The organism is Yersinia entomophaga (assembly GCF_001656035.1).
GTDB classification, from domain to species: domain Bacteria; phylum Pseudomonadota; class Gammaproteobacteria; order Enterobacterales; family Enterobacteriaceae; genus Yersinia; species Yersinia entomophaga.
Map to the genome: position 1 here is coordinate 57,672 of NZ_CP010029.1, position 115,343 is coordinate 173,014.

Here is a 115,343-nt window from a genome sequence, read left to right on the forward strand (position 1 = left end):
TCGCTGCATGCTGACTGCGAAACATAATGACGCAGTGGCGCTGGGATTATCAACTGCTTTGTAGTATCAGACACTTTATTTTATTCAGACAATGTCTGCGATAACAGACTTATTGGCTTCAACGCCAGGGAAATCCATTTTTCTAAATAACAATTTAATAATAAATCTTTAAGGTGAACTATGCTCTCATTTATGAAACCCAAGATAGCAACCCATAAAGTTCCCGACGATAAAGTAATAGCTACATATAATCGTTATCGGGTTCAGGCGTTGTTCAGTATATTTATTGGTTACCTTTCCTACTATATTGTGCGGAATAACTTCACGCTTTCTACACCTTATTTAAAAGAACAATTGCACTTAAGCGCCACGGAAATTGGCATGCTAAGTAGCTGTATGTTAATTGCCTACGGTATTAGTAAAGGCATCATGAGTAGTTTGGCGGATAAGGCCAATCCCAAAGTTTATATGGCAATGGGTTTGCTACTGTGCGCCTTGGTCAATGTAGGATTGGGGTTTAGCGGCGCATTCTGGCTGTTTGCCGTATTAGTCATCTTTAACGGTTTCTTCCAGGGAATGGGAGTCGGGCCTTCCTTTATTACTATCGCCAACTGGTTCCCGCGTCGTGAGCGTGGCCGGGTGGGGGCTATCTGGAATATTTCCCATAATGTAGGCGGCGGCGTGGTCGCACCTATCGTCGGCGGCGCATTCGCAATTTTAGGCAGTGAGCACTGGCAAACCGCTAGCTATATCGTGCCTGCCATTATTGCGGTGATTTTGGGGTCAATGGTATTGCTGTTGGGCAAAGGTTCTCCGGTTAGTGAAGGCTTACCTCCGTTACAGGAAATCATGCCGGAAGCCTTGGTGATTGAGCCAGTTAAAGCCGGGCAGAAAGCACCGGAAAATATGTCTGCATTCCAGATTTTCTGTACTTATGTACTGAAAAACAAGCATGCCTGGTACGTGTCTTTCGTAGATGTTTTCGTTTATATGGTGCGTTTCGGTATGATCAGTTGGCTACCGATTTATCTGTTGACTGAAAAACACTTCACCAAGGGCGAAATGAGCGTGGCTTTCCTGTTCTTTGAATGGGCGGCAATCCCTTCTACGTTATTGGCCGGTTGGTTATCGGATAAATTCTTCCGCGGCCGTAGAATGCCGTTGGCGATGATTTGTATGGTGATGATCTTTATCTGCCTGATCGGTTACTGGCAGTGTGATTCCCTACTGATGGTGACTTTCTTTGCGGCTATCGTCGGTTGTCTGATTTATGTGCCTCAGTTCCTGGCTTCAGTGCAGACCATGGAAATCGTACCGAGCTTCGCCGTAGGGTCAGCGGTGGGCTTACGCGGCTTTATGAGCTATATCCTTGGAGCCAGTTTGGGTACCAGCCTGTTTGGCGTAATGGTCGATAGAGTGGGTTGGCACGGCGGGTTCTACTTGCTGATGGGGGGGATTATTTGCTGCATTATCTTCTGCTATCTGTCCCATCGCGGCGTGCTGGAACTGGAGCGGGAACGCAAAGATCAGCAGGTACGTTTAGATAAAGAAGCATTAGCTTAATCTTAGGGTTAAAACAGCCGTTCAGCGTCGAACGGCTGCGATATGAATCAGTTACGGTAATTAAAGATGCCCGGCGGCAGAATAAGCTGACGGGCGACTTCCTCAGCTTTTTCCCTTCCCAATAATAAAAAGATGATTTTTAATGCAAAGTCGATAGAGGTTGCCGGCCCTTGGCTCGTAACCAGATTGACTCTACGATCGTAGACCACTCGCTGATCCATCCATTTATTCGGTGAAATTTTATCTTTCAAGCCGGGATAACCGGTCATATTCCCGATGGGGAATAGGTTATGGTGTTCTAACACCAAAGCCGGTGCCGCGCAAATGGCTGCGACCAGATGGCCTTCATTATGAGTTTGCCGCACTTTTTCGACCAGCAGCGGGCTATCACGGAAACATTCTGCCCCTTTTATTCCGCCGGGTAATACCACTACGTCAAATTGTTGATCGGCCACATCGACCAGACGCGTATCTGCCACCAGTTTTACACCGCGAGAGCAAGTAATTACTAACTCTCCATCACCGGCTACGCTTGCGGTCGTCACTTCAAAGCCGCCACGTACCAGCACATCAATGGTGGTGACCGCTTCGGTTTCTTCACTCCCAGGTGCCAGGCAAACCAGTGCCGATACGCTCATACACATTTTCCTTTCGTTTAATCGAATCGTACAGGCGTGAATTTTCCGGCAGCGTCATGCCGTGACTGCGCGCCCGACGTAGTAAATAGCCGGTGATATAGTCGATCTCTGTATGTCTCTGCGCACGTAAATCCTGAAGCATGGAGGAGACGTTATCAGCCGTACTTTGAATCACTTCCTGCACATAATAAAGCAGGCTTTCGGTGGAGGTATGGAAACCTTCCATTTCCATTACATCGGCAATTTCTGCGCATAATCGCGTTACCAGCTCAGGATAACGCTGTAGGTCACCGTTTCGGCACTCATACAGGCCGGTAAGAGGATTGATAACGCAGTTGACCGCCAGCTTATGCCAGCAGGCGGAGGAAATATCATTGTGCCATGCGACGTCCGGCAGGGCGTGGTGCAGTATATCCGCCAGATAACTGACATCTTTGCCGGGGGCAATCGCGGGGCCAATATGAGATATGCCGCCGGCAACGTGGATAATGGTATTGCCGTCAGGTCGCGCTGCATGAGTCGTTACGCCGTGCAGGAAAGTATTTACCGCGTCCGGTAACTCTTCCTGCGTACCCATTCCGTTATGCAAGAGCAAAACCGTGCAATCCGGATTGAGTTTAGGCAGTAGGGTGGTTACCGCGCTGGAAACTTGCCAAGCTTTCAAACATACCAGCAGTAACTCGCTTTCTGCTAAATGCTGCGGATCGTTGGTGGGCAGATTTTGATTGAATTCGTCACCTTCAAGGGTGATGACATTCACCGAACAGTAGGGTTGAGGCACTCGCAACCAACCCTGAACATCATGGCCTTGTTGGTACAGAGCCGATAACCAAAGCTGCCCGAGCGCACCGCAACCAAGAACCGTAATCTTCATAACTCTCTCCCTGGTGTAAACGGAAAACGCGCTAAATATTTATAAGTGTTATGCTTGGATTATAGACTTTTTCTTCATTAAACGCTGAGTTAGCTACGTTCTGTGGCGAAAATGCGAACAGCCAGCGGCTTGATTTTGTCTACGACGATAAAGCGGTTATTATGCTTGCCATTCATCTTATATGGAGGAGGGAATATGCCATCTTTCGACATCGTTTCTGAAATTGATATGCAGGAAGTGCGTAACGCAGTAGAAAACGCCACCCGCGATCTGGCAAACCGTTGGGATTTTCGTAACGTCCCAGCTAGTTTTGAATTAAATGAGAAAAACGAAAGTATTAAAGTTGCCAGCGAATCTGATTTTCAGGTGGAGCAGTTGCTCGATATTCTACGGGCGCAACTGAGCAAACGTGGCATCGAAGGTGCGGCGCTGGAGATTCCGGAAGAAATGGATCGCAGCGGCAAAACCTACAGCGTGGATGCCAAGCTGAAGCAGGGCATTGAAAGCGCGCAGGCCAAGAAGCTGGTTAAGTTGATCAAAGACAGCAAGCTGAAAGTGCAGGCGCAGATTCAGGGTGAACAGGTTCGCGTAACCGGTAAAGCGCGTGACGATCTGCAAAGCGTAATGGCACTGGTTCGCGGTGCAGATTTGGGGCAACCGTTCCAGTTCAATAACTTCCGCGACTAAGCTCAAAGTCTGATTGCTGATAACAGTAATAAAGGCTGCTGATTGATAAAGAGGAACAAATGCCCATTTACAGCTTTTGTTCCTCATCTCATCATCGATGCTTCTTACACAGCGTTAACCAGTTGTTCTAACTGATATCGGTTCGTTTTCTTGATATCTACTTTCACATAAGCGCTGCGTTCTGCCGCTACGACTATCGCTTCGGTCACGCCTGGCTGCGCTTTAATTTTATGTTCCAAGGCCGAATCTTTAGCCGCTAATTCGGACAGCGTGATGCGTAAGCTACTGACATAAGGAGGTTCCTGCATCGTTGCGCTAACGGCAAACCACACCAAAGCAATGACCGAACCGGCGATAAACACCACTCCCGCACCGTCGAGCCCGAATAACCAACCGCCCAAACTGCCGCCAATGGCTACGCCGATAAACTGGCTGGTAGAGTAAATTCCCATCGCCGTACCTTTGTAGCCAGCGGGAGACTCCTTGCTAATCAACGAAGGCAAAATTGCCTCCATCACATTGAAGGCAATAAAGAAGAGTTGCACACCAGCGATAATGCCCCACAGGTGTTCACCGGATGCCCACATCACTACTTCGGCGATCAGCAATACGGCCACACAGCCCATAAACACCTGTTTCATCCGGCGTTTGACTTCGGCATAAATAATAAATGGTACTACCGCCGCGAAGGAAACCAGCATTGTCACCAGATAAACCTTCCAATGCTGTTCGGGCAGTAAGCCCGCTTTGGCCATGGCCTGAGGCAGGGCGACAAAGCTCGACATCAACAGAATATGCAGGCACATAATGCCGAAATTAAGTTTTAGCAACCGGCTGTTTTTCAATACTTTATTGACGCTGCCTTTTACTATGCTGGATTCGCGATTTAATACATGGGTATCCGCAGAAGGCACCACTGCCAACGTGATAACGATGCCCAGTAACGCCAGTACCGCTATGCCCCAAAATAGTGCATTCAGGCCATAGGCGTGGGTGACGATTGGGCCGAGTACCATAGCAATAGCGAAAGTAATACCGAAGCTAACGCCAATAAATGCCATGGCTTTAGTACGATTTTGTTCGCGAGTCAGATCCGAAAGCAAAGCCATCACTGCGGCGGCAATAGCACCAGAACCTTGTAATGCCCTGCCGAGGATAATGCCCCAAATAGAATCGCTCATGGCAGCAATCACGCTACCCAGCGCAAAAATCAGTAACCCGCCAACGATCAGAGGTTTACGCCCAATACGGTCGGATATTAATCCGAAAGGAATCTGGAATATTGCCTGAGCCAGACCGTAGATACCGATAGCAATACCGATCAGTGCTTCACTGGCTCCGGCCAAAGCCATGCCATAGGTGGTGATCACCGGCAGCACCATGAACATCCCGAGCATGCGCAGTGAAAAAACCGTTCCCAGCCCCCAGGTTGCCCGGAGCTCTAACGGAGTCATTTTGTTATCGTTCATTACCACCTCAAAAAAACTTATTGCACTATTGTAATGATTTTAGTGCCAACCGGTAAATCTATTGATGTTTAGAATATATTACAGCCAGAGTGGGTATCTTCCGGAAAAATAGAGTTTATCAGACGGTTGATAGGTGTATTCAAAACGAGAGGAATATACAGTCTGATGGCAAAATCAGGTATGAATAAAACAGGGTAGGGTAGAAAAGAGGAAGCGACCGGCTGGAAACCAGCGAGGCCGCTTCATGGAACTTTCGGTGTGCTTACCCGACGTAAGTCAGTAATGCAGCAGATGACGGAACGTTGAAGTCTACAGACATCATTACACTCAATGAAGTAATCGCAATGATTGAGAATACGAAGAGTTTTCTCGCCCATACGCTGTCATTCGTTGCTTTGTAGCCACGCAGAGCCATTCCCAACCACCAGACGCTGACTGCCGCTGCGACTACCAGATATTTATATCCGGCGTAGCCGCTGAGAGTCAGCATCAGTGTTGCTACCATAAATGCCAGAATATACAGGGTGATATGGTTTTTGGTGACCGATATCCCTTTTATAACTGGCAATACCGGAATATTCGCCGCTTGGTAATCTTTAAAGCGGAATATGGCGATCGCGTAGGAATGCGGCATCTGCCAGATGCTGAAGATCAATAACAGGATCAATGCGCCGGTATCAAACTGGCCTGTCACCGCGCAGTAGCCGATAACCGGCGGAGCCGCACCGGACAAGCTGCCTATCAAAGTGCCGTATACCGACTTACGCTTCATGTAGAGGCTGTAAACCCCGACATAGATAATGAAACCTATGACGGCCAGTGCCATTGCTAACACATTGGCCGCCACATAAAGCAACAGCATGCCCGCAATACCCAGTACCGATGCATAAATCAGGGTTATCTTCGGTTCGATAAGGCCTTTTACCAAGGCCCGGTTCTTCGTTCTCTCCATGATGCAGTCGATATCACGGTCGATATAGTTGTTAAATACACACCCGGAGGCAACAACTAACGAAACACCGATTAGCGTGGCGAGAAAAAGGGGGTAATCAATATCGCCTTTAGAGGCGAGGAGGAATCCCCCAACGACAGAAATTAAATTGCCGAAAATAATTCCTGGTTTAGTTACTTGCAGGTATTGCTTAATCATCACATGCAGCTCTTTAGTCAACCATCATATTGATGTTGAGGTTGTACATAATCCACAGCGAGCCCACAACAACGATCGCGATAATCATTACGGTGAACAGGAACGCCACCAGGTTCCAGCGCTCTTCTGACTTACCATTCATATGCAGGAAGTACACCAGGTGTACGATAATCTGCACCACGGCAAGGGTCACAACCGTTGCCAGAATCATGGTATGAGAAGCGGTGCCCTGCATAACCATGACAAACGGAATGACTGTCAGAATTACTGACAGAACGAAGCCGATTATATAGGACTTCAGGCTGCCGTGGCTTGCTCCACCGTGACCAGTAGTTGAATGACTCATTTACATGGCTCCTAACAGATAAACAACGGTGAATACGCAGATCCACACCACGTCCAGGAAGTGCCAGAACAGACTCAGGCACATCAGGCGCGTTTGATTGGTAGGGTTCAGGCCGCGTTTCGCTACCTGAATCATCATAATGATAATCCAAACCAAACCAGTTGTTACGTGAATACCGTGAGTGGCAACCAACGCAAAGAAGCTAGACAGGAACGCACTGCGATCCGGGCCGTAGCCTTCAGCGATCAGGTGATGGAATTCATAGATTTCCATCGCCACGAAGCCCAGGCCGAACAGGAAGGTCATACCCAACCAGAGATTTACCTGATTTTTGTTGCCTTTGTTCATACCCAGCATGGCCATGCCATAGGTAATACTACTAAACAGGAGCAGGAAGGTTTCGACCAAAACGAAGTTCAGGTCAAAAATGTCCTTACCTGTAGGGCCGCCAGCGGTCCCGTTTACCAATACTGCATAGGTTGCGAACAAAGTCGCAAACAGAATACAGTCGCTCATCAGGTAGACCCAGAAGCCAAAGACCTTGGTGGCTCCCGCATCGTGGTGCCCATGCTCTGCATGGGCTACGTTGTGGTTAGTCAGAGTTTCAGTTGACATGATTCACGCCTGCTTTTCTGATTTGTTCATGGTGAAGATTTTCAATGCGCTCAACTTCTTCTGCCGGCACATAGTAATCCACATCTTCGTCGAAGCTTTTCACGATCCAGGTGACGATCATGCCAACGAAGCCGGCGATAGCCATCCACCAGATGTGCCAGACCATGGCGAAGCCAAAGATCAGACTGAAAGCTGCAATGATGACACCCGCGCCGGTATTCTTCGGCATGTGGATCTCTTCATATTTAGCCGGACGCTTGTAAGCTTCGCCTTTCTCTTTCATGTCCCAGAATTCATCACGGTCAACAACTTCAGGCACTACGGCGAAGTTATAGAACGGAGGTGGGGAAGAGGTAGACCATTCCAGCGTACGTGCATCCCACGGGTCACCGGTCAGATCGCGGTTTTGTTCACGGTCACGCACACTGACGAAGACCTGAATAACCTGACACAGAATACCGCAGGCAATCAGTACTGCACCGCCTGCTGCCACCATCAACATCGGGTGGAATTCAGGGTTAATATCCTGGCTTAAACGACGGGTCATACCCATAAAGCCCAGAACGTACAGCGGCATAAAGGCTACGAAGAAACCGATAATCCAGAACCAGAACGCACGTTTGCCCCAGGTTTCATTCAGCGTGAAGCCGAAAGATTTAGGGAACCAGTAAGTCAGACCTGCGAAGCAACCGAATACTACGCCGCCGATGATCACGTTATGGAAGTGAGCAATCAGGAACAGACTGTTATGCAGTACGAAGTTCGCACCCGGTACGGCTAACAGAACGCCGGTCATCCCACCGATGGAGAAGGTGATGATAAAGCCAACGGTCCACAGCATCGCAGAGTTGAACTGGATACGGCCTTGATACATGGTGAACAGCCAGTTGAAGATTTTCACCCCGGTCGGGATGGAAATAATCATGGTAGCAATACCGAAGAAGGCGTTTACGTTGGCACCTGAACCCATGGTAAAGAAATGGTGCAGCCAAACGATAAACGACAGAACGGTAATGGCAATGGTTGCCCATACTAATGAGGTATAACCGAACAGACGTTTCTTCGAGAAGGTCGCCGTGACTTCGGAGAACACACCGAATACCGGCAGAACCAGGATATACACTTCCGGATGGCCCCAAGCCCAAATCAGGTTAATGTACATCATCATGTTGCCGCCCATATCATTGGTAAAGAAATGGGTGCCCATGTAACGATCAAGAGTCAGTAACGCAACGGTTACGGTCAAAATCGGGAAAGAAACGATAATCAAGATGTTGGTACAGAAAGCCGCCCAGGTGAAGACAGGCATCTTCATCATGGACATGCCAGGAGCACGCATCTTAAGAATAGTCGCGAAGAAGTTAACACCGGTCAACAAGGTACCCAGACCTGAAATCTGTAGACTCCATATCCAGTAATCGACGCCAACGCCCGGATTGTACTCAATGCCTGACAGCGGCGGATACGCCAACCAGCCAGTCTGAGCAAATTCACCGACTCCCAGAGAGATGTTGATCAACACCACCCCGACGACGAAGAACCAGAAACTTAGGGAGTTCAGGAACGGGAAGGCAACGTCGCGAGCACCAATTTGCAATGGTACGACGATGTTCATCAGACCCACCACGAAAGGCATCGCCATGAAGAAGATCATGATTACGCCGTGGGCGGTAAATATCTGGTCATAGTGATGAGGTGGCAGGAATCCTGCCTCGCCAGCCGAAGCAAGCGCTTGCTGGCTTCGCATCATGATGGCATCGGCAAAGCCACGCAACAGCATGACCATCGCTACCAGAATGTACATGATACCGATTTTCTTATGGTCAACGGAGGTCAACCATTCGCTCCACAACCATTTCCATTTGCCGAAATAAGTCAGGGCGGCAACTAATGCCAGACCGCCTAGAATAATTGCAGCAACGGTAACCATTATGATTGGTTCGTGTAACGGAACCGCATCAAGTGTTAATTTTCCCAACATCGTTTATTCCTCGGCTCCGGCGTGAGAGTGGTCGCCCATTTCCATGCCTTTGCTCATGTCCATGCCTTTATGCATGTCATCGCTCTTGTGCATGTTCATATCGCCCATAAATTTGCCAATCGTTTCTTTAAACAGCTCCGGCTTAACGCTGGAGAAATACTCAACCGGGTTATTTTCGCTCGGCTCAGCCAATTTATCGAAATCAGCAGTGGTATTCAGGGTGTTTGGCGATTTTTTCACCTGCGCGACCCACTGATCGAAATCACCCTGAGTCGGCGTAGCGATCGCAGTGAATTTCATACCAGAGAAGCCTTTACCGCTGAAACTACTGGAAATACCGTTGTATTTACCGGCTTCATTGGCAATCAGATGCAGTTTGGTTTGCATCCCGGCCATCGCGTAAATTTGTCCGCCTAACTGAGGAATAAAGAACGAATTCATCACTGAGTTGGATGTGATCTTAAAGTTCACGGGAACATCAGTAGGGAAGGCGATTTCATTGACGGTGGCAATACCTTGTTCTGGATAGATAAACAGCCACTTCCAGTCCAAAGAAACCACTTCAATAGTGATCGGTTCTTTACCTTCGACAACCAAAGGTTTGAACGGATCAAGTTCGTGAGAAGTTTTCCAGGTTATCGTTGCCAGAATAGCAATGATAATGATTGGTACAGCCCATACAACAAGCTCAATTTTGTTGGAGTGGGACCAGTTCGGGGTATAGGTTGCATTTTTGTTGGAAGCACGGAACTTCCACGCAAAGGCAAACGCCATAAAAATAACCGGAACTACTACGATCAACATTAAACCGATAGCGGTGAGTATCAGCGTTTTTTGTTCGAGTCCGATTGTGCCTTTAGGGTTCATCAATACCATATCGCAACCAGCGAGTGTTACCGTGGCTGCAAATAAAGACAACATCCCAATATTTTTAATGTATTTCTTAAGTCTCATCTAACGACCTCAATTACAAAGGGCTCTATTGTCGTTTCAGGTGTGCGGGCATTTTACGGGAAGGTTGCAGGACTGTAAACACGCTTAAGGTTGTGTCAGCGGCTTGTTGACACTTTATGTTAAGGGGGTCACAGATGTTGCTCTCTTTGATAATTTTCTAATTGCAACAATATGTTGGCGCAAGAGTTAATTAACAAGCGTAACTAAAAGCTAACTATATTAAGGAAAAACAATGCCAAGCAGGATTTTATTGTCGGGAAATACAGATTTGGGAGGAGTTTATTTACGATTTTATGTAAATAATATGTATCTTAAAAGTGAATTAAAATATATTCCGGGGTAACCAAAATGGTTTCCCCGGAATCATTTAGTTAGAAATTATATTTAATTGAGTAAACGATACCGTCTTGTAAAAAGTCTTCGCCCAGCTTGTTATAAGCATAACGATACTGAATACCAGTGGTGAATTGTTTCATTGGTGTCCACCACAGTGCAATAGCACCGTTCACCCCGTTACGACCGCCGTTACCTGCCGCATAGCGTTCTGCACGGTTAAATTCCAGCTCGTTCCAGTTAGTAATGCTGAATTTCTCATCGAAAGCGGTGAAATCGTAGCCAGCAACCCAACCAACAACATAACCGTTATTACCTGAGTAATAAGTTTGGTCAACGTAGTGCAGCGCAACGAAAGGCTTCATCCATACGCCAGCAATGGTGGTGTTATAGCCGATACCGTACAGGGTATTCACTTCGTGGAAGTTGCTGTAGTTGTTGCCTTCAGCAGCTGGCAGAGAGTAGGTGCCATAAACGTGGCCGTATAGGTTAAAACCGGTGTCGCCTAAATAGTAGCGGCCAGTGGTTTTAAAGGTGTAACGCTGGTTATCGCCCGGCTGAGCAGTTTTGGAGTTGAACGGGTTTTCTAAATCGAAGAAGCCGTAAACTTCACCCCAGCTAAAACCTGCGCCGCCCTCTAATTCAATATAGGCAAAGTCATCTTTATGAGATGAACCACCGGATTTATGCGTAGTGCTCTTCGTCCAATCCAGGTAGTTCATGCTGATATTGCCGAAACCCCATTGGTATTCAGCTTGCGCAGAAGGAGCCAGAGTGACCGCAGTTAGCGCGATGGCGCCAACGAGAATTTTACGCATAAAAGCCTCAATTATTGTTAAAAGGTGTCAGGGGAAATAAAAGGACATATGTCCTTAATAAAAAGTGCGCACATCATAGTCTGACAGCACAAAAGGTTAAAGACCTGAGGGTGATTTGAATCTCATTTTAAGAATAATATTTCTGATTAGTTGCTTAATAATGTGATCATGATTGTGGTTTTGTCGGGTGTATACCCAGTTGACTAACTTTTACGTATAAAAAAGCCGGTAATAGAATACCGGCTATTGGTGAAGCAACGTGTCGTCTTAAGTCAAGCGGGCGCGACGCAGTGCCAGATAATCCAGCGCTCCACCCAGTATCATTCCAACAATACTGAGTTGAATCCCTCGTAATAGCAGCACATCGGCCACTTCTGGCGCTGCGGTCCATCCCCAGGCATTGCTGATTAATAGCACCAGCCACGCGGCCAATAATAAACAACCGATGGTTAAAAAGCGTAAGGCCCAGCGATAACCATTTTTAAATTCGGTTCGAGGCATGAATTCATCGGTTTTTTGCGTGAATTCAAGGGTATGGCGGCAGATATAGAGTAATATCAGGCCCGGAACGGCGGCGGCGATGGAGAACAGATAAAATATCGACCAGCCGTTAGTTTCTACAAACCAGCCTGCAACCGGGCCGACATACACGCGACCAACCGCAGACAGTGCTGACAATAAGGCAAACTGAGTGGCGGAAAACGACTTATTGCACAGCGTCATCAAAAGCGCCACAAAGGCTGCGGTACCCATGCCGCCACAGATGTTCTCCAGAAAAATGGCGCTCCCCATGGTGAAGATATTCTTGTCTGTCACCGATAGAATCCAATAGCCCAGATTGGAAACCGCCTGCAAGATGCCGAAAATCATCAGGGCGCGGAATAAGCTGAGGCGTTGCATAAGCAAACCGCCATACAAAGCACCGATAATCGTCGCTAACAGACCTAGGGTTTTATTGACCAGGCCGACGTCACCGGCGTTGAAACCTAGCCCACGAATCAGAAACGGCGTACTCAGGCTAGCGGCGAAAGCATCGCCCATTTTATAAAGCACGATCAGCAGTAAAATCAGCCAAGCGTTATTACGGCCAAAGAAATCGCGCAGCGGGGCAACAATTGCCTGTTCCAGCGTTTTAGGTGCGGCGGCGGGGGCATCCGGTTCAGGAGCCATCAGAGTAGCAACCACCCCGATAACCATCAAACCAGCCATTAACCAATAGGTTGACTGCCAGCCGAGATAACGGTCCGCAATCCATAGCGCCAAACCGCCGGAAACCAACATGGCCAGCCGATAACCCAAAACCGAAACTGCGGCGCCGGTTCCCCGTTCTTCTGCACTAAGCAAATCGGTTTTATAGGCATCAAAAACAATGTCTTGAGACGCCGAGCAGAAGGCGACCAATACCGCAATCGCTGCCAGCCACCATAAATGCTTCGCCGGCTCCATAAAGCCCATTACGATGATAGCCACTATTAATAATAGCTGGCTCACCAGTAACCAACCGCGGCGACGACCAAGGAAAGAAGGGGTGTAGCGGTCCATCAATGGGGACCACAAGAACTTGAAGACGTAAGCCTGACCGACCAGAGAGAAAATACCGATGGTTTTCAGATCAACTTGCTCCACCGTCATCCAGGCTTGCAGCGTGCCGGACGTCAGAGCCAAAGGAAGACCGGAGGCAAACCCCAGTAATAAAAGAATGAGCGAATTACGCTGTGTAAACAGGTTTGAATAGCGACTGGACATAAGAAACCTACGTGCTCTGCCCCGATTCAGGGCAGAGCAAAGTTAAGCAAACAACAGATTAACGTGCGTTTTGTTTGATAAAGCTGTTAACGCTGGTGTCTTGAGCCATATCCGCAATAACGTCACTGAGCACGGTATTCACTGCTTCAGTTATTTTGGCATTGGTTGCGGTAAATGCGCCCTGGACATTATAGGTAGAACGGTAGTTCTTAACCTGTTTGTTACCATTTTGCGCCTGAGCTGTGATGGAGATATCAGCCTTGGTCGTGATGTTGTAGCGCAGATTACCTTCCTGCACGTTGGCGAACAGTTGGTTAACTACGATTTGCAGATCAACCGGGCCGCCGGTACCAATCATATAGCCACGGGCAGTCATTTGTTTTTCCAGCACTTCCTGCAACAGGAAGCGCAGGTCGCGAGATGGCGTTAATACCACCAATTTGCCATCGCGGTTGACTTTGGCCAGCGCGGAATCCTGACGCTGATCGGCACCGTTGATACTGATGGTAATTCCCATCAAGGTGGGATCTTGCGGTGGCAATACGATTTTCGGCGTGACTTCAAGCGTATTGCTGTTGGTGGCGCAACCCGCCAGCATCAACGCGGCCAGCAGCGGGAAAAGAATTTTCTTTAGCATGTTCACTTTCTCGAGAGTTATGGAATTTTTAATAAACTGAGCGGGATAGCTGCAATATTATTGCGACATCATAGCACTGCCGCAGATAGGGGGAAGATCCCAATGGTGACAAATTCGCCACAAATACGGATTTTCATACTGGAACCCTACAAATAACCTTTTGCCGTGACAATCGGATTATCCTCAACCTCTGGCCGTTTCGTCGGCGTTAGGCGTATTTAACCGAGAATTATTGTCAAAGGAATGTTATAAAACAGCCAAAACCGACTAATATTGCTGTAAGAAGGTGTGCAGTTCTCTGCCGGTGCAGTAAGGAGATCTTTATGATTCTGATTCGCGAAAAGATAGAAGAAAAACTCAGGGCGGCATTTGAACCTGTTCACCTGGAAGTGATAAACGAAAGCTACAGACACAATGTGCCCGCAGGCTCGGAGAGCCACTTTAAGGTTGTGATTGTTAGCGATAAATTTGCCGGTGAGCGCTTTTTAAACCGCCATCGTGCCATTTATGGCGTATTGTCCGAAGAATTAGCCGGTGAAGTCCACGCGCTGGCATTACATACCTACACGGTCAAAGAATGGGAGAGTCTGCAAGACACCTTGCCTGACTCTCCATCATGCCGCGGTGCCGGAACCTTGGCATAAATATGGTATTTGCCTGATTTCCGTGGAACTTTTCTGCTGATTTAAGGTATTAGTAATAGAGAAATCCACAGGCGGCCTTTGGGCCGTTTGTTTTTTAACTGGCGACAACACTATTTTTAGCACAGCGCTGCCAGCGTTTTTGTCGAGGGATCGACGTCCGCGTAAATTTTCGCGCGCTGACATTCACTCGCTTTCCTCGACTCGAAACCTATGCACCGCTATAATGTCGCGTCTTATTTTTCCGGAATGGTTTCGGGACGCTTCTGACATCTGGGATACTCGGTTCTGTAATGCGGCCGTCCCGGTTCTTAGAGGGTGTTTTCAGGGCCAGTGTCATTCCTACAATGGCAGGGTTTTGATAGCGGCTTCTGGAGTTGACCGAGCACTGTGATTTTTTTGAGGTAACAAGATGCAAGTTTCTGTTGAAACCACCCAAGGCCTTGGCCGCCGTGTAACTATCACTGTTGCTGCTGATAGCATTGAGAAAGCAGTAAAAAGCGAGCTGTTGAAAGCGGCTAAAAATGTTCGCATTGACGGTTTCCGTAAAGGCCACGTGCCGATGAACATCGTTGAACAGCGTTACGGCGCGTCCGTTCGTCAGGATGTACTGGGCGATCTGATGCAACGCAACTTTGTTGACGCGATCATCAAAGAAAAAATCAACCCGGCTGGCGCACCAAGCTACGCACCGGGCGAATACAAAGAAGGCGAAGATTTCACTTTCTCTGTTGAATTCGAAGTTTATCCAGAAGTTGAACTGAAAGATCTGGAAAAAATCGAAGTAGAGAAACCGGTTGTTGAAGTTAATGACGCCGACGTTGATGCGATGCTGGACACCCTGCGTAAGCAACAAGCTACCTGGAAAGACACCGATGGCGCTGCTACAGCAGAAGATCGCGTGACTCTGGACTTCACCGGTTCTATCGACGGCGAAGAGTTTGAAGGCGGCAAAGCAACTGATTTCGTACTGGCTATGGGCCAGAACCGCATGATCCCAGGCTTTGAAGACGGCGTTGTGGGCCATAAAGCGGGCGAAGAATTCACTATCGACGTGAACTTCCCAGAAGATTACCACGCTGAAAACCTGAAAGGTAAATCAGCCAAGTTCGCTATCGTTCTGAAGAAAGTTGAAGAACGTGAACTGCCAGAACTGACTGAAGAATTCATCAAACGTTTCGGCGTGGCTGATGGTTCTATCGAAGGTCTGCGCGCTGAAGTACGTAAAAACATGGAACGCGAGCTGAAAGGCGCAGTGCGTAACCGTGTTAAAACTCAGGCAATCGACGGTTTAGTTAGCGCTAACGAAATCGACGTTCCAGTTGCTTTGATCGACAGCGAAATCGACGTTCTGCGTCGCCAGGCTGCACAGCGTTTCGGTGGCAACGAGAAACAAGCTGCTGAACTGCCACGTGAACTGTTCGAAGAACAAGCTAAACGTCGCGTTGTTGTTGGCCTACTGTTGGGCGAAGTGATCAGCCAGCACGAGCTGAAAGCTGACGAAGACCGCGTTAAAGCGCTGATCGAAGAAATGGCTTCTGCCTACGAAGATCCGCAAGAAGTTATCGAGTTCTACAGCAAAAACAAAGAGCTGATGAACAACATGCGTAACGTTGCTCTGGAAGAACAAGCGGTAGAAACACTGCTGGCTAAAGCCAAGGTAACCGAAAAACCAACTACCTTCAGCGAGCTGATGAATCAGACCACTGCAGCGTAATGTTTTTTAGCGCATAACGTTAAGTATCTTTGACTTGGCGTTTTGACTTCTCAAGCCCGTCGCCTTTGGCTACGGGCTTTTTTCTTCTTGATTTACACGATAAAAACAACAAATTCTCGGCTATGGTTCCCGTCAAACTGGGCTATATTAAAAAAATAAAAGAAAGTGCTGAATTAAATCCGTAGCGAGCGTCTAAAAAACGCGTGAGGTGAGAAAGGGGCGTTGAGACAATAAAAGGTATGGGGCTTGAAAAACAGTATCCTTCCCCCAATTACTATTACAGACTTTATGTTCTATCTTTCCTTGCGTTGGCTGATTATCACCGCTGGATATGTCTGGGACGACCTACTGCTTATCATGGTCATCATTGCTTATCTCAAGTAGAATCGGTTATTAATGGCGCCAAAGTAAATTCTATTAGGAGATGGTAATGTCATACAGTGGCGAACGAGATCAATTTGCACCTAACATGGCTCTGGTGCCGATGGTGATTGAGCAGACTTCACGTGGGGAACGTTCTTACGATATCTTCTCCCGTCTGCTGAAAGAGCGCATTATCTTCCTAACCGGCCAGGTTGAAGATCACATGGCCAACCTGATTACGGCACAAATGCTGTTTTTGGAAGCCGAAAACCCGGAAAAAGATATCTTCCTTTATATTAACTCACCGGGCGGGGTGATCACTGCGGGTATGTCTATCTATGACACCATGCAGTTCATCAAACCGGATGTCAGCACCATTTGTATGGGCCAGGCATGTTCCATGGGCGCATTCTTGCTGACCGCTGGTGCGAAAGGGAAGCGTTTCTGTCTGCCAAACTCGCGGGTGATGATTCACCAGCCGCTGGGCGGATTCCAGGGGCAAGCGACCGACATCGAGATTCATGCGAAAGAAATCCTGAAAGTGAAATCCCGTATGAACGAACTGATGGCGAAACATACGGGGAAACCTCTCGAAGAAATAGAGAGAGACACGGAGCGTGACCGTTTCCTGTCTGCGGCCGAGGCTGTAGAATATGGATTGGTCGATGAGATATTCAACCGCCGTGACTAACAGCGTATTTCTGTGCGCCGATAGACTATAATTGGAAAAGTTTAGTCTTTTAGCACGCTAAGGTGCCGGCAGTCCGTTTGATAAAGACGTGACGTCCAGAAGTAACGAGAATAGTCTCCCTGCCGTCCTGTTGTTAGTGACGGCAGATACTAAAGAAGAGGTTTACTGATGACAGATAAGCGCAAAGACGGTTCAGGAAAGCTGCTGTATTGCTCTTTCTGCGGCAAAAGCCAGCATGAAGTGCGTAAGCTGATTGCCGGGCCGTCAGTGTATATCTGCGATGAATGTGTCGATTTGTGCAACGACATTATTCGCGAAGAGATTAAAGAGGTCGCCCCGCATCGGGAGCGTAGCTCATTGCCAACACCGCATGAAATCCGTCGCCATCTGGATGATTATGTCATCGGGCAGGAACCAGCGAAAAAAGTGTTGGCGGTTGCGGTTTATAACCATTACAAGCGTCTGCGTAACGGTGATACCAGCAACGGCATTGAGCTGGGCAAAAGTAACATTTTGCTAATCGGTCCAACGGGTAGCGGTAAAACACTGTTGGCGGAAACGCTGGCTCGTTTCCTGGATGTGCCATTCACCATGGCCGATGCGACGACGCTAACCGAAGCCGGTTACGTGGGTGAAGACGTCGAAAACATCATCCAGAAACTGTTGCAGAAATGCGATTACGATGTGCAGAAAGCGCAGCGCGGTATTGTCTATATCGATGAAATTGATAAGATTTCTCGTAAATCGGACAACCCGTCAATTACCCGTGACGTATCAGGTGAAGGCGTACAGCAAGCCTTGCTGAAACTGATCGAAGGTACTATTGCTGCCGTACCGCCACAGGGTGGACGCAAACATCCGCAGCAGGAGTTCCTGCAGGTTGATACCTCGAAGATTCTGTTTATCTGTGGCGGCGCATTTGCTGGTCTGGATAAAGTTATCGGGCAGCGTCTGAATACCGGTACCGGTATTGGTTTTGGCGCAACGGTAAAAGGAAAATCCGAGAAAGCAACCGAAGGCGAATTGCTAAGACAGGCTGAGCCAGAAGATTTGATCAAGTTCGGGTTAATTCCTGAATTCATTGGTCGTTTGCCCGTTGTTGCTACCTTGAGTGAATTGAGCGAAGACGCCCTGATTCAGATTCTGAAAGAGCCGAAAAACGCCCTGACCAAGCAGTATCAGGCGTTGTTCAATCTGGAAGGCGTTGAGCTGGAATTCCGCGATGAAGCTCTGACGGCGATTGCTAAAAAGGCAATGGCGCGTAAAACCGGTGCTCGTGGCCTGCGTTCTATCGTAGAAGCGGCTTTACTGGACACCATGTACGATCTGCCATCTTTGGAAAGTGTGGATAAAGTGGTTGTTGATGAATCAGTTATCGCCGGTCAATCTGCACCGCTGCTGATTTACGGCCAGCCTGAAGCGCAAGCTTCTGGCGAATAATTAGCCAAATAATCCAGACAGTTAGTAAGATAATGGGGGATTTTATCCCCCATTTCTTTTTCCTCGCATTGTTATCGTTGAATGTAAGACATTCGTCCCCATATACTCAATAACCTATTTAGTGAAACTCGTGACCTCCCGTGTTTCACGAGATTTCCTGAAATCTGGCGGAAGCTAAACATAAGAGAGAGCTCTATGAACCCTGAGCGTTCCGAACGCATAGAAATCCCTGTATTGCCTCTGCGCGATGTAGTGGTTTACCCGCATATGGTGATCCCACTGTTTGTTGGCCGGGAGAAGTCGATTCGGTGCCTGGAAGCTGCAATGGAACATGATAAAAAAATCATGTTGGTTGCACAGAAAGAAGCGTCGACGGATGAGCCTGGTATCAACGATCTGTTTTCTGTTGGCACCGTTGCCTCTATTTTGCAAATGCTGAAATTGCCTGATGGCACAGTCAAAGTACTGGTCGAAGGGTTACAGCGTGTGCGCATTACCACTCTGTCTGACAGCGGAGAGCATTTCGCTGCCCAGGCCGAATACCTGGAATCACCTGCAATCGATGAGCGTGAGCAGGAAGTACTGGTGCGCACGGCAATTAATCAGTTTGAAGGCTATATCAAACTGAATAAAAAAATCCCACCGGAAGTCCTGACCTCCCTGCATAGCATTGAAGACGCTGCACGTCTGGCGGATACCATTGCTGCACATATGCCATTGAAATTGAATGATAAACAAGCAGTGTTGGAAATGTTCGACATTACCGAACGTCTTGAATATCTGATGGCAATGATGGAGTCGGAAATCGATCTGTTACAGGTTGAGAAGCGTATCCGTAACCGCGTTAAAAAGCAGATGGAAAAGAGCCAGCGTGAGTACTATCTGAATGAGCAAATGAAAGCTATTCAGAAAGAACTGGGTGAAATGGACGATGCGCCGGATGAACACGAAGCGCTGAAACGCAAAATCGAAGCGGCGAAAATGCCGAAAGACGCGCGTGAAAAAACCGAAGCTGAGCTGCAAAAACTGAAAATGATGTCGCCGATGTCTGCGGAAGCTACCGTAGTGCGCGGTTATATCGATTGGATGTTGCAGGTTCCGTGGAACAGCCGTAGCAAAGTTAAAAAAGACTTGGTCAAGGCGCAGGAAGTGTTGGATACCGACCATTATGGTTTGGAGCGCGTGAAAGACCGCATCCTTGAGTATCTTGCGGTTCAGAGCCGAGTCAGCAAAATCAAAGGCCCAATCCTTTGCCTGGTAGGGCCTCCGGGCGTGGGTAAAACCTCTCTGGGGCAATCTATTGCCAAAGCGACCGGGCGTCAGTACGTCCGTATGGCGTTGGGCGGCGTGCGTGACGAAGCGGAAATTCGTGGCCACCGTCGTACCTATATCGGTTCTATGCCAGGTAAATTGATCCAGAAAATGGCGAAGGTGGGTGTGAAAAACCCACTCTTCCTGTTGGATGAGATCGATAAAATGGCGTCCGATATGCGCGGCGATCCGGCGTCAGCGTTGCTGGAGGTGCTGGATCCAGAGCAAAACGTGGCGTTTAACGACCACTATCTGGAAGTGGACTACGATTTGTCCGATGTGATGTTTGTGGCGACCTCCAACTCCATGAATATCCCAGCACCGTTGCTGGATCGTATGGAAGTGATTCGTCTGTCTGGTTATACCGAAGATGAAAAACTCAACATTGCTAAACAGCACCTGCTACCAAAACAGTTCGAGCGTAATGCCATTAAGAAAGGCGAGCTGACTATTGATGACAGCGCGATTATTAGCATTATCCGTTATTACACCCGCGAAGCTGGGGTACGTAGTCTGGAACGTGAAATTTCCAAACTGTGCCGCAAAGCAGTAAAAAATCTGCTAATGGATAAAACGGTTAAACACATCGAAATCAACGGGGATAACCTGAAGGATTTCTTGGGTGTTCAGAAGGTTGACTATGGTCGCGCCGATACTGAAAACCGCGTTGGTCAGGTAACGGGTCTGGCATGGACCGAAGTGGGTGGCGATCTGCTGACTATTGAAACCGCCTGTGTTCCGGGTAAAGGCAAATTGACCTATACCGGCTCTCTGGGTGAAGTCATGCAGGAATCCATTCAGGCTGCGCTGACAGTCGTTCGTGCTCGTGCGGATAAATTGGGGATTAACCCTGATTTCTACGAAAAACGTGATATTCACGTTCACGTACCTGAAGGCGCTACGCCGAAAGATGGCCCAAGTGCAGGTATCGCAATGTGTACTGCGTTGGTCTCCTGCCTGACGGGTAACCCTGTGCGCGCCGACGTCGCCATGACGGGTGAAATTACGCTGCGTGGTTTGGTATTGCCTATCGGTGGATTGAAAGAAAAACTGCTGGCAGCTCATCGTGGTGGTATCAAAGTGGTACTGATCCCAGATGAGAACAAACGTGATTTGGAAGAGATTCCAGACAACGTTATCGCCGATCTGGAGATTCATCCGGTTAAGCGCATTGATGATGTTTTAGCCATTGCGTTGCAAAATCCGGCCTTTGGCGCACAGCCTGTTGCGTCAAAATAGTGACGGATAGCAAGAAGTATTGATAAAACTAATGCTGGTAAGCGAAATCCTACTTGCCAGCTATTTTTTGTGCCGCTAAGTTAGATCGGCTGTCTGACGAAAGCATTCGCCTTTAGGTTGCTTGCCAAGGCTAGACAGGATTGATATAACAGCTGCGCTGTCGTGTTGTCCGTAGGGATTTTCGGCGCGACGATAGAATTCTAAAGGGGATGAAAGAGTGAATAAGTCACAACTGATCGACAAAATTGCCGCAGGTGCTGATATTTCTAAAGCGGCCGCTGGGCGCGCGTTAGATGCAATTATTGCTTCTGTTACTGAATCCTTGAAAGAAGGGGATGATGTAGCTCTGGTTGGTTTCGGTACTTTTGCAGTACGTGAGCGCTCTGCCCGTACTGGCCGTAACCCTCAGACCGGTAAAGAAATCAGTATTCCAGCTGCAAAAGTACCAGGCTTCCGTGCTGGTAAAGGCCTGAAAGACGCAGTTAACTGATGACTACCTCAGATCTCTTCGGTGCCAAATATTGTTTGTGATAAACAATAACCTGACGCAGTTGAGTTGGTAAGGTAAGATATAAGGCGCATCGTAACTGATGCGCTTTTTTTTCGCTTGGCAGTTGAACTGGCGTAAAATGCTGACTTAGCCGTAAGGCAATGGCGGCGTTGGCCACTGTGAGAAGTTTTATCGCGCAGCAACGATTTTGGGCTGACGCAAGGAACGCTGGGTCTTCATACCTGAGCAAGAGTTTTTATCCACATTACAGCGGAGTATTGTCACATTATGATGGACAATTTACGCGCGGCTGCAAATAACGTCGTGCTCAAAATCATCCTGGCCCTGATTATGTTGTCCTTTATCCTGACCGGCGTGGGCGGCTATCTGATCGGTGGCTCCAACGACTATGCAGCTAAGGTTAATGGCCAAGAGATAAGCCGTGCCCAGCTTGAACAGGCAATGCAAAGTGAACGTAGTCGTTTACAGCAACAGCTAGGCGAGCAGTTCTCCGTGCTGGCTGGTAATGAAGGTTATATGCAGCAGCTGCGTCAGCAGGTGTTGGGGCAACTGGTCAACAACATGTTGCTCGACCAATATGCTAAACAACTCGGCCTGACTGCCAGTGTCGATCAGGTAAAAGAATCTATTCGCCAGATTCCTTATTTCCAGACTAACGGTCAGTTCGATAACAGCAAATATCTCGAGCTAGTAAACCGTATGGGCTACAGCCTCGATCAGTTCGCGCAGGTACAACGTCAGCAGTTGATTAATCAGCAATTGCTACAGGCCTTTAACGACAGCGGTTTTGCACTGCCGGCAGAAGCTACCGCTATGTCCGAGCTGATTTTGCAACAGCGTGAAGTGCGACTGGCAACCTTGGATCTGAAAGCGTTACAGGCTCAGCAGAAAGTCACTGATGAAGAGCTGAAAGCCTATTACGATCAGAACAAAAACAGCTTTATCGCGCCTGAAGAGATGAAAGTGAGTTTCATCGCCATGGATGCGGCAGCGATGCAAGATACAATCACCGTGACTGAAGAAGATATTGCTGCTTATTACGATCAGCACAAATCCAGTTTTACTCAGCCGGAGCGCAGAAATTACAGCGTTATTCAATTTAAAACCGAGGCAGATGCCAAGGCTGCTTTGGATGAACTGAAAAAAGGTGCTGATTTCGCTACGTTGGCGAAAGAAAAATCCACCGACATTATTTCTCGTAAAAATGGCGGTGAACTGGGTTGGTTAGAACCTGAGACAACCGCCGATGAGCTGAAAGAAGCGAATCTGACCGAAAAAGGCCAGCTGTCTGGCGTGGTGAAGTCTTCTGTGGGTTATTTGATCGTTCGCTTGAACGACGTCAAGCCAGAGCAGGTTAAGCCGCTGTCTGAAGTGCATGATTCGCTGGCAGCCAAAGTTAAGCAGGAAAAAGCGGTTGATGCTTATTATGCGTTGCAGCAGAAAGTGAGCGAGGCGGCAACCAGTGATAATGAGTCTCTGGCTTCAGCTGAAGAAGCTGCTGGTGCCAAAGCGAAGCAAACCGGTTGGTTTACTCGTGATTCTGTACCTGCCGAAGTGAATTTCAAACCCGTAGTTCAGGCTATCTTTGATGGCGCTTTGGTTGGTGAGAATGGTGCTCCTGGCAGTAACTCTGATGTCATTACCGTTGATGGCGATCGCGCATTCGTGATTCGTATCGATGGTCATAAACCAGAAGGCGTACAGCCATTTGATCAGGTACGCGATCAGGTTGCTGAACTGGTTAAACGCCAGAAAGCAGAGCAGCAGGCTCGCGTTGACGGTGAAAAAATTCTGGCTGCGCTGAAGCAAGATAAAGGCGAAGAAGCGATGAAAGCCGCTGGTCTGAGCTTTGGCGAGAAGAAGTCCATCGCTCGTGCGCCGGATGACGATCAGTTAGTTCAAACCGTATTTGCGCTGCCTCATCCGCAGGCGGACAAACCGGTTTACGGTTTATCTCAGGATCGTCAGGACAATATTGTATTGATCGAATTGCTTTCCGTGACGCCGGGTAAATTACCAGAGGGTGAAATGGCAAACTTCATTGCTAAAATGGAAGAGGGTATCGGCGGGGTGACTCTGGATGCGCTGATGGCTAACTTGCACAAACAGGCAACGATTAAAATGGGTGCTGCGGAACAACAACAGCCGCAGTAAACATCGCAAACCTCTGCAAACCGATGTAACAATGAAAGGCCGCTTTAGCGGCCTTTCGCATATCTGGAATCCGTGATTTGCCGAAAAAAAACGCTTGAGGCAAGGTACAGATGCTGTCAAATACATGGAGGATACAGCATGAAAAATAATGGAAAATCCTTAGCACTGGCATTGCTACTGGCCTGGTTATCAGCTCCGGTAACGCTAGCGGCTCCTAATCAAACGAAAGAATCCGTGCAAACCAACTCATCAAAAGCATCGGCTCAAACCTCAGAGAAGTCGTGGAATAGGTCGAAAGAAAATAACTTGAAAGCTGACGGAGCAAACACCAATAAGCCTTCAGCCGGGAAAAATGAGACAGAAGACGGACTGATAAATGTTAATAAAGCCACGGCAGAAGAGCTGGCTGCTGCGCTGAGCGGTATTGGTTTGAAAAAAGCCCAGGCCATTGTTCGCTATCGAGAGGAATTTGGCTTCTTTAGTCAAATAGAGCAACTGCAAGAGGTTTCAGGTATTGGGCCGATATTTATTGAGCGCAATCGGCAGAAAATAAAAATGTAAGTTGAATGATATTTAATCATTTAGTTAGTGGTTTATAACATTGGCTGCTAACCTTTCATCAGGTCATACCAGTTCTGTGGCGTATGTATTTGAAAAATTCATAAATGATGAAAGGGGCGTTGATTAGCATGCATCATGAAGTTTTGGTTAGAAGCTATCATGTTGATGGTTATTTACATGTCAATAATTCACGTTATTTGGAGTTCTTTGAGGAGGGGCGCTGGCGTTGGCTTGATCGAGAGAATCGGCTGGAATGGTTGAAAGAACGGAATATTGGTTTCTATATGGTAAATATCAATATTAATTATCGTAAAGGGGCCGTTGAGGGAGATCTGCTACGAATTGAGAGTCTGGTGTATTCCCTGGAAGGGCGCTGCGGGAAATTCAAGCAGGTCATGAAAAGGTTATCGGACGGCGCGGTTATCGCAGACGCTGATATGACGTTTGTCTGCATAGATATGGGAATACAAAAAGCGCTGCCTATGGAAGGGGAGTTAAAACACAAATTGGAATTATTAGGTAACTAACTTATTGGTATATTTTTTACTATAGCTGAGCTAATGGGGTGCGTTCAGTTCAGCTATTTTATTCTGCAATAGTGGAGTTGGTGTAAGGCTGTTCGCAGAGAGCGAAAATGTAAATAATTGGTTAACTAACTGTGATCTAAATCTAAGTTATATAGTGAGTCTGCTATGTGCTTGGGTGGCTCTGCTATTATCGATGAGGTCATACCAGTTTGGTTTACAGTTCTGGCAGATGCTTACCTGCATTCGATTTTATCCCGTAGCTGAGGTTTTCTATGCGCACCCATATAACAGTTCGTGGTTTTCATATTGACGTTTATCAGCATGTTAATAATGCCCGTTATCTTGAGTTTCTTGAGCAAGCGCGCTGGGAATGGCTGGATGGGGAGGAAGCATTTCAGTGGATGACCCGCAACCATATCGCTTTTATCGTGGTGAACGTCAATATTAGTTACCGTAAACCCGCGGTGTTAGGTGATGTGCTACGCATAGATAGCCATTTGGTAAAACTCAGTGGTAAAAGCGGGGTGCTTAATCAGATTGTGACCTTAGAGTCCGATGGTTCGCTGGTGGCTGATGCCGCACTGACTTTTGTTTGTATTGATCTGAGAACACAAAAAGCTGTGCCAATAGACGGCGAGCTTCGGGAAAGATTGAGTGCGTTAGAAGAGCCGACGCAAGGGCAGTAGTCGTCCTGATGAGCAATGGTGCTTTAATTAGCTTACTTTGAAAATCGTTGCGGCTATTTGGGTTCAGTTTGTTCGAATAATATTTTGCATTGCTCTATAGCTCTATAGCTCTATAGCTCTATAGCAAGCAGCCTGTGAATTTATGTATCACAGACTGCATAGGCCTGTTTAGGTTGAACCGATTAGGGCTGAACCAAACTGGGGAAACTGAAATTAAAGTAGACCGATTTTCTTTTTAAGGCTGGTCGTGACAGCAGACTTATTAGTTAGGTAATTATTCAGCCCATTAGCCCGTAAGTGGCAGGCTGCACATTCGCCGCAGCCATCGCCTTTAATGCCGTTATAGCAGGTCAGCGTGTGGTGGCGAATAAGGTCTAGCTGTTGGTAATAATCGGCTAATGCCCAGGTCTCAGCTTTGTCTAGCCACATTAGCGGAGTGATGAAAGCGATATCCCGCGCGATGCCGAGATTAATGGCATGGTTGAGGGCTTTAACAAATTCATCGCGGCAATCTGGGTAGCCAGAGAAATCCGTTTCGCATACACCGGTAATGACCGCTTCTGCTTGTACCTGATAAGCGTAGATTGCCGCCAGAGTCAGAAACAGGATATTGCGGCCGGGAACGAAGGTGCTGGGAATGGCATTTTCGCTGCTTTCTTCATAAGTCGGCACGGGAATACTGTCGCGAGTTAGGCTACTGACCGCCAGCTCGTTTAGCATGCAGACATCCAGCACTTTGTGCGCTTTGGCGCCTAATTGAATGACAAGTTCGCGGGCTACGTCGATCTCTTCACGATGGCGCTGACCATAATCAAAGGTCACACAGTGAACTTCATCATATTGCTGCAATGCCTGAATCAGACAGGTGGTGGAGTCCTGCCCACCGCTAAATACTACGACTGCGCGTTTCATTAATCGCTCCCTCGTAGGCTTAAGGTCGATATAACAATAACCTTGAGCCGGAAATTAAATACTGTGGCTATGTTAACTCAGTTAGCTGGCTAAAAGGTAATAACAGGCCGAATTGAATCAGTGAAGCCATTGATAATTACTGTATCTGCAATAAGCGCTATCCAAGGATAGTTCGCTTTAATTATCCAATATGGCGTTATCCAGCGATGACTCTGGGGTAGGGGGCAACCAGGCCTGACAAAAATCAAACCAACCGTAGGCGGTGAGCGTAACGCCTTTGATTCTCGGTGGCGCACTAACCTGATATTGATAATTTAATAGCGGCAGAACCAACCCGGTGGACATCAGCTGTAGATAGTGTTCCCGCAATAATGCATAACGTTCACTTGGTGCTTTAACCTGTTGAATTTGCAGTAATGACTGCTGTTGCCAAAGCAGTAAGTCTGCCGGAAGAATACCCTGCCATAAAAAATCATGGCGTAACCAACTTTCCATGGTGGCTTCGCGGGATTCTCCAACAAGATGGTCTGACATTAAGAGGTCTGCTTGTTCACATTGGTTAACGCTTTGCCAGTGTTTGTTGGCGCAAAATTGAACTTCAAGCTCGCAGCCGTGTTCGGCGAGTAATTTTTTCAACTCGCTGGCAACCATGGTCAACTCTGCTGGTTGCTGGTAGAGCAAAATTAGCCGTTTAGGTAGCGTGATGCTTTTATCTTCTGGGAACCGAGGGATAGGCCAGCCGGGCAACATTTCTTCGCTGGGAATGATAATTCCCCTTTGAATGGATAAATTTGCCAAAAAACCGGATGCCTGAATCAGCATCATCATTTTTCTGGCTTGCTGGGAATTGAGCTGGCCTCGTTTCAGGTTCATGGCTAAATAGCAAAAACCTAGGCTGGTACTGCGTTGAACAGGTTTTGCCAAGGGCATATCTTCGCTTTGCCCAATGGTGATGCTGACCGGATGCTGGCTGCTGCCGTTAACCACAACATCCGGAGGCTGTGGGGAGATCCAGTATTCGATACTGTCGAGATAGGGATGCTGCAAATGATAAAACTCATGTTGTTCGAGCCTTATCAAGTGTTTTTCAAAGTCGGCTACTTTAAACGGCCCGGCGCCTACCGATGGAGAGTCAGGGTGAAACAAACGATAGGGCAAATCGGCCATACGGTGAGCCAACCAGTAATCGGGATATTCAAGGGTAAACTGGACGCATAACGCATGCGGCAGAGTTATAGATTTAACATTTTCCAGCCCCGGCTGACCGCGAGGATGGTGACGCAGTATATGGAAGGTTTCCAGTAACTGTGCTCCGCTAATGGGATCGCCATTATGCCAGCGAAGCTGGCTGCGTAAGAAAAATTGCCAGGTTAGGCCATCATCACTAATGTGCCAGTGATGGGCCAGATCGGGCTTTGGCAGAGGATCACCGGTCTGAAAGCGGGTCAGACCCGCATGTAGCGTATATATCAAATGCTGTTCCGCGCGCCCGTTGGTTTCTAGCGGAATTAGCGGTTCCAGCTCTCGATAATAAGGAATTCGTAGCACCGGGCTATCCGCTTGCCATTGCCCGCCCATATGTGGGCTAAGTAATGCATGCAGACGCTGGGGTTCCAACTGGGCTAATTGAAATGCACCCTGATGATCCCCTTGTTGTAATAACTGGCGTAGATAGGTTGCTCGCAATTCATCCGGTGTTTTCAGGCAGTGAATTCGTGCTCGTTTGCCTCTGCCAACTTGCGCATCCCAACTGAGCCAGCCCTGTTCCTCAAATTTTTGGATAAGGGTTCTGGTATGCCGATCGCTACAAAAAAACAGCTTGGCTAATTCACTAACCGTCGTGTTACCAGCCTGCTGGCCAAATTCTTGATATAAACGCTGATATTGAGCCAATCGGTGAAATATGCGCATAGTTAAATCCGGAAGGGTTTGTATTAATTGTTCACTATTAGTTCCCTAAATACTACGCCATACTTTTGTCACTGCCAGCAGGCTCACAATTTTATGAGGTAAGTATGTACCGCTTAGCCGCTTTCGATATGGATGGAACTTTATTAATGCGTAACCATCAGATCGGTGAGGCGACTTTGGAAGCGCTGCATCAATTGCACCAGCGACAGATAATGGTCACTTTTGCTACCGGACGTCATTACCTCGATATGAAAGGGATTTTATCCAGTTTAGGAATTAAAGGTTATCTGATTACCGGTAATGGAACCCGTATTCATGATATTGACGGCAATAAATTGCAGGGTACAGATTTACCCGCGGAATTAGTGCAGTTCGTTCTGGGAACAACCTGGTCTACCAACGCCAGCATGCATATTTTTCGCGATGAAGGCTGGTTTACCAATCGTGACGATCCGGCGCAGTTAACGGCGCATAAACTGAGCGGGTTTAAATACCAACTCACTGAATTTAATCAGTTACCTTTGGCAGGAACACATAAAATCTGTTTCTGCGCGCCTCACGAAGAGCTGTTACCGCTGAAAGACAGGTTAGCTGCGCGGATGGGGCAAGAGGTGGATTTGTGTTTTTCTGCCAGGGACTGTCTGGAAGTTTTACCTCGTCACTGTAATAAAGGTGCTGCTCTGGCTTCGTTGACAGAACTATTGGGTGTTGAAATGGTCGATTGCATGGCATTTGGCGATGCAATGAATGATAAAGAAATGCTTGATCAGGTTGGGCGCGGAATGGTAATGGGTAACGCATTGCCTCAGCTTAAATCAGCATTGCCGCAGCTTCAGGTTATTGGCCATTGTGAACAACAGGCCGTAGCTCACTATTTGCAACATTGGCTAAGTTCACCACACCTCACCTATTCCCCCGAATTCTGAGGTGATTGCTATTAGCCAGCCGGATATTTATCCGGCTTTTTTTTTTGCTTATTATCGACCAACTTTAAATAAATTGGCCGATGAACTGGATGATTAAAGGTTTTCCAACTCCGCCTTAAAACTGGTTAAATCCCCAATGTTAGCGCTCACCCATTCAGGGTTGTAATAAGTATCCAGATAGCGTTCTCCGCTGTCGCAGAGCAGAGTGACAATAGCTCCTGACTCGCCTTTTTCACGCATTTGTCGGGCTAACTGTAAAGCACCCCATACGTTAGTGCCGGTGGAGGCGCCCACTTTACGACCCAAAACGCCTTCTAACCAATGTGCCGTAGCAACGCTGGCCGCGTCGGGAACGCGTAGCATGCTATCGATCACCTCAGGAATAAAAGAGGGTTCGGCGCGCGGGCGGCCAATCCCTTCGATGCGGCTGCCGCAGGTGCCGGTTACGCTGCGATCCCGATTGCAGAAGCAATCGTAAAAGACCGAATTTTCCGGATCGACTACCATCAATTGAGTATTATGCCCCTGATAACGAATATAACGGCCCAGCGTCGCCGAAGTGCCACCGGTACCAGCGCTCATCACAATGTAATTGGGAACGGTAAAGGGTTCGCGGGCCATCTGGCGATAGATACTATCGGCAATATTATTATTTCCGCGCCAATCGGTAGCTCGCTCAGCGTAGGTGAATTGGTCCATATAATGGCCGTTTAATTCTTTTGCCAACTGCTCGGACGCGGCATAAATTTGCCCCGCATGATCGACAAAGTGGCAGCGACCACCGTAAAAGGCAATTTGTTCGACTTTTTTGCGCGCGGTGCAGCTTGGCATAACTGCAATAAACGGCAACCCAATCAGGCGGGCAAAGTAAGCTTCAGAAACCGCAGTGCTGCCGGAAGAGGCCTCAATAATAGTTGTCCCTTCCTTTATCCAGCCGTTACACAGGCCGTAAAGAAACAGAGAGCGCGCCAGCCGGTGTTTCAGACTTCCGGTTGGATGGGTGCTTTCGTCTTTCAGATACAGGTAAATGCCAGGAAACTCAGGCAAATTTAAGCGAATTAAGTGTGTATCAGCTGAGCGTTGAAAATCCGCCTCTATTTCACTGATGGCGTTTTTTACCCAAGTATTGGTCATGTAGTGGCCTGCGATGTCGGGGGTATCAAATTATGACTAGGTTAACGGTATTTTGGGAAAAAATTGTTGCCATTTTTACTTCTTTATCTCCTAATGAGAGAAATTTATTCTCTGGAGTGGCGATATGTTAGATAAAACAGACCGAAAACTACTGCGTATGTTGCAGGAGGATTGCACGCTCTCTCTTCAGGTTTTGGCAGAGGCAGTCAATCTGACGTCAACGCCTTGCTGGAAAAGGCTAAAGCGTCTGGAGGATGAAGGTTATATCCGTGGCCGGGTGGCGCTCTTGGATAGCGAAAAACTGGGGCTGGGATTAACGGCTTTCGTACTGATAAAAACCCAACAGCATAATAGCGGCTGGTATCAGGAGTTTGTGCAATTCACTAAGCAGATGCCGGAGGTACTGGCTTTCTACCGTATGGCCGGAGAATATGACTATCTGATGCAGGTCGAAGTTGCGGATATGAAAAGCTACGATAGTTTCTATAAGCGTATGGTGAATGGTGTTCCGGGGTTGATAGATGTAACTTCCAGCTTCGCAATGGAGAAAATTAAGTACACAACGGTACTACCGGTTCCTGAGTGAATAATTCACTAAATAACAACTTTATCGATGTTATTCTATGCCGCATGAGCCGTGGCGAGAGAGTCTGACATTATTCGATTCGCCTCCATACTATTTCCCTTCATATCATGGAATAAAACTGCGTGAGATTGTTTGCTCAACTAGGCTGGTACTTTCGTCGCGAATGGCGTCGCTATTTGGGTGCGGTAGTACTGCTGATCATTATCGCCATTTTACAGCTGTTGCCACCCAAACTGGTTGGGGTCATCGTGGATGGTATGACGGAAAAAACCATGTCCGCCAATATGTTGTGGACATGGATTGGCGTAATGGTAGTGACCGCGATAATAGTGTATCTGCTACGCTACGTCTGGCGCGTATTACTCTTCGGCGCATCCTATCAATTAGCGGTGGAATTACGCTCTAATTTCTACCGTCAGCTTAGCCGGCAGAATCCTGGTTTTTACTTGCGTCACCGCACAGGCGATCTGATGGCTCGCGCCACCAATGATGTCGATCGAGTGGTTTTCGCCGCCGGTGAAGGGGTATTGACGCTGGTGGACTCATTGGTGATGGGCTGTGCGGTGCTGATTGTGATGAGCACACAAATCAGCTGGCAGCTGACGCTGCTGTCGTTGTTACCGATGCCGATAATGGCGATTGTAATCAATTATTTCGGTGATTTATTGCACCAACGTTTTAAATCTGCGCAAGGGGCTTTCTCGGCGTTAAATAATCAGGCGCAAGAGAGCCTGACCAGCATTCGCATGATTAAGGCATTTGGCCTTGAAAATCATCAGTCTGAGCAGTTTTCCCGTGTAGCAACCGAGGCCGGTGCGAAAAATATGCACGTAGCCAAGGTTGATGCCTGTTTTGATCCTACGATTTATATCGCTATCGGCGTAGCCAATTTACTGGCCATCGGTGGCGGTAGCTGGATGGTTGTGAATGGCAGCATTACGTTAGGGCAATTAACCAGTTTTATTATGTATTTAGGGTTGATGATTTGGCCAATGCTGGCGCTGGCGTGGATGTTTAATATCGTTGAGCGTGGCAGTGCCGCTTACGGCCGTATCCGTAGTTTGTTGGAAGAGGCTCCGGTTGTTGTCGATGGACAAACGCCATTACAGGCGGAACGCAGTACTTTGACGATTGATATTCGCCGCTTTGATTATCCCGGAAGTGATAAGCCCGCTTTACAAGACGTCAAGCTGAAGCTGGAGCCAGGAGAGATGCTGGGGCTATGCGGCCCAACCGGTTCGGGGAAAAGTACCTTGCTGGCCTTGATTCAACGACAGTTTGATATAGACGAAGGTGACATTTGCTATCAGGGGCAACCTCTGACGGCTATTCGTTTGGACGATTGGCGTAGCCGCCTGTCGGTGGTCAGCCAAACGCCATTTTTATTCTCGGATACCGTTGCAGGCAATATTGCATTGGGTAAGCCTGACGCCACGCAGCAGGAAATTGAACAAGCGGCTCGTTTAGCCAGCGTTCACGAAGATATTCTGCGGTTACCACAGGGATACGAAACCGAAGTGGGAGAGCGGGGCGTGATGCTTTCCGGTGGACAAAAGCAGCGTATTTCTATTGCTCGCGCCCTGTTGCTTAATAGCGAAATATTGATTCTGGACGATGCTCTGTCGGCGGTTGATGGGCAGACGGAGCATCAAATCCTGAAGAACCTGCGTCAGTGGGGAGCACATCGCACCGTTATTATTAGCGCTCATCGTCTCTCTGCATTGACTGAGGCAAATGAAATTCTGGTCATGCAACAGGGGGGCGTGGTGCAGCGTGGCGATCATGAGCAGTTACTGAATCAGTCGGGATGGTATCGGGAAATGTATCGTTATCAGCAAATTGAAGCAGCTTTAGATAGCGATGAAGGGCTGGAGGTCGTATCCGATGAGTAAAGCTCGACAACTTTGGCCGACGTTAAAACGTCTGCTGGCTTATGGTTCAGCCTACAAAAGACCCTTGTCTATCGCGATAGTCATGCTGTGGATTGCGGCAGCGGCGGAGGTAAGTGGCCCACTGCTGATCAGCTATTTCATCGATAATATGGTCGCAAAAGGCAATTTGCCCTTGGCTGTAGTGAGTGGCTTGGCGCTGGCCTATTTGCTGCTGCAACTCTTGGCGGCGGCGCTGCATTATTTTCAGACGATTCTGTTTAACCGGGCTGCCGTGGGTGTGGTGCAACAGTTGCGTATTGAAGTCATGGATGCCGCACTACGCCAGCCGCTTAGCGCATTTGATACTCAGCCGGTCGGTCAATTAATTTCTCGCGTTACTAACGATACCGAAGTCATTAAAGATTTATATGTGATGGTGGTTTCTACCGTGCTGAAAAGTGCGGCGTTAATTGGCGCGATGCTGGTGGCGATGTTTAGCCTCGATTGGCGTATGGCGTGGATTGCCATCTGTATTTTTCCGGCGGTTTTGGTGGTCATGGCGCTTTATCAACGCTACAGCACGCCGGTGGTACGGCGAGTACGCGCCTATCTGGCAGATATTAACGATGGTTTTAACGAAGTTATCAACGGCATGGGGGTCATTCAGCAATTCCGCCAGCAGGTTCGTTTTGGCGAGCGAATGTCTGCCGTTAATCGGGCGCACTATAGGGCGCGAATGCAAACTCTGCGTCTAGAAGGCTTCCTGCTACGGCCATTACTCAGCTTGTTTTCGGCATTGGTACTTTGCGGGCTGTTGTTACTGTTTGGGTTGAGCCCAGAAGGCTCGGTGGGTGTGGGGGTACTGTACGCGTTTATTAACTACCTTGGTCGCCTGAATGAACCTTTAATCGAGCTAACTTCTCAGCAATCAATCATGCAGCAGGCGGTGGTGGCTGGGGAACGTATATTCGAACTGATGGATCGCGCTCAGCAAGGTTACGGTCAGGATAATAATCCACTGACCAGCGGTCATATCCGGATGCGGGACGTTTCCTTCTCTTATCGTTCGGATAAAACAGTGCTAAACCACATCAATCTGGATGTGCCGTCGCGAGGCTTTGTCGCATTGGTCGGGCATACCGGCAGTGGGAAAAGTACGCTAGCCAACTTGCTGATGGGCTATTACCCGGTACAGCAGGGAGAGATTCTGCTGGATGGGCGCCCGCTTGACACACTCTCTCATCAAGTGCTGCGACAGGGTGTCTCCATGGTGCAGCAAGATCCGGTGGTGTTGGCTGATTCTTTCTTTGCCAATATTACACTGGGGCGTGATATCAGTGAGGAACAGGTTTGGCAGACGCTGGAAACCGTTCAACTGGCACCTTTGGTCCGCGCCTTGCCGGAAGGATTACACACTCGTTTGGGGGAGCAGGGCAATACGCTGTCGGTTGGACAAAAACAGCTACTGGCTATGGCTCGTGTATTGGTACAAACGCCGCAAATTCTGATTCTGGACGAGGCAACGGCCAATATTGACTCCGGCACGGAACAGGCTATTCAGAAAGCTTTGCACTTAATCCGAAAAAATACCACGCTGGTGGTGATTGCTCATCGTTTGTCGACCATTGTGGATGCCGACAGTATTTTAGTTCTGCATCGTGGACAAGCGGTGGAGCAAGGCAAGCATCAGGAACTCCTTGCGCAACAGGGCCGCTATTATCAAATGTATCAATTGCAGTTAGTTAGCGAAGAACTGGAGACCGTCGAACCGGAAGAAGCCGCTATTAGCTAGCTCAGATTGTCAGGGGGAGCTTTCCCCCTGAAATTCAATTCATGCCCGCTTATTTTCTTCCCCGCACTAAAATCTGGCGTCTTGCGCCGCCTTGTTCGTGGAAATGCACTTTTGTGACGCGTGTGGCACTATTTTGGTGCACAAAAAACGTACTGCTCGCTGCTGCGGTGAGATTCACACCTATACTGAAGTCGATAATCCATCCTCAAGCCTCTTTTTATCAATAAATTCTTCGCTAGTTTATTTATGGCACATCCTTTGCTTTATCCCTGATGCGGCAGACGTTATTCGGACTTAATTCGAGAAGGGGCAAATATGAAGCTGGTTACCGTGGTAATAAAACCATTCAAACTTGAGGATGTGCGCGAAGCCTTATCCTCCATAGGTATTCAGGGGCTGACCGTAACCGAAGTGAAAGGATTTGGTCGCCAGAAAGGACATGCTGAACTTTATCGTGGGGCTGAATATAGCGTTAATTTCCTGCCCAAAGTCAAAATAGACATTGCTATTGCCGATGATCAATTGGATGAAGTCATTGATGTCATCAGCAAAGCGGCCTACACCGGCAAGATCGGTGATGGCAAAATTTTCGTTGCCGAATTGCAACGGGTTATTCGCATTCGTACCGGTGAAACAGACGAAGCAGCGCTCTGATTCTAGGCTCAAATTTAGTGATTAGGGATGGGTTGATAATGAAAAAACGTTTATCCGTGTGGGGCCTGAGCGCAGCAGCCATGTTGCCTTCGATGGCTATGGCCGCCGCGCCTGCGGTCGCTGATAAAGCCGATAACGCCTTTATGATGATCTGCACTGCGTTGGTGTTGTTCATGACTATCCCAGGCATCGCTTTGTTTTACGGTGGCTTGATTCGTTCGAAAAACGTGCTGTCGCTAATGACACAGGTGATGGTCACTTTCGCTCTGGTCTGCGTACTGTGGATTATCTACGGCTACAGTCTGGCTTTCGGCACAGGTAACGCATTCTTCGGTGGTTTCGAAATGGCAATGCTGAAAGGCATTGGCTTGACCAACCTGAGCGGCACTTTCTATCAATTGATTCACGTTGCGTTTCAGGCTTCATTCGCCTGTATTACCGTGGCGTTGATTGTCGGTGCCTTTGCTGAACGTATCCGCTTCTCTGCGGTGCTCATTTTCACTCTGATCTGGCTGACTTTCTCTTATTTACCTATGGCGCATATGGTGTGGGGCGGCGGTTTTCTGGCACAGGATGGCGCGCTGGACTTTGCCGGTGGCACCGTGGTGCATATTAACGCCGCGGTAGCCGGTTTGGTCGGTGCCTATATGCTGGGTAAACGAGCAGGCTTTGGGAAAGAAGCCTTTAAACCTCACAACTTGCCTATGGTCTTTACCGGTACCGCTATTCTGTATATCGGCTGGTTTGGCTTTAACGCAGGTTCTGCCAGTTCAGCGAATGAAATTGCCGCATTGGCCTTTATTAATACCGTGGTGGCCACAGCTGGCGCTATTTTATCCTGGGTATTTGCCGAGTGGATTTTACGTGGGAAACCATCGTTGCTCGGCGCTTGTTCCGGCTGTATCGCGGGTCTGGTTGCTATTACGCCGGCTGCGGGCACCGTGGGCGTTGGTGGCGCGCTGATTATTGGTTTAGTCGGTGGCGTTGCTGGGTTGTGGGGCGTTGTATTACTGAAGAAATGGCTACGTGTTGATGATACTTGTGATGTATTTGGCGTACACGGCGTCTGCGGTATCGTAGGTTGCATACTTACCGGCGTGTTTACCGCATCTTCACTGGGAGGCACCGGTTATGCGGCTGGTGTCACCATGGGGCATCAGGTCGGCGTACAGCTCTTCAGTATTGGCGTGTGTGTTGTCTGGTCTGGCGTTGTTGCCTTTATCGCTTTCAAAATTGCCGATGTTATCGTTGGCCTGAGAGTGCCAGAAGAGCAGGAACGCGAAGGTTTGGATGTTAACAGCCACGGTGAAAATGCTTATAACCAGTAAGAATTTGAGTTCGAAATAAGTAATATTTAGTGAAGGGGCGATATTGATTTCGCCCCTTTGTTGATTAAAGAGATTAGAAAGAAGTAAAACCGAATGAATCAGCGGCACAAGTACCCATCAGCCGCGTAAACGAATAACCCCTTCTTGCACCGTAGAGGCGACGAGCACACCCTGGCGATTGTAAATCTGACCACGAACAAAGCCACGAGCGCCGGATGCTGAAGTACTTTCTACCGTATACAACAGCCATTCATCCAGGCGGAATGGGCGGTGGAACCACATAGAATGATCGATGGTAGCAATCTGTACTCCCGGCTCGAGAAAACCGATGCCATGAGGCTGAAGAGCCGTCGGCAAGAAATTAAAATCAGACGCGTAGCCCAGCAAATATTGGTGGATATCCAAATCGTCCGGCATCTGGCCGTTAGCGCGGAACCATACGTGACGCAGCGGTTCTTCTTTATGACCTTTCAACGGGTTATGGAATTTAACCGGTCGCATTTCAATCGGCTGGTGGCCAATAAACTTATCCCGCAGTTTTTCTGGAATCAGGTGCGCCAGATTTTTGGCGATTTCCGCTTCCGATACCAAACCTTCCGGCGGTGGCACATCCGGCATGTCATTCTGATGCTCAAATCCCTCTTCAGGCGTTTGGAATGACGCGGTCATAAAGAAGATCGGTTTGCCATTTTGAATAGCGCTGACGCGGCGTGCGCTAAAGCTGGTGCCATCTCGCAGGTTTTCCACATCGTAAACGATAGGTTTGCTGCTGTCGCCGGGGCGAAGAAAATAGCTATGGAAAGAGTGAATGTAACGATCGGCTGGTGCGGTCTGTTTCGCAGCATAAATTGCCTGGCCGACAACCTGTCCGCCAAATACCTGACGCAGCCCTAAGTCTTCACTTTGGCCACGATAAAGACCTTCTTCGATCTTTTCCAGATTAATCAAGTTGAGGAGCTTTTGCAGTGCCTGACCCATGGTGTGGCCCTCTGTGTTTTCTTTCAGCATAGTGTGCTGAATTATTAGGTAGCTCGTCAATGTATTGCTATTAATTCACTATACAAACTATTGTTTGTAGAGAAACTAATTGCTAACTGAATGATTAGGCTGGATGTCAGAAACGCCAGGTAGCGTTTTATGCTATAATTACCTGTCTAGGTGGTTGAAGCCACTTATTAAGCGCCGGATTTTCGATGAGTCACCGGCATTGGGATAATAAGAAGGAGACGACCCTATGAAACTATGGCAGATAGTTGGCGGCGCAGCATTAACGGTAACCTTGGCGGGTTGCGCGAATCACGGCGCAGAAGTTCCTACCCAGACGGCAGCAAGCGCCGCAGCGACCTCGGCCGCTATCGCGCAGCCATCAGTCAGAGGTACCGTAAATATTCGCGAACGTGTGGCATTGCCACCTGACGCAGTCATTACGGTAACCTTGTCTGATGTTTCTTTGGCCGATGCTCCTTCCAAAGTGATTGCTCAGCGTGCAGTGCAAACCGACGGCAAGCAGGCACCTTTTACTTTCGTGCTGCCGTTTAATCCTGCGGAAATTACGCCTAACGCTCGGATTATCCTTAGCGCGGCGATAACTCAGAATGGCCAGTTATTATTTATCACTGATACCATTCAGGAAGTGATTAACCGTGGTCAGGGGACAAATGCGGATCTGGTATTAGTACCGGTAACCTCCGCGCCAATTCAGACTACACCTTAATCACCTTTGAGAATGACATAAAAGCAGGATGGAATAGATGCCAAGGCGTATTTTCCCATACTGCTTTTATCTTTCTGTTTTAATTTTCCGCTATTACCAACGCCAGGCAAATCGTTTAAGGTCGATATATCCTTGAACTTCAAAAGTGACACCTTCCGCTAGTAAGGCTTTTTGCTGACGCAAATAATCTTCGCCGCTTAGTGAGATTTCACCGTGGCGATTGACGACACGATGCCAGGGTAGGCTAGTGCCTTCCGGCAGGCGTTTCAGTACTCCACCGACCTGTCTGGCTGCCCGTGGCGAGCCGCACAGACGCGCGATGGTGCCATAGGTGGTCACCTGACCATAAGGAATGGCGGATACCACATGAAATACGCGCTGACGGAAACTATCTTCTTCCTGTTCCATACTCTGCGGAGCTCTTTTTAAATGAATGCGAGTGCCTGGAATTATTATCATGCAATATCCCCGGAGCTGCGAGAAACATATTTCTGACGGCCACTAGCCATTTGTTGGGCAAGAAACCACCAGTTGATGCGGGTTGTCTTGCTATTTAGCGGGGTATGGTCAATAATGCCCACCGCTTCGGAGTATCAGGAGCTGTCAATGGAGGCTCTGTTGGTTCTCCCGCAACACTAACTTGTGAACTCGGTCAGGTCCGGAAGGAAGCAGCCGCAGCAGGCGAGGTGTGTGCCGGGATGTAGCTGGCAGGGCCTCCACCAATTCTGGCCTAGCCTAAATCTCTCCTGTTTCTCATATATCGCCATTTACACCCAACGACTTATACCTGACTACTCCTACCTCACTACCCAGATGATTTAATCGCTTTCTTTAGGCTGTTGCAGCGATTTCACCAACGTTTGCTCTCTCCCCGTAGTTATCCTTTTAGCCTGTATCGTTTAACCGAGACAAAGGCACAATATGCTCAATACATTTTGTATTTAGATATCTCTCTTTGTCATCCCCATAGTTTATCAATGGCAAGAATGGATATTTTTAAAAAACTACGGGGAAAAAGCGTTGGGGTGTTTCTTATAAGAATTGAATTTTTAGCCACTAACCATAATACCTAAACCTTGAAGCTAACCATTATTGTTTTGGATAAAAGGCTATTTTTAACTGGATTTGACAAAATTAGATTAAAATATTGGCGTAAAGGGGTGTTGTACCGGGTTACGTAAATAACCGTACAGACAGAAAAGAGTTTTTACATAGTTTATGATAACCGTTAAATCATTACCCCATTGAAGCCGATAGGGTTATCGGCTCAACGTTGTTCGTCTTAACCAGCGCTAAGCGATTTACCTTACATACTTCCAAACACCCATAGGAATCTTATCATACAGTTTATTCATAGTTAGCTCAGCCAGGCGATGATCTGCGGCGGAGTAGAATAATTCCAGTTCGTCATCAGATAGTTCATACGTATTTTTTTCAATAACACGTTCTAAAGTGTCAATTGTTGTGCATTTTCTTAAACGCATCAGATAGTCAGTTTTGGTCATAATGGAAATTCTTCTCAATATATGAATAAAATATGAATAAAGAAATTATAGGGCACTATCCCTTAATTTTTCATCAGGGTACAGACGTATTCCCCTGAGAATAGTCTGAATAATCGGTCTTTTGTTTTCTGCCAGCGACGCAATTCCGGGTCATTAATTCCGTAACTACTAAACAGTGTATAAGTGTCGTCTAGATATTCCTCCACTAACTCGGAGAGGTCCGCTTCTTCCGCGTATTTTATTTTAAAACTCATCACAAATGAAGCTATATGCTCGATCAAATCATTTAACTGTAAATTTATCGCAGAAGTCGGATCGTTTACCCAGCCGTGGTGACTATCGCCTAATGTGGCAATACCTTCATCATACAAATTCTCACATAAGAATTTCAACTGAGCAATATCATGTCGCTTAGGTGAGTACTCATCCATATCATCCCCTCCGTTAACGCTTAATCGGTGCGATAACACATAGTGAGTAGACTGATAATCATTATACGAACAGGTAAACAGCCAGAAAGTAAATAAGTCTGTCGTATACAAATATAAATCATTTTTTCAGTCACTGCTCTATCTTTATTACTTAATCTTACAATTCATCAGCGGTAGAGGGTTTGTCGTAATCTATTATATCAAAGATTATTTTTTCAGGATGTACAATAAATGTTACAGCGTTAGTAATGTAATCTTGGGTGTTGATATCAAGACAGGCGTTAAAAATATACCATTGATAACGGTAAGTCATTGAATAATCGTTAAGCTGAATGTTTTTAATCTCAAGAATTTCTAATGAGCCTGCAGCGTAGCGTGCATCTTCGGAATAATACATTAGCCCAGACGTCAGGTTTTCTTCAATCGTGCTGATATTATCTTTTATTACCTCACTCAGTTGTGAAACAGAGCTGAGGCAGCGGGAGAAGTCTCCTCGGATTTCCTTGTTCATTAATTGTTCGCTTATGGGCTAATTAATTTATTTAATGTATCAAAACTCAAGGGCAGGGAGTGAACCTGCTGATACAGCCTGTTGTCCATGAGATTTAAGTGGTTTTTGAATAATTCGAATAAGTAATATTATTAATCAAATAAACAGCTTAGCAATGTAGTGTAATACGTCAGAAGAGACTTAATATTGTTTAATCTTGACGAGTGAGAGTCATGGCTTCCTAATATTTCCCGATTATTGCACTGTGAGTAGAAGAAAAATTTAAGACTAAATTCATCTGTTGAGCGGTTAATGTGAAGGGAAGCCCATGATGGAGGGACGCAGCCTTACACATGGGCAACTAAAGATCATTCGATATTGCTATCATTACCCTTCCGAATACGAAACAGTATAGCTGGCTAACCCGGTGTCATTTGGTAAAGATAATTTAATTTACTGTTACGAATTATTTTAAATTAAATTAGATGCCATTTACAGTTTAAACCATAATTTTTTGCCTGCTATTGCCATAGGCCTCCCACTCTAGACTCTTCTCCCTGATTCTCCTTTCTCCGCGTTATCTCACTCTTTGTTACCTAAATTATGCATCAATATCATCTTGAGTATTGAATCTGACAACTTGATGTGATGTTATATTGTATCAATAATGACTCACTGATATCTTCCTATGTGCCAATCCCATCACCATAAAGCGTCGCTTTCTGTACCGAATCGAACGCTATTTTCAATTTCTTCATGGCTGCGCGCGTTCGGCATGATAACCGTGCTGATCTTATTGTGGTCAGCCATTTATTGGGCGAATGCACTGCCATGATCACTTTGCAACAGCTACAGGTTGGTTATGGGCAGCAGCCGGTCACCGCTCCTCTTACCGGCTCTTTTGCCCGCGGCTCGCTCACCGCAGTGATTGGCGCAAATGGTGCCGGCAAATCCACCTTACTTAAGACATTGGCCGGATTACAGCCAGCGTTAGGCGGCAAAATAGTCTTTGGCGACAAGAAGATTCCCAGAATGGCTTATTTACCGCAGCAAGCCGAATTGGATCGCCAATTCCCTATTATCGTGTTCGATGTAGTAGCAATGGGATGCTGGCCACAAAGTGGGATGTTTGGTGGCCTGAATCGACAATCGGTACAACGCATCAAGCAGGCTTTGGACACCGTCGGCATGCTGGATATGGCCAGATGTCCGGTTGGGGTGTTATCCGGCGGGCAGTTGCAGCGGGTACTTTTCGCCCGGTTGTTGGTACAGCAGGCTCCTTTATTACTGCTCGATGAGCCTTTTACCGGCATTGATAATCAGACTCTCTGCTTGCTATTAAACGTTATCCAGCAGCTCCATCAGGAAGGGCGAACCATTATTGCCGTTTTGCATGATATGTCGATGGTAGCGCAGCATTTTCCACGAGTATTACAGCTCACCGCTGAATATTGTCGCTGGGATGAATCTAAACGCTTGTTTGCCGAGTGCGCTGAAGCAGGCCGAAACCTTTCCAATCAAAATAATCTGTCTGTGGAAGCCCAGCCATGAATTTGTTTCATCTATTAGCCGACCCTTTTGTCGATTTCGGTTTTATGCGACGAGCGTTGGTGGCTTGTCTGGCTTTGTCTTTGAGCGCCGCGCCGCTTGGCGTTTTTCTATTGCTACGACGAATGAGTCTGGTGGGGGATGCGCTTTCCCACGCGGTATTACCCGGTGCGGCTATTGGCTACCTGATTTCTGGCGTATCGCTGGTTGCGATGGGCATCGGTGGATTTATCGCTGGACTGGCGGTGGCCATGCTATCAGGGCTAGTCAGCCGTAAAACACCGTTAAAAGAGGACGCCAGTTTCGCCGGTTTTTATTTGGGTTCTCTAGCACTTGGCGTCACTTTGGTTTCATTACGCGGCTCCAGCATGGATTTATTGCATGTGTTATTCGGTTCGATTCTGGCTATTGATTCCGCCGCGATGACCATGGTGGGCGCTATCGCGACCCTTTCGCTGTTAGTACTGGCGTTGATTTATCGAGCCCTGGTGATTGAATCATTCGACCCTGTCTTTCTGCGCGTCAGTATGGGGCGTTGGCTGATGGTGGTGCATGGCATTTTTCTTGCTTTGGTCGTGGTCAATCTGGTCGCCGGTTTCCAGATTTTAGGCACCTTGATGTCGGTAGGGTTGATGATGTTACCTGCGGCCAGTGCGCGTTTTTGGGCCAAGGATTTACCTCATACTTTAGCTTTTTCGGTGCTGATCGGCATGATTTCCAGCGTTGTAGGCTTGATTTGGTCTTACTACGCTTCACTGCCCGCCGGGCCGGCTATTGTGCTTAGCGCCAGTATTATTTTCTTTATTTCGATTTTGTTTGGCTCGCGCGGCGGCATTTGGGCCGTGGCGCGGGATTAGAAGTGTGTGCTTTAAAGGAGAATTAAATGAAGCGTTTACCTATCGCGTTGGCGGTCGCTGCCCTGCTGTCCAGCCCGCTGGCTATGGCCAAAACTATCGAAGCCGTCGCCAGTTTTTCTATTCTAGGAGATATTGTGCAGCAAATCGGTGGTGAGCATGTGAAAGTCACCACGCTAGTGGGGCCGGACGGCGATCCGCACAGTTTTTCCCCCTCGCCTAAAGATAGCAAACAGATTTCTCAGGCTGACGTGGTATTTGTCAGCGGGCTGGGTCTGGAAGGTTGGTTGAATCGTCTTATTGCGGCCTCTGGCTATAAAGGGCCGGTGGTGACGCTTTCAGAGGGTATTCATTCACGGAAAATGGAGGAGGAGGGGAAAAAAGTGACCGACCCTCACGCCTGGAACAGTATGCAAAATGGTATTCAATATGCCACGCATGTGATGAATGCTTTAATCGTTGCCGATCCTGAGGACGCGGATTATTACCGTAAACATGGTGCAGAATATATCCAGAAATTGGAAAAACTGGATGCCTATGCTAAAGCCCAGTTTGCCAGTATTCCCGTTGAAAAACGCAAAGTACTGACCAGCCATGATGCTTTTGGTTATTTTGGACAGGAATATGGCGTCACCTTTTTGGCACCCGTTGGTTTTTCCACTGAAGCCGAGGCCAGCGCCAGCGACGTGGCCAATTTGATTAAGCAAATCAAACAGGAAAAGGTAAAAACCTATTTTATTGAGAATCAAACCGATCCGCGTTTAGTGAAGCAGATTGCTGCAGCCAGCGGGGCGGAGGCCGGAGGCGAATTGTTTCCTGAAGCGCTATCTCAGAAAACTGGCCCGGCAGCTACCTATGCGGAAGCGTTCAAACATAATGTCGATACTATCGTCGCCAGTATGAAATAACTATTTTCCCCTGTCTGCAACGGGCAGGGGGGCGACAACACTTCTAAAAGCACGGCATAGTGAGTTTTACGGTAAAGAAAAAGCCCCGTTGGGCAGCAACGAGGCTTTTTATCTACAGGCAACAAGCAAAATACAAGTTGGTAAATCGGACTTAACGTTTCTTTTTAGTTCCTCCCTGAACCGCTTTGAAGCGCGGATTGCTTTTACAAATAACAAAGACTCGTCCGTGGCGACGGACAATCTTGCAGTCTGGATGACGGTTTTTTGCTGAACGTAATGAACTAAGCACTTGCATGATGCATTCCCAGATCAGTTATTTTTTTTGAAAAAATGGCCAAAACGCTGCTGGAAGCGCGCGGTGCTACCTTCTTTGGAGAATTCTTTTTGTTTCCCTGTGTAATAAGGATGGGAAGCGGAAGAGATATCCAAAGTGACGTAAGGATAGGTTTGGCCTTCGAATTCGATCGTGCGTTCGGTGGCTATGGTCGAACCTACGGTGAAGTAAACGTTGGCGCTGGTGTCGTGAAAGACTACGGTGCGATAGGTAGGGTGAATACCGGCTCTCATAATAACCTTCTATGTAATGTTATAATATAACAATAATTATGCGCCGAGAAATAAGCGGTTTCAAGCCAAAAATGCAAACAATGGAAAAATGATGATGGATGAGGCGATCGTCAGACCTGTGCTTAAGAAGGGGATCGATGAAAATTTAGTGAAATGCCAGGCAAGAAAAAGGCCGCTTGCGCGGCCTTTTACAGAGTGTTATCGCAGGTTAAGCATTACTTAACCTGATGATCAACCGAATGACTATGTTCAATATCCTCATTCTTCTTGCTGAAACGGCGGCGAACCACCACGAAGAACACTGGAACAAAGAAGATCGCCAGTACGGTTGCGGTTACCATCCCGCCCATTACGCCAGTACCTACCGCGTTCTGAGCGCCTGAACCTGCACCACTGCTGATAACCAGCGGCATTACCCCGAGGATAAAGGCCAGTGAGGTCATCAGAATCGGACGCAGACGCATACGAACCGCTTCCAACGTAGATTCGATCAGCCCTTTACCTTCTTTCTCCATTAAGTCCTTGGCGAACTCAACGATCAAGATGGCGTTTTTGGCCGACAAGCCTATGGTTGTCAACAGGCCCACCTGGAAGTAAACGTCGTTGTTTAATCCACGCAGAGAAGCGGCGAGTAACGCCCCGACTACGCCCAGCGGAACCACCAGCATAACGGAGAACGGAATTGACCAGCTCTCGTATAGTGCGGCCAGACACAGGAATACCACAATCAGTGAGATGGCATACAGCGCCGGAGCCTGGTTACCAGACAGACGTTCCTGATAGGACATACCGGTCCAGTCATAGCCGATACCGCTTGGCAATTTAGACGCCAGTTGCTCCATCAGATCCATCGCTTCACCGGTACTTTTACCCGGTGCAGCCTGACCCAAAATTTCCATTGATGGCAAACCGTTATAACGTTCCAGACGCGGTGAACCATACTCCCACTTCGCAGTAGAGAAGGTGGCAAACGACACCATTTCACCCGCGTTGTTGCGGACATACCACTTATCGATATCGCTCGGTAACATACGGAACGGCGCATCTGCCTGTACGTAAACTTTCTTCACACGACCGCGGTCGATAAAGTCGTTCACGTAGCTCCCCCCCATGGCGGAACCGAGTGTGGTATTGATGTCGGAAATAGCCACGCCGAGGGCCTGTGCTTTTTCCTGATCAACTTCCACTTTGAACTGAGGTGTATCTTCTAAACCATTTGGACGCATGCCTACCAGCATGTCTGAATGCTGAGCCGCCATACCTAACAGCTGGTTACGTGCCGCAGTCAGTTTTTCATGCCCCAGGTTACCCTGGTCAATCAGTTGGAAGTCAAAGCCGGTCGCAGTACCTAACTCGACAATCGCCGGTAGGTTAAAGGCGAATACCAAACCGTCTTTGATTTGCGAGAAGGCGTGAGATGCGCGGCCAACGATAGCCGGTACCTTATTCTCCTCGCCCTGACGTTCGTCCCAGTTTTTCAGGCTGACGAACGCCAAACCGGTATTTTGCCCCTGTCCGCTGAAACCGAAGCCGTTAACGGTAAAGACCGAGTTAACTACGTCTTTTTCTTTGTCCAGATAGTAATCCGTCACGTGGTCTAGCACTTTCTGGGTACGCTCTTGCGTAGCACCTGCCGGTAGCTGAACCATGGTCAGGAATACGCCCTGATCTTCTTCCGGTAGGAATGATGTTGGCAGGCGCAGGAACAACACGCCCATACCGATAACAATCGCCAGATAGATCACCAGATAACGGCCGGTACTGCGCAGGATATTAGCTACGCTGTCGGTGTAATGGTGGGTGCTCTTTTCGAACATCCGGTTAAACCAACCGAAGAAACCGGTTTTCGGGCCGTGTGAACCTTTAGGAATAGGTTTCAACATAGTGGCGCACAGTGCCGGTGTCAGAATCAACGCCACCAGAACCGACAGCACCATGGCAGAAACGATGGTAATAGAGAACTGACGGTAAATCGCACCGGTAGAACCACCGAAGAAGGCCATCGGGATGAATACCGCAGAAAGCACCATCGCGATCCCCACCAATGCGCCCTGGATCTGCTCCATGGATTTCTTGGTGGCTTCTTTCGGCGGTAGCCCTTCCTCTTGCATCACACGTTCGACGTTCTCTACTACAACGATGGCGTCATCCACCAATAGCCCTATCGCCAACACCATCCCGAACATCGTTAGCGTGTTTATCGAATAGCCAAAGGCGGAAAGAATGGCGAACGTCCCCAACAGCACCACAGGTACGGCGATGGTTGGGATCAGGGTAGCCCGGAAGTTCTGTAGGAACAGATACATAACCAGGAATACCAGAATGATCGCTTCGACCAGCGTTTTCACCACTTCGTTGATGGAAATCTTAACGAATGGCGTGGTGTCGTACGGGTAAACTACTTTTAGACCGGCTGGGAAGAACGGTTGCAGCTTGGCCAGTTCGGCTTTTACTGCCGCCGAAGTGTTCAGGGCGTTAGCCCCGGTAGCCAGTTTGATACCGATACCTGCCGCAGGTTTACCGTTGAAACGAGCGATAACGCTGTAGCTTTCCGCTCCCAATTTGACGATTGCGACGTCTTTCAGGCGAACCTGAGAGCCGTCGGTGTTCACTTTCAGCAAGATCTGGCTGAATTCTTCCGCAGAGGTCAAACGGGTTTGCGCAATAATAGACGAGTTAAGCTGCTGGCCCGGCACTGGCGGTGTACCACCAAGCTGGCCTGCTGCCACCTGATTATTCTGCACTTTAATCGCATTGATAACGTCAACCGGCGTCAGCTTGTAGTTGTTCAGCTTGTGTGGATCCATCCAAATACGCATCGCATATTGGGAACCGAACAGCTGAACGTCACCCACGCCGGAGGTACGGCTGATAGGATCTTTAATGTTCGAACCTACGTAGTCGGCGATATCTTCCTGCTGCATGGTGCCATCTTCGGAAATAAAGCCGGCAACCATTAAGAAGCTGCTGCTGGATTTCTCGACGCTAACGCCTTGCTGTTGTACTTCTTGCGGTAACAGCGGCATGGCCAGTTGCAGTTTGTTCTGCACCTGAACCTGCGCGATATCCGGATCGGTACCTTCGTTAAAGGTCAGAGTGATCTGTACGCTACCGGACGAGTCGCTGCTGGAAGACATATACAGCAAGCCATCGATGCCGTTCATGTTCTGTTCGATAACCTGAGTTACCGTATTCTGAACTGTGGTCGCATCGGCGCCTGGATAGTTGGCAGAGATCGAAATTGCCGGTGGCGCAATGGTCGGATATTGCGCTACGGGCAGTTTCATTATCGCAAGTGCGCCCGCCAACATAATGATAATGGCGATAACCCATGCGAATATGGGGCGATCTATAAAGTACTTAGCCATGAATTACCGGCTCCTTTTAAGACTTCTTCGCTTGTTCAGCCGGTGCTGCTGCCGGTGCGGCGTCAGAGACTTCCTGCGCCTTCACCTGCACGCCCGGTTTGATTTTCTGTAAGCCGGTTACAATCACGCGATCGCCCGGTTTCAAGCCGTCGGTAATCAGCCATTTATCGCCGATTGCCTGAGCCGCAGTTACCGTGCGCAGTTCTACTTTGTCACCTTCGCCCACGACCATCGCGGTGGCTTCACCACGCGGGTTACGGGTAATACCCTGCTGAGGAACCAGCAGCGCATCTGCTCTCACACCTTCATCAAGACGGGCGCGGACGAACATTCCCGGTAACAATGACTCGTTCGGGTTAGGGAAGATGGCACGAATCGTAATGGAACCTGTGGTTTCATCCACGGTTACGCCGGAGAATTCCAGCGTCCCGGTTTCAGAATATTCAGTGCCGTTTTCCAATAACAGGCGCACTTTCGCTTTGCCGTTTTCCTGTTTCATGACGCCGCTGGCCAGTTCTTTCTTCAGGCGCAGGAATTCATCACTGGACTGCGTCACGTCCACATACATTGGATCGAGCTGCTGAACGGTGGTTAATGCGGTGGCCTGAGCGCTGCTAACCAGAGCGCCTTCGGTTACCGAAGATTTACCGGTACGACCTGAAATTGGCGAAGTTACCTTGGTGTAAGCCAGATTAATACGTGCGCTTTCCAGCGCAGCTTTTGCGCTTTGTACTGCCGCATTGGCCTGCATCAGGTTAGAGGTCGCGGTATCGTAATCTTGTTTACTGATGTAGTTGGTGCCTAACAGAGGTTTGTAACGGTTAACGGTCAAACGCGCAATTTCCGCGCTGGCCTGTGCTTTGGCTAAATCGCCTTTGGCGCTGTCATAAGCGGCCTGATAGGTCGCCGGGTCAATTTGATATAGCGATGTTCCGGCGGTAACGTCACTGCCTTCAACATAATTACGTTTAAGAATAATGCCACTAACTTGAGGACGAACCTCAGCAATACGGAAAGCAGACGTCCGCCCCGGAAGCTCAGTAGTAATATTGAGAGGTTGAGCTTTCAATGTCACGATACCAACTTCAGGGGCTTGTTGTGCCTGGGCGCCTTGCGCTGCATCTTTATCATTACATCCTATAAGTACTAAGCTGCCTGAAAGTACCAGAATTGCAGCCAGAGGCATTACCCCTCTGTTTTTGCTCATAGATAAACCTCAAGTGTCCGATTTTTAATTAACCAATGGATCACAAGCTCTAAAACCCATTGCTGCGAAAATGATATGTGCGTGCTATGGTACATACATTCGCAAATGTATGTAAATCACAGCCCCCCGAAAAAACAACGCCATGGCACGAAAAACCAAACAGCAGGCCCTTGAGACCCGGCAACAAATTCTTGATGCCGCCGTGAGAGAATTTTCTGAACATGGTGTTTCAGGAACCTCACTCGCGGATATTGCTGACGCTGCGGGTGTTACCCGTGGTGCTATTTATTGGCATTTCAAAAACAAGGTCGATCTGTTTAATGAAGTCTGGTCGTTATCGGAATTTGACATCGATGAACTCGAACTAGAGTATCAGGCAAAATATCCCGATAATCCACTGCGTATCCTACGAGAAATCCTGATTTATATTCTGGTCGCTACGAAAGAAGACTGCCGACGTCGTGCTTTGATGGAAATTGTGTTCCACAAATGCGAATTTGTCGGGGAGATGACCTCAGTCCATGACGCAAGAAAAGTCCTCTATCTGGCAAGTTATGAGCGAATTGAAGCCGTTTTGCAAGACTGTATCGCAGCAAAACAGCTACCTGCCGATTTGAATACCCGCTGTGCGGCGATCATTATGCGCGCCTATATTACCGGCCTGATGGAAAATTGGTTATTTACCCCAGAATGTTTTGATATCCAACAGGATGCAGCGGTATTAATTGATACCTATCTGGAAATGATTTCACGGTGCCAAACCCTGCGAGGGGAAGGCGCTTCAGCGAAATAAGATTAACGTGAGGTAAATATGAGTTCTTTGGTCGTTATTGCCAACGGTGCTGCCTATGGTCATGAGTCATTATTTAACGCACTACGCTTATCCATTGCGCTAAAAGATCAGCAGCCCGATTTAGATCTTCGGTTATTTCTGATGTCCGATGCGGTAACTGCCGCTATGACCGGACAAAAGCCACATGAGGGATACAACATTCAGCAGATGCTGGAGATTCTCAGCGCCCAGTTGGTTCCTATCAAACTGTGTAAAACCTGTGCTGATGCGCGCGGAATTAGCGCGTTGACGCTTATTGAAGGCATTGAAATTGGGACTTTGGTCGAACTGGCGCAGTGGACGCTGGCGGCAGAGAAAGTGTTAACCTTCTAATTCTCAGGCTGATAGGGCGGTTTTCAGCCCCGTAGGCCGTTTTTTATGCAATGAAGAATTTTTCTTATGATCGGCGTTGGCCGAACGTGGTAGGATTTCTATTATCTCCGCTGATATGAAGTTAGATCATGATTCGCTGGTTCAATACCCAATCGTCTCTGCTTTTCAATAATACCGACAGCAATACCAACAGCGCACCCTTGCTTCGTGTCTGGATGCTTTTTAGTCTGCTTATTCTGGCGCTGGTGTGTTTGCCTGCGGCTAACGCGGCGAACTTAAATGGCGACGTGCCGAGCCGTAGTGAAGTACAAAATCAGCTCGATGTTCTGGCGAAGCTGAAAACTCCGACGCCAGCCGACAAACTGGCTCAGCAAGATTTGGTGCAAACGCTGGAATACCTCGACGCCATTGAGCGGGTTAAGCAGGAAACCAACCAGCTTAAGCAGCAATTGGCTCAGGCACCGGCTAAACTGCGCCAGGCGACCGATGCGCTGGAAGTGCTGAAAAGCAACTCCTCCGATTCGCTGACTCGTGAATCACTAGCGAACTATTCTTTACGTCAATTGGAATCCCGGCTAAATGAAACGCTGGATGACCTACAGGCGGCTCAGGAAGATCTTTCCACTTACAATAGCCAATTGATTTCCCTACAAACCCAACCTGAACGTGTACAAAGCGCCATGTATAGCGCTTCCCAGCGGCTACAGCAAATCCGTAATTTACTCAATGGATTAGCGCCGGGACAGGATGGTTTACGTCCTACGCAACAGCAAATGCTGTTAACTGAACAGGTGTTGTTGAATGCGCAGTTGGACTTACAACGTAGAAATCTGGAAGCCAACACTACGTTGCAGGATTTACTGCAAAAGCAGCGGGATTATACCAATGCTCATATTGGCCAACTGGAACGTAACATCCAAACGCTTCAAGAGGTTGTCAGTGGTAAGCGGCTGATTCTTTCCGAAAAAACGGCTAAAGAAGCCCAGGTTCCGGATGATTCTACCGACATTCAAAACGATCCGCTGGTCAGCCGCGAACTGGCGATTAATCGCGATTTAAGCCAGCGTTTGATCAATGCCACCAAAGAAGGCAATACGCTGGTTCAGCAAAATATTCGTGTGAAAAACTGGCTGGATCGTGCATTGCAGTCTGAACGCAATTTAAAAGAACAAATTACCGTATTGCGAGGTAGCCTGCTGTTATCTCGTATTTTGTATCAACAACAGCTTAGCTTACCGACCGATGGCCTGATTAGCGATATGGGGACGCGCATTGCTGACCTGCGTTTGGAACAGTTTGAAATTAATCAACAGCGGGATCAGCTCTTCCAGGGCGATGATTATATTCAAAAGGTGATGAGCGACAGTAAAGAAAAAGTCAGTGGCGAAGTGGAAGATGCGCTGGGGCAAATTGTCGATATTCGCCGTGAGCTGTTGGATCAATTGAATAAACAGTTGGGTAACCAACTGACATTGGCGATTAATCTGCAAATAAATCAGCAGCAATTACTCAGCGTCAACAGCTCACTGCAACATACTTTAACGCAACAAATCTTTTGGGTGAGTAGCAATAAACCGATGGATTGGTCGTGGTTGAAAAGCTTGCCCGAGGCGATTCACAGTGAGTTGAGCAATCTTCATTTCAAATTTTCCCCTAGCGATATTCTGGCGGGATTACTGAAATCTTTGATTTTTGTGATTCCGGGGTTGCTGCTGGTCGGCGTGATTCGCTGGCGCTATAAAATCATAGATAACCATCTGGATAGTCTGGCGAACGATGTTGGTCAGCTAAAACACGATACGCAGATGCATACGCCGAAGGCGATTTTGCTCATTTTATTAAAGGTATTGCCGGGTGTGGTGCTGATTCTGCTTGTAGGCTATTGGTGCCTTCAATCGGAGATGGCGATTAGTGATTTCCTCTGGAGCTTCTTCCAGCAATTGGCCTTGTTCTGGCTGATATTCGATTTGACCTACCGCATGTTGTCCCCAGGGGGGATTACCGAACGTCACTTCAATATTGCCGCTGAGCGCTGCGCGCATTACCGTCGGCAAATGGTACGTTTGGGCGTAGCGCTGCTGCCGGTGATTTTCTGGTCGGTATTGGGCGAGAAAAGTCCTCTACGGCTGGTGGATGATGTTATCGGTCAGGTGGTAGTGGTGATTGCGTTAGCGCTGCTAGCGGTATTTGTTTTCCCATTCTGTCGTGATAGCTGGCGTGAGAAAAACAGCCACGCGGTGCGATTGGTGATAGTGACTGCCATTGCGGTGACGCCGGTGATTCTGATTGGCCTGATGGCTGCGGGTTATTTCTATACTACGCTGCGTCTGGCCGGGCGTTGGATTGACAGTATCTATCTATTCTTCCTGTGGAATATCGTTTATCTGACCGCGATTCGAGGCTTAGGCGTTGCCGCCCGCCGTTTGGCTTACCGACGCGCCATTGCTCGTCGCCAGAGTTTGGCGAAAGAAGGGGCGGAAGGGAGTGAGCCGGTAGAGGAGCCGCCGCTGGCGTTGGATCAAATTAACCAGCAGTCATTACGTTTGACCACGATGGTGCTGTTCCTGATTTTTGCTACGGCGTTTTACTGGATATGGTCGGATTTAGTCACGGTTATCTCCTATCTGGACAGTATCACTCTGTGGCATTACAACAGCACGGTTGCCGGTGCCAATGTGCAGCAGGCGGTGACGCTGGGTAATATTCTGGTGGGGATTATGGCGCTGGTGGTGGCTTATGTCATGACCCGCAACCTGCCAGGATTGCTGGAAGTGCTGGTATTATCTCGCTTGCAGCTGCGTCAGGGCACGTCCTACGCCATAACCACTATGCTCACTTATCTGATTACCTCGGTCGGGGCTATTACCGCCTTAAGTTCTCTCGGCGTTTCGTGGGATAAGCTGCAATTTCTGGTCGCGGCGCTAACGGTGGGTCTGGGATTTGGTTTGCAGGAAATCTTCGCTAACTTTGTGTCCGGTATCATTATCTTGTTCGAACGTCCGGTGCGTATCGGTGATACGGTGACTATCGGCACTTTCTCCGGTACGGTTAGCAAAATTCGTATCCGCGCCACCACCATCACCGATTTTGATCGGAAAGAAGTGATCATCCCAAACAAAGCCTTTGTTACCGAGCGCTTAATCAACTGGTCGCTGTCGGATACGATTACCCGTATTCTGATTAAAGTTGGCGTGGCCTATGGCTCTGATTTAGATAAAGTTAAAGAAGTTCTTCTGAAAGCCGCTCATGATAATCCGAGAGTTATGTCCGATCCGGAACCGCAGGTGTTTTTCCTCAATTTCGGTGCCAGTACACTCGATCATGAATTGCGGTTGTATGTACGTGAACTGCGCGATCGTAGTTACACCGTGGATGAGTTAAACCGCGCGATTGATAAGCTTTGTCGCGAAAACGACATCAATATTGCGTTCAATCAGCTTGAGGTTTATCTGCATAAAGAAGATGGGGCAGAAGTGCAGGAAGTCAGCCGTCCTATTAATTTGATGCCGGATAACGAGCGGAAACAACTGCAGCCTTAGTTTGAAACGGGTTTTGGATCGGAAAAACTAATTGGAAAACCCATAAATGCTGAGGGCGAAGCCGGAGAGGTTTCGCCCTTTTTGGGGCAGCGTTGTAAGCCGTAGTCAGGCAGGGAATTATTCCTGACGGTGATGACTCAGCTTTTGCTGATAGTCACGCTTAACAATTTCCAGCGCTGCCAGCGCCGTTTCTGGCGCAATTTCGTTGCATTCCAGCAGGTAAATCAAATCTACCGCTAGCTGCAATTCTGGTGGGGCGTGTTCAACTGACATATGAGCCAACATTAGGGTTTCAGTTTGAGTGAAGAAAATCCAACGTGACACCAAAAACAATCTGGTGCAGTTATATCCGTGCCGTCAATGCGAATGCCGGCAGAACTGACAAATCGATAAGCTGCATTATCCCGCATAATCCGGTGGCATAGTGAGGAAGCCGGCCAGCCTCAGAGACGTAAATATATGCGTAATGAATCAACTTTGAATGCATGCTAGCTAATCAGAATATTATTATAGATAATAAATTTAAACCAAATAATCATCATTTATGCAAATGTGACCCGCCTTCAAAAACCATTATCTTTTCTCTCGATACTGCGCTCGATTCGCGTCAAAGCCTGACGACAACGCATTAATCGGCCTTCCAGCGCCGCCAGTTCCTTCTGGATTCGCTGCTGATCCACCAGACGGGTTTGTTGTCCCAACTGACTTTCACGATCTTGAATCATAGTGATGATCCGTCTTTCATAATCCTGATGCTCTGCCAGTTTATGGTACGGATCCTGGCTAACCTGTCGTGGTTTGGGCTGATTTTTACGTAGGGTTTGAGTCGCGAGCTCTCGCTGTAAAGCTGAAATCTGCGCCACCAGCTTTTCTGCCAAAAAAGCCACCTGTTCGGAGCGCTGTTCGGCGACGACTTGCTTCAATTGTGTCAGATTCTTGCGAACCTCCAGCAGATAATCCCGCAAACGCGTGCCGTGGTTACTGAAAAGAAGCTGATCAAAACGAGCCTGAGCCGTAGGCGTGTGCGCCTGTGGGGCGATTTCAGCCGACAGTGCTTCAACCTGGCTTTCAAGCACCTGTAACAATTTTTCTGTGCTCATGGAATTCTCTCCTGATATTCTTGGGGCTAGCTTGCCTTTGAACCCGCCGGGAAACAAGGAATAAGGACTGGTTTGGGTAAATTGAATCATGAATCGACTGGTGGTGAATCTGGTTAATGATAAAGTACCGGTTAGTATCTTTTTCAATGATGGTGAGAATAAATAAAGGGAGCTTATGTCTCGTTGGTTGTTAATCATCCTGGGATGGACCGCCGTGGTCTTGGCTACCTTAGGCGTGGTATTACCGTTGTTACCCACCACACCATTTTTGCTATTAGCCGCTTGGTGTTTCGCTCGCTCATCGCCGCGTTTTCATCAGTGGCTACTCTATCGTTCATGGTTTGGCAGCTATATTCGCAACTGGCAGCAACATCGGGCGCTGCCACCGGGAGCCAAGTGGAAAGCGGTACTGGTGACGCTTATCACTTTTTCCATATCCCTGTGGCTGGTTAAAATCTGGTGGGTAAGAATGCTGTTAGCAATTATGCTTATCGTTTTATTGATTTTCATGCTGCGGATGCCGGTTATTGACCTAACGCAACAAAAAAAGCGCTGATTATCTGGCTCCGGTTGCATTTTTCCATCAGTTTGAATAGATTTGAGCGTTTTCGTGCGCGGATTGCCCCATAGTCCCTGTTTAGGGCGTTAAAAGGGGTGGATGTGTTCTGTCCCGGCGGTGTTTGATCGACATCGGGTGGCCGCGTTTTAGTATGTTCAGCAGTTTTATCAGGCACAAATTATGACCGCTACCGCACCTAATACAGCACAACAGCTTCAGTATATTAAAGACAGTATTGAAACCATCCCTGACTATCCAAAACCGGGCATACTGTTCCGCGATGTTACCAGCCTGTTGGATAATCCTTTGGCTTACGCTTCCAGTATCGAACTGCTGGTAGAACGCTATCTGGACGCTGGCGTGACCAAAGTTGTAGGTACCGAAGCCCGTGGCTTCCTGTTCGGCGCGCCGGTTGCATTGGCTCTGGGCGTAGGTTTTGTTCCAGTCCGTAAGCCCGGCAAGCTGCCGCGCGAAACCATTAGCGAAAGCTATGAACTGGAATACGGCACCGATAAGCTGGAAATTCACACCGATAGCATTAAACCAGGTGATAAAGTTCTGGTTATCGACGATCTGTTAGCGACCGGCGGAACCATTGAAGCGACGGCTAAATTGATTCACCGTTTGAAAGGTGAAGTGGTTGCTGCGGCATTTATTATCAATCTTCCAGAGCTGGGCGGTGAAAAACGCCTGACGGAACAAGGTATTGATTGCTACAGTCTGGTCTCTTTCGACGGTCATTAATTTGACCATGCCTTTTGGCAATCGGTAAAAAAAGGCCTCGTTACTGAAATAGCACGAGGCCCAGTTAATTCTCTATTGCTGTCTGAATGATCACAGTCTGACTGCACTTTCAGCTAACCATATTTTCTGTTAACAATATTCTCGGTTAACAATACTCGCTGCGAATAACACTGCATCTGACGATTACACATTAGCATTTGCCGGTGATTTCTGTCGACGTTTACGCCAACGCCTTAATATAAAAGGCAATATCAATACTGCCACAGCCAGACCGAGTAAGGTTTGGGCGATTGCACCCTGCCATAAGATACTGAAATCTCCGTTACTGATGGAAAGCGCGCGCCGTAAATTCTGCTCAAGCATTTCTCCCAGAACAAAGCCTAAAATCAGCGGTGACATCGGGAAGTTCATTTTTCGCAGCAGATAGCCAAAGACGCCCAGTCCAACCATCAAGACCAGATCAAATGTGGTGCTGTGTACCGCATAGACCCCGACTGCAGAAACGGCGGCGATCGCCGGCACTAGAAACCATAGGGGAATGGTGAGCATTCGGGTGAAAAAACCGACCAATGGCAGATTCATCAACAGCAACATCACGTTGGCAATCAGTAGCGAAGCAATCAATCCCCAGACGATGTCCGGCTGCTCGGTAAACATGGCTGGCCCCGGCGTGATGTTATACAGCGTCAATGCGCCCATCATCACCGCCGTGGTGCCTGAACCGGGCACGCCTAGCGTCAGCATTGGGATAAACGAACCGCAGGCCGAGGCATTGTTGGCCGCTTCCGGTGCCGCCACGCCGCGAATATCTCCTTTGCCGAAGCTTTCGCTATTGCCGCTGATTTTTTTCTCCGTCATGTAAGTCAGCGCGCTGGCAATGGTAGCACCGGCTCCGGGCAGGATCCCCACGAAGAAACCAATCACTGAAGAACGCAGGGTTGGCCCCACGCATTCCGCCGCCTCTTTACGGTTAAATAACAGACGGCCGGTTTTTCGCACCAGTTTTTGCCCGGTACTGGTGCCTTCTAGCATCAGCAAAATTTCGCTGACCGAGAACAGACCAATCACCACCACGATAAACTGAATGCCGTCAGAGAGATGGACGCTGTCAAAGGTGAATCGATATACCCCGGTGTTGGCATCGACGCCCACCGTTGCCAGCCCCAAACCGATTAATGCTGCCAATAGTGATTTAATCGGATTCTGGCTCATCATGCTGCCCAGGCAAGCGATGGCGAACACCATCAGTGCAAAATACTCTGCCGGACCGAATGAGAGCGACCATTGCGCCAGCAACGGTGCAAATAGAATAATGCCACCAATGGCAATGATTGAACCGACGAAGGAACTTACCGCTGAGATAGACAGCGCAATGCCTGCGCGCCCTTGCTGCGCCATGGGATAGCCGTCGAGCGCGGTCATAATCGCCGCCGCATCGCCGGGGACATTCAGCAATATCGAGGAGATACGTCCGCCGTATTCACAGCCGATATAAACCGTTGCCAGTAAAATCAGGGCAGATTCTGCTGGCAGCTTTAAGGCAAACGCCAGCGGCAGTAAAATCGCCACGCCATTGATTGGCCCAAGACCGGGTAGCAGGCCAACGATGGTGCCGATAAAGCAACCAATCAGGGCAATCATCAGGTTTTGTGGCACTAATGCCACTTCAAACCCTTGGGATAAATACATCCAGGTTTCCATTATTGCCTCGTTAGTTCAGCCAAACGCCGAGCGGTAGGGTGACATCCAGTAAGTGGTCAAAGGCATAAAATAAAGCAATACCGATAACCACCGCCGATAGCAGCGCCTGAATCAGGCTGGCCTGGAACAACAGCGCTATGCTGAAGGTCAACAAAGCCGTAGCGAGTGGAAATCCGAGCCATTCAAAACCCCAGCCATACAGCACCAGCGTAATGATCATCACCAGCAAACGCTGTAATACTTTACTGTGCGGCCAGGAAACGGTTTCCGGCTTGCGCAGCAGTAATAGCACTGCACACAGGGTCATTAACGCCAGAATAGCGATAGGGAAAGGCCTTGGCCCCAGTGGTTCATAGCTGTATTCGCTTTGAATTCCCCAGCCGATAAACAAGCCGCTGACGCACAGCAGAATCCAGATACCGGCAAAAATGCGGTCGCTCATCATCTACCTCCGATTACTTAGCTAAACCAAAGGCTTTGGCTTGTTCACGATATTGTTCAACCTGATTTTTGACGTAAGTATCCAATGCTTTGCCGCTTAGATTGAATTCAAACAGCCCACGCAAGTCGCGCTGCTTTTTAAACTCTTCGGTTTGAGTCAAGGTGTTAAAGGTGTTAATCCACCATTGGTATTCTTCTTCAGTCACTTTTGGCCCTAAATAGAAACCGCGAATAATTGGCCACACCAGATTGAAGCCTTGCTCTTTTGCCGTAGGAATATCAGCCAGTTGGCCGGGCAGACGCTGTTCGGAATACACCGCCAGCACGCGCAGTTTGTCACCGCTTAAATAAGGCACCATTTCGCTTAAATCGCCGGAAACTGCCTGAATATGGTTACCCAGCAGCGCCGTTACCGGCTCGCCGCCGCCTTCAAAAGCGACGTAGCGCATTTTGTGAGGATCAACGCCGACTTCGCGCGCCAGCAACGCGGTTTTCATCCAATCCTGACTTCCAATGGATGCTCCGGCACCAAATACCACGCTGTTTGGATCTTTCTTGAACGCATCCATCAGATCTTTCAGCGTTTTATATGGAGAGTCGCTGCGTACCGCGATCATGCCGTAATCGGTGCCAACCGCGGCCAGCCACTTCACGTCATTCGCGTTATAACGGCCGAATTTGTTTTGCGACAGATTCAGCAGCGAGCCGCCGGAAAATGCCACGACGGTGCCGAATTCCGCCGGACGCTGCGCCACTATGGCGTTATAGGCCACAGCGCCAACACCGCCAGGCATGTAGGTGACGCGCATCGGGCGGTCAATGGCTTTGGTTTCCTGTAGGGAAACCTGAATCAATTTACAGGTTAAATCAAAGCCGCCGCCGGGCTTGGCGGGAGCAATACATTCGGTGCGCTTCGGTGGATCTATCGCCAAAACTTGTTGTGCGGCTAACATCAGGACGGAAGCGGTGAGAGCACGGGTAATTATATTTTTCATAGCGATTCCTAAGTTATTTTCTTACAAACTGTGAGCCTTCCCGCGATTGCGAGGTTGCTGAATTGTTAAAACAATAACCTTTCAGTTACCTTTCAACGGTCAGGAAAAAGTACAGGATGTGATATGCGTCTCTTGTTGGTAGAAGATCATCCCGAATTATCCCATTGGTTACAGAAGGCTTTGACTCACGCGGGGTTTGCCGTGGATATCGCCCATGATGGAATTGAAGCCGAGCATTTGCTGCAAAACGAAAGCTACGCTTTAGTCGTTTTGGACGTGGCCTTGCCGCGCTTGAATGGATTAGAGGTCTTGGCCCGGTTACGTAAACGTGGACAAACTTTGCCAGTATTATTGCTGACGGCGCGCACCGAGGTAGCGGATCGGGTAAAAGGTCTCAATCTGGGCGCAGATGATTATCTCACCAAGCCTTTTGAACTCGACGAACTGGAGGCTCGCATTCGCGCTTTACTGCGTCGCAGCGTGGGCGTGACTCAGCAAGCTCTGCAATTTGGTTCTCTGACTTATCACGATGAGGGATATTTTTTACTGGACGATAAACCCTTGGCGCTGACGCCTCGAGAGCTTGCGGTATTGACCACACTGATGCATCGCCGTGGGCGGCCAGTGGCAAAACAGCAATTATTTGAGCAGGTTTTTACCTTGTCGGAGGAAGCTAACCCGGAAAGTATTGAGCTGTATGTTCATCGAGTGCGTAAAAAGTTGCTGGGGAGCGATGTGTCGATCATGACATTGCGCGGGTTAGGATACAGTCTGGAATGCGAACATGGGCAGGGCTAAAGGCGCTGGCCTGACAACGTCTCGTTCGTTATTCCATCAATTATTGGTGTTTTTCGCTCTACCTTTACTGATTCTCGGCGGCCTTTCGATTTATACCCATTATATCAGTGCGATGAATGCGGCAACGCTGGCTTACGATCGCTCGCTGTTAGCCTCGGCCAGAACCGTCGCGGAACGGCTGGTAGTGAGAAACGGCCGTTTGGAAGTGGATGTGCCTTACATTGTCCTGGATAGTTTCGAACGTAACATGAATGATCAGCTTTATTATCAGGTCATTACGCCGGAAGGCAAAAGCATTGCCGGTTACGATGATTTACCGCCGCTACCGCCCAATACGCCGCGCTCGAATCTTTATCCCGCATTGGTACATTTTTATGATGCTCATTATGACGGAAAGCCGATTCGTGTGGCTGCGCTGTATCAGCCGGTTAACGAAGAGGGCGTAATGGGGATGGTGATGGTGCTCGTGGCCGAAACGCTGGCATCGCGGCATAATCTGGCGCAGCAAATTATGGTCTCTGCGGTGCTCACTCAGGGGGCTTTAGTGTTATTCACGCTGGCTATGGCTTATCTGCTGTTGAAGCGAATTCTTAAGCCGCTACGTAAACTCTCCAGCCTGATGTTACTGCGCGATCCCGGTGAGTTAACGCCACTGCCTAAAATTCTCCCCTGGTCTGAAATGGCGCCGTTGCTGCTGGCATTTAACCGCTATATCCAGCGGCTGCGGGAAATGGTTGAGCGGCAGGGACGATTCAGCGCCGATGCTTCTCACCAGCTGCGCACGCCTCTGGCGGTGCTGAAAACGCAGGCTGCGGTGGCTCTGGCTAGCAACGAACCGGCTCAGTGGCGTGAAAGCCTACAGGCGATGAAACACACTCTAGATAACACGGTGGCGCTAACTGACCGTCTGTTGCAGCTTTCCCGCGTTAAAGTGGTAGAGCGAACTCTGCAACCTGTTAATCTCTCTCAATTATTGCGGGACGCTTGTTTTGCCCGTGTGCCGCAGGCGCGTAGCAAGCATATTGATTTGGGTTATGAAAGTGATGGGGAGTACCGAATTGCAGGGGATGGGCTGCTGCTGGCCGAACTGTGCGATAACCTGTTGGATAACGCCTTGAAATACACGCCAGACGGTGGAACGGTCACTGCACGCTTGCATCAGGATCAGCATATTGATCACTGTATTTTGGAAATTGAGGACAGTGGCCCCGGTATTGCCGATAACGAAACTGAACAGGCGCTTATCCCATTTCACCGTTTGGATAACGTTGGCGAACAGTCCGGAGCCGGTCTGGGGTTAGCGTTAGTCAAAGATATTGCCATCTACCATCAAAGCCATCCGGAGCTTCTGACCGGGGGAAATCTGGGCGGACTGCTGGTACGTATCCGTTTTCATTTATTGGCTCAATCTATTGGTAAGCCTAATGATTAATAAAATCGCTGTATCAGGTTTTCAATAACTGTGTGCTGCGAGCGGAGAAGGGTGTGCAGCTCAGTCAGGCTTAAATCGCTGAAATATGATGTTCAAAGTAATAGGAATGACAATCAACGTACTGGTACAGTATAGTGATAGATGATATGGGTATAACTTTGATGGTGTCGATAGGTTATATCTTGGTAGTAAAGGTGAATGAAAACAATCCAGTATGAAATATAAGCGGTAACGGTGTTTTTGTTTTTTCTGTATAAATGGTCTTCTCAATCTCAGCGATGAAGTATTAATGAGCTATCAGGTCCTTGCCCGCAAGTGGCGTCCCCAAACTTTTGCTGAAGTTGTTGGTCAGGAACATGTTCTGACAGCGCTGGCTAATGGCCTTTCGTTAGGACGGATTCATCACGCCTATCTTTTCTCCGGTACTCGCGGTGTCGGTAAGACCTCTATTGCTCGTTTATTGGCAAAAGGGCTGAACTGCGAAACCGGTATTACCGCCACGCCATGTGGCAAATGCGCCAACTGCCTGGAAATTGAGCAGGGGCGTTTCGTCGATCTGATCGAGATCGATGCCGCTTCGCGCACCAAAGTGGAAGATACGCGCGAACTGCTGGATAACGTGCAATATGCGCCAGCGCGTGGCCGCTTTAAAGTTTATCTAATCGATGAAGTGCACATGCTTTCCCGCCACAGTTTCAACGCCCTGTTGAAAACGCTGGAAGAGCCGCCTTCACACGTAAAATTCCTGCTGGCGACGACGGACCCGCAGAAATTACCGGTGACAATTCTTTCCCGCTGCCTGCAATTTCATCTGAAAGCGCTGTATGTGGAACAAATTCGTGCTCAGCTTGAAAAAGTGCTTCAGGCTGAGCAAATCGACAGCGATGCTCGCGCGTTACAACTACTGGCGCGTGCGGCCGATGGCAGTATGCGTGATGCTCTGAGCCTGACCGATCAGGCGGTCTCTATGGGCCAGGGGCAGGTGACCACCGCGACGGTCAGCCAGATGCTGGGAACCTTGGATGATGAACAGCCGCTGGCGATCATCGAAGCGCTGGTGAGCGCCGATGGTGCGCGGGTGATGGCGCAGATAGAACAGGCGGCGTCACGCGGTGTAGATTGGGAAAACCTGTTGGTTGAAACGCTCAGTCTGTTACATCGCATTGCAATGATTCAATTGCTGCCATCCATGCTGGATAATCATTACGCAGAAATAGAACCGCGTTTACGTGAACTGGCGCGTACTTTGCCGCCAACGGATATTCAGCTGTATTACCAGACATTGCTGGTGGGGCGTAAAGAGCTAGCTTATGCGCCGGATCGCCGTATGGGTGTTGAAATGACGCTGTTACGCGCTCTGGCTTTCCACCCAAAAGCGGTTATCGCGGAGCCGGAAGTTGTTCCACAGATTCCCTCTCCGATCGGTGCGCCGACTCATGCTATACCGCAGCGTCACGCCGCGCCGCAGCCGGTAACGTCTACACCAGCTCGGTCAGAGCCAATGCCGCCAGCATCGGTGCCGGAATCTACCGCTCAGCTATTGCAGGCGCGAACCCAGCTTTTACGACAGCATGGGACATCCAGCCCAAAAAAGAATGAGCCGGCAGCGCCTGACAAAGCGCGGCCGGCAATCTCGGCTCTGGAGCGATTGGCTTCAGTAACCGAGCGTAGTCAGCAGCGTCAGGCTGCCAAAGCCACCGAGGCGAAACCGGGCAAGAAAGAGGCGTATCGCTGGAAAGCGCAAAACGAACCTGAAACGCCGCCGGAGCCAGTTGCTACGCCTAAAGCGTTACGTTCGGCGCTAGAACATGAGAAAACGCCGGAGCTATCGGCAAAATTAGCGGAAGAGGCGATTCTTCGCGACCCTTGGGCGGCGGAGATAAATCAGCTTCAGATCCCTAAATTGGTTCAGCAGTTGGCGCTGAATGCATTTAAACAACAGATAGAACCGGGTAATATTTGCCTTCACCTGCGTTCGTCTCAGCGCCATCTGAATTCGCCGTCCGCGCAGAAAGTGTTGACGGAAGCGTTAAGTGGGTTGTACGGCAGCCCGGTTGAACTAAGCGTGATTGAAGACGACAATCCGGCGGAGCTAACGCCGCTGGAATGGCGACAGGCAATTTATGAAGAGAAGCTGGCGCAGGCGCGTCAGTCGATTCTTACGGATAAGAACATTCAGACTCTGCGTCGATTCTTTGATGCCGAGCTGGATGAAGAAAGTATCCGACCTATTTAATCGCTGCGGTACGTGCATGGTGCACAGACGCGGCCCTTGCTGTGAGAGAAGACTATGTTTGGTAAAGGCGGTATTGGCAATTTAATGAAACAAGCCCAGCAGATGCAGGAAAAAATGCAGCAGATGCAGGAAGAAGTCGCCAAATTGGAAGTTACCGGTGAAGCTGGCGCGGGCTTGGTTAAAGTGACTATCAACGGTGCGCATAACTGCCGCCGCGTTGAAATCGATCCAAGCCTGCTGGTGGAAGACGATAAAGAAATGCTGGAAGATTTGATTGCGGCCGCATTGAACGACGCCGCACGCCGCATTGATGAAACGCAAAAAGAGAAAATGGCCTCCGTATCCAGTGGTATGCAACTGCCACCGGGCTTTAAGATGCCGTTCTGATGCAAACCAGCCCACTCCTTGAAACATTAATGGAGTCACTGCGCTGTTTACCGGGCGTAGGCCCAAAATCGGCGCAGCGTATGGCTTTCCACCTGCTACAGCGGGATCGTAGCGGTGGAATGCGTCTGGCTCAGGCGCTCACCCGCGCGATGTCGGAAATTGGCCACTGCGTCGATTGCCGTACTTTTACTGAGCAAGAAAGCTGTACCATTTGCGCTAATCCTCGCCGTCAACAAAACGGGCAGATTTGCGTGGTGGAAAGCCCGGCGGATATTCACGCCATCGAACAAACCGGGCAGTTTGGCGGGCGTTATTTTGTCCTGATGGGGCATTTATCGCCGTTGGACGGTATCGGCCCTGCGGATATTGGTCTGGATCTGTTGGAACAACGCCTCGCCAGCGAAAGTATCAGCGAAGTCATTCTGGCCACTAACCCAACGGTGGAAGGTGACGCAACGGCTAACTATATCGGCCAGATGTGCGGCCAGTATGGCGTATTGGCTAGCCGAATAGCGCATGGCGTGCCGGTGGGCGGCGAGTTGGAAATGGTGGACGGCACCACGCTGTCTCACTCTCTGGCTGGGCGACATCCGATCAAATATTGATCCTTTTTCAGGTCAGGCGGCGGTTTATTATTGATTATCATATGAATAATATCATTTGAGATAATCTGGCCGTCGCCCCTGCTTATGCTTTTTTTCTCTCAAACATCACTTTTCAGACTTGAAACACCTCCTTACAACCCCCATCTGATCTCCATCATTCGGCTATATCCGCCTGCACAGTAATTTGCATTGAGGTAACTAATGAGTATGAAAGGTCAAGAAACCCGTGGTTTTCAGTCTGAAGTAAAACAACTGCTTCATTTGATGATTCACTCGCTTTACTCCAATAAAGAAATTTTCCTGCGCGAGCTGATCTCAAATGCTTCGGATGCGGCCGATAAGCTGCGTTTCCGTGCGCTTTCTGCCCCTGAATTATATGAAGGTGACGGTGAACTGCGCGTCCGTTTGTCTTGCGATAAAGAAAAACGCACTCTGACACTGAGTGATAACGGTATCGGTATGAGCCGCGACGAGGTGATTGAAAACCTCGGTACTATCGCTAAGTCCGGCACCAAAGCATTCCTGGAATCTATTGGTTCCGATCAGGCTAAAGATAGCCAACTGATTGGTCAGTTCGGCGTTGGCTTCTACTCTGCTTTTATCGTGGCAGATAAAGTCACCGTTCGCACTCGTGCCGCAGGTGCACCGGCGGATGCTGGTGTGTTCTGGGAATCAGAAGGCGAGGGCGATTACACTATCGCTGACATCACCAAAGAAGATCGCGGTACTGAAATCACCCTGCACCTGCGTGAAGGGGAAGATGAGTATCTGGACGATTGGCGTTTGCGCTCAATTATCAGCAAGTATTCCGATCACATCGCTCTGCCGGTGGAAATCGAAAGTAAAAACGAAGAAGACGGCACCGTTAGCTGGGAAAAAATTAACAAAGCTCAGGCGCTGTGGACGCGGAGTAAAGCCGATGTTAGCGATGACGAATATAAAGCGTTCTACAAACACATCGCCCATGATTTTACCGATCCATTAATCTGGAGCCACAACCGCGTAGAAGGTAAGCAGGAATATACCAGTCTGCTGTATATCCCAGCGCAGGCGCCTTGGGATCTGTGGAACCGCGATCATAAACACGGCTTGAAACTTTATGTGCAGCGCGTGTTTATCATGGACGACGCCGAACAGTTTATGCCGAACTATCTGCGGTTCGTTCGCGGCCTGATAGATTCTAACGATCTGCCGCTGAACGTATCTCGTGAGATTTTGCAGGACAGTCGTATTACCCAGAATTTGCGTAGCGCTCTGAGCAAACGCGTACTGCAAATGCTGGAAAAACTGGCGAAAGACGATGTGGAACAGTACCAGAAGTTCTGGCAACAGTTCGGTATGGTACTGAAAGAAGGCCCGGCAGAAGATGGCAGCAACAAAGAAACCATTGCTAAACTGTTGCGCTTTGCTTCAACCCATACCGACAGCTCGGCGCAGACCGTTTCGCTGGAAGATTATGTTAGCCGTATGGCTGAAGGTCAGGAGAAGATTTACTACATTACTGCCGACAGCTATGCCGCTGCGAAGAACAGCCCGCATCTGGAACTGTTCCGTAAGAAAGGCATTGAGGTTCTGCTGTTATCCGATCGTATTGACGAATGGATGATGAGCTACCTGACTGAATTCGATGGCAAAGCCTTCCAGTCAGTGAGTAAGGCCGATGAATCCTTGGATAAACTGGTTGATGCAGAAACTCCGGAGCAGCAAGAAGCGGAAAAAGCACTGGAGCCTTTCGTTGAGCGCGTTAAAACGCTGCTGAATGACCGAGTTAAAGACGTACGCTTGACTCATCGTTTGACCGACACGCCAGCCATCGTCACCACAGGTGCCGATGAAATGAGCACACAAATGGCAAAATTGTTTGCCGCTGCGGGTCAGCAAGCACCTGAAGTGAAATACATCTTCGAGCTGAACCCAGAACACGCGTTGGTAAAACGCGCCGCAGAAGTCAGTGATGAAAGCCTGTTTGCGGAGTGGGTTGAGCTGCTGCTCGATCAGGCTCTGTTGGCAGAGCGCGGGACTTTGGATGATCCAAACCAGTTCATTCGCCGTATGAATCAGTTACTGACAGCCTAATTTGCAATGCGATTGCCCCTGACCAAAAGCTCGGTTAGGGGCATTTTAACCGCACAATCACGGCTTTTCTCTGCCAAATCAATTCAGTTAGTCTCATTTCTTCAATTACCTCCTCCGGCAAGGTGCCTTGAGCGATCACCCGTGGAAATGGTATGGTTACGCGTTTTCTGCATTTTCGATTTCATTCTAGTAAAAACACATAGAAAAACTACATAGCAAGGGGATTTACGCAATGCGTATCATTCTGCTGGGCGCTCCGGGCGCTGGTAAAGGAACTCAAGCGCAATTCATCATGGAGAAGTACGGTATTCCGCAAATTTCCACTGGCGATATGTTGCGCGCAGCTGTTAAAGCCGGTTCAGAATTGGGCTTAAAAGCAAAAGAAATTATGGATGCTGGCAAGCTGGTGACCGATGAGCTGGTTATCGCACTGGTAAAAGAGCGTATCACTCAAGACGATTGCCGCGACGGCTTCCTGCTTGATGGTTTCCCTCGTACCATTCCTCAAGCTGATGCCATGAAAGAAGCCGGTATTAAGGTTGACTACGTCCTGGAATTTGACGTGCCAGACGAACTGATCGTTGATCGCATCGTTGGTCGTCGTGTCCATGCTCCATCTGGCCGTGTTTATCACACCAAATTCAACCCGCCTAAGGTTGAAGATAAAGATGATATTACCGGTGAAGAGTTAACCATTCGTAAAGACGATCAGGAAGCCACGGTTCGCAAACGTTTGGTTGAGTACCATCAGCAGACGGCTCCGCTGGTTTCTTACTATCGTAAAGAAGCTGATGCAGGCAACACCCAGTACTTTAAATTAGACGGAACTCGCAAAGTTTCTGAAGTAAGCGCTGAATTAGCTACTATTTTGGGCTAATATGCTGAGTAGACAAAGAAGGCGGCCTTGGGTCGCCTTTCTTATTTATGTATTGCAGAGGTGAAGTAGCAGGGAGTTTATATTTATGGCCGCCTCGCTATAATGGCAGTAAATAAACGCGCTGTGTGTCGCGGGTTTAAATACATTGCAGCTTATTAGTAAAGGAAGGGAACTGACTCATGCAAAGCAAACTTGGCGTTCTGATGGTCAATCTGGGAACGCCTGATGCCCCAACGACTCCAGCGATTAAGCGTTACCTGGCTGAGTTTCTCAGCGATCGCCGAGTAGTTGATACTTCCCCTTTGCTTTGGTGGCCTTTATTACGCGGTGTCATACTGCCAATCCGCTCTCCGCGAGTGGCTAAACTGTATCAATCAGTTTGGATGGACGAAGGCTCGCCGCTATTGGTTTTTAGTCGTCGGCAGCAGCAGGCGCTAGCGGCCCGAATGCCGGACACACCGGTAGAGCTTGGAATGAGCTATGGCTCACCCAATTTATCCGATGCCATAGAAAAACTGTTGGCACAAGGCGTAACTAAACTGGTTGTGTTACCGCTTTATCCTCAATATTCCTGTTCGACCAGCGCTGCCGTATGGGATAGCGTTGCACGTATTCTAAAAAATTATCGTCGTTTACCTTCTATCAGCTTTATTCGTGACTATGCAGAGCATCCTGCTTACATTGCCGCATTAAAACAAAGCGTAGAACGGTCTTTTGAGCAGCATGGTCAACCTGACCGTCTGGTGCTCTCTTTCCACGGAATCCCTAAACGTTACGCACAGCTTGGTGACGACTATCCGCTGCGTTGTGAAGATACAGCCCGCGCGCTTACGGCGGTTGTGCCGCTGCCCGCAGAACAGATCATGATGACCTACCAGTCACGATTTGGCCGCGAACCCTGGCTCACTCCTTATACTGATGAAACCTTAAAAAGCTTACCTTCTCAAGGTGTTAAGCATATACAGCTGATCTGCCCTGGCTTTTCCGCTGATTGTCTTGAAACGCTAGAGGAAATTAAAGAACAAAATCGTGAGATTTTCCTACATGCAGGCGGCGAGAAGTTTGAATATATCCCTGCATTGAATGATGATATTGCGCATATTGACTTGCTTGAGTTATTAGTTAAACGGCACATGTAGTGCCTTGCTAAATATAAGCGCTCTATATATAGAGCGGCTTATGTTTAGCTGAAAGTTTGATTTTTAAATACTCGAAGACATGAAGAAAATCAAATGAATACATTCGGTTACGATTTATTGTGCAAAGGGCATTCTCCGGATTTTCTCGTATTATCTTAGTCAATTAAAGCGTGGCATAAATCACGTTTTTCTTGTAATAGCGGGGTATTAGTACGAGAATTGGCACAAAATTTTAATGCCTTAATTAAATGAATGTTTAACTTAAAATGTGTCTGCTGTTTAGGAATGCTCTGAGACCGATTTAAGGCCAAAGCGCGTACCCTCAAGCCCCCTGCGGGGCCACAGACCTAAACCTTCGAATCAGTGCATTGGTAGCTGCAAGCCAAGGGCGGTAGCGTGGGGATTTTATTCTATTTATACGACGATGCCTTTCATGGATGAAGAGATCGCTACTCCATGCATTTTGTTAAAATCATTCGCTAAGATTAATTCTTAAAAAGATAAAAATCAGTGAGGCGAATTAATTTACTTATTTAAATTTATTTAATTCGGATTTATATATGTCTTTAGAAATTAAATTGCATCCATCCGGTGTTATTTTTACTTCTGATGGTACTGAAACCATTCTGGATGCGGCACTTGAAAATAATATCAATATTGAGTACAGCTGCAAGGACGGAACCTGCGGCGCTTGTAAGGCTGTTGTGCTATCAGGCGAGGTTGAGCAAGGTGAGAATACATTCTTATCCGAAGAAGATATTGCTAAGGGTTCAATACTAACTTGCTGTTCTAAAGCAAAGTCTAATGTTGAATTAGACGTTCATTATTATCCTGAACTTAGCCACATAAAGAAAAAGACTTATCCCTGCAAAGTTGACAATATTGAGTATCTTGGCGAAGACATTGCCATTTTGTCGCTAAGGCTTCCACCTAGCGCCAATATGGAGTATTTGGCTGGGCAATATATTGATTTAATAATTAATGGGCAACGCCGTAGTTATTCTATTGCTAACGCGCCCGGCGGGAATGTTGAGCTGCATATACGGAAAGTTGCTAATGGACTTTTCAGTCATATCATTTTTAACGAATTAAAACCACAGCAACTCTTACGTATTGAAGGGCCTCAGGGAACCTTCTTTGTGCGTGAGAATAATGAACCTATTATATTCCTTGCCGGTGGTACAGGTTTTGCTCCCGTTAAGTCTATGGTTGAAGCATTAATTTCTAAAAATGATCAACGTGAAATGTATATTTATTGGGGAATGCCGACAGGGAATAGTTTTTATTCCGATATCGCAAGGGAATGGGCAATTCAGTACCCCAATATTCATTATGTTCCTGTAGTCTCAGGTCATGATGAAAGTTGGACTGGTGCAACTGGATTTGTACATCAGTCAGTTCTTAACGATATCGCCGATCTCAGTCTATTTAATGTTTATGCCTGCGGTTCCTTAGCTATGATATCTGCTGCGCGCGCTGATTTTATAAAGAATGGATTAAACGAAAATAAATTTTTCTCTGATGCCTTTGTGCCATCAAAATAGCTTTGATTTGTCAAAGTAATACGTAATGGAGATTCTAGTGAAAGCAGTCATTCTTGCCGGTGGTCTTGGGACCCGTCTTAGTGAAGAAACCGTAGTTAAGCCAAAACCAATGGTAGAAATTGGGGGGAAACCGATCCTCTGGCACATTATGAAACTTTATTCATCCTACGGAATAAATGATTTTGTTATTTGCTGTGGTTATAAAGGCTATGTCATTAAAGAGTATTTTGCGAACTACTTTATGCATATGTCCGATATTACATTCTGCATGCGTGATAATGAAATGACGGTGCACCAAAAACGCGTCGAGCCTTGGAATGTTACTTTGGTTGATACCGGTGAGAATTCAATGACTGGTGGCCGCTTACGTCGAGTAAAAGATTACGTTAAAGACGATGAAGCCTTTTGCTTCACCTATGGTGATGGTGTCAGCGACGTGAATATCGCGGAATTGATTAAATTCCATAAAAATCACGGTAAGCAAGCGACCTTAACTGCCACTTATCCGCCAGGCCGTTTCGGTGCTTTAGACATCAAAGATAAACAGGTTCGTAGCTTTAAAGAGAAGCCTAAAGGTGACGGCGCTTTAATTAACGGTGGCTACTTTGTCCTGTCTCCTAAAGTTATTGATCTAATTGATGGCGATAACTCAACTTGGGAGCAAGAACCATTAATGACCCTGGCTGAGCAGGGCGAACTGATGGCTTTTGAGCATACAGGTTTCTGGCAGCCAATGGATACACTGCGTGACAAGCTCTACCTACATGAACTGTGGGAAGAAGGACGCGCACCTTGGAAGGTATGGGAATAAAAAATGATTGATGCAAGCTTCTGGCAAGGTAAACGTGTTTTTGTAACAGGTCATACCGGGTTTAAAGGTGGATGGCTGAGTTTGTGGTTGCAGAACATGGGGGCAACGGTTAAAGGTTATTCTCTGGCTGCGCCAACTGAACCTAGCCTATTTGAAACTGCCCGCGTAGCTGACGGGATGGAATCAGAAATCGGTGATATTCGCGATCAACAAAAACTATTAAACTCAATTCGTGAATTTCAGCCAGAAATCGTTTTCCATATGGCGGCTCAACCGCTGGTAAGACTATCCTACTCGGAACCCGTTGAAACATACTCAACTAATGTTATGGGCACCGTCTATTTACTGGAAGCAATCCGTCAAGTTGGTGGCATCAAAGCTGTGGTTAATATCACCAGCGATAAATGCTATGACAATAAAGAATGGATATGGGGCTATCGCGAAAATGAAGCGATGGGAGGATATGACCCATATTCCAACAGTAAAGGTTGCGCTGAGTTAGTCACATCTTCTTATCGTAACTCTTTCTTTAATCCAGCCAAGTACGATCAGCATGGTACAGCACTGGCTACTGTCCGCGCCGGCAATGTTATCGGCGGCGGCGATTGGGCTTTGGACCGTATTGTTCCGGACATTTTACGTGCTTTCGAAGAGTCAAAACCTGTTATTATCCGCAATCCTCACGCCATTCGTCCTTGGCAGCATGTGCTTGAACCGTTGTCCGGTTATATTTTACTGGCGCAAAAGTTGTACAACGGCGGCGTAGAATATGCCGAAGGCTGGAACTTTGGTCCGAATGAAGCAGATGCTACTCCGGTTCAAAATATTGTTGAAAAAATGGTCGAATTTTGGGGTGATGATGCAAGTTGGCAATTGGATGGTAATGAACATCCGCACGAAGCTCACTATTTAAAGTTAGATTGTTCAAAAGCTAAAATGCAACTTGGCTGGCACCCACGTTGGAGCCTTAACACCACGCTGGAATATATTGTGGCCTGGCATAAAGCCTGGCTAGCCGGCAAAGACATGCATGAATATAGTGTTACCGAAATTAATAATTACATGAAAACTAGATGATTTGAGGTCATAGAAAATGAGTCAAGAAGAATTACGTCAACAGATTGCTGGGCTAGTTGCTCAGTACGCTGAAACGGCTATGGCCCCTAAGCCATTTGAAGCAGGTAAAAGTGTCGTTCCACCTTCAGGTAAAGTTATTGGTGCTAAAGAACTTCAGCTGATGGTTGAAGCATCTTTGGATGGGTGGTTAACCACCGGTCGTTTTAATGATGCTTTTGAGAAAAAACTGGGGGAATATCTCGGTGTTCCTTATGTACTGACAACCACGTCAGGATCTTCGGCTAACCTGCTAGCGCTTACTGCGCTGACCTCGCCAAAACTTGGTGCACGAGCGTTGAAGCCAGGCGATGAAGTGATTACTGTTGCTGCTGGTTTCCCTACTACAGTTAACCCTACCATTCAGAATGGCTTAATTCCTGTCTTCGTTGATGTTGATATTCCAACTTATAATGTGAACGCCAGCCTGATCGAAGCAGCTGTCAGTGATAAAACTAAAGCCATTATGATTGCTCATACGCTGGGTAATTTATTTGATCTGGCTGAAGTTCGCCGTGTAGCGGATAAATATAACCTTTGGCTTATTGAAGATTGCTGTGATGCATTAGGTTCAACCTATGATGGCAAAATGGCGGGTACATTTGGTGATATTGGTACCGTTAGTTTCTACCCTGCTCACCATATTACTATGGGTGAGGGTGGGGCGGTATTTACCAAATCAGCAGAACTGAAGAGTATTATTGAATCCTTCCGTGACTGGGGCCGTGACTGCTATTGCGCACCAGGCTGTGATAACACCTGTAAAAAACGCTTTGGCCAACAACTAGGTTCTCTACCATTCGGTTATGACCATAAATATACCTATTCTCACTTAGGTTATAACCTTAAAATTACGGATATGCAGGCTGCCTGTGGTTTAGCTCAGCTTGAAAGCGTAGAAGAATTTGTAGAAAAGCGTAAAGCCAATTTTAAATACCTAAAAAGTGCTTTGCAGTCTTGTGAGCAATTCCTCGAGCTGCCGGAAGCCACACCAAACTCAGATCCATCTTGGTTCGGTTTCCCAATAACGCTTAAAGAAGACAGCGGTGTAACCCGTATCGATTTGGTTAAATTCTTAGATGAAGCCAAAATTGGTACACGTTTACTGTTCGCTGGAAACTTAACGCGCCAGCCGTATTTCCACGACGTGAAGTATCGTGTTGTCGGTGAGTTGACTAATACAGACCGTATTATGAATCAAACCTTCTGGATCGGTATTTATCCAGGCCTGACACATGATCATCTGGATTACGTAGTTAGTAAGTTTGAAGAATTCTTTGGTTTGAATTTCTAATAGGAGTCAGGAGGCAACTATTGCCTCCTTTTAATATGAAGATACTTATTACCGGTATTAGTGGCTATCTCGGTAGTCAATTAGCAAATTCGTTAATCGATGAACATGAGATAGCAGGAACTATTCGTGAAAACTCTTCATATAAGCGGTTGAATAATCCGGATAAAATTAGATTAATTGATCTATCTGAAATGGATTGGTTATTGAAAATAAACGATTTTGATCCGGATATTGTCATCAATACTGCTGCATTATATGGCCGTAATGGTGAGCCGCTTTCTCAGTTAGTACAGGCTAATGTCCAGTTTCCGTTGCTAATTTTAGAGATGCTTTCTTCTAATGGTTCTGGTGTTTTCCTAAATTGTGGAACATCCTTACCTTCGAATGTTAGTGATTATGCATTAACTAAAAATCAATTTAGCGAATTGGCGAAAAAGTATAGTGATAGATTTACCGGGAAGTTTATAGATTTAAAGTTAGAGCATTTTTATGGCCCTTATGATGACCAAACAAAGTTCACGACATATGTCATTAATAGCTGCAAAGAAAATAATAATCTAAAATTAACAGCAGGATTGCAAGAACGCGATTTTATATATATAGAAGATCTGCTTAATGCATTTAAATGCCTCATTAAAAATATAGATAACTTAGTATCTGGTGAAAGCATACCAATCGGTTCTGGACAAGCAATAACAATTAGAAAATTTGTAGAAACCGTAGCTAAAATCACTAATTATCAAGGCGAGCTAGAGTTTGGAGCTATACCTACTCGTCAAAATGAACTTATGTACAGCTGCGCTTCATTAGAAAGAATGAATGAGCTTGGCTGGAAGTGTGAATATTCACTGAATAGTGCAATTAAAGATACTTTAAGTAAGGAATAGAAAAATGAAGCTTTTGATTACTGGTGGCTGCGGTTTTTTAGGCAGTAACCTTGCATCACATGCAATCAAGTTGGGGATGGAGGTTATAGTTTTTGATAATTTATCCCGCTATGGCTCGTCAGAGAATCTACAATGGTTACGTTCTATCGGTGATTTTACGCATGTGCATGGTGACATTCGAAACAAGAATGATGTAACCAGGTTAATTCAGAAATTCAAACCTGATAATGTATTTCATCTTGCTGGTCAAGTTGCAATGACTACATCAATTGATAATCCTCAAATGGACTTTGAAGTTAATGTTGGTGGGACATTTAATCTTCTAGAAGCAACCCGTCTTTTTAATCCCGAATGTGGAATAATTTATTCATCTACTAACAAAGTATATGGAGATCTTGAGCAGTTTACGTATAGAGAGAATAAAACTCGATATGAATGTATCGAAAAGCCAAATGGATTTGATGAAAGTGTTCAACTGACCTTCCATTCTCCTTATGGGTGTTCTAAAGGCGCTGCGGATCAATATATGCTTGATTACGCGCGTATTTACGGCCTTAAAACAGCCGTTTTCCGTCATTCTTCAATGTATGGCGGCCGCCAATTTGCTACTTATGATCAAGGCTGGGTTGGCTGGTTCTGCCAAAAAGCGGTAGAAGCTAACCGTGGGATTAAAGCTCCGTTCACCATATCAGGTAATGGTAAGCAAGTTAGAGATGTATTACATGCAGAAGATATCATTTCACTTTATTTCTCAACTCTAGCTAAGTTGGATTTGGCCAGAGGCAATGCTTTTAATATTGGTGGAACCATACAGCACAGTCTTTCTCTGTTAGAGCTATTTTCATTATTAGAGAAGTATTCAGGTGTAGAATTAAATTATACCCAATTGCCTGTTCGGGAAAGTGATCAAAAAGTTTTTGTAGCGGATATAAATAAGATTAATAAATTTACTGACTGGTCACCGAAGGTTGATGCTAGTGAAGGTGTCAGGAAAATGTACGACTGGTGTAATAACTACTAATTATCATAAGCAGCGGCATGCGAGCTCAGAGCATGCTGCACAACAAACACTTTATAAATGGAATATTGTGGAACTTTTTATAAAGAAAATACCAACTCATATATGGGTTGCTTTATCCTCGTGGGTATCTAGAATAATTTCTGCAGCAATTCAACTTTTAAGTATTAGATACTTGCTAGATATGATGGGCGAAAATGGCTACGCTGCCTTTACTTTACTTGCCGGCCTTGTTGCTTGGGGAACGTTGGCTGACTTTGGCATTGGATATAGTTTACAAAATTTTATATCTGAGCAAAGGGCAAATAAGAAAAAATATAATGACTATATATTGACATCAGCATGCTTAATATTGATTGGTATATTGGTTTTGATGTCAACTTTATGGCCATTAACAAAGTTTTTAGCACCAGCATATTTGCAAGGGTTTGATGTTCATACAATATCTGACAAGCATTTATTGCTATACATCACTCTTTGTATTTTTATTTTCACCAGTTTTGGTGGGGTTCTATATAAAATATGGTTTGCGGAACAAAGAGGTTGGATTGCTAATGTAATTACTGCATTGTCTTCTTTGCTAGGCCTTATGCTAATAATTATATTCAGTAAATATAGAGCATCTGCCAGTATATATTTAGCTGTTATTATGTTTTTTGGTCCGGCAGCACTAATACCTGTTGTGATATTCATTGCAAGAATTCTCAAAACATTCAAAACTGAATCAATTAAAAAATTTAATTTTAATCTAGTTAATAAAGTATTGAAGAGAGCTTCCGGTTTTGTGCTTTTTTCTTTTTTAGCTACAATTGTCCTCCAGGCGGATTATATTGTAATGTCTCAAAAATTAGCCGCTAGTGATATTATCATTTACACGGTATTAATTAAAGTGTTTGGATTGGTTCTTTTTGTTTATTCTGCATTGTTACAGGCCCTTTGGCCAGTATGTGCCGAATATAGGGTTCAAAATAAATGGTCTGAGTTAAATTCAATCGTAAGTAAATATATAACATTAGGTGCTATTTTTATCATCGTTTGTAGTATTGGTTTTTATCTATTTAAAATACAAATCATTGGTCTTATCTCTAAAAAAATAAATACTAATATAGATATTACAACGATAGCTTTATTTTGTGCATATTTCCTTTTGCGGATTTGGTCTGATACATATGCGATGCTGCTACAAAGCATGAATTATTTACGGCCATTATGGTATTTGGTACCTGTTCAAGCAATTCTGAGTTTGAGCCTCCAGTGGACTTTAGCATCAGTTTACGGGATGAAAGGTATGTTAACTGGATTGATTTTATCTTTTTTATTTACTGTGGTTATATTTCTTCCTGTTTTCTATAAGAGAAAAATAAGAGAACTACAGTATGTCTAATTTATTTTAAATGGTTGAAAATTTATAAATATATATATTTTAAATCCATTTGAAAAGTTTTCCTGTGTTCTCAAAGAGTGTTTAAAGGATTTTAGATGAACAGCATTAAGATTTCATTTTGTATTCCAACGTATAACCGCTGCGAGTTATTATCTGAGCTGATCGGTAGTATTATTTCTCAGGCGGAAGATAGAGATGATATAGAAATCTGTATTTCAGATAATGCATCAACAGATAATACTAATGAAATGATAAGCTCTTGGAGAGAGAAAACACATATCCCAATAATTTATAAAAAAAACAGTGAAAATATAGGTCCTGATAAAAACTATTTAGCTTCTGTCGCTTTAGCTTCTGGTGAATATTGTTGGTTGTTTGGCAGCGATGATGTCTTATCTGATAATTCATTAGAAAAGATGGATGAATATTTAAAAACAAATTGTGAAATATACTTGTGTGATCGTAATGAGTGTGATCTGGCAATGCGGAAAGTTGCTTATAGGCCTTGGATGACTACCGGCGATGTAATGTATTCCACCGAGAATCATCAAGAACTAATACGATATTTTTCATGTAGCAATTCAATTGGAGCTGTATTTAGTTTTTTAAGCTCTATTATAGTAAAAAGAAGCTCTTGGGAGAATGTATCCTTTGATGAGTCATTTATTGGTAGCGCATATAGCCATGTTTTTTATCTATTAGATATCGTGAAGCATGGTGCAAAAATCCAGTATATAAATAAACCATTAGTTGATACTCGACTTGGAAATGATTTCTTTGCCAAAGACGGTGTAGTGAGAAGAATAGAAATAGACTTTAATGGATATATAAAATTGGCTGAGAAATTCTACCAAAACTACCCTAATGTAAAGTCCGAGTTTTTGGCTATTTTACTGAGAGAGCATTCAGTCCTGCATACTAACATATTAACCTCTGTATATGGTGAAAAGGGACAAAGAGACAGAATGAAACATCATTTTAAATACGCTGGCGCTAATGCATTTTTGGTTGATTTTGTTTATTTTGCTAGGCCTTTATATTTATTTTCTTCAAAGTTAAAACTTGAGTTTCTGTATAAAAAAATTCGTAGATTCCTATATAAATGATGTTTTATCGTTTATATATTTTTACAAAGCGCCACTTTTTATTGTGAGAAAAAAAATGTTCGCTGTAAATAAAACTATTACTGTCTATGTTTCACTTTATAGCATGTCTTTGTGGATCGCTTTTATCAGCAGTATCGTCACCGGTCAATTTAATGGTGATCTGGTCGGTATAGATGTTGGACTTGATAACACTACTCTATTCTATATTGCCCTATTTAATCAGATAATAATATTAGCAGTGCCATTATTATATAAAATAGTGACACATTATAAATTGAGTTTAGGGGGATACCGATTTAATATAAACATAAATAGATTCTCACTATTTATGTTTATAATAATAACAATGAATTTAGTGTTTTTCTTGACAACTGGTGTTGGTAAGGTCTTCAGCAAAGAGACTCATCCATTAGCACCTTTATTCGTAATTATAGCACCTAGTGGTATTTTTTATTTTTACTATCTTATTTCTAGAGAAAAAAGTGGGGTGTTATTTTTTTTGAATGTTTTTTTATATTCATCTCTGGAAATAATGAAAGGATGGACCGGATTTATACTGGTTCTTGCAATTTTTGAGATGTATTTTTTTATCTTAAGGCACAGGAATTCTAAGTTTTTAAAAATACCATTTCTATTTTCTATATTAATGCCTTTACTTCTATTGATTTTTGGAGGTGCGTTAAATAAGCATGTTTTTGTTTTAAAAAATGAAATTAGAGGGAATTATGTTAATGCTGATGAATTAAGTTATTTTGATTCTATCAGTTTGTTGAGTAGTAGATTGACTAATTTTTCTGTGTCTGCGGGAATGTATTCACGAGTTGAAAGTGTCGTATCCACGGCAAAGGACCAGGGGGAGTTTACTGAGCTTAAAGGCTTTGCACGTAGACTGTTTCCAGGGGTTATTGAGGATACTGGTTTCAGGACTTTAAGTAATTCCACGATGTTAGCTTTTTTTCCCGATTATGGTGAGCAATCTAACGTCGATACTGGTGTATTAATGTATTACTATGTGCTATTTAAAGCTGATCCATATGGTGCAGTATTCTCAATTTTATTATCATTATTTTTACTTGTAAGCCTTGTCGCTTTTTATCGGGCGATTTCAAATAACCATAATAATATAAATATTTTTATATTTATTATGATATTTTATCTATTTTACACTGCTTCTACTGAGGCTTCTTTTGTTCGGCCCTATATAACTGGCGTTATATTTTTCCCTCTTCTCTTTTCTATTGGTGTTATTAAAATTAGAAAGAAGAGTTTAGGCGATTTAGGGGGTGAAGATAAGGTGAGAAATGTGTAATTTACTGACTCAGCCATAAAGTTATATCAATACCTGGTTATATTAAGTTTTTCATTGATTGCAGGATCTTTATGAAAATAGTTTATGATGGGATTATTAATTCACTGCAAAGTAATGGCGGTATTACTGTTTATTTTAAAGAATTAGTTACTCGTCTGCCCAGTGGGAATTTTGATTGGTACTCTTACGATAATAAAATTGGTGATGTAGGCGTTAAAAGTATTGATCTTAAAGGCCGTCTTTTTGAACGCTATAGAGATTGCTTATTACCAGATATAAATAAAGATATATCTCCAATATTTCATTCATCCTACTATCGTCTGCCCAAAGAGCATATGCCTGTAGTTACAACTGTTCATGATTTTACATATGAAAAGTTTGTCAGCGGTCCTGCGAAATGGATACACACATGGCAAAAAAATAGAGCAGTGAAGCATAGCGATTTGATTATTTGTGTTTCGGAAAATACTGCGAAAGATTTACAGTATTATTGCTCTGTCCCTAGTGATAAAATTAGAATTATTCACAATGGTGTGTCGGATAAATATCATTCTTTAACGCCAACCAAAACTAATACGAATAAAGTTATCTTTGTTGGTGCCCGTGGCGGATATAAAAATTTCGATATTGCCGTAAAAGTTATATCGCGACTCCCTCATCTTGAATTATCTGTGGTTGGTGGCGGTGAGTTTACTGATAAAGAACTATCACTATTAAATCAGCATCTACCCCATCGCTATCATTGGTTGGGGCGGCTGAGTGATGAAGCTTTGAATGAGGCTTACAATTCTGCTTATGCACTACTATATCCGTCGAGTTATGAGGGATTCGGTATTCCCATCCTAGAAGCTATGCGTGCCGGATGCCCTGTAGTCGCTGTAGGAGTGTCTTCTATACCAGAGGTTGCTGGAGATGCAGCGATATTAGTGAGCCGCCCTAGTGTGGATGAATTAGTCGAAGGCTTAGTCGCGATAGATAATGAAAGATCTAAGTTTATTGAATTTGGCTTTCAGCAAGCAGCTAAATTCTCATGGGATAAGTGTTATCAAGAAACACTCAATGTTTATAAAGAATTGAATAAATAATACGGATTACAATATTATGACTAAAATTGCGCTTATTACAGGTATTACTGGACAAGATGGTTCTTATTTGGCTGAATTCTTATTAGAAAAAGGTTATGAGGTTCATGGTATTAAACGCCGCGCCTCTTCCTTTAATACCAGCCGTGTTGATCATATTTATCAAGACCGCCATGAAGAAAACCCTCGCTTCTTTTTGCATTATGGCGATTTAACTGATACTTCCAATTTGATTCGCTTAGTTCAAGAAATTCAGCCTGATGAAATCTATAACTTAGGTGCGCAGTCACATGTGGCTGTTTCATTTGAGTCACCAGAATATACGGCCGATGTCGACGCTATGGGGACGTTGCGCTTATTAGAAGCGATTCGCATTAATGGGTTGGAAAAAAAGACTCGTTTCTATCAAGCGTCAACCTCAGAACTTTATGGATTAGTGCAAGAAACCCCTCAGCGTGAAACTACTCCGTTTTATCCGCGTTCTCCTTATGCTGTGGCCAAAATGTATGCTTATTGGATTACGGTTAACTACCGTGAGTCTTATGGTATGTATGCGTGTAACGGCATATTGTTTAACCATGAATCTCCACGTCGGGGCGAGACATTTGTTACTCGCAAAATTACTCGTGCTGTAGCAAACATTGCTTTGGGTTTGGAAAATTGTCTCTATTTAGGCAATATGGATTCGTTACGTGACTGGGGGCATGCGAAAGATTATGTTCGTATGCAATGGATGATGCTTCAACAAGAGAAGCCAGAAGATTTTGTTATTGCGACGGGTAAACAGATTACTGTTCGCGAGTTTGTTCGCATGTCGGCAAAAGAAGCTGGAATTGAACTGGAGTTCAGTGGTGAAGGTGTTGATGAAATAGCTACTGTAGTGGCAGTGAGCGGTAATCATGCCTCTGCAGTGAAAGTTGGCGACGTTATTGTTCGTGTTGATCCCCGTTATTTCCGCCCTGCAGAAGTTGAAACACTACTGGGTGACCCAGCAAAAGCTAAGAAAGTTCTGGGTTGGGTTCCTGAAATTACAGTTGAAGAAATGTGTGCTGAAATGGTTGCAAGCGACTTGCAACAAGCTAAACAGCATGCTTTGCTGAAAGCTAACGGTTTTGATGTATCCATTTCGTTGGAGAATTGATGATAATGGATAAGAAACGGGTATTTGTTGCAGGCCATCGCGGCATGGTTGGCTCTGCGATTGTGCGCCAACTTAAGAATCGCAGCGATATTGAATTGGTTCTCAAAACTCGCGCTGAACTAGACCTGATGTCTCAAGCCGCAGTGCAGGCATTTTTTACTGATGAAAAGATAGATGAAGTCTATTTGGCCGCAGCGAAAGTTGGAGGAATTCAGGCTAATAATAATTATCCGGCAGAGTTCATCTACGAAAACTTAATGATCGAATGCAATATTATTCATGCTGCGCACTTAGCCAATGTACAAAAACTGCTATTCCTAGGTTCTTCGTGTATCTATCCTAAACTAGCAGAACAGCCAATGACTGAGGCCGCACTGTTAACTGGTATTTTGGAGCCAACGAATGAGCCTTATGCTATCGCTAAAATAGCAGGGATAAAGTTGTGCGAATCATATAATCGTCAATATGGTCGTGATTACCGTAGTGTAATGCCAACCAATCTCTATGGTGAAAATGATAATTTCCATCCTGAAAATTCCCATGTAATTCCTGCATTATTACGCCGTTTCCATGAGGCGAAATTACATAATGATGAGGAAATGGTTGTGTGGGGAACAGGGAAACCAATGCGCGAATTTCTACATGTAGATGATATGGCAGCTGCCAGCGTACATGTTATGGAATTATCTAACCAGATATACGCTGCTAATACTCAGCCCATGCTTTCTCATATTAATGTCGGTACAGGTGTAGATTGTACGATAAGAGAATTAGCTGAAACTATGGCAAAAGTGGTTGGATTCACGGGCAAACTAGTCTTTGACACAACGAAGCCTGATGGAACTCCGCGCAAGTTGATGGATGTTAGTAGGTTAGCCAAATTAGGATGGAGTTATCATATTTCCTTGGAAGAAGGACTCATGATGACTTATCAGTGGTTCTTAGATAACCAGCATAATTTCAGGAAATAATATGGCTCGTCCCTTAGATACATCTTTGTTCAAGACTATTGTGGCTAATACGCCATTGATATCTATCGATCTCGTCGTCCAGGATTCTCAGAATAGAATATTACTTGGTAAACGATTAAATCGCCCGGCAAAGAATTATTGGTTTGTACCGGGGGGACGAGTAAGAAAAGATGAAACTCTTGCTGATGCTTTTACCCGGCTAGCAAAAGAAGAGTTAGGATTAGCTACCTCTATTCAAAATGCGGCCTTTATTGGCCCATTTGAACATTTCTATCCGGATAATTTTTCTGAAGAAGAATTTTCAACTCATTATGTAGTGCTTGGCTACAAACTGGTCATTGAGACACCTTTAGTACAATTGCCAAAAGATCAACATTCCCAGTATTGTTGGAGAGCGGTCGATGATTTACTTTCCGCTGACGATGTTCATCTTCATACCAAGCTCTATTTTCAAGACAGGAAGTAATCGCTCATGCTATTACCCGTAATTATGGCAGGCGGCTCTGGGAGTCGCCTGTGGCCGCTATCTCGGACTCATTATCCAAAGCAATTTCTGGCTTTGACTTCAGAACTCACAATGCTACAGGAAACGCTACTTCGATTAGACGAGCTTCCTCATCTAGCTCCGCTTGTGATTTGTAATGAAGATCACCGTTTTATTATTGCTGAACAGCTGCGCCAGAAAAAACTCTCACATAGCGGCATTGTATTGGAACCTGTTGGTCGTAATACAGCCCCAGCAATTGCGTTGGCAGCCTTGCATGCGACTTTAAACGGCAATGATCCGTTATTACTGGTATTAGCGGCTGATCATGTTATTCAGGATAAACCTGCATTTATTCAGGCCGTAAAACGAGCTGAACCTCTTGCTGAAGCTGGTAAGTTGGTCACTTTTGGTATTGTTCCTAATAGTCCAGAGACTGGATATGGCTATATCAGGCAGGGAACTCCGGTTGAAGATGGCGCTTATCAGGTTGCTGCTTTTGTTGAAAAACCTGACTTAGCTACCGCGCAAGAATATTTGGCTTCAGGAAATTATTATTGGAATAGCGGTATGTTCGTGTTTAAAGCATCACGCTATTTACAAGAGCTAGGGTTACATCGACCTGATATTCTTGAAGCTTGCCAGTTAGCAATCGCCGGTCAGCGTGCTGATTTAGACTTCATTCGACTGAATGAAGAGGCTTTTTATAACTGTCCGGATGATTCAATTGATTATGCAGTTATGGAAAAAACCAGTGACGCGGTTGTTGTGCCTATGGACGCTCAGTGGAGTGATGTTGGTTGCTGGTCTGCGTTATGGGAAATAAATGATAAAGATAGCCAGGGAAATGTTGTTCGCGGTGATGTATTAATCGAAGATATGCATGATAGTTATGTCTATTCTCAAAATAGGCTTGTGGCGACGGTTGGAGTAAACGATCTCATCATTGTAGAAACTAAAGATGCGGTATTAGTTGCGCATAAAGATAAAGTGCAGGATGTTAAAAGTATCGTTAACAAACTCAAATTAGAGGAGCGGTGCGAATATCTGCAACACCGTGAGGTATACCGCCCTTGGGGCTCCCACGATGCTATTGCAGAAGGTGTTCGCTACCAGGTTCAACGTGTGTCAGTTAAACCGGGCCAGCGCATTGCAACTCAGATTCATTACCACAGAGCTGAACATTGGGTCGTCGTATCAGGTATAGCAAAAGTTCACTATGGCGATAAAACCTATTTAGTGAATGAAAATGAGTCTACCTATATTCCTGTAGGAATTGCGCATTCAATAGAAAATCCGGGAAAAATACCGTTAGAAATTATCGAAGTACATACCGGAAACTATCTTTCGGAAAGTGATGTAGAACGTGTAGATAACTTAGGTGTAGGGTATTAATGATGAAAGTAAGTATTATTACTGCTACGTATAATAGTGAAAAGACCATTATAGATACTCTTTTGTCGTTAGAGAAACAGACACATTTAGATATTGAGTATATTATTATTGATGGAGCATCAAAAGATAATACTCTTAAAGTGATAGATAGAAACTCAACCAGAGTTTCTACAATTATCAGTGAACCAGACAAAGGTATTTATGATGCTTTAAATAAAGGTATCTTAGCTGCTACTGGGGATATTATTGGTTTTTTACACTCGGATGATTTGCTAGCTGATTCAAATGTCATTGCCGATGTTGTTGCAACGTTTGAAAATAATGGATGCGATGCGGTATATGGTGACTTGCAATATGTGGCAAGGGATAATATTGACCATGTCATCAGGTGCTGGAAAAGTGGTGATTTTCGCCCACGAAAAATGCAGTATGGATGGATGCCTCCTCACCCAACATTTTATATGAAACGTGAATTATATGAGCGTTGGGGCGGTTTTGATTTAAGTTTCAAAATATCAGCAGATTATGACTCACTAACTCGATATATTATATCTCATCAGGTTAAGTTAGCGTATTTACCTCGTGTGCTAACCAAAATGAGGGTCGGTGGAATAAGTAATCGTTCAGTTAAAAATATGATTCTTAAATCAAAAGAAGATATTAAGATTATGAAGAAGCAAGCTTTATTTTGGCCTGTGTCATTAATCTGCAAAAACTTATCTAAAATCCCTCAGTTCATAAAGTGATATATATGTCTAAACTAACTTGTTTCAAAGCTTACGATATTCGTGGTCAGTTAGGCGAAGAGTTGAATGATGAGATAGCATATCGTATTGGTCGAGCCTATGGTGAATTTGCAAAACCTAAAACAGTTGTTGTGGGTGGTGATGTAAGGCTAACAAGTGAGAGCCTTAAACTTGCATTGAGTCGTGGTCTGCAAGATGCAGGTACAGATGTATTGGATATTGGATTATCTGGTACGGAAGAGATATATTTTGCGACCTTCCATCTTGGAGTTGATGGAGGAATAGAAGTTACAGCTAGTCATAATCCTATTAATTATAATGGAATGAAACTTGTCCGTCAGGGGGCCAGACCCATTAGTGGTGATACAGGTCTACGGGATATACAACGTTTGGCCGAATCAAATGACTTTCCGCCTGTTGTTGAGTCTAAGAGAGGGAGCTACAAGAAAATATCAGTTATTGATGCATATATTGATCATTTAATCGGTTATATAACGCCATCCTTATTTAAACCCCTGAAGTTAGTTATAAATAGTGGAAATGGGGCTGCAGGACATGTTATTGATGCTTTGGAAAAGCGTTTTGATAAGCTTGATATGCCTGTAACTCTGATTAAAGTCCATCATTCACCAGATGGTACATTCCCTAATGGAATCCCCAACCCGCTACTGCCAGAATGTAGACAAGACACCACTGATGCTGTATTAGCCCATGGTGCTGATATGGGAATTGCCTTTGACGGCGATTTTGATCGATGCTTCTTCTTTAATAATAAAGGAGAGTTTATCGAGGGGTATTATATTGTAGGATTGCTAGCTGAAGCGTTCCTACAAAAAAAACCGGGCTCAAGTATTATTCACGACCCGCGCTTGAGTTGGAATACTATTGATATTGTAACTGCTGCTGGCGGAAAGCCGGTCATGTCAAAAACTGGACACGCTTTCATCAAAGAAAGAATGCGTGAAGAAGATGCCGTTTATGGTGGGGAAATGAGCGCTCATCATTATTTTCGTGATTTCTCTTACTGTGATTCTGGAATGATTCCTTGGCTGTTAATTGCAGAGTTGTTGTGCGTTAAAAATAAAAGTTTGGAACAATTAGTCGAAGAGTGTATGAGTGCCTATCCTGCATCCGGTGAGATAAATTCAATATTGTCTGATCCAGCCTCAGCAATTTCTAAAGTGCGTGCGACTTATGAAAATGAAGCGCTGGTCGTTGATGAAACCGATGGGATTAGCCTTGAGTTCAAAGATTGGCGTTTTAACTTACGTAGTTCTAATACTGAGCCAGTTGTTAGATTGAATGTAGAATCTCGTGCTAATAAGTCGCTGATGCTGGAAAAGACAGAAGAGATTTTACTATTATTAAGATCGTAGAGATTACTTGTAGTTAAAAATATCAGCTCCCTGTGGATCTATATGTTTAATATAATTCTCTGGGTGCTAATTTTAGTAACGATTATCAATTCGGTGACGGTTAATGACGGATAATTTTAAAGTAAATAACAGTAATTCTAAAATACCTTCTGATTATGGTTTTCCTAATGTTAATTCATCGAAAGATGAGATAGATTTATTTGAGTTAATGGCTATTATTTTTAAATCTAAAATAAAAATAATATCCACAACTTTGATTTTTATCATTATCGGTTTGGTTATTACCTTTATTCTCCCTCAACGCTGGACGAGCACAGCTGTCATCGTCTCGCCTGGCGATGAACAAATTCAAGTGTTAGATAAGATAACAACTAATTTATCTGTGCTTGATATTAAGCTTGATATCAGTTCAGATTATTTATTGTCTACTTTTAAACAAAACTTTGATTCTCAAGATCTCCGTGAGCAATATTTAGTGAATACTGAGTATTTTAAGAGATTAATGCGAGATAAACCTGAAGATGGTCTGGAGAAAAGAGCATTAATTGAACGGATAGTGAATGAGAATATCACATCAGTCAGCCCGCTGAGAGATAAAGGCGATAATGATAAGGAATATCGATACTACAAATTATCATACAGCGCCATGACGGCTACAGATGCGCGTGATTTATTGCAGGGGTATATTAACTACGTTAACAGTATAGTTAATGCTGATGTATCTAGAAAAATACAGCGTGCTGTTGATTTAGCTAAAGGTATTGGTACTGATAAATATACTTTGGACCTATTGCGTGCCAAGAATAATCAGGAAGTTAAAATTGAACGTTTGAAGTACGCGACTTCAATTGCTGATGCGGCGGGTATAAAAAAGCCAGTTTACAGCAGTGGTTCCGCTATTAGTGATGATCCGGATTTCCCTATTACTATGGGATCCGATGCGCTGAATCGTAAATTGGAAATTGAGAAATCGGTGACTGACCTGGCTTCTATCAATGCTGAAATTCTTAACCGTAGACTGTATCTTGATAAGTTAAATGCGCTGGAAATTCCTAAAGTGGAAGTGGTGCCATTTAAATATCTGCAACAGCCAACCGAGCCAACCAAAAGAGATGCGCCTAAACGTGGGCTGATTATGATCCTGTTCGCACTTGCAGGTTTGGTGGGGTCTGTCGGTTTTGTGTTAGTTGATCATTTCATGCGTGAACGCGAGCGTGAAGAAGAGATGCTAAAACTGGCGAATACCGATAAAGAATAACGAACCAATACTAATTGATATTTTACATTGCCGGATTAGCGCTGCTTGTCCGGTTTTTTTTTGATAAAAATTCTGAGGTTAGCATTCATCCTTGTTGTTTGACCGCGTTAAATCGACCTCATACCTTTCCCCTAATTATGTTTCCAGCTTGAGCTTATGCTAAAATCCTGTTCCTTTTCATCTTCACACTGCCAATCAAAACAATGAAATTTCCTGGTAAACGTAAATCCAAACATTATTTTCCGGTTAATGCCCGCGATCCGTTATTACAACAAACGCAGGTTCAGGCTGAAAATGAGGTCAGCACCTCTTATATCGTCGGTATCGACCAAACCCTAGTCGATATTGAGGCCAAAGTTGATGAGGGATTTATTCAGCGCTACGGTTTGAGCCAGGGACATTCTTTAGTTATTGAAGATGATGTGGCTGAGGCTCTTTATCAGGAGTTAACCAGCAACGGTTTGATTACCCATGAGTTTGCAGGTGGCACCATCGGTAATACATTGCATAATTACTCGGTTCTGGCTGATGACCGTTCTGTTTTACTTGGAACTATGTGCAGCAATATAAAGATTGGTAGCTATGCCTATCGTTATCTGTGTAATACCTCAAGTCGTACCGATTTAAATTATTTGCAGGCCGTGGATGGCGCTATTGGCCGCTGTTTTACCTTGATTACTGAGAACGGAGAGCGGACTTTCGCTATCAGTCCTGGTCAAATGAATCAGCTACGCCCAGATAGCATTCCTGAAGAAGTGATTGCAGGGGCCTCCGCTTTAGTTCTCACTGCTTATTTAGTACGTTGTAAACCCGGTGAGCCAATGCCAGATGCAACTATGCAGGCTATCGCGTACGCTAAAAAATATCATGTGCCAGTGGTGCTGACGTTGGGTACAAAATACGTCATTGCAGATAATCCTCAATGGTGGCGAGATTTCCTTAAAGAAAACGTCTCTATTTTAGCGATGAATGAAGATGAAGCACTGGAGCTTACGGGGATCAGCGATCCATTGATGGCCGCGGATATGGCGCTGGATTGGGTAGATTTGGTGCTATGTACCGCCGGGCCAAATGGCCTTTATATGGCTGGCTATACGGAAGAAGCAGGCAAACGCCAGACTCAACATCCTTTACTGCCGGGTACTATTGCTGAATTCAATATGTATGAATTTAGCCGCGCAATGAGAAAAGAGCATTGTGATATGCCATTCAAGATTTACTCACACATCGCTCCTTATATGGGTGGGCCTGAGAAAATTATGAATACTAATGGGGCAGGGGATGGGGCATTGTCCGCAGTGTTACATGATATAGCGGCCAACGGTTATCATCGTAATAATGTTCCTAATTCAAGTAAACATGTGCGTAGTTACCTGAGCTATTCGTCTTTGGCGCAGGTTTGTAAATATGCTAATCGAGTGAGCTATCAGGTGTTGAATCAGCACTCTCCTCGTCTGACGCGCGGTTTACCTGAGCGAGAGGATAGTCTGGAAGAGTCTTACTGGGAACGTTAATCCAATCGCTAGACAACAAAAGGCCAGCATTGCTGGCCTTTTGTATTTTAATTTCGGTCTAGTCAGATCGGGCAAGCTGCGCTTTTGACTTCTTCAGTCAACGTATCGATTTTCAGCATATTTAGCATGCTGCCGGCAATCTCGCGTTCACCCATAACGACCTGATCGGCACCGCGGTCGGAAATATAAACCACCTCATCGTCATAATGCGCTCTGGCAATAATCTCAAGGTCTGGGCGTTTGAGGCGCGCTGCAGCGACAATTTCACCCGCCTCATAGCCATTTGGAATGGTTAGTAACAGCCAGCGTGCGCAGTCTAGTCGAGCCAATGACATGATTTCTGCATTGGCTGCGTTGCCCAGCACCGCGTTAATTCCTTGCTCACGCAAGGCTTCGACTCGGGTTCGGGAGTTTTCGATGACCACTAATGGAACACCCGCTGCATTGAGTTTTGAACCGAGCAGGCTACCTACGCGGCCATAACCGACTAATAAAGCGTGGTTACATAGATCCACTGGAATTTGTTTTTCTTCTTCTACTGCTTCTTCCAGAATTTGATCTTCCATGGTTTCGGTTTTAATTAGATAGCGATCCAACAGGCTAAATAGCAATGGATTCAGCATGATAGAAAGAATGGCACTGGCTAAAACCAGATTGCGGCCATGCTCCGACATCAAACCAAGGGAGATCCCTAAACCTGCTAAAATAAAGGCAAACTCACCGATTTGCGCCAAACTGACTGAAATAGTCAGTGCAGTGCGTTTAGAGTGGCCAAACATACGAACTAACAAGAAGGCTGCGGCAGATTTACCGAAGATAATGATAGCCAGTGAGGCGATAACCGCTAAAGGCTCACGAACCAGAATCATCGGGTCGAATAGCATGCCGACCGAAACAAAAAACAGGACGGCAAAGGCATCACGCAGCGGTAAAGTATCCTGAGCCGCGCGGTGGCTAAGTTCGGATTCGTTTAACACCATACCGGCAAAGAAGGCGCCTAGGGCGAATGAGACGTCAAACAGCCCTACAGCACCGTAAGCGATACCCAGCGCTAAGACCAGCACGGCCAAGGTAAATAGCTCTCTGGAGCCGGTACTGGCGGTTTTTGCCAATATCCATGGGACGAGGCGGCGGCCAACCACTATCATCAAGGTGATGAAGGCGATGACTTTACCAATAGTTATGGCCAGTTCGGTGAATAATTGGCTCAAACTGGTATTTTCGCTACCCATAACGCCAGCGAATGCTGGTAATAACACCAATGTTAGTACCATCGCCAGATCTTCAACTATCAGCCAGCCAATGGCTATTTGCCCACGCTGGCTGTCGATCAACTGCCGTTCTTCCAGTGCTCGCAGCAATACCACGGTACTGGCGGTAGACAAGCAAAGACCGAACACCAAGCCTGTGACCAGATCCCAGCCCAGCATGCTCGAAAGGCCGATACCCAACAATGTGGCAACTGCGATTTGCGCTATGGCACCGGGAATGGCAATGGATTTTACAGCGAGGAGGTCTTTAAGAGAGAAATGCAGCCCAACACCGAACATTAACAGGATAACACCGATTTCAGCCAGTTCTGGCGCTAATGACGTATCGGCGACGAAACCCGGCGTGAATGGCCCGGCTAACACCCCTGCGGCGAGATATCCCACTAATGGGGAGATGCGCAGGCGGTGTGCCAGTGTACCGAGGAGGAAGGCGAGAACCAGGCCTCCTACAATCGTTGTAATCAGGGGTGTTGAGTGGTGCATCCAGACTCCTTCTTGTTATGCGGGCAGTGTTCATTCACAGCAATAGCACTAGTTTATTGCATTTGTGCGAACTTTACCCGATAAAAATTCATATTTTGTCAATGAAACTGAAGGTTGGCCTGTAAATTGCGTAAGGTGGTTATTTATGAGTGATATCTCATTTAGACCTAATAGATATAGGTAGTTAAGCCAGATAATACTGCTATCTCATCCGGCTTAAGTTAGTAATACTGACTACTTTTCTTCAATATTAGGCAGTAAGGCAGTAAATATGCCAAGGAGTGGCAGGAATGCGCAGATTTGGTAAACTAACTCGATACTGGTTAAATCAGCAACATAACCAAGTACAGCCGCACCTAACCCGCCCATACCGAAAGCTAAACCGAAGAATAATCCGGAAACCATGCCTACCTTTCCAGGGATCAGCTCTTGGGCATAAACCAGAATGGCAGAAAACGCTGATGCCAGTATGACACCAATGATCACTGTCAAAATGCCAATCCATTGCAGAGATACGTAGGGTAAAATAAGGGTAAATGGTGCAACACCGAGGATGGAGCCCCAAATAACGTATTTTCTCCCGACTCTGTCCCCCAAGGGCCCGCCAATGATGGTGCCTGCGGCTACGGCAAATAAGAATATAAACAGATGTATTTGGGCATTTTGTACTGAAACACCAAACTTATGGATTAGATAGAAGGTGTAGTAGCTACTTATACTAGTTAAGTAGAAATACTTGGAAAAAATCAGTACTAGCAGAATCGCTAAAGTGGCAATTATGGTCTTTTTAGGCAGTGTTTGTACCGGTGCCGCTTTTATCGGCTTACCGGCGACCGCGCGATTTTGCATTTGATACCATTTACTGACCTGTAATAGCACTACAATGGCCAGTAATGCCGCCAGTGAGAACCAGCCAACATTCCCTTTGCCGTAGGGCGCGATAAACATCGCCGCCAGTAATGGGCCTAACGCACTACCAAAATTCCCTCCCACCTGAAACAGCGATTGCGCCAGCCCGTGACGTCCGCCAGACGCCATGCGTGCCACGCGGGAAGATTCAGGATGAAACACGGAGGAACCGGTACCAACCAGCGCCGCCGCCAGCAACACCACCGGAAAAGTAGTCGCGGCGGCCAATAATAAGATGCCCGAAAGAGTGAATCCCATACCAATAGGTAGAGAATAAGGCTGTGGGTGTTTGTCTGTGTAGAGGCCAATCAGCGGTTGCAGCATTGAGGCAGTCATCTGATAGGTCAATGTAATTAAGCCGATTTGAGTGAAGCTCAGGCTGAACTCTGCCTGTAATAAAGGATAGATAGCTAAAATCAGCGATTGAATCATATCGTTTAGTAAATGAGAGACGCTTATCGCCCCTAAAATAGAAAACGAAGTTCGCTTTAAGGCATTTCCCTTATTTTGGGAGGTTGGAGGGACGATGCGATCGGTCATGATGAGTATCAGCCTAATTGTTTTTATTGCGAAAGGTAGCGCGGTAATGGATACATATTATGCATATCGTATGATTTTTACTATATCCAACATTATTTGACGGATATCGCAAAAATGTGAAATTCAGGTGTATCTAATCGAGTTACAATGCAAACTGCATCGAGGTATCACCTTGATTCTCACAGAAATCCTGAACTCTTACGCGATCTGTATTCATCAGACTGACTTTTACTCGACCCGCTTTTGGCGATTACATGGAGATTTGCCATGCGTTTTTCATTAAATACCACAGCATGCGCGTTGGCCGTAACATTGGCCTTTGCCCCCGGATGGGCCAGCGCTTGGGAAAAAGATAAAACTTACGACATTACTTTACTGCACACTAACGATCATCACGGCCATTTCTGGCAAAACGATCACGGTGAATATGGCCTGGCGGCGCAAAAAACCTTGGTGGATAATATTCGCCAACAAGTGGCAGCAGAAGGGGGCAGCCTATTGTTGCTTTCCGGCGGAGATATTAATACCGGTGTACCTGAGTCTGATTTACAGGATGCGGAACCCGATTTTCGCGGTATGAATTTAGTGGGATACGATGCTATGGCGATCGGAAACCATGAATTTGATAACCCGCTTAGCGTATTACGTCAGCAAGAAAAATGGGCCACTTTCCCGCTGCTCTCTGCCAATATTTATCAGAAGAGTACCCAGCAGCGCTTATTTAAACCTTATGCCCTGTTTGATAAGCAAGGGATTAAAATTGCGGTTATTGGGTTAACCACTGACGATACGGCTAAAATTGGCAATCCTGAGTATTTCACTGATATTGAATTCCGTGTACCGGCGGTGGAAGCCAAAGAGGTCGTCGAAAAACTGCGTCAGGATGAAAAACCGGACATTATCATCGCAGCCACCCATATGGGGCATTATGACAACGGTAATCACGGTTCTAATGCGCCAGGTGATGTAGAAATGGCTCGTAGCCTGCCTGCAGGTTATCTGGACATGATTGTGGGTGGACATTCGCAGGATCCGGTTTGTATGTCCAGCGAGAATCATAAGCAGGTAGATTACGTTCCGGGTACGGCTTGCGCACCCGATCGTCAAAATGGAACCTGGATCGTTCAGGCGCATGAATGGGGTAAATACGTCGGGCGTGCAGATTTTAAATTCCGCAACGGCGAGCTGACGTTGGTTAACTATCAGCTGATTCCGGTTAATCTGAAGAAGAAAGTAGAGAAAGCCGACGGTACCAGTGAGCGCGTTTTCTATACCGAAGAGATCGCTGAAAATCCGGCAATGCTGAAATTACTCACGCCGTTTGAAGATAAAGGCAAAGCGCAGCTGGAAATTAAAGTCGGTAGCGTTAATGGCAAGCTAGAGGGCGATCGTAGCAAAGTTCGCTTCCAGCAAACTAATATGGCGCGGATGCTATTAGCGGCGCAAATGGAGCGTGCTGGCGCTGATTTTGCCGTGATGAGCGGCGGCGGCGTACGTGACTCTATCGATGCTGGCGATATTACTTATAAAGATGTGCTGAAAGTGCAGCCATTCGGTAATACGCTGGTTTATGTGGATATGAAGGGCAGTGAAGTTGAGAAGTATTTGGCCGTCGTCGCTAATAAAAAAGTGGATTCAGGCGCCTACGCTCAATTCGCCAACGTCAGCCTGGTTGCCGATGGCACAGGTGTCAGTGATGTTAAAATTCAAGGTAAACCGCTGGATGCGAATAAAACCTACCGCATTGCAACGCTGAATTTCAACGCGCTAGGTGGTGATGGTTATCCGAAGGTGGATACTTTGCCAAGCTACGTTAATACCGGTTTCATCGATGCGGAAGTCTTGAAGCAATATATTGAAAAACACTCTCCGCTAGATGCTGCGGCCTATGAGCCGAAGGGTGAGATTGTTTACAAGTAATGAGTTGAGTTGAGATGAGGTGAAAATACCTTAGGGACTTTTTATCTGAACGGGGAGTACGGGTAGCGCTAATGCGTCTATGCGTATTCCCCATTTTTGGCTCAGTGGCATTCTGTGGCAGAGAGAAGCGAGGATTAATCCCGTTTGGCTATATCCGCGAATACCGCATTGAGCAACTGGCCTAAATCTGCTGGAGCTAGCTCTATATCCAGCCCGCGTTTGCCGCCGGAAACGAACATAGTGGCATATTGCTGCGCCTGACTGTCGATGACCGTGGGTAAACGTTTTTTCTGTCCTAACGGGCTAATTCCTCCGACTAAATAACCGGTTACTCGCTGCGCCAGCTGTGGATCGGCCATATCTGCTTTTTTCGCTCCTAAGGCTCGGGCAACTTTTTTTAAATCCAATTGAGTGGCGACCGGAGTGACGGCAACGGCTAAGTTTTTGGCTTCTCCATTCAGGCAAACCAGCAGAGTTTTATAAACTTGCCGGGCATCTAGCCCTAATTTTCTGACAGCTTCATCACCAAAATTCGTTTCTGCACTGTCGTGTTCGTAAGGGTGAAGAGTAAAGGCGATTTTTTGCTTTTCCAGCAGAATGACGGCAGGAGTCATGATTTTCGTCCACTATAAAAATAATACCAGTTAATCATAACAGGACTATCGTTGCAGCTAATCCTTATCTTTTTAGTATCTTACGCTTAATGCAGCTTAGTAAGAAAAAAATTAACTTAATAGAATCAAAATTATGAAATTGTATTCCTCAATAATAATGAATCCCAGTTGCTTATAGGATCCGCGGGTTGCTACCCTGATATGGCAAATTGGTTGACCGTCAGGAAAGCCGGCTTGCTACGTAATAACTAAAACAATGAAAATTCCTCTTTGACTGGCCAATAGCGATATTGGCCATTTTTTTATCCATGAGCTGGCTGCATTAAAGCCGGTAAATTTCCGTCGCCATATAAATGTAAAGCGCCCACAGCAACCAGATAATGCCCCGCCGGTAAGGCAGACAGTTGTTTTTGCCATTGCTGGTTACGTTGCACCATTAATAGCTCATATAAATCATCGCTAAAAGTCGTTGTCAGTTTAGCCAGGCTACCGCAGGGTTGTCGCTCTAACCACCAACTGATCATGGTTTGTAACATGCGGGCGTTGGTGTGCCAGTGAGCCAGAGTATCTTTTAACAGCCCCATTCCGCTGTCAGGCAGGGTTTCCAGTAGGGAAAGCTGCATTTGCGAGCCTTCGAGTTCGATAATATTTTTCCGCTGCGCTTTGGCTGCATTCAATAATTGGTAATCAATACCGTATTCCCCGCGCAGCCCTAGATTTTGCGCCTGACGCGCCTGTAGCATCAGCGCGATTTGCCAGGCCGGAAGGGTGGCCAGAGCGAACGGGTCGGTTTTTAATTCTTCACAGCGCTGAACGAGCTGTTGGTAATCTGTTTCAGAGAGTCGGTCGACCAACGGGAGCTCATCGGGATAGTGAGCGAAAGGGGATCCACCTTGGGTAATATCGGCCTCAACGATTAACGCATCGGCTTTTATCAGGCGATCCAACAGAATATCCGGTAGCGGGAACATGCCTTCGGTTCCCATATGGATACTCCCTACCAGATGGAAGTGACGTGAGCCGGGCAGTTGTAAATCGATACCCGGATACGGATAACTCGGCGGAGAAAGGATGCCAAGAAAGGTGGCTAGCTGACGTAAAAGTTGACCCATACCGGTGTGCGTCCTGATTTAGCATTTCTCCCATGCTAAACGCTAAATGGCGCACAAGAAAGGGTTGTGCGCCACTGGGTTAGGACTTCGTTTATTGTTTAGGTTTAAAACGTAACAAACGGTTGGCATTACTGACGACGGTGATTGAGGACAACGCCATTGCAGCCCCCGCGACCACCGGGCTTAACAACGTTCCGGTGAACGGATACAAAATACCTGCCGCGATTGGAATCCCCAGCGCGTTATAGAAAAATGCGCCGAGCAGGTTTTGTTTCATATTGCGTAATGTGGCTTTGGATAGCTCTACGGCATCGGCAACGCCGTGCAGACTATGGCGCATAAGCGTAATTGCCGCAGTTTCTATCGCAATATCGCTGCCGCCGCCCATAGCAATACCTACATCGGCCTGAGCCAGCGCGGGCGCATCGTTAATACCATCTCCGACCATCGCGACTTTGTTACCTGCAGCCTGTAACTGCTTAATCGCATCGGCTTTGCCATCGGGCAGCACTCCGGCAATCACTTGATCAATACCGGCCTCTTTGGCAATAGCATTAGCAGTAATCGGGTTATCACCTGTCAGCATCACTAATTTGTAGCCTTGTTGATGCAGACGTTGCAATGCTGAGACACTATCGCTGCGTAACGGATCTCGGATGGAGAACAGCGCCGCGACTTGACCATTGGCCGCCAGAATAACCGGCGTGGCACCCGTTTCCGCCTGTTGCCGCATTAAGTCGCTTAACTCAAGGGTATCAATCTCTTGTTGTTTCAGTAGTGCATTGTTCCCTAATAGCAGTGATGCTCCTTCAACATCACCGCTGACGCCTAAACCGCGCAGGGTACGGAACTGGCTGGTGGCAGGCAGAGTCAGGCCTTTGGCACGTTGCAAAATTGCCTGCGCTAACGGATGGTTTGAGCCTGTTTCCAGCGCAGCCGCCCAGCCAAGCGCCTGTTGTTCCGTAATCCCGTTAAAGGTATGGATAGCGACAACCTGCGGACGGCCTTCGGTCAATGTACCGGTTTTATCAAATACCAACGTATTCAAGCCGCTGGCCTGCTGAAGCGCATCGGCATCTCGCACCAGTACGCCAAACTCAGCGGCACGACCAACGCCAGAAATGATCGACATCGGCGTGGCTAATCCCAGCGCGCAAGGGCAAGCGATGATCAGCACCGTGGTGGCCACCACCAAGGTATATACAATTTGGGGCTGAGGGCCGAAGAAGTACCAAATCACACCGGCAATCAAGGCGATAGCCACGACGGTTGGAACAAATACTGCAGAGATTCTATCGGCTAACTGGCCAATTTCCGGCTTACTACTTTGCGCCTGACGTACTAGCTTGATAATCCGCGCCAGCGTAGTCTGGCTGCCAATGGCGTTAGCGCGGAACAGAACCGATCCATCCTGCACTGAGGTTCCGGCGTGTACTTTATCTCCAGCGGATTTCTGCTGCGGAATCGGTTCGCCGGTGAGCATGGCTTCGTCCATCCACACTTCCCCCTGCACAATTTCGCCGTCAACGGGAACTCGGTCACCGGTGGTCAAACGGAGGGTCATTCCCAGCTGTACGTCAGCCAGCGGGATTTGTTTCTCACCGTCCTCAGTCACAACCCGCGCGGTTGGCGGTGCCAGATCCAGCAAACGTTCCAACGCATTGGACGAACGTTGTCTGGCGCGCTGTTCCATCGCATGTCCCAGATTGATTAAACCGATAATCATGGCGCTGGCTTCGTAATAAAGATGCCGGGCCTCCATCGGGAATACATCGGGCCAGATATTGACGGTAATCGAGTAAATCCAGGCGGCACCGGTGCCTAATGCCACCAGCGTATCCATAGTGGCGCTGCCGTTTTTCAGGCTGACCCAAGCGTTGCGATAGAAATGTCCGCCGGCAAAGATCATGACCAACAGCGTCAATACACCGATCACCAGCCACGGGGTTTGGGTTTCCGGCGTGAGCGTCATACTGCCGCCGAATAAGCCCCATGCCATCAATGGAATACCTAATAATAGCCCCAGCGCGGCCTGCCATTGGAAACGTTTCATATTGGCCTGAGACATTTCCTGCTGGCGTTCCCGCCGTTTAGCTTCGTCTTCGATAATCTCAGCGCCATAGCCCGCTTTTTCTACTGCGGCGATCAGCGCGCTATTATCCGGAGAACCGGTCACCAGTGCGCTACGTTCAGCTAGATTCACTCGCGCGATCTGCACGCCATCCACGCTTTGCAACGCTTTTTGTACTTTAGAAACGCAGCTGGCGCAGCTCATCCCGGTTAACAATAGCTGCACGCTATCCGGATCGTCGCCGTCTGACGGAGCGGTTGCGGGAGTATTTTCAGTTGCCGGAAGAGAAGAGGCCGCTGCCAAAGATTCCGGCGCAGATTGCGTAGCATGTGCCAGCGGCTCAGTTTTTGGGACGGCGTTTTCCTGCGCCAGCGTGGCCTGATAACCGGCATTTTCCACGGCGGCAATCAGTGCGTTTGCGTCGACTCGACCGTAAACTTTGGCGTTGGAGGTGGATACATCGGCGGCGATGACTCCCGGAACGGCTTCCAGCGCTTGACGTGTCGTTGCCGCACAGTGCATACAGGTTAAGCCGGAAAGCTGTAGCTCTACGTCCGGTTGTTGTACTGGCTCCGACTGATAGCCTGCCTGTTTTACCGTTTCGATCAGTGCCTGTATGTCGGCCTCACCGACCACTTTCGCATAGTGAACGTTAACCTGAGCCTGTTCGACGTCAGGCCGGTCTTCCAGCGCTTTTTGCACCCGTCCGGCACATTTCATGCAGGTTAAACCCTGCAAAGCAAGCAGCGTAGTGTGTGACATGATTAACTCCTTAAAGAGTAAAAACTTATCCTTTTGACTGCGGGGATAAGTTTAGTCGGTATTAAGCCCTTTACCTTGATGCCGATCTTCTGGCAGGCAACAAGGTTAATTTCTCTTGACCGACGTGACTATTTTAACTACTTATGGAGGTTAAACCTTCCAGCAAGGGTAAGGTCAAGGGAGAAATATGAATATCAGCGATGTGGCCAAAAAGACCGGTTTGACCAGCAAAGCGATTCGCTTTTACGAAGAAAAAAAGCTTGTAACTCCGCCTATCCGTACCGATAACGGTTATCGCAGCTATGATGCCCGTCATATTGAAGAATTGACTTTGCTGCGACAGGCGCGCCAGGTGGGATTTACTCTGGATGAATGTCGTGAATTATTGGCGCTGTTCCATAATCCGGATCGCCATAGTGCGGACGTCAAAGCCGCGACGTTACAGAAAGTGGCTGAAATAGAACGGCATATTCAGGATTTGAATCAGATGCGTTTACGCTTACTGGCGCTAGCGGCAGAATGCCCCGGCGACGAGGGGGCGGATTGCCCGATTATCAATAATCTGGCGGGTTGTTGTCACCGCGAGGAGAAAGGATAGAGATAAGAAGCCCACGGTCGCAAACCGAACGTGGGCGATAAACTAGCGTATTATTGCACGGACATTCAAGGTGTTACCTTCAATGGAGACCACTTCGACTTCCGTGCCCACGCTTAATTCTTCAGAACTATGGATACGCCAGCTGCTGTCGCCGACTTTCATCCGACCATAGCCATCCAGTGTCGGTTCCGTCAGCGTTGCCCGCAGGCCAACCATTTGATGATCCCGCTGGTTAAGCATGGCAGGCTGCGGTTTGACTCGTTTACTCAGCCAATACCACCACAAAATGGCGGCGATGACGGTGAGAACGGCAAAGAGTACGCCTTGCCATTCCCAGCTTAACGGCAACATCCAGACCAACAGGCCAACCAGTACAGCGGCAATTCCACTCCATAACAGATAACCGCTGGCACCCAACATTTCCGCGGCTAATAACAAGCCGCCGAGTGATAGCCAAAACCAATTTGGGTTTGCTGCAATCTGTTTAAGCATGGTTATTTACCTCGGCTGGTTTTGCTCTCGCCAATCAGTTCAGCGATACCGCCAATCGCGCCCATCAGGCTGCTGGCATCCAGTGGCATCATCACGACTTTACTGTTGTTGGCTGAGCCGATGTGTTGCAGCGCATCGGTGTATTTCTGCGCCACAAAGTAGTTAATCGCCTGAATATCACCGGCGGCGATAGCTTCAGAAACCATTTTAGTTGCCTGAGCTTCGGCTTCTGCGGCACGTTCACGGGCTTCTGCTTGCAGGAAGGCGGATTGACGTTCCCCCTCGGCTTTCAGAATCTGAGATTGTTTTTCACCTTCTGCACGCAGAATTGCTGCCTGACGCACGCCTTCGGCTTCCAAAATATCCGCACGCTTGGTTCGCTCGGCTTTCATCTGGGCGTTCATGGCCGAAATTAGTTCGGTCGGCGGACGTACATCGCGGATTTCAATACGGGTAATTTTGATGCCCCAAGGGTTGGTGGCTTCATCAACAATATGGAGTAAACGGCTGTTGATGTTATCGCGCTGGGACAGCATTTCATCCAATTCCATAGAGCCAAGCACGGTACGGAAGTTGGTCATGGTCAGGTTAACAATCGCCAGTTCCAGGTTGCTGACCTCATAAGCCGCTTTGACCGGGTCAATAACCTGAATAAAGCAGACTGCATCAATGGCAACGTTGGCGTTATCGCGGGAAATGATTTCCTGTGAAGGAATATCCAGAACTTGTTCCATCATGTTGATTTTACGGCCAATGCGGTCCATAAACGGGACGACGATGTTCAGGCCCGGCATCAGAGTTTTGGTATAGCGGCCAAAGCGCTCAACCGTCCACTGGAAACCCTGTGGGACAATTTTGATTGCGGAGAACACCACAACCAGCGCAACGACGATAATAATCGGGATAACCGTAAACATAGTTAACTTCCTGTCGGTCAATGAATATTGTTTCATAATATTACGCGACGACAGGCTAAAAGACTAACTAAAGGGAGGTAAATACATGTAAGGAATCATTCTGCTATCGAAAAAGCAGAAAAAAACCTGAAAAGTGAATAAGAAAGGGCGCGGGAAAGATCCCGCGCAGAGTAGCTAAAATGGGCTTAGTACAGCAGAGAGTAGAGCTGGCGGCGGTATTTACCGGCCAGAGTATCGCCGGTGCCAAGGGCGGCCAGAATATCCATCAAGGTTTTGCGAGCGTTGCCGTTCGCTGCTGCCAGATCTTTTTTCAGATGGCTCATCAACAGTTCCAGTGCTTCTTCGTTACGGCCAACCTGATGCAGTTGCAGTGCTAGCTGTACCGCCAGCTCGACGTTTTCAGGCTGCTCGGCCAGCTGTTGCTGTAATTGCTGAATTTCCGGCGTATCTGCCGCCTGCTTGAGTAATTCTATCTGTGCAATCAGGCCCTGATAGCGAGTGTCCCGATCTTGCAGTGGGATAGTTTCTAATACCGCTTCCGCATCGTCACTACGATTCAGTTGAATTTGTACTTCAGCCAGCTGCAAGCCGATTTCGCCGTTGTATTGGCTAAGCTGCCAGGCATCTTTCAGTAGCGGAAGGGCTTCTTGCGCTTTGCCATCGGCGATAAGCTGCGCCGCTTCTGCTGCTTTTAGTTCTTCCGGTTTAGGTAATACGCGTTGTAACAGTTCGCGGATAACTTCTTCCGGTTGAGGTCCCTGGAAGCCGTCAACCGGCTGGCCGTCTTTAAACAGATAGACCGCAGGAATAGACCGCAGGCCGAATTGTGAGGCAACCATTTGTTGAGCGTCACAATCTACTTTGGCCAGAATGAACTGACCGGCGTATTCGGCGGCTAATTTGTCTAAAACCGGCGTTAATTGCAGGCAGTGCTGGCTACGTTCCGACCAGAAATAGAACAGAACCGGCTGCGCCATGGACTGTTCCAGGGTTTGATGTAGGTTAGCTTCGGTAATATCGATAACTGTTGGTGCTAGCATGACTTTATTCTCTCATCCGTTTTAGCGATAGATGGGGGCAGAATATCCGGCTTCAACCCTCTATCGCGGTTTATCGGTTATCAGGCGTTGCCCCGCAAGACGCAATCCAGCAAGCGGCCCGGTAAAATGCGACGCAGCACGGTAACAGCGTGTGCCACCAGTGTGACCGGATAGCGCAACTTTGGCCGCGGCGCTTCTAATGCATGACGTAATTTGGGCAAAATCGCTTCAGGTGGCAGGGTGAAGCGTTTGGCGATACCCGGATTATTCACTGGTTTGTCAGCCTGGGTCTGATTAACGTTTTGTGTGAAATGAGTGCTAATCGGCCCCGGTTCAATCAAACTGACAAAAATCCCGCTGCCGTTTAGCTCCATCCGTAAGGCATCTGACCAGGCTTCCAGCGCATATTTGCTGGCGGCGTAAGCGCCCCGACCCGGCGTTGAAATCAACCCCATCACCGAACTGGTTTGAATAATCCGGCCTTCGCCGTGGGGCAACATGGCAGGCAGCAGTAATTGGGTGAGTTGGTGGGTGCCAAATAGATTGGTGGAAAACTGCCGTTCCATTTGTTGGCGCGAAATGGTGTCTAGCGGGCCGTATAAGCCATAGCCGCCGTTGTTGAATAAACCGTACAGTCGCCCGCCGGTTAGCTCGATAACCTGTGCCGCGGCGCGCTCGACGCTGGTGCTGTCATCCAGATCCAGCTCAATACCTTCCAGCCCCAATTGGGACATGTTTTCTACGTCCTCAGGTTTCCGACAGGCAGCCAAAACCCGATAGCCTCTGTTACGCAGATCCTGCGCCGCTACCAAACCAATTCCGCTCGAGCATCCGGTGATTAAAACCGCTTTTTGCATAACTTTACCTACTGAATGAACCTATTTGCTCAGACTAATGGTTTACTAAGAACTTATATTATCAGATAGCTAATATCTTATATTAATAAGTGCAGCGTTATTCTGACTTGCCTTTTTGGATAAAAGGCGTGAGTTGCTTTGACATCCAGTCGGCAATAAACGGCTGCGCCTCGGCGTTAGGATGCAAGCTATCGTCCTGCATCCATTCAGGTTTTACCGCTACCTGCTCCATAAAGAAAGGCAGTAGCGGAATTTCGGCCTGCTGTGCCAATGTCGGATACAGTGCGGCGAATGACTCGGTATAGCGGCGACCATAATTAGGTGGAATGCGGATTTGCATTAACAATGGTTGTGCCTCGGCCTCTTTAACCAGACTGATGATTTGCGCCAAATCCCGCTGAATATCCTGCGGGGGAAATCCGCGCAGCCCGTCATTGGCACCTAATTCAATCAATACCCAGCGGGGCTGATGTTGTGCCAACAGTGCGGGAAGCCTTGCCAGGCCTTGCGCGGCGGTGTCGCCACTGATACTGGCGTTGACGACTTTAGGATGAGCAGGCAGCGTTTGCCATTGCTTGTCCAGACGGGTAGCCCAGGCTTCGGCAATGGGTAGGCGATAACCGGCGCTTAAACTGTCGCCCAAAATCAATAATGTATCGTTTGCAGTAGCGCGCAGACTGAATAATCCCAACAGTAGAAGGAAGGGAAGATGCCAGCGGAAAACGTTCTTGAAGTTCATCATCTTAATAAACACGTTGGTCAGGGTGAGCATCAGCTTTCCATCCTTACTGGAGTTGAGCTGGTTGTCAAACCCGCACAGACAATTGCCCTGATTGGTGAGTCTGGCTCCGGTAAATCGACCCTGCTAGGGATTCTGGCAGGTTTGGATGATGGCAGCAGCGGCGAAGTCAGCCTGTTGGGGCAGTCTTTGACAGCAATGGATGAGGAAGGGCGCGCGCAAGTACGGGCGAAAAACGTCGGATTTGTTTTCCAGTCATTTATGCTAGTGCCAACGCTGAACACGCTGGAAAACGTTCAGTTGCCTGCGTTATTGCGTGGGGAAAGCGATCGTCAGAGCAAAGCTCAAGCCACGGAATTATTGCAGCAATTGGGGCTGGGGGAACGTCTGCATCATCTGCCTGCTCAGCTTTCCGGTGGAGAACAGCAACGCGTCGCACTGGCTCGGGCATTTAGCGGTCGCCCGCGGGTATTGTTTGCCGATGAACCCACGGGAAATCTGGATCGTCAAACCGGCGACCGCATCGCCGATCTGTTGTTTTCTCTGAATCGAGATTACGACACCACGCTGATTCTGGTCACGCATGATGAACAACTGGCGGCGCGCTGCCAGCGGCGTTTGCGCTTGCGGGATGGCAAGCTGTGGGAGGAAGCATGATTTGGCGTTGGTTTTGGCGGGAATGGCGCTCGCCATCCTTATTAATTGTCTGGTTAGCGTTGACTCTGGCCGTCGCCTGCGTATTGGCGTTGGGCAGCATCAGCGACCGAATGGAGAAGGGCCTCAGCCAGCAAAGCCGTGATTTTCTGGCGGGTGATCGGGTATTGAGCGCTTCTCGTCCGGTATCAGAGGGATGGTTGTTAGATGCGGAACAGCAAGGGCTAACTCTCAGTCGCCAACTGTCGTTTACCACCATGACTTACGCCGGTGATAGACCGCAATTGGCGGATGTAAAAGCTACTGACAGCGCTTATCCGTTGTACGGAACGCTGAAAACCCGGCCGGAGAATGCGCGGCTGGAACCGGGCACCGTGTTGGTGGCTCCGCGGCTGCTAACTTTATTGGGTGTTAACGTTGGCGATAGGCTGGAGGTGGGGGATGCGTCGCTGCGTATTGTCGGGGAAGTGCTGGAGGAACCAGACGCCGGATTCAATCCTTTCCAGACTGCGCCGCGCATTCTGATTAATCTGGCCGATGTGGAAAAAACCGGCGCAGTGCAGCCGGGTAGCCGTTTGACCTATCGCTATATGTTTGCCGGCTCGCCGGATAACATTCAGCGCTTCGGCGATCAGATAAAACCGGAATTACAGCCCGATCAACGCTGGTACGGTTTGCAGGAATCGGGTGGCGCACTGGGGAAATCCTTGCAGCGCTCGCAGCAATTTTTACTGTTATCGGCGTTGCTGACGCTGTTACTTTCCATTGCCGCCGTTGCGGTCGCCATGGGGCATTATTGCCGTAGCCGCTATGATTTGGTGGCGGTGCTGAAAACGTTGGGGGCGGGCAAGGCCGCGCTGAGAAAGCTGATTGTCGGCCAATGGATATCGGTACTGACGCTGGCGGCATTGTGCGGTAGCGCGATAGGGCTGCTATTTGAACGACTGCTGATTTCCATGTTGGCGCCAGTGCTGCCTGCTGCATTACCCGCCGCCGGACTCTGGCCGTGGCTGTGGTCCATCGGCTCCCTGATTCTGATTTCCCTGCTGGTGGGATTGCGCCCCTATCGTCAGTTATTAGCGACTCAGCCGTTACGAGTGTTGCGCCGGGATGTGGCGGCAAATGTCTGGCCGCTGCGCTATTTCATCCCGTTAATGTTATTAGCGGTGATCGGAGTTCTGGCGCTGTTAATGGGCGGCAATACCTTGCTGTGGGCGATTTTGGGCGGCTTGCTGGTGCTGTCACTGTTATTGGGCTGTATCGGCTGGGGCAGCCTATTATTGCTGCGTCGACTGACGGTGACGCGCTTGCCACTGCGTTTGGCGATCAATCGTCTACTGCGTCAGCCTTGGATGACATTGACCCAACTGGCAGCATTTTCGCTGTCGTTTATGTTGCTGGCGCTGCTATTGGTCCTGCGCGGTGATCTGCTGGATCGCTGGCAGCAGCAATTACCGCCGGACAGCCCCAACTATTTCCTGTTGAATATGACCAAGGAGCAGGTGCCGCAGGTCAGTACTTTCCTCAATCAACACCAGATTATGCCAACCACGTTCTATCCGATTGTGCGGGTGCGCATGACGGAAATTAACCAGCAGCAAGCGACCGAGCGGGTGCATGAAAACGATCCGGGAGGAGAGGCGGTCAACCGGGAGCTTAATCTGACCTGGTTACCGGATTTACCGGCTCATAATCAGTTAACTGACGGGAAGTGGCCGCCAAAAGCGGATGAAGTATCGATGGAGCAGGGCGTAGCCGAGCGGCTTGGTATCAAGCTGGGCGACACCTTAACCTTCAGCGGCGATACGCAGTCGTTTTCGGCCAAAGTGAGCAGTATTCGCAAAGTAGATTGGGAAAGTTTGCGGCCTAACTTCTACTTTATTTTCCCGCCGGGAGCCTTGGATAAACAGCCGCAAACCTGGCTAACCAGCTTCCGTTATAACGGTAACGAGCAGTTATTGACTCAATTGAACCGCCAGTTCCCTACGTTAAGCCTGCTGGATATAGGCTCGATGTTGAAACAGGTCGGTCAGGTATTGCAGCAGGTGAGTCGGGCGTTGGAAGTTATGGTGGTGCTGGTCATGATCTGTGGCACTTTGCTGTTATTAGCGCAGGTGCAGGTGGGAATGCGCCAGCGGCGCCAGGAACTGATGGTTTATCGGACTTTAGGCGCGGGGAAGCGCTTGCTATGGGGGACGTTATGGTGCGAATTTGCCCTGCTAGGGCTGGTGGCGGGCATGGCCGCCGCTATAGGTGCCGAAGCTTCACTGTGGGCGTTGCAACGGCTGGTATTTGATTTCCCGTGGCAGCCTAATTGGATATTGTGGTGGATGTTGCCGTTGCTTGGCGCACTGTTATTGTCTTTATGTGGCAGTTGGCTGGGCGCTCGTCTGCTGCGCGGAAAGGCTTTGTTCCGCAGCTACGAAGGTTAACAACCAAGGCTAAATATCGGTTATCAGCATTGGTTAGATGATAAAGAAAAGGGCAGCCATTGGCTGCCCTGATTCTACTAACTGACTCTGCGATAAAACCGAGGCGTTTATGGCATCTCCGTTATTGCTTATCCCAGTTTTTTCTGCGCCCAGCGCAGGGCGCTTTGATATTCATTTGGTAGCAAGGGTGACAACTCGTTCAACGTTTCGGCCAATTGTTTTTCCGCCGGATCGGTGAGATTCAAATGCCCGACTTTACGCCCATCGCGCACTTCTTTTTCGTACCAATGCAGATGAACCAGAGGCTGTGAAAGCCATGCCAAATTAACCGCAGTGCCGATGAGATTCACCATGACCGAAGGGGTGCTAACCACCGGTTTTGGCAGTGGTAAATCCAGAATAGCGCGCAGATGCAATTCGAACTGGCTGATGGACGCGCCATTTTGCGTCCAGTGACCGCTGTTGTGTACGCGGGGAGCCAGTTCGTTGATCAGCAGGTTGTCGCCGACGATAAAGCATTCCATCGCCATCACGCCGACATAACCCAGCTCATTCATAATGGCGGACAACATGCTTTCTGCCTGAGCCTGCAATTTGGCATCTGGCTGCGGTAACGCTACGCTGATACGTAAAATGCCGTCTTCATGCAGATTATGGGTTAGCGGATAAAATACCGTTTCCCCATCATGGCTACGTGCGCCAATCAGAGAAACTTCGCCAGAAAAATGAATGCCTTGCTCGACGATGCACTCACCGTAGGCGTCCGCAGGCAGGCTATCTTGCTCGCCGGGACGTAAACGCCACTGCCCACGTCCGTCATAACCGCCGACGCGACGTTTAACAATCGCCAGCTCACCCAGAGAAGCAAACACCTGCGGCCACTGTTCGGCATTAGCGAGTAATTGCCAAGGCGCGGTGGCTAAATTCAGGCTATCCAACAATTGCTTTTGCGTCAGGCGATCGGCCAAACGCGGGAAAATATCTCGGTTAACGAAGGCGTTGTGAGTAGCCAATTCGCGGGTCAGTGCGGTTTCCGGCCAGCGCTCAATTTCAGCGGTAATCACACTATTCTGATAAGGCACGGCTTCGGGTTCTGCGTCCAATCCTACTGGATAAACGGCGATTCCCAGCGGCTCTCCGGCCTGACGCAGCATGCGCCCCAACTGCCCGTTACCTAATACGCAAACCGGCTTCATGCATCCTCCCGCGGATCGGGATTATTCAGCACTTCATCAGTTTGGTTTTGACGCCACGCAGCCAGACGCCCTGCGAGAGTTTTATCGTGCAGCGCTAAAATCTGTGCTGCCAGCAGCGCCGCGTTGGCTGCGCCTGCTTTGCCAATCGCCAGCGTCCCCACAGGGATACCGCGCGGCATTTGCACAATGGAATAAAGGCTGTCTACGCCGCTCAGCGCTGCGCTTTGTACCGGCACGCCCAGCACCGGCACCAGCGTTTTCGCCGCCAGCATACCCGGAAGGTGCGCTGCGCCACCGGCACCGGCAATGATCACATCCAGTCCATTAGCGTCTGCCTGTTCGGCAAAACTGAATAATTTATCCGGGGTACGATGAGCGGAAACCACTTCCACATGGAAAGGGACATCCAATTCGGTGAGCACGTCAGCAGCGAACTGCAGGGTGGCCCAGTCACTTTTAGACCCCATAACTATTGCGATTTTAACCCCGGCTGTGATAGCCGAATCGAGGTTGGCTCCCATGGGTGTAAAGCTCCTGTGATTGTGCAAACGTCGGCCAGAGCGAATTGTGTCTGGCGAAGAGGGCGTAGAGCATACCATGAGCCACAGGCAAGGAAAACGGTTGCGTAGCTGGTTTTTGTACGAAAAAGCAGGATTTTTCAGGATTTGGCAGTAAGGTTTAAAACGGGAATTCGATCAGCTCGATAGCTTCAGGAGTGACGCAAATCATCGATCCTTCCACATGCCAGGCACCCAATACGGCGCGATGTACGGTTTTATCTGCCAGTTTAAGGGGATGAATCGCTGGACGATGTGTATGACCGTGAATCATCCACTCCACGCCATTGCGTTGGAAAGCATCAATCACAGCTGCGTTATTCACATCCATAATGGCTTCGGATTTGTCTTTATTATTCTGTTGGCTGTTTTTCCGCATCGAAGCGGCAATGCGTAAACGCCAGGAAAGAGGTAAGGACAGGAATAACCATTGGATAATGGGATTGTGAACCCGGCGACGAAAATGCTGATAATCCGCATCATCTGTGCATAACGTATCGCCATGCAGGATTAAAATTTTGCGACCATACAGTTCGAGAGTTTGTTCTTCTGGCAGCAGCATCATACCGCTTTCGGCAGCAAAACGTTTTCCAACTAAAAAATCACGGTTGCCGTGAATGAAGTAGCAGGGAATTCCCCGATGGTGCAAGTCTTTCAGGGCACTGGCGACCTGACGATACAGCGGCAGCGGATCGTCATCACCAATCCACGCTTCAAATAGATCGCCTAGGATATATAAAGCGTTGGCGTGAATGGCTTCGCGCTGTAAAAAACGCAGAAAACCGGCAGTAATTGCCGGTTCCTGAACGCTAAGATGCAAATCTGCTATAAAAAGCGTGCGCATTCCGTCGCAATTACTCGCTAACGGTAACGCTTTTGATGATCACATCTTCTTTTGGAACGTCCTGATGCATGCCGCTACGGCCGGTTGCAACGCTTTTGATTTTATCAACAACGTCCATACCTTCGACCACTTCAGCGAATACGCAGTAGCCCCAGCCGTCAGCGCGCTCTGAACGGAAGTTCAGGAAGTCGTTGTCAGCTACGTTAATGAAGAATTGAGCGGTAGCAGAGTGCGGATCGTTAGTCCGCGCCATTGCCAAAGTACCACGGGTGTTTTTCAGGCCGTTGTTCGCTTCGTTCTTGATTTGCGCACCTGTTTCTTTCTGGTTCATGCCAGGCTCAAAACCGCCGCCCTGAATCATGAAACCATCGATAACACGGTGGAAAATAGTGTTGTCGTAGAAACCTTTACGGCAGTAATTCAGGAAGTTTTCAACGGTAGCCGGCGCTTTGTCAGCGAAAGTATTGATGACGATGTCGCCGTGATTAGTATGAAAAGTAACCATAATAATATTCCTGCTAGTGTAATATGTGGAATCACAAAGTGAGTCGCTACTCTTTAGACGGCTCTTATAACACATCTGCCGGATTGAGTCAGTATTCGCGCCTTTCCAACCCGCTCTGGCCAGGAGAGGCAGAAAAGCATTAGTGGGGCAATGTGGCTGATTAATAAAGCTATTTATAACCCAATAAATTCACCGCTTTCATCCGCGCTTTTTATCATCACCTTTAAACGTCAAACCGCTTAAAATTGCGTTATTCAGTAGGTTTTACCGATGGCTGACCTTGCAATGCAATAAGGATCGCGTTTCAATATATCCTTGGGTTATTTAAGCGCCCATTTTTGGTAATATCCTGTTTATATTCACGCGTACGCGCCTAGCAAAAAACCACGGAATGTCCCGATGCTAAAGATTTTTAATACACTGAGTCGCCAAAAAGAGGAATTCAAGCCTATTCATGCCGGGAAAGTTGGCATGTACGTGTGCGGGATCACCATCTATGACCTGTGTCACATTGGGCATGGTCGTACTTTTGTTGCCTTCGATGTTGTTGCGCGTTATCTGCGTTATTTAGGCTATTCTCTGACTTATGTCCGGAATGTCACCGACGTTGACGACAAAATCATTAAACGCGCGGCAGAAAATAATGAAACCTGCGATCAGCTGACTTCCCGCATGTTGGCTGAAATGCATAAAGATTTTGATGCGCTGAACCTTCAGCGCCCGGATTTGGAGCCGCGAGCCACTCACCATATCACTGAAATCATTGAACTGGCGCAGCGCCTGATCGAGCGTGACCATGCCTACGTAGCGTCAAACGGCGATGTGATGTTCGCGGTAGATAGCGATCCGGATTACGGTTTGTTGTCTCGTCAGGATTTGGAACAGCTTCAGGCTGGCGCACGGGTCGAAATTGCCGATGTGAAACGTAATCCAATGGATTTCGTGCTGTGGAAAATGTCCAAGCCGGGTGAGCCAAGCTGGGAATCACCTTGGGGGCCGGGGCGTCCGGGCTGGCACATTGAATGTTCCGCGATGAACGGCAAGCAGTTGGGCGCGCATTTTGATATTCACGGCGGCGGTTCTGATCTGATGTTCCCGCACCATGAAAATGAAATTGCTCAGTCTACCTGCGCCCATGATGGCCCTTACGTCAACTACTGGATGCATTCCGGTATGGTGATGATCGACAAAGAAAAAATGTCGAAATCGTTGAACAACTTCTTCACTATTCGCGATGTTTTGGCGTATTACGATGCGGAAACCGTGCGCTACTTCCTGATGTCTGGACACTATCGCAGCCAATTGAACTACAGCGAAGAAAATCTGAAACAGGCTCGCGCCTCTCTGGAGCGTTTGTACACCGCTTTGCGTGGCACCGATGCAAACGCTACGCCAGCCGGCGGAGCTGAGTTTGAAGCCCGTTTCCGTGAAGCTATGGACGATGATTTTAATACACCGGAAGCCTATTCTGTTCTGTTTGATATAGCTCGTGAAGTCAATCGTCTGAAAGCGGAAGATATGGCAGCGGCCAACGGCTTGGCGGCAGAGCTACGCAAACTGGCGCACGTTCTCGGATTATTGGAGCAAGATCCGGAGCAATTCCTGCAAAGTGGCGCACAGGCTGATGATGATGAAGTGACCAAAATTGAAGCGCTGATTAAACAACGGAACGATGCTCGTGCCAGTAAAGACTGGGCAATGGCAGATTCAGCTCGCGATCAGCTCAACGAAATGGGTATCGTGCTGGAAGATGGGCCGCAGGGCACCAGTTGGCGTCGTAAGTAGCAGATAAGTGGTTTTGATTTGATGTAAACGGTGGGTTCCCATCTTTGAAGATGTGGAATCTTGCTGAATAACCTTGAGTGGCGGTAATAAAAATATCAAAGAAAACATTGCGGTGCTGATAGCTATCAGTAACCGCAATGCTCTTTATGAAGCTTAGGCTTTAACCTGTACGGTCATCCCCTGAAACTCCACGATTTGGTCTGCCAGAATTTTGCAGCGCTTGCGCGTTTCTACTTTTCCGTCAACTTTGACCAGACCATCGGCAATCACCATTTTTGCTGATGCGCCGCTGTCGTTCCACCCTTGAAACTTCAGCAGATCGCACAGTTCAACATGAGGGTGATTTTCCAACTGAAAAATTTCCATGACTATCCTTTAAATCAATTTGTGTTGATGTCGTGATATTCCTCGCAGGCTTGCAAGGTATTTTGAATCAGAGTTGCTACGGTCATTGGCCCGACACCGCCGGGAACCGGAGTGATCCAGCCAGCGCGTTCAACGGCAACATCAAACTCTACGTCACCCACTACTTTACCACTTTCCAGACGGTTGATACCGACATCAATGACGATTGCGCCCGGTTTAATCCAGTCACCCGGAATAAAGCCCGGTTTACCGACCGCAACCACCAGCAAATCGGCACGTTCGACGTGTGAACGCAGATCCTGAGTAAAGCGGTGAGTGACGGTAGTGGTACAGCCCGCCAGCAGTAGCTCCAGGCTCATAGGACGACCGACGATGTTGGATGCGCCAACTACAACGGCATTCAGGCCGTAGGTGTTGATGCCGCTACGCTCAAGCAGAGTAACGATGCCGCGTGGCGTACAAGGGCGGAGTTTTGGCGCACGCTGGCACAGGCGGCCTACGTTGTAAGGATGGAATCCGTCCACGTCCTTATCAGGATTAATGCGTTCCAGTACTTTTACGTTGTCGATACCGGCAGGCAACGGCAATTGAACCAAAATGCCGTCAATCTCTGGATCTTGGTTCAGCTTATCAATCAAAGCCAGCAGTTCGGCTTCTGAAGTGCTGGCGGGCATATCGTATGAACGAGAAAGGAATCCCACTTCTTCACAGGCTTTGCGCTTACTGCCGACATAAATCTGTGAGGCCGGGTTTTCACCAACCAACACTACCGCAAGGCCTGGGGCGCGTTTACCTGCCGCCAAACGCTGTTGAACCAGTGCAGCAACTTCAGTTCTAACTTGCTGCGCAATCGTTTTACCGTCAATAATTTTTGCTGACATCAGTGGAGGAGTCCATCAATTAAAAAAGCGGGAATCCCTCTATTTTGTCAGAAGCGAGGCGTGCTGTCAGGCGTAGAATAACGAATAAATGTACAGGTGAGTGGTTGTAAGGCGAAAACCCATTGACTCGCGGGTGTCTGCCCGTATAATCCAACTCCGCAACTGACCATCCGCAGCAAGTATTCTGTGGAAAATCAACAACGCGCCCTTAGCTCAGTTGGATAGAGCAACGGCCTTCTAAGCCGTAGGTCACAGGTTCGAGCCCTGTAGGGCGTACCATTTTCAAGTCAATGCACCTCTACTGAATTCGCTTCTTCTCCTTTATACTCCCTGAAATTAATGGATTTTTCTGTCCCGAGCTCTACCGAGGTCAACTCAGTTATACCCAAATCAAGTGGTATCTGGGGGCCTTTGAGGGGGCTCATCGTAATGGTCTAATCATTCCGGACACTTTGTTAGAGATATAATGAGCAACACTAACGAGGTGAGAATGCGAAAAAAATCATTTACTCATGAGTTTAAACAAGAGTGCGTCAATCTGGTTCTTCAACATAAGTACCCGGTGAATCAGCCTGCCGAAACAATGAATATTGGCCTTTCAACCTTTCAACCTTACAACCTTTCAACCTTACAACCTTACAACCTTTCAACCTTACAACGCTGGCTAAGGCAGTATCGCGGAGAGATCCGCGGAAACACACCGATAGCCAGTGCTATAACACCGGAACAACAGCGAATACAAGAACTTGAAAAGCAGGTACGGCAGTTGCAGAGCGACAATGACCTGTTAAAAAAGGCTTCGGCCTTCTGTAAGTATCCCAGCTTTAGTTCCACACACTTTTTGAGATTTCCGGTTTCTCAGCCATCAGCCGATATTCTTCCGGCGTCAGATTATTCAGGGATTCATGAGGCCGCTCACTGTTGTATTCATTCAGCCAGCGCTCCGTTATTTCCCGTGCTTCATTCAGTGTTCTGAACAGATAAAAATCCAGTATTTCGGTCCGGTACGTTCGGTTAAACCGTTCGATAAACGCGTTCTGTGTTGGTTTGCCGGGCTTGATAAATTCCAGCATCACGCCATGGTCTTCAGCCCATTGTGCCAGCGCCAGTGATATCAATTCCGGCCCGTTATCCATCCGCATCTTCAGCGGATAGCCACGGTTTGCCGCTATTCTGTCCAGCACCCGCACAATGCGCTGCGCCGGAATATTCAGGTCAATTTCGATAGCCAGAGCCTCGCGGTTAAAATCATCCACGACGTTGAAAGTCCGAAAACGTCGGCCACATGTCAGCGCGTCGTGCATAAAATCAATCGACCAGCTTTGGTTGAGGGCTTCCGGCGTGGCCAGCGGCGCCGGATTACGCACCGGCAGGCGTTGTTTCCCTTTACGACGAAAATTCAGTTTTAGCAGACAGTAAATCCGGTGTATGCGTTTGTGGTTCCAGGCGTATCCCTGCCTGCGAAGCACCTGAAAAAGCTTCTTAAATCCATAGCGGGGATAGCGTTCAGCCGCCTCAGTCAGCCTCTGGATCACCGGTTCATCACGTCGTGTATTCGGTTGATAACGAAACACCGTCCTGCTCAGCGATAACGTCCTGCATGCCTGRCGTATGCTCATCGTAAACTGCGTGGTCAGATAGTTGACGAGCTCACGCTTTATCGCTGGTTTTAAAGCTTTTTTTCGATGACGTCTTTCAGCGCACGGCATTCCAGACTCAGGTCGGCAAACATCTGCTTCAGACGGCGATTCTCGTCTTCTAGATCTTTGATTTTTTTGATATCAGCGGCTTCCATCCCGCCATATTTCGCCTTCCAATTGTAATAGCTGGCTTCGGAAATAGCAGCCTCGCGGCACACATCTTTGACGGTCCTACCCGCTTCGACGGACTTCAGTACGGCGATGATCTGGTGCTCGGTAAATCGGATCTTGCGCATAAGGATCTCCTCAGGTGACATCATCAGTATGTCGGAAGATCTCTAAAAGTGAATGGGCCGTTTAAGCGGGATACTTACACTTCTTCGCCATGGAAATGAACAACGACAAAAAGTCGCGGTGAAACTGAAGAAGGCCGGCGCAAACATCCAACAGGTATGCCGCTGCTTATCGCTCACGCGCAGCGTGTTTTATGCCCGTAGTCGTCGGCCAGTGATCAAGCCCGATGTTCTGATGTTGCACGCGGCGGCTAAGCATGTTCACACTGAAATGGATGCC

Annotated in this window: 104 protein-coding genes, 1 tRNA gene, 1 other RNA gene and 1 other annotated feature (1 of these 107 only partly in view); of the genes, 61 read left to right on the forward strand and 45 right to left on the reverse strand. The window is 47.2% G+C overall.

Going from position 1 to position 115,343, the window contains the following annotated elements; translation table 11 throughout:
* The first annotated feature begins 180 nt into the window (after positions 1-180).
* Positions 181-1,563 (forward strand): phosphoglycerate transporter PgtP, encoded by a 1,383-nt coding sequence (gene pgtP / locus PL78_RS00375; protein ID WP_064512222.1) that lies wholly within the window; start codon positions 181-183, stop codon positions 1,561-1,563.
* 47 nt (positions 1,564-1,610) lie between these two features.
* On the opposite strand, the gene yajL is transcribed toward pgtP, so the two are convergent.
* Together yajL and panE are read right to left on the reverse strand one after the other, a co-directional pair.
* On the reverse strand, positions 1,611-2,201 hold the full coding sequence (gene yajL / locus PL78_RS00380) for a protein deglycase YajL (protein WP_064512224.1): 591 nt from the start codon (positions 2,199-2,201) through the stop codon (positions 1,611-1,613).
* The gene (gene panE, locus PL78_RS00385) at positions 2,161-3,075 is read right to left on the reverse strand and encodes a 2-dehydropantoate 2-reductase (RefSeq protein ID WP_064512225.1); all 915 of its coding nucleotides are present in this window, start codon (positions 3,073-3,075) and stop codon (positions 2,161-2,163) included. The genes yajL and panE overlap by 41 nt, the downstream gene beginning before the upstream one ends.
* Positions 3,076-3,270: 195 nt before the next feature.
* On the opposite strand from panE, the gene PL78_RS00390 reads away from it, so the two are divergent.
* Positions 3,271-3,762, forward strand: a complete 492-nt coding sequence (locus tag PL78_RS00390; protein ID WP_064512227.1) for a YajQ family cyclic di-GMP-binding protein — start codon at positions 3,271-3,273, stop codon at positions 3,760-3,762.
* A gap of 104 nt (positions 3,763-3,866) precedes the next feature.
* On the opposite strand, the gene PL78_RS00395 is transcribed toward PL78_RS00390, so the two are convergent.
* The 9 genes from PL78_RS00395 to PL78_RS00435 all read right to left on the reverse strand — a co-directional run bounded on the left by PL78_RS00395 (position 3,867) and on the right by PL78_RS00435 (position 13,811).
* Positions 3,867-5,231, reverse strand: coding sequence for an MFS transporter (locus PL78_RS00395; protein WP_064512229.1), 1,365 nt, complete (start codon positions 5,229-5,231; stop codon positions 3,867-3,869).
* Positions 5,232-5,493: 262 nt separating this feature from the next.
* Positions 5,494-6,381 (reverse strand): heme o synthase, encoded by an 888-nt coding sequence (gene cyoE / locus PL78_RS00400; protein WP_064512231.1) that lies wholly within the window; start codon positions 6,379-6,381, stop codon positions 5,494-5,496.
* A 13-nt stretch (positions 6,382-6,394) separates the two neighbouring features.
* A complete protein-coding gene (locus PL78_RS00405; protein ID WP_049598532.1) occupies positions 6,395-6,727 on the reverse strand; it encodes a cytochrome o ubiquinol oxidase subunit IV in 333 nt (110 codons plus the stop codon).
* Positions 6,728-7,342, reverse strand: coding sequence for a cytochrome o ubiquinol oxidase subunit III (locus tag PL78_RS00410; RefSeq protein WP_049598534.1), 615 nt, complete (start codon positions 7,340-7,342; stop codon positions 6,728-6,730).
* The gene (gene cyoB / locus PL78_RS00415; protein ID WP_064512233.1) at positions 7,332-9,323 is read right to left on the reverse strand and encodes a cytochrome o ubiquinol oxidase subunit I; all 1,992 of its coding nucleotides are present in this window, start codon (positions 9,321-9,323) and stop codon (positions 7,332-7,334) included. Before cyoB ends, PL78_RS00410 begins: the two co-directional genes overlap by 11 nt.
* Positions 9,324-9,326: 3 nt before the next feature.
* The gene (cyoA, locus tag PL78_RS00420) at positions 9,327-10,277 is read right to left on the reverse strand and encodes a cytochrome o ubiquinol oxidase subunit II (protein WP_064512235.1); all 951 of its coding nucleotides are present in this window, start codon (positions 10,275-10,277) and stop codon (positions 9,327-9,329) included.
* 371 nt (positions 10,278-10,648) lie between these two features.
* Positions 10,649-11,428, reverse strand: a complete 780-nt coding sequence (locus PL78_RS00425) for a nucleoside-specific channel-forming Tsx family protein (protein WP_064512237.1) — start codon at positions 11,426-11,428, stop codon at positions 10,649-10,651.
* Between the two features lie 267 nt (positions 11,429-11,695).
* Positions 11,696-13,174 (reverse strand): muropeptide MFS transporter AmpG, encoded by a 1,479-nt coding sequence (ampG, locus tag PL78_RS00430; RefSeq protein ID WP_064512238.1) that lies wholly within the window; start codon positions 13,172-13,174, stop codon positions 11,696-11,698.
* Positions 13,175-13,232: 58 nt separating this feature from the next.
* Positions 13,233-13,811, reverse strand: coding sequence for a lipoprotein (locus PL78_RS00435; RefSeq protein ID WP_064512240.1), 579 nt, complete (start codon positions 13,809-13,811; stop codon positions 13,233-13,235).
* A 323-nt stretch (positions 13,812-14,134) separates the two neighbouring features.
* Here PL78_RS00435 and bolA point away from each other — a divergent pair, with 323 nt between their 5' ends.
* From bolA to PL78_RS00485, 10 genes are all read left to right on the forward strand, one after another.
* The gene (gene bolA / locus PL78_RS00440) at positions 14,135-14,455 is read left to right on the forward strand and encodes a transcriptional regulator BolA (RefSeq protein ID WP_120806381.1); all 321 of its coding nucleotides are present in this window, start codon (positions 14,135-14,137) and stop codon (positions 14,453-14,455) included.
* 409 nt (positions 14,456-14,864) lie between these two features.
* Positions 14,865-16,169: a trigger factor gene (gene tig, locus PL78_RS00445; protein ID WP_064512243.1), complete on the forward strand. Its 1,305-nt coding sequence runs from the start codon at positions 14,865-14,867 to the stop codon at positions 16,167-16,169.
* Positions 16,170-16,599: 430 nt separating this feature from the next.
* On the forward strand, positions 16,600-17,223 hold the full coding sequence (gene clpP / locus PL78_RS00450) for an ATP-dependent Clp endopeptidase proteolytic subunit ClpP (RefSeq protein ID WP_049598543.1): 624 nt from the start codon (positions 16,600-16,602) through the stop codon (positions 17,221-17,223).
* A 168-nt stretch (positions 17,224-17,391) separates the two neighbouring features.
* Positions 17,392-18,663: an ATP-dependent protease ATP-binding subunit ClpX gene (clpX, locus tag PL78_RS00455; RefSeq protein ID WP_064512245.1), complete on the forward strand. Its 1,272-nt coding sequence runs from the start codon at positions 17,392-17,394 to the stop codon at positions 18,661-18,663.
* Between the two features lie 195 nt (positions 18,664-18,858).
* On the forward strand, positions 18,859-21,213 hold the full coding sequence (gene lon / locus PL78_RS00460; protein ID WP_049598546.1) for an endopeptidase La: 2,355 nt from the start codon (positions 18,859-18,861) through the stop codon (positions 21,211-21,213).
* 217 nt (positions 21,214-21,430) lie between these two features.
* Positions 21,431-21,703: a nucleoid-associated protein HU-beta gene (gene hupB / locus PL78_RS00465; protein ID WP_004392663.1), complete on the forward strand. Its 273-nt coding sequence runs from the start codon at positions 21,431-21,433 to the stop codon at positions 21,701-21,703.
* 288 nt (positions 21,704-21,991) lie between these two features.
* Positions 21,992-23,878 (forward strand): peptidylprolyl isomerase, encoded by a 1,887-nt coding sequence (gene ppiD / locus PL78_RS00470; protein WP_064512247.1) that lies wholly within the window; start codon positions 21,992-21,994, stop codon positions 23,876-23,878.
* 138 nt (positions 23,879-24,016) lie between these two features.
* Positions 24,017-24,439, forward strand: a complete 423-nt coding sequence (locus PL78_RS00475; protein ID WP_064512249.1) for a ComEA family DNA-binding protein — start codon at positions 24,017-24,019, stop codon at positions 24,437-24,439.
* Positions 24,440-24,567: 128 nt separating this feature from the next.
* Complete coding sequence (locus PL78_RS00480) at positions 24,568-24,966, forward strand: acyl-CoA thioesterase (protein WP_064512251.1); 399 nt, start codon at positions 24,568-24,570, stop codon at positions 24,964-24,966.
* Positions 24,967-25,238: 272 nt separating this feature from the next.
* A complete protein-coding gene (locus PL78_RS00485) occupies positions 25,239-25,652 on the forward strand; it encodes an acyl-CoA thioesterase (RefSeq protein WP_064512253.1) in 414 nt (137 codons plus the stop codon).
* Positions 25,653-25,865: 213 nt separating this feature from the next.
* Here PL78_RS00485 and queC read toward each other — a convergent pair whose 3' ends face one another.
* Entirely contained in the window at positions 25,866-26,564 is a 699-nt protein-coding gene (gene queC, locus PL78_RS00490) for a 7-cyano-7-deazaguanine synthase QueC (RefSeq protein ID WP_064512254.1), read from the reverse strand.
* 177 nt (positions 26,565-26,741) lie between these two features.
* Positions 26,742-28,475 carry an SgrR family transcriptional regulator gene (locus PL78_RS00495; protein ID WP_064512256.1) on the reverse strand — a complete coding sequence of 578 codons (1,734 nt, stop codon included), beginning with the start codon at positions 28,473-28,475 and terminating at the stop codon, positions 26,742-26,744.
* A 104-nt stretch (positions 28,476-28,579) separates the two neighbouring features.
* Here PL78_RS00495 and cof point away from each other — a divergent pair, with 104 nt between their 5' ends.
* Positions 28,580-29,401, forward strand: a complete 822-nt coding sequence (gene cof / locus PL78_RS00500) for an HMP-PP phosphatase (protein ID WP_064512258.1) — start codon at positions 28,580-28,582, stop codon at positions 29,399-29,401.
* 93 nt (positions 29,402-29,494) lie between these two features.
* Here cof and PL78_RS00505 read toward each other — a convergent pair whose 3' ends face one another.
* The gene (locus tag PL78_RS00505) at positions 29,495-30,535 is read right to left on the reverse strand and encodes a PLP-dependent cysteine synthase family protein (protein ID WP_064512260.1); all 1,041 of its coding nucleotides are present in this window, start codon (positions 30,533-30,535) and stop codon (positions 29,495-29,497) included.
* A 124-nt stretch (positions 30,536-30,659) separates the two neighbouring features.
* Between PL78_RS00505 and PL78_RS00510 the strand changes: the two genes are divergently transcribed.
* From PL78_RS00510 to amtB, 5 genes are all read left to right on the forward strand, one after another.
* Entirely contained in the window at positions 30,660-31,121 is a 462-nt protein-coding gene (locus PL78_RS00510; protein ID WP_049598560.1) for an Lrp/AsnC family transcriptional regulator, read from the forward strand.
* Positions 31,122-31,243: 122 nt separating this feature from the next.
* The gene (locus PL78_RS00515) at positions 31,244-33,013 is read left to right on the forward strand and encodes a SmdA family multidrug ABC transporter permease/ATP-binding protein (RefSeq protein WP_064512262.1); all 1,770 of its coding nucleotides are present in this window, start codon (positions 31,244-31,246) and stop codon (positions 33,011-33,013) included.
* Positions 33,006-34,784: a SmdB family multidrug efflux ABC transporter permease/ATP-binding protein gene (locus PL78_RS00520; RefSeq protein ID WP_064512264.1), complete on the forward strand. Its 1,779-nt coding sequence runs from the start codon at positions 33,006-33,008 to the stop codon at positions 34,782-34,784. Before PL78_RS00515 ends, PL78_RS00520 begins: the two co-directional genes overlap by 8 nt.
* 315 nt (positions 34,785-35,099) lie before the next feature.
* On the forward strand, positions 35,100-35,438 hold the full coding sequence (glnK, locus tag PL78_RS00525) for a P-II family nitrogen regulator (RefSeq protein ID WP_009114005.1): 339 nt from the start codon (positions 35,100-35,102) through the stop codon (positions 35,436-35,438).
* A gap of 38 nt (positions 35,439-35,476) precedes the next feature.
* Entirely contained in the window at positions 35,477-36,766 is a 1,290-nt protein-coding gene (gene amtB / locus PL78_RS00530; protein WP_064512266.1) for an ammonium transporter AmtB, read from the forward strand.
* A gap of 117 nt (positions 36,767-36,883) precedes the next feature.
* On the opposite strand, the gene tesB is transcribed toward amtB, so the two are convergent.
* Positions 36,884-37,744 carry an acyl-CoA thioesterase II gene (gene tesB / locus PL78_RS00535; RefSeq protein WP_064512267.1) on the reverse strand — a complete coding sequence of 287 codons (861 nt, stop codon included), beginning with the start codon at positions 37,742-37,744 and terminating at the stop codon, positions 36,884-36,886.
* Positions 37,745-38,000: 256 nt separating this feature from the next.
* Between tesB and PL78_RS00540 the strand changes: the two genes are divergently transcribed.
* Complete coding sequence (locus PL78_RS00540) at positions 38,001-38,480, forward strand: YbaY family lipoprotein (RefSeq protein WP_064512269.1); 480 nt, start codon at positions 38,001-38,003, stop codon at positions 38,478-38,480.
* 93 nt (positions 38,481-38,573) lie between these two features.
* On the opposite strand, the gene PL78_RS00545 is transcribed toward PL78_RS00540, so the two are convergent.
* A complete protein-coding gene (locus tag PL78_RS00545; protein ID WP_084414258.1) occupies positions 38,574-38,939 on the reverse strand; it encodes an MGMT family protein in 366 nt (121 codons plus the stop codon).
* 157 nt (positions 38,940-39,096) lie between these two features.
* Here PL78_RS00545 and ffs point away from each other — a divergent pair.
* Positions 39,097-39,193, forward strand: an RNA gene (gene ffs / locus PL78_RS00550) — signal recognition particle sRNA small type.
* Between the two features lie 588 nt (positions 39,194-39,781).
* On the opposite strand, the gene PL78_RS00555 is transcribed toward ffs, so the two are convergent.
* The 3 genes from PL78_RS00555 to PL78_RS00565 form a co-directional block, all read right to left on the reverse strand.
* Positions 39,782-39,985, reverse strand: a complete 204-nt coding sequence (locus PL78_RS00555; RefSeq protein WP_064512271.1) for an HHA domain-containing protein — start codon at positions 39,983-39,985, stop codon at positions 39,782-39,784.
* A 62-nt stretch (positions 39,986-40,047) separates the two neighbouring features.
* Positions 40,048-40,416: an Hha toxicity modulator TomB gene (tomB, locus tag PL78_RS00560; protein WP_064512273.1), complete on the reverse strand. Its 369-nt coding sequence runs from the start codon at positions 40,414-40,416 to the stop codon at positions 40,048-40,050.
* Between the two features lie 157 nt (positions 40,417-40,573).
* Positions 40,574-40,927 (reverse strand): hypothetical protein, encoded by a 354-nt coding sequence (locus PL78_RS00565; RefSeq protein ID WP_064512275.1) that lies wholly within the window; start codon positions 40,925-40,927, stop codon positions 40,574-40,576.
* A gap of 810 nt (positions 40,928-41,737) precedes the next feature.
* Between PL78_RS00565 and PL78_RS00570 the strand changes: the two genes are divergently transcribed.
* From PL78_RS00570 to PL78_RS00580, 3 genes are read left to right on the forward strand one after another with little or no spacing between them, the layout of a single operon-like run.
* Positions 41,738-42,457, forward strand: coding sequence for a metal ABC transporter ATP-binding protein (locus PL78_RS00570; RefSeq protein WP_064518168.1), 720 nt, complete (start codon positions 41,738-41,740; stop codon positions 42,455-42,457).
* Complete coding sequence (locus tag PL78_RS00575; RefSeq protein ID WP_064512277.1) at positions 42,454-43,311, forward strand: metal ABC transporter permease; 858 nt, start codon at positions 42,454-42,456, stop codon at positions 43,309-43,311. The genes PL78_RS00570 and PL78_RS00575 overlap by 4 nt, the downstream gene beginning before the upstream one ends.
* Before the next feature lie 26 nt (positions 43,312-43,337).
* The gene (locus PL78_RS00580; RefSeq protein ID WP_064512279.1) at positions 43,338-44,216 is read left to right on the forward strand and encodes a metal ABC transporter substrate-binding protein; all 879 of its coding nucleotides are present in this window, start codon (positions 43,338-43,340) and stop codon (positions 44,214-44,216) included.
* Positions 44,217-44,367: 151 nt separating this feature from the next.
* Here the strand turns inward: PL78_RS00580 and ykgO are convergent, their stop codons facing one another.
* From ykgO to PL78_RS00595, 4 genes are all read right to left on the reverse strand, one after another.
* Entirely contained in the window at positions 44,368-44,511 is a 144-nt protein-coding gene (gene ykgO, locus PL78_RS19330; protein ID WP_071889688.1) for a type B 50S ribosomal protein L36, read from the reverse strand.
* A gap of 14 nt (positions 44,512-44,525) precedes the next feature.
* Positions 44,526-44,783, reverse strand: a complete 258-nt coding sequence (locus tag PL78_RS00585) for a type B 50S ribosomal protein L31 (RefSeq protein ID WP_064512281.1) — start codon at positions 44,781-44,783, stop codon at positions 44,526-44,528.
* A gap of 215 nt (positions 44,784-44,998) precedes the next feature.
* Positions 44,999-48,151 carry an efflux RND transporter permease AcrB gene (gene acrB / locus PL78_RS00590; protein ID WP_064512282.1) on the reverse strand — a complete coding sequence of 1,051 codons (3,153 nt, stop codon included), beginning with the start codon at positions 48,149-48,151 and terminating at the stop codon, positions 44,999-45,001.
* A gap of 16 nt (positions 48,152-48,167) precedes the next feature.
* Positions 48,168-49,358 carry an efflux RND transporter periplasmic adaptor subunit gene (locus PL78_RS00595; RefSeq protein ID WP_064512284.1) on the reverse strand — a complete coding sequence of 397 codons (1,191 nt, stop codon included), beginning with the start codon at positions 49,356-49,358 and terminating at the stop codon, positions 48,168-48,170.
* A 142-nt stretch (positions 49,359-49,500) separates the two neighbouring features.
* Here PL78_RS00595 and acrR point away from each other — a divergent pair, with 142 nt between their 5' ends.
* The 3 genes from acrR (at position 49,501) to mscK (ending at position 54,062) form a co-directional block, all read left to right on the forward strand.
* Positions 49,501-50,151, forward strand: coding sequence for a multidrug efflux transporter transcriptional repressor AcrR (gene acrR, locus PL78_RS00600; protein ID WP_064512286.1), 651 nt, complete (start codon positions 49,501-49,503; stop codon positions 50,149-50,151).
* 18 nt (positions 50,152-50,169) lie between these two features.
* The gene (locus tag PL78_RS00605; RefSeq protein ID WP_064512288.1) at positions 50,170-50,523 is read left to right on the forward strand and encodes a DsrE/DsrF/TusD sulfur relay family protein; all 354 of its coding nucleotides are present in this window, start codon (positions 50,170-50,172) and stop codon (positions 50,521-50,523) included.
* Between the two features lie 128 nt (positions 50,524-50,651).
* Positions 50,652-54,062 (forward strand): mechanosensitive channel MscK, encoded by a 3,411-nt coding sequence (gene mscK, locus PL78_RS00610; protein ID WP_064512290.1) that lies wholly within the window; start codon positions 50,652-50,654, stop codon positions 54,060-54,062.
* A gap of 117 nt (positions 54,063-54,179) precedes the next feature.
* Here mscK and rsmS read toward each other — a convergent pair whose 3' ends face one another.
* On the reverse strand, positions 54,180-54,335 hold the full coding sequence (rsmS, locus tag PL78_RS00615) for a pleiotropic regulatory protein RsmS (RefSeq protein ID WP_064518170.1): 156 nt from the start codon (positions 54,333-54,335) through the stop codon (positions 54,180-54,182).
* 290 nt (positions 54,336-54,625) lie between these two features.
* On the reverse strand, positions 54,626-55,162 hold the full coding sequence (gene priC, locus PL78_RS00620; RefSeq protein WP_064512293.1) for a primosomal replication protein PriC: 537 nt from the start codon (positions 55,160-55,162) through the stop codon (positions 54,626-54,628).
* Positions 55,163-55,337: 175 nt separating this feature from the next.
* Here priC and PL78_RS00625 point away from each other — a divergent pair, with 175 nt between their 5' ends.
* On the forward strand, positions 55,338-55,718 hold the full coding sequence (locus PL78_RS00625) for a DUF454 family protein (RefSeq protein WP_064512295.1): 381 nt from the start codon (positions 55,338-55,340) through the stop codon (positions 55,716-55,718).
* A gap of 183 nt (positions 55,719-55,901) precedes the next feature.
* Entirely contained in the window at positions 55,902-56,465 is a 564-nt protein-coding gene (gene apt, locus PL78_RS00630) for an adenine phosphoribosyltransferase (RefSeq protein WP_064512296.1), read from the forward strand.
* A 183-nt stretch (positions 56,466-56,648) separates the two neighbouring features.
* Here apt and PL78_RS00635 read toward each other — a convergent pair whose 3' ends face one another.
* The 3 genes from PL78_RS00635 to PL78_RS00645 are packed head-to-tail and all read right to left on the reverse strand — an operon-like array spanning position 56,649 to position 59,602.
* Entirely contained in the window at positions 56,649-58,166 is a 1,518-nt protein-coding gene (locus PL78_RS00635; RefSeq protein ID WP_064512297.1) for a tripartite tricarboxylate transporter permease, read from the reverse strand.
* A gap of 10 nt (positions 58,167-58,176) precedes the next feature.
* Positions 58,177-58,608 carry a tripartite tricarboxylate transporter TctB family protein gene (locus PL78_RS00640; protein ID WP_064512299.1) on the reverse strand — a complete coding sequence of 144 codons (432 nt, stop codon included), beginning with the start codon at positions 58,606-58,608 and terminating at the stop codon, positions 58,177-58,179.
* Between the two features lie 13 nt (positions 58,609-58,621).
* Positions 58,622-59,602 carry a Bug family tripartite tricarboxylate transporter substrate binding protein gene (locus PL78_RS00645; protein WP_064512300.1) on the reverse strand — a complete coding sequence of 327 codons (981 nt, stop codon included), beginning with the start codon at positions 59,600-59,602 and terminating at the stop codon, positions 58,622-58,624.
* A gap of 123 nt (positions 59,603-59,725) precedes the next feature.
* On the opposite strand from PL78_RS00645, the gene tctD reads away from it, so the two are divergent.
* From tctD to PL78_RS00775, 26 genes are all read left to right on the forward strand, one after another.
* Complete coding sequence (gene tctD, locus PL78_RS00650; protein WP_064512302.1) at positions 59,726-60,400, forward strand: transcriptional regulator TctD; 675 nt, start codon at positions 59,726-59,728, stop codon at positions 60,398-60,400.
* Positions 60,387-61,832, forward strand: a complete 1,446-nt coding sequence (locus tag PL78_RS00655; RefSeq protein WP_064512305.1) for a sensor histidine kinase — start codon at positions 60,387-60,389, stop codon at positions 61,830-61,832. The genes tctD and PL78_RS00655 overlap by 14 nt, the downstream gene beginning before the upstream one ends.
* Before the next feature lie 289 nt (positions 61,833-62,121).
* Complete coding sequence (gene dnaX / locus PL78_RS00660) at positions 62,122-64,068, forward strand: DNA polymerase III subunit gamma/tau (RefSeq protein ID WP_064512306.1); 1,947 nt, start codon at positions 62,122-62,124, stop codon at positions 64,066-64,068.
* Positions 63,401-63,465, forward strand: a sequence feature (DnaX frameshifting element). Its footprint overlaps the gene before it by 65 nt.
* Before the next feature lie 54 nt (positions 64,069-64,122).
* Complete coding sequence (locus tag PL78_RS00665; RefSeq protein ID WP_049598609.1) at positions 64,123-64,455, forward strand: YbaB/EbfC family nucleoid-associated protein; 333 nt, start codon at positions 64,123-64,125, stop codon at positions 64,453-64,455.
* Entirely contained in the window at positions 64,455-65,060 is a 606-nt protein-coding gene (gene recR, locus PL78_RS00670; protein WP_049598610.1) for a recombination mediator RecR, read from the forward strand. Before PL78_RS00665 ends, recR begins: the two co-directional genes overlap by 1 nt.
* A gap of 207 nt (positions 65,061-65,267) precedes the next feature.
* Positions 65,268-67,136 carry a molecular chaperone HtpG gene (gene htpG / locus PL78_RS00675; protein ID WP_064518172.1) on the forward strand — a complete coding sequence of 623 codons (1,869 nt, stop codon included), beginning with the start codon at positions 65,268-65,270 and terminating at the stop codon, positions 67,134-67,136.
* Positions 67,137-67,368: 232 nt separating this feature from the next.
* On the forward strand, positions 67,369-68,013 hold the full coding sequence (gene adk / locus PL78_RS00680) for an adenylate kinase (RefSeq protein WP_064512308.1): 645 nt from the start codon (positions 67,369-67,371) through the stop codon (positions 68,011-68,013).
* Positions 68,014-68,192: 179 nt separating this feature from the next.
* Positions 68,193-69,152, forward strand: coding sequence for a ferrochelatase (gene hemH / locus PL78_RS00685; protein ID WP_064512312.1), 960 nt, complete (start codon positions 68,193-68,195; stop codon positions 69,150-69,152).
* 560 nt (positions 69,153-69,712) lie between these two features.
* Positions 69,713-70,696: a CDP-6-deoxy-delta-3,4-glucoseen reductase gene (locus tag PL78_RS00690; RefSeq protein WP_064512314.1), complete on the forward strand. Its 984-nt coding sequence runs from the start codon at positions 69,713-69,715 to the stop codon at positions 70,694-70,696.
* Between the two features lie 37 nt (positions 70,697-70,733).
* The gene (gene rfbF, locus PL78_RS00695; protein ID WP_049598616.1) at positions 70,734-71,507 is read left to right on the forward strand and encodes a glucose-1-phosphate cytidylyltransferase; all 774 of its coding nucleotides are present in this window, start codon (positions 70,734-70,736) and stop codon (positions 71,505-71,507) included.
* 3 nt (positions 71,508-71,510) lie between these two features.
* Positions 71,511-72,584, forward strand: a complete 1,074-nt coding sequence (gene rfbG / locus PL78_RS00700) for a CDP-glucose 4,6-dehydratase (RefSeq protein ID WP_071889691.1) — start codon at positions 71,511-71,513, stop codon at positions 72,582-72,584.
* 16 nt (positions 72,585-72,600) lie between these two features.
* Positions 72,601-73,914: a lipopolysaccharide biosynthesis protein RfbH gene (gene rfbH / locus PL78_RS00705; protein WP_064512316.1), complete on the forward strand. Its 1,314-nt coding sequence runs from the start codon at positions 72,601-72,603 to the stop codon at positions 73,912-73,914.
* A gap of 35 nt (positions 73,915-73,949) precedes the next feature.
* The gene (locus PL78_RS00710) at positions 73,950-74,801 is read left to right on the forward strand and encodes an NAD-dependent epimerase/dehydratase family protein (protein ID WP_064512318.1); all 852 of its coding nucleotides are present in this window, start codon (positions 73,950-73,952) and stop codon (positions 74,799-74,801) included.
* 4 nt (positions 74,802-74,805) lie between these two features.
* Entirely contained in the window at positions 74,806-75,822 is a 1,017-nt protein-coding gene (locus PL78_RS00715) for a GDP-mannose 4,6-dehydratase (protein ID WP_064512320.1), read from the forward strand.
* On the forward strand, positions 75,779-77,203 hold the full coding sequence (locus tag PL78_RS00720) for an MATE family efflux transporter (protein ID WP_128821845.1): 1,425 nt from the start codon (positions 75,779-75,781) through the stop codon (positions 77,201-77,203). Before PL78_RS00715 ends, PL78_RS00720 begins: the two co-directional genes overlap by 44 nt.
* A gap of 95 nt (positions 77,204-77,298) precedes the next feature.
* Positions 77,299-78,309 carry a glycosyltransferase family 2 protein gene (locus PL78_RS00725; protein ID WP_084414260.1) on the forward strand — a complete coding sequence of 337 codons (1,011 nt, stop codon included), beginning with the start codon at positions 77,299-77,301 and terminating at the stop codon, positions 78,307-78,309.
* Between the two features lie 55 nt (positions 78,310-78,364).
* Complete coding sequence (gene wzy, locus PL78_RS20085) at positions 78,365-79,618, forward strand: oligosaccharide repeat unit polymerase (RefSeq protein WP_145916318.1); 1,254 nt, start codon at positions 78,365-78,367, stop codon at positions 79,616-79,618.
* A 71-nt stretch (positions 79,619-79,689) separates the two neighbouring features.
* Positions 79,690-80,703: a glycosyltransferase family 4 protein gene (locus tag PL78_RS00735; RefSeq protein WP_064512321.1), complete on the forward strand. Its 1,014-nt coding sequence runs from the start codon at positions 79,690-79,692 to the stop codon at positions 80,701-80,703.
* Between the two features lie 16 nt (positions 80,704-80,719).
* A complete protein-coding gene (gene gmd, locus PL78_RS00740; protein WP_049598628.1) occupies positions 80,720-81,841 on the forward strand; it encodes a GDP-mannose 4,6-dehydratase in 1,122 nt (373 codons plus the stop codon).
* Positions 81,842-81,846: 5 nt separating this feature from the next.
* Entirely contained in the window at positions 81,847-82,812 is a 966-nt protein-coding gene (gene fcl / locus PL78_RS00745) for a GDP-L-fucose synthase (RefSeq protein WP_064518182.1), read from the forward strand.
* A 1-nt stretch (position 82,813) separates the two neighbouring features.
* Complete coding sequence (locus tag PL78_RS00750; protein WP_064512323.1) at positions 82,814-83,278, forward strand: GDP-mannose mannosyl hydrolase; 465 nt, start codon at positions 82,814-82,816, stop codon at positions 83,276-83,278.
* 6 nt (positions 83,279-83,284) lie between these two features.
* Positions 83,285-84,691, forward strand: coding sequence for a mannose-1-phosphate guanylyltransferase/mannose-6-phosphate isomerase (locus PL78_RS00755; RefSeq protein ID WP_064512325.1), 1,407 nt, complete (start codon positions 83,285-83,287; stop codon positions 84,689-84,691).
* A 2-nt stretch (positions 84,692-84,693) separates the two neighbouring features.
* The gene (locus PL78_RS00760) at positions 84,694-85,437 is read left to right on the forward strand and encodes a glycosyltransferase family 2 protein (protein ID WP_064518184.1); all 744 of its coding nucleotides are present in this window, start codon (positions 84,694-84,696) and stop codon (positions 85,435-85,437) included.
* 5 nt (positions 85,438-85,442) lie between these two features.
* Positions 85,443-86,813: a phosphomannomutase CpsG gene (cpsG, locus tag PL78_RS00765; RefSeq protein ID WP_064512327.1), complete on the forward strand. Its 1,371-nt coding sequence runs from the start codon at positions 85,443-85,445 to the stop codon at positions 86,811-86,813.
* A gap of 103 nt (positions 86,814-86,916) precedes the next feature.
* Complete coding sequence (gene wzz(fepE) / locus PL78_RS00770; protein WP_064512329.1) at positions 86,917-88,071, forward strand: LPS O-antigen length regulator Wzz(fepE); 1,155 nt, start codon at positions 86,917-86,919, stop codon at positions 88,069-88,071.
* Positions 88,072-88,274: 203 nt separating this feature from the next.
* Entirely contained in the window at positions 88,275-89,585 is a 1,311-nt protein-coding gene (locus tag PL78_RS00775) for an inosine/guanosine kinase (protein ID WP_064512332.1), read from the forward strand.
* Positions 89,586-89,647: 62 nt separating this feature from the next.
* On the opposite strand, the gene ybaL is transcribed toward PL78_RS00775, so the two are convergent.
* Together ybaL and PL78_RS00785 are read right to left on the reverse strand one after the other, a co-directional pair.
* Positions 89,648-91,339: a YbaL family putative K(+) efflux transporter gene (gene ybaL, locus PL78_RS00780; protein ID WP_064512334.1), complete on the reverse strand. Its 1,692-nt coding sequence runs from the start codon at positions 91,337-91,339 to the stop codon at positions 89,648-89,650.
* Positions 91,340-91,573: 234 nt separating this feature from the next.
* Positions 91,574-92,788, reverse strand: coding sequence for an MFS transporter (locus tag PL78_RS00785; RefSeq protein WP_064512336.1), 1,215 nt, complete (start codon positions 92,786-92,788; stop codon positions 91,574-91,576).
* A 267-nt stretch (positions 92,789-93,055) separates the two neighbouring features.
* Here PL78_RS00785 and ushA point away from each other — a divergent pair, with 267 nt between their 5' ends.
* The gene (ushA, locus tag PL78_RS00790) at positions 93,056-94,708 is read left to right on the forward strand and encodes a bifunctional UDP-sugar hydrolase/5'-nucleotidase UshA (RefSeq protein WP_064512337.1); all 1,653 of its coding nucleotides are present in this window, start codon (positions 93,056-93,058) and stop codon (positions 94,706-94,708) included.
* Positions 94,709-94,842: 134 nt separating this feature from the next.
* On the opposite strand, the gene ybaK is transcribed toward ushA, so the two are convergent.
* The 3 genes from ybaK to copA form a co-directional block, all read right to left on the reverse strand.
* A complete protein-coding gene (gene ybaK / locus PL78_RS00795) occupies positions 94,843-95,322 on the reverse strand; it encodes a Cys-tRNA(Pro)/Cys-tRNA(Cys) deacylase YbaK (RefSeq protein WP_064512339.1) in 480 nt (159 codons plus the stop codon).
* Between the two features lie 302 nt (positions 95,323-95,624).
* Complete coding sequence (locus PL78_RS00800) at positions 95,625-96,434, reverse strand: TraB/GumN family protein (protein ID WP_064512340.1); 810 nt, start codon at positions 96,432-96,434, stop codon at positions 95,625-95,627.
* Positions 96,435-96,525: 91 nt separating this feature from the next.
* Positions 96,526-99,267: a copper-exporting P-type ATPase CopA gene (gene copA, locus PL78_RS00805; protein WP_064512342.1), complete on the reverse strand. Its 2,742-nt coding sequence runs from the start codon at positions 99,265-99,267 to the stop codon at positions 96,526-96,528.
* Positions 99,268-99,454: 187 nt separating this feature from the next.
* Here copA and cueR point away from each other — a divergent pair, with 187 nt between their 5' ends.
* Complete coding sequence (gene cueR / locus PL78_RS00810) at positions 99,455-99,865, forward strand: Cu(I)-responsive transcriptional regulator (protein WP_064512344.1); 411 nt, start codon at positions 99,455-99,457, stop codon at positions 99,863-99,865.
* 42 nt (positions 99,866-99,907) lie between these two features.
* On the opposite strand, the gene PL78_RS00815 is transcribed toward cueR, so the two are convergent.
* The 5 genes from PL78_RS00815 to tesA form a co-directional block, all read right to left on the reverse strand.
* Complete coding sequence (locus tag PL78_RS00815) at positions 99,908-100,357, reverse strand: NfeD family protein (RefSeq protein WP_064512346.1); 450 nt, start codon at positions 100,355-100,357, stop codon at positions 99,908-99,910.
* Between the two features lie 2 nt (positions 100,358-100,359).
* Positions 100,360-101,274 carry an SPFH domain-containing protein gene (locus PL78_RS00820; RefSeq protein WP_064512348.1) on the reverse strand — a complete coding sequence of 305 codons (915 nt, stop codon included), beginning with the start codon at positions 101,272-101,274 and terminating at the stop codon, positions 100,360-100,362.
* A gap of 185 nt (positions 101,275-101,459) precedes the next feature.
* Positions 101,460-102,314, reverse strand: a complete 855-nt coding sequence (locus PL78_RS00825) for a co-chaperone YbbN (protein WP_064512350.1) — start codon at positions 102,312-102,314, stop codon at positions 101,460-101,462.
* An 80-nt stretch (positions 102,315-102,394) separates the two neighbouring features.
* Positions 102,395-103,171 (reverse strand): SDR family oxidoreductase, encoded by a 777-nt coding sequence (locus PL78_RS00830; RefSeq protein WP_064512352.1) that lies wholly within the window; start codon positions 103,169-103,171, stop codon positions 102,395-102,397.
* A gap of 97 nt (positions 103,172-103,268) precedes the next feature.
* The gene (gene tesA / locus PL78_RS00835; RefSeq protein WP_064512354.1) at positions 103,269-103,910 is read right to left on the reverse strand and encodes a multifunctional acyl-CoA thioesterase I/protease I/lysophospholipase L1; all 642 of its coding nucleotides are present in this window, start codon (positions 103,908-103,910) and stop codon (positions 103,269-103,271) included.
* On the opposite strand from tesA, the gene ybbA reads away from it, so the two are divergent.
* Together ybbA and ybbP are read left to right on the forward strand one after the other, a co-directional pair.
* Positions 103,881-104,567, forward strand: coding sequence for a putative ABC transporter ATP-binding protein YbbA (ybbA, locus tag PL78_RS00840; protein WP_064512356.1), 687 nt, complete (start codon positions 103,881-103,883; stop codon positions 104,565-104,567). The genes tesA and ybbA overlap by 30 nt on opposite strands.
* Positions 104,564-106,996 (forward strand): putative ABC transporter permease subunit YbbP, encoded by a 2,433-nt coding sequence (gene ybbP / locus PL78_RS00845; RefSeq protein WP_064512359.1) that lies wholly within the window; start codon positions 104,564-104,566, stop codon positions 106,994-106,996. The genes ybbA and ybbP overlap by 4 nt, the downstream gene beginning before the upstream one ends.
* A 128-nt stretch (positions 106,997-107,124) precedes the next feature.
* Here ybbP and purK read toward each other — a convergent pair whose 3' ends face one another.
* From purK to ppiB, 4 genes are all read right to left on the reverse strand, one after another.
* Positions 107,125-108,192 (reverse strand): 5-(carboxyamino)imidazole ribonucleotide synthase, encoded by a 1,068-nt coding sequence (gene purK / locus PL78_RS00850; RefSeq protein ID WP_064512361.1) that lies wholly within the window; start codon positions 108,190-108,192, stop codon positions 107,125-107,127.
* A complete protein-coding gene (gene purE, locus PL78_RS00855; protein WP_064512362.1) occupies positions 108,189-108,713 on the reverse strand; it encodes a 5-(carboxyamino)imidazole ribonucleotide mutase in 525 nt (174 codons plus the stop codon). Before purE ends, purK begins: the two co-directional genes overlap by 4 nt.
* Positions 108,714-108,870: 157 nt before the next feature.
* Positions 108,871-109,593, reverse strand: coding sequence for a UDP-2,3-diacylglucosamine diphosphatase (locus PL78_RS00860; protein ID WP_064512364.1), 723 nt, complete (start codon positions 109,591-109,593; stop codon positions 108,871-108,873).
* Between the two features lie 10 nt (positions 109,594-109,603).
* Positions 109,604-110,098, reverse strand: coding sequence for a peptidylprolyl isomerase B (ppiB, locus tag PL78_RS00865; RefSeq protein ID WP_049598676.1), 495 nt, complete (start codon positions 110,096-110,098; stop codon positions 109,604-109,606).
* 399 nt (positions 110,099-110,497) lie between these two features.
* Between ppiB and cysS the strand changes: the two genes are divergently transcribed.
* Complete coding sequence (gene cysS / locus PL78_RS00870) at positions 110,498-111,883, forward strand: cysteine--tRNA ligase (protein ID WP_064512366.1); 1,386 nt, start codon at positions 110,498-110,500, stop codon at positions 111,881-111,883.
* A gap of 153 nt (positions 111,884-112,036) precedes the next feature.
* Here the strand turns inward: cysS and ybcJ are convergent, their stop codons facing one another.
* Complete coding sequence (ybcJ, locus tag PL78_RS00875) at positions 112,037-112,249, reverse strand: ribosome-associated protein YbcJ (protein ID WP_064512368.1); 213 nt, start codon at positions 112,247-112,249, stop codon at positions 112,037-112,039.
* Positions 112,250-112,263: 14 nt separating this feature from the next.
* Complete coding sequence (folD, locus tag PL78_RS00880) at positions 112,264-113,130, reverse strand: bifunctional methylenetetrahydrofolate dehydrogenase/methenyltetrahydrofolate cyclohydrolase FolD (protein ID WP_064512370.1); 867 nt, start codon at positions 113,128-113,130, stop codon at positions 112,264-112,266.
* 202 nt (positions 113,131-113,332) lie between these two features.
* Between folD and PL78_RS00885 the strand changes: the two genes are divergently transcribed.
* Positions 113,333-113,409 (forward strand) — tRNA-Arg (locus PL78_RS00885).
* Positions 113,410-113,954: 545 nt separating this feature from the next.
* Here the strand turns inward: PL78_RS00885 and PL78_RS00890 are convergent.
* A protein-coding gene (locus tag PL78_RS00890; protein WP_145933944.1) for an IS3 family transposase occupies positions 113,955-115,066 on the reverse strand; the annotation gives its coding sequence in 2 pieces (ribosomal slippage) (positions 113,955-114,805 and positions 114,805-115,066; 1,113 coding nt in all).
* Positions 115,067-115,118: 52 nt separating this feature from the next.
* Here PL78_RS00890 and PL78_RS00900 point away from each other — a divergent pair.
* A protein-coding gene (locus PL78_RS00900) for an IS3 family transposase (RefSeq protein ID WP_128821911.1) crosses the window boundary here: on the forward strand, positions 115,119-115,343 show its 5' portion. It continues 534 nt past the right edge of the window; 225 of the gene's 759 nt are visible here — the first part of the coding sequence; its start codon is at positions 115,119-115,121; the stop codon falls past the right edge of the window.

Bases quoted from the DNA above. Each gene is read 5' to 3' on its own strand.
- PL78_RS00570 (WP_064518168.1), top strand. From the start codon at position 41,738: ATGATCACTTTGCAACAGCTACAGGTTGGTTATGGGCAGCAGCCGGTC.
- PL78_RS00410 (WP_049598534.1), bottom strand. From the start codon at position 7,342: ATGTCAACTGAAACTCTGACTAACCACAACGTAGCCCATGCAGAGCAT.
- PL78_RS00820 (WP_064512348.1), bottom strand. From the start codon at position 101,274: ATGTTTACGGTTATCCCGATTATTATCGTCGTTGCGCTGGTTGTGGTG.
- glnK (WP_009114005.1), top strand. From the start codon at position 35,100: ATGAAGCTGGTTACCGTGGTAATAAAACCATTCAAACTTGAGGATGTG.
- PL78_RS00725 (WP_084414260.1), top strand. From the start codon at position 77,299: ATGAACAGCATTAAGATTTCATTTTGTATTCCAACGTATAACCGCTGC.
- PL78_RS00625 (WP_064512295.1), top strand. From the start codon at position 55,338: ATGTCTCGTTGGTTGTTAATCATCCTGGGATGGACCGCCGTGGTCTTG.
- PL78_RS00665 (WP_049598609.1), top strand. From the start codon at position 64,123: ATGTTTGGTAAAGGCGGTATTGGCAATTTAATGAAACAAGCCCAGCAG.
- PL78_RS00540 (WP_064512269.1), top strand. From the start codon at position 38,001: ATGAAACTATGGCAGATAGTTGGCGGCGCAGCATTAACGGTAACCTTG.
- cysS (WP_064512366.1), top strand. From the start codon at position 110,498: ATGCTAAAGATTTTTAATACACTGAGTCGCCAAAAAGAGGAATTCAAG.
- tig (WP_064512243.1), top strand. From the start codon at position 14,865: ATGCAAGTTTCTGTTGAAACCACCCAAGGCCTTGGCCGCCGTGTAACT.
- hemH (WP_064512312.1), top strand. From the start codon at position 68,193: ATGCAAAGCAAACTTGGCGTTCTGATGGTCAATCTGGGAACGCCTGAT.
- ybaL (WP_064512334.1), bottom strand. From the start codon at position 91,339: ATGCACCACTCAACACCCCTGATTACAACGATTGTAGGAGGCCTGGTT.
- PL78_RS00475 (WP_064512249.1), top strand. From the start codon at position 24,017: ATGAAAAATAATGGAAAATCCTTAGCACTGGCATTGCTACTGGCCTGG.
- PL78_RS00785 (WP_064512336.1), bottom strand. From the start codon at position 92,788: ATGACCGATCGCATCGTCCCTCCAACCTCCCAAAATAAGGGAAATGCC.
- PL78_RS00635 (WP_064512297.1), bottom strand. From the start codon at position 58,166: ATGGAAACCTGGATGTATTTATCCCAAGGGTTTGAAGTGGCATTAGTG.
- PL78_RS00640 (WP_064512299.1), bottom strand. From the start codon at position 58,608: ATGAGCGACCGCATTTTTGCCGGTATCTGGATTCTGCTGTGCGTCAGC.
- PL78_RS00605 (WP_064512288.1), top strand. From the start codon at position 50,170: ATGAGTTCTTTGGTCGTTATTGCCAACGGTGCTGCCTATGGTCATGAG.
- bolA (WP_120806381.1), top strand. From the start codon at position 14,135: ATGATTCTGATTCGCGAAAAGATAGAAGAAAAACTCAGGGCGGCATTT.
- ybcJ (WP_064512368.1), bottom strand. From the start codon at position 112,249: ATGGAAATTTTTCAGTTGGAAAATCACCCTCATGTTGAACTGTGCGAT.
- clpX (WP_064512245.1), top strand. From the start codon at position 17,392: ATGACAGATAAGCGCAAAGACGGTTCAGGAAAGCTGCTGTATTGCTCT.
- cueR (WP_064512344.1), top strand. From the start codon at position 99,455: ATGAATATCAGCGATGTGGCCAAAAAGACCGGTTTGACCAGCAAAGCG.
- PL78_RS00690 (WP_064512314.1), top strand. From the start codon at position 69,713: ATGTCTTTAGAAATTAAATTGCATCCATCCGGTGTTATTTTTACTTCT.
- clpP (WP_049598543.1), top strand. From the start codon at position 16,600: ATGTCATACAGTGGCGAACGAGATCAATTTGCACCTAACATGGCTCTG.
- mscK (WP_064512290.1), top strand. From the start codon at position 50,652: ATGATTCGCTGGTTCAATACCCAATCGTCTCTGCTTTTCAATAATACC.
- PL78_RS00595 (WP_064512284.1), bottom strand. From the start codon at position 49,358: ATGAGCAAAAACAGAGGGGTAATGCCTCTGGCTGCAATTCTGGTACTT.
- ybbP (WP_064512359.1), top strand. From the start codon at position 104,564: ATGATTTGGCGTTGGTTTTGGCGGGAATGGCGCTCGCCATCCTTATTA.
- PL78_RS00645 (WP_064512300.1), bottom strand. From the start codon at position 59,602: ATGAAAAATATAATTACCCGTGCTCTCACCGCTTCCGTCCTGATGTTA.
- dnaX (WP_064512306.1), top strand. From the start codon at position 62,122: ATGAGCTATCAGGTCCTTGCCCGCAAGTGGCGTCCCCAAACTTTTGCT.
- gmd (WP_049598628.1), top strand. From the start codon at position 80,720: ATGACTAAAATTGCGCTTATTACAGGTATTACTGGACAAGATGGTTCT.
- PL78_RS00555 (WP_064512271.1), bottom strand. From the start codon at position 39,985: ATGACCAAAACTGACTATCTGATGCGTTTAAGAAAATGCACAACAATT.
- ppiD (WP_064512247.1), top strand. From the start codon at position 21,992: ATGATGGACAATTTACGCGCGGCTGCAAATAACGTCGTGCTCAAAATC.
- PL78_RS00435 (WP_064512240.1), bottom strand. From the start codon at position 13,811: ATGCTAAAGAAAATTCTTTTCCCGCTGCTGGCCGCGTTGATGCTGGCG.
- rfbG (WP_071889691.1), top strand. From the start codon at position 71,511: ATGATTGATGCAAGCTTCTGGCAAGGTAAACGTGTTTTTGTAACAGGT.
- PL78_RS00575 (WP_064512277.1), top strand. From the start codon at position 42,454: ATGAATTTGTTTCATCTATTAGCCGACCCTTTTGTCGATTTCGGTTTT.
- PL78_RS00405 (WP_049598532.1), bottom strand. From the start codon at position 6,727: ATGAGTCATTCAACTACTGGTCACGGTGGAGCAAGCCACGGCAGCCTG.
- PL78_RS00825 (WP_064512350.1), bottom strand. From the start codon at position 102,314: ATGCTAGCACCAACAGTTATCGATATTACCGAAGCTAACCTACATCAA.
- cof (WP_064512258.1), top strand. From the start codon at position 28,580: ATGTACCGCTTAGCCGCTTTCGATATGGATGGAACTTTATTAATGCGT.
- ampG (WP_064512238.1), bottom strand. From the start codon at position 13,174: ATGTCCAGTCGCTATTCAAACCTGTTTACACAGCGTAATTCGCTCATT.
- PL78_RS00390 (WP_064512227.1), top strand. From the start codon at position 3,271: ATGCCATCTTTCGACATCGTTTCTGAAATTGATATGCAGGAAGTGCGT.
- PL78_RS00755 (WP_064512325.1), top strand. From the start codon at position 83,285: ATGCTATTACCCGTAATTATGGCAGGCGGCTCTGGGAGTCGCCTGTGG.
- PL78_RS00830 (WP_064512352.1), bottom strand. From the start codon at position 103,171: ATGCAAAAAGCGGTTTTAATCACCGGATGCTCGAGCGGAATTGGTTTG.
- adk (WP_064512308.1), top strand. From the start codon at position 67,369: ATGCGTATCATTCTGCTGGGCGCTCCGGGCGCTGGTAAAGGAACTCAA.
- ybbA (WP_064512356.1), top strand. From the start codon at position 103,881: ATGCCAGCGGAAAACGTTCTTGAAGTTCATCATCTTAATAAACACGTT.
- ybaK (WP_064512339.1), bottom strand. From the start codon at position 95,322: ATGACTCCTGCCGTCATTCTGCTGGAAAAGCAAAAAATCGCCTTTACT.
- apt (WP_064512296.1), top strand. From the start codon at position 55,902: ATGACCGCTACCGCACCTAATACAGCACAACAGCTTCAGTATATTAAA.
- PL78_RS00495 (WP_064512256.1), bottom strand. From the start codon at position 28,475: ATGCGCATATTTCACCGATTGGCTCAATATCAGCGTTTATATCAAGAA.
- PL78_RS00485 (WP_064512253.1), top strand. From the start codon at position 25,239: ATGCGCACCCATATAACAGTTCGTGGTTTTCATATTGACGTTTATCAG.
- PL78_RS00815 (WP_064512346.1), bottom strand. From the start codon at position 100,357: ATGCTTAAACAGATTGCAGCAAACCCAAATTGGTTTTGGCTATCACTC.
- recR (WP_049598610.1), top strand. From the start codon at position 64,455: ATGCAAACCAGCCCACTCCTTGAAACATTAATGGAGTCACTGCGCTGT.
- ykgO (WP_071889688.1), bottom strand. From the start codon at position 44,511: ATGCAAGTGCTTAGTTCATTACGTTCAGCAAAAAACCGTCATCCAGAC.
- tomB (WP_064512273.1), bottom strand. From the start codon at position 40,416: ATGGATGAGTACTCACCTAAGCGACATGATATTGCTCAGTTGAAATTC.
- tesA (WP_064512354.1), bottom strand. From the start codon at position 103,910: ATGAACTTCAAGAACGTTTTCCGCTGGCATCTTCCCTTCCTTCTACTG.
- PL78_RS00860 (WP_064512364.1), bottom strand. From the start codon at position 109,593: ATGCGCACGCTTTTTATAGCAGATTTGCATCTTAGCGTTCAGGAACCG.
- ushA (WP_064512337.1), top strand. From the start codon at position 93,056: ATGCGTTTTTCATTAAATACCACAGCATGCGCGTTGGCCGTAACATTG.
- cyoE (WP_064512231.1), bottom strand. From the start codon at position 6,381: ATGATTAAGCAATACCTGCAAGTAACTAAACCAGGAATTATTTTCGGC.
- purK (WP_064512361.1), bottom strand. From the start codon at position 108,192: ATGAAGCCGGTTTGCGTATTAGGTAACGGGCAGTTGGGGCGCATGCTG.
- rsmS (WP_064518170.1), bottom strand. From the start codon at position 54,335: ATGTCAGTTGAACACGCCCCACCAGAATTGCAGCTAGCGGTAGATTTG.
- lon (WP_049598546.1), top strand. From the start codon at position 18,859: ATGAACCCTGAGCGTTCCGAACGCATAGAAATCCCTGTATTGCCTCTG.
- yajL (WP_064512224.1), bottom strand. From the start codon at position 2,201: ATGAGCGTATCGGCACTGGTTTGCCTGGCACCTGGGAGTGAAGAAACC.
- purE (WP_064512362.1), bottom strand. From the start codon at position 108,713: ATGGGAGCCAACCTCGATTCGGCTATCACAGCCGGGGTTAAAATCGCA.
- PL78_RS00510 (WP_049598560.1), top strand. From the start codon at position 30,660: ATGTTAGATAAAACAGACCGAAAACTACTGCGTATGTTGCAGGAGGAT.
- folD (WP_064512370.1), bottom strand. From the start codon at position 113,130: ATGTCAGCAAAAATTATTGACGGTAAAACGATTGCGCAGCAAGTTAGA.
- acrB (WP_064512282.1), bottom strand. From the start codon at position 48,151: ATGGCTAAGTACTTTATAGATCGCCCCATATTCGCATGGGTTATCGCC.
- acrR (WP_064512286.1), top strand. From the start codon at position 49,501: ATGGCACGAAAAACCAAACAGCAGGCCCTTGAGACCCGGCAACAAATT.
- PL78_RS00505 (WP_064512260.1), bottom strand. From the start codon at position 30,535: ATGACCAATACTTGGGTAAAAAACGCCATCAGTGAAATAGAGGCGGAT.
- PL78_RS00775 (WP_064512332.1), top strand. From the start codon at position 88,275: ATGAAATTTCCTGGTAAACGTAAATCCAAACATTATTTTCCGGTTAAT.
- PL78_RS00655 (WP_064512305.1), top strand. From the start codon at position 60,387: ATGGGCAGGGCTAAAGGCGCTGGCCTGACAACGTCTCGTTCGTTATTC.
- PL78_RS00480 (WP_064512251.1), top strand. From the start codon at position 24,568: ATGCATCATGAAGTTTTGGTTAGAAGCTATCATGTTGATGGTTATTTA.
- wzy (WP_145916318.1), top strand. From the start codon at position 78,365: ATGTTCGCTGTAAATAAAACTATTACTGTCTATGTTTCACTTTATAGC.
- tesB (WP_064512267.1), bottom strand. From the start codon at position 37,744: ATGGGTCAGGCACTGCAAAAGCTCCTCAACTTGATTAATCTGGAAAAG.
- PL78_RS00580 (WP_064512279.1), top strand. From the start codon at position 43,338: ATGAAGCGTTTACCTATCGCGTTGGCGGTCGCTGCCCTGCTGTCCAGC.
- PL78_RS00565 (WP_064512275.1), bottom strand. From the start codon at position 40,927: ATGAACAAGGAAATCCGAGGAGACTTCTCCCGCTGCCTCAGCTCTGTT.
- PL78_RS00395 (WP_064512229.1), bottom strand. From the start codon at position 5,231: ATGAACGATAACAAAATGACTCCGTTAGAGCTCCGGGCAACCTGGGGG.
- PL78_RS00735 (WP_064512321.1), top strand. From the start codon at position 79,690: ATGAAAATAGTTTATGATGGGATTATTAATTCACTGCAAAGTAATGGC.
- htpG (WP_064518172.1), top strand. From the start codon at position 65,268: ATGAAAGGTCAAGAAACCCGTGGTTTTCAGTCTGAAGTAAAACAACTG.
- PL78_RS00710 (WP_064512318.1), top strand. From the start codon at position 73,950: ATGAAGATACTTATTACCGGTATTAGTGGCTATCTCGGTAGTCAATTA.
- PL78_RS00520 (WP_064512264.1), top strand. From the start codon at position 33,006: ATGAGTAAAGCTCGACAACTTTGGCCGACGTTAAAACGTCTGCTGGCT.
- ppiB (WP_049598676.1), bottom strand. From the start codon at position 110,098: ATGGTTACTTTTCATACTAATCACGGCGACATCGTCATCAATACTTTC.
- PL78_RS00585 (WP_064512281.1), bottom strand. From the start codon at position 44,783: ATGAGAGCCGGTATTCACCCTACCTATCGCACCGTAGTCTTTCACGAC.
- tctD (WP_064512302.1), top strand. From the start codon at position 59,726: ATGCGTCTCTTGTTGGTAGAAGATCATCCCGAATTATCCCATTGGTTA.
- cyoB (WP_064512233.1), bottom strand. From the start codon at position 9,323: ATGTTGGGAAAATTAACACTTGATGCGGTTCCGTTACACGAACCAATC.
- copA (WP_064512342.1), bottom strand. From the start codon at position 99,267: ATGTCACACACTACGCTGCTTGCTTTGCAGGGTTTAACCTGCATGAAA.
- amtB (WP_064512266.1), top strand. From the start codon at position 35,477: ATGAAAAAACGTTTATCCGTGTGGGGCCTGAGCGCAGCAGCCATGTTG.
- PL78_RS00545 (WP_084414258.1), bottom strand. From the start codon at position 38,939: ATGATAATAATTCCAGGCACTCGCATTCATTTAAAAAGAGCTCCGCAG.
- PL78_RS00760 (WP_064518184.1), top strand. From the start codon at position 84,694: ATGAAAGTAAGTATTATTACTGCTACGTATAATAGTGAAAAGACCATT.
- PL78_RS00750 (WP_064512323.1), top strand. From the start codon at position 82,814: ATGGCTCGTCCCTTAGATACATCTTTGTTCAAGACTATTGTGGCTAAT.
- rfbH (WP_064512316.1), top strand. From the start codon at position 72,601: ATGAGTCAAGAAGAATTACGTCAACAGATTGCTGGGCTAGTTGCTCAG.
- PL78_RS00715 (WP_064512320.1), top strand. From the start codon at position 74,806: ATGAAGCTTTTGATTACTGGTGGCTGCGGTTTTTTAGGCAGTAACCTT.
- PL78_RS00425 (WP_064512237.1), bottom strand. From the start codon at position 11,428: ATGCGTAAAATTCTCGTTGGCGCCATCGCGCTAACTGCGGTCACTCTG.
- cpsG (WP_064512327.1), top strand. From the start codon at position 85,443: ATGTCTAAACTAACTTGTTTCAAAGCTTACGATATTCGTGGTCAGTTA.
- PL78_RS00800 (WP_064512340.1), bottom strand. From the start codon at position 96,434: ATGGGTCAACTTTTACGTCAGCTAGCCACCTTTCTTGGCATCCTTTCT.
- cyoA (WP_064512235.1), bottom strand. From the start codon at position 10,277: ATGAGACTTAAGAAATACATTAAAAATATTGGGATGTTGTCTTTATTT.
- pgtP (WP_064512222.1), top strand. From the start codon at position 181: ATGCTCTCATTTATGAAACCCAAGATAGCAACCCATAAAGTTCCCGAC.
- panE (WP_064512225.1), bottom strand. From the start codon at position 3,075: ATGAAGATTACGGTTCTTGGTTGCGGTGCGCTCGGGCAGCTTTGGTTA.
- fcl (WP_064518182.1), top strand. From the start codon at position 81,847: ATGGATAAGAAACGGGTATTTGTTGCAGGCCATCGCGGCATGGTTGGC.
- priC (WP_064512293.1), bottom strand. From the start codon at position 55,162: ATGAGCACAGAAAAATTGTTACAGGTGCTTGAAAGCCAGGTTGAAGCA.
- queC (WP_064512254.1), bottom strand. From the start codon at position 26,564: ATGAAACGCGCAGTCGTAGTATTTAGCGGTGGGCAGGACTCCACCACC.